Genomic DNA, 112,826 nt, shown 5'->3' on the forward strand with positions numbered 1-112,826 from the left:
GTATAGCGTGCCGCCTCTGTTTTTTGTTTTTTTTTTTGTGGGGGGGGGAGGCTTGTCGCTTTGGTTTCCTTTTTTTTTTTTTTTTTTTCTTTTCTTCCCCCCCCCCCCCCCCCCCCCCCCCCCCCCAAGACCGTTCTTCGATCTCCTTGTTAGGTGGTGGCTGAGCAGTCGTTCTGTGCGTTGGTATTGGTGTGTTTGGTGGTGAGGAGGGCGAACCCGCTGATGGTCATGAGGCCGTCGATGACGAGGGGGCCGATGAAGGCGGCGGTGGGGTCGTAGTGCCAGGTGAGGAGGAGGCTGTGGGTGTGGCTCCAGGAGATGTAGCCGGAGCCGAGGGCTACGGCGCCGGTGCCGCCGTAGCGGGCGATGCGCCATGGCCAGGTGTGGGGCCATTGGACGCGGGAGAGGACTTCGACGGCTAGGAGCAGGGCGAGGGGCCAGACGGCGGCGCCGAGTTGGGGTGCGAGTTGGGGGCTCCAGTCGGTCGGGTGGTCTGCGGGTGGGAGTCGGGTGTGTAGGACGTTGGCGGCGATGGAGACGGCGGAGCCGAACGTGAAGCCGAGCCAGCTGACGGTGAGTCCGCTGGTGCCGGCCGTGGTCTGGTGATCAGCAGCTGGTGAGCTGGCGATGATTGGTGCTGGTGACGTCACCAGTTCTGGCGACGTGGCTGGTGGTGGCTGGTGGAGGCTGTCGGAAGCCGCGGGTGTCGGAGGTGGCTGGCGGTTGACTGGTGGGGTGCCGGGCTGGCGGGCTGGCGGTGTCGCTGGTGACGGTGCTGGCGATGGGTTGGCACCGGACTGGTGGCTGGTGATGGCTGGTGGTGGGCTGGAGGTTCCTGCTGGTGGGTGTCCTGGTGGGCTGGTGCTGGTGGGTGGCTGGTGGTGTTCGCCAGGGCTGGTGACGAGCTGGTGATCGGTGTCAGCGCTGGTGGTGTGACCTGGTGGGTGCTGGTGGTCACCTGGTGTGTCACCAGCTGGCGCTGGTGGCGCCAGGTCACCTGCAGTTGGCGGTCGCCAGCTGCTGGTGGCGGGCTGGTGGTCCGGGCTGCTGGTGTGGTGGTGTTCTCCGCCAGCGCCAGCGCCAGCGCCAGCGCCAGCGCCAGCGCCAGCGCCAGCGCCAGCGCCAGCGCCAGCGGGCTGGTGCTGGCGACGGTCCGTGGCCTGTTGATGCTCGGCGGTGGCGTCGTCGTCCTCTTGGATGCGGGCGAGCGCGGTCTTGACGGCGTGGTCGGTAAGGCCGGTCGCTTTGATCAAGGCGGGGCGGCCGGGTCGGGATCGGCCTTCGCGTTCGGCTTGCTCGAGGTGGTCGCGGACGATGTCGAGGGCGTCGACGCGGGCGAGGGCGGTCATCGGTTTCCTGCCGGGGTGGGGTGCGGGTGCTGGTGGGGGATTTCGGGTGCGGGGGTGAGTTCGGCGGGGTGGCAGCGGGGGCAGCGCCGGACGGCGTTGCTGCCGGGGACGGGGATGGTGCGGGCGGCGATCGACTCGCCGGGGCGGGCGTCGCAGAGCCCGCAGGGCGGCGGGACCGGGGCCCGCTCGCCGACGCTCGAGCCGGCGGCCGCGGTGGCGCGGGTTCGCGGGGGACGGTTCAGGGATGGTTCTTGGACGGTTCGGGGGCAGTGTGTGCCCCCCGTGGCGTTGTTGCGTGCCCCTCGTAGCTGCGTTGGTTGCCCCTCGTGCTGGTCAGCGGGCGGCAGTCTGTGCCCCTCGTTGTCACCTGATCGCGTGAAGTTGTCCACAGAAACCGCGAAGTTGTCCACAGCTGTGAGTGCGAGGTTGAGGTCGTAGCCGTTGGGGCGGCGGTCGGCGCGGCGGATGTAAGCGGCGACGATGTCGGGGTCTGACGGGCGGATCAGTCCGAGCTCTTCGAGGGTGCGCAGGATGCCGCGGACGGAGCGTTCGGAGAGTCGGGTGTAGCGGATGAGGGTGGCGTTGGAGGGGAAGGCGTTGCGGCCGTCGGGGTCGGCGTGGTTGGCCAGGCCGACGAGCACGATCGCCAACGAGGAGGCGTCCCGGCGGTTGGTGGGTATCGGCGCGTCGTTCAACGCCCACGCGATCGCTTCGATGCTCATCGCGCACCTGCCCCTGCCGCGCCGGCTAGTGGCGTGTATGGACGCGGAGGGGTGGCGGTGTTGTGGTGGTTGCGTAGGGTGAGTGCCGGGTGGGGCATGTCGAGTTCTCCAAGACTGGTTGTGCCCTGGTCAGGGCGGTCTTGGTGTGCTCGATCTGGCGCCCGGCGGTGTGCCCCGGGTGTGCCCGAGGTGTGCCCGGACGTTCCGGGACACCTGCGGAGCAAGGAGGACGGCGGAGGCCTCTAACCCCTTCTGACCTGGACTTTCCGGGACATGCGCGGATGTGGGAGTCCGCGGAGTTCCGGAGTTGCTAAGTCTTGTAAACAGAAGGTCAGGGGTTCGAGCCCCCTTGGCGGCTCCGGTTCACTTCACCACTCCCGATGTCCGGCACGCTCTTGAGCTCCTTGCGAGAAGTGATGCCCAGCTTGCGGAAGATGTTGCGCAGGTGGGCATCGACCGTGCGGGGGCTGAGGAACAGGCGGGCGGCGACCTCCTTCGTCGTCGCGCCGGTGGCGACCAGGCGGGCGACGTGCACCTCCTGCATCGAGAGGTCGTCGCAGGCGCGGGACGAGCGGCTGCGGGCCACCTCGCCGGTCGCGCGGAGCTCGGCCGCGGCGCGCTGGGCGAACGCCTCCATCCCGATCGTGGACAGCTGCTCGTGCGCGGTGCGCAGCTGCTGACGGGCGTCGGTGCGGCGGCCCTTGCGGCGCAGCCACTCCCCGTACAGCAGGTGCGCCCGGGCGCGGTACGGCGTCACGCGGCTGTCCGTCAGGTGCTTGATCGCTTCCAGGTAGCCGTCTTCGTCGTCGGTGACCAGGGCTCTGGCCGCGGCCGTGACGCCCCGGCCCCAGCCGGTGCCGGTCGGCTCCGTGCGCTCGACGAGGGACTCCAGTGCCGACTCGGCGGCGGACTGTTCGCCGCACCGGACCGCGGCCTCCACCAGCTCGGGCAGGGCGATTCCGGCGAGGAACAGGTCGCCGGCCGCGGTGGCGCGCCGGGCCGCTTCCAGCGCCGTCCGGTAGTCGCCGGTGGCGTTGTGCAGCAGTGCCGCTCCCCAGTGGACGTTCGCCGTCACCAGGAGAGCGTCCTGAGCCGCCACCTCGCTGAACAGGTCGAGCGCCTCCGCCGTGCGACCGCGCATGGCGGCCAGGTGCACTCGCGCGTACATCTGCGGCGCGTCGCCGAAGGCGCCCGCGATCGCCTCCTCCTCGGCGATCGCCGCCATCGCCTGCCCGAAGTCGCCGGTCAGCACCGCGGCGACGGCGGCCTGGGACAGACCCAGCCGGAGCGTCAGCGGTGAACCCGTGTCCCGGCCCGTCCGCACCAGCCATTCGACGATCGCCGCGTGGGCGTCCTCGTCCCACAGCTCGCCGGCGAGCATGCTGGCCAGGCCGGGAGCCCGCGTCCACTCCGCCGTCGCGCCGGTGAGCACCCGCCGGACCAGGGGGATGCCGGCGCGGTGGTTCTCGACGGTGAGCCTGACCAGTGCGTCGAGCACGTCCGGGGCTCCCGGCGCGGCCGGGGCGTGGCGGGCCGCCGCCACCACCTGGTCGAGCACTCCGCCGGCCCGGCCGGCCGCGAGCGCCATCTCCACCGCGGCCAGGAAGTACGCGCGCGACCGCTTCGGATCCAGCGTGGCGAGCCGTTGCGCCGCGCGCAGCATCAGCGCCGGCCCGCCGTCGTCCCCGGGCCGGACGAACGCGATCTTCCCGCGCAGCAGGTCGACGGTCGCGCGCTGGAACTCGTCGAGCGCGGTGGGATCGAGGGTGGTGAGCAGGCTGTCGGCCGCGTCGGCCGCGCCCGAGTCGAGCGTCGCCCGCACCGCGGCGAGCGTGCGCTCGTTTCGTTTGCCCGGCTCCAGCGACAACGCCGCCGCGCGTTCGAGAAACGCCGCCGCGGCGGCGACCCCGCCGCGAGCCCGTGCGCGCGACGCCGACGACTCCAGTTCGCCGGCGACCTGTTCGTCGGGTCCGGCACTGGCCTGAGCGCAGTGCCAGGCCCGCCGGTCCGGCGCGGTGACCGGATCAGTGGCCGCGGCCAACGCCTGGTGCGCCGCGCGCCGCAGGTCCGGTTCGGCCGCCCGGTACACCGCCGAACGGGCGAGCGGGTGGCAGAACCGCACCTGGCCGGCGAACTCGACCAGGCCGGACGCCGCTGCCGCGGCACTGCCCACGTCGACACCCAGCCGTTCGGCGGCGTCCCACAACAGCACCGGGTCACCGGTCGGTTCCGCGCTCGCGATGGTCAGCAGCACCCTGGCGGCCTCGGGCAGCTCCGTCAGCCTGGCCTGGTAACTCCGCTCGATCCGGCTCGGCACCGACGACGGACCGGGCAACGCGAAGCCGCCCGCGTTCGGCAGCTCGATCAGCGCCAGCGGGTTGCCTCGCGCCTCGCCCAGAACGCGGTCGCGGATCCGCTCGTCCGTCGGGGAGACGCTGTGCGCGGCCAGCAACGCACGGGCGTCCGGGCCGCTCAGGCCTTCCAGCACCATGCCGGGCAGCTCGTCCAGCCCGTGGCCGGCGCTCGGGGTGCGGGTCGCGAACACCATGGCCACCGGCTCCGCGGCGATCCGCCGGGCCACGAACGTCAGCGCCTTCATGGACGCCGTGTCCAGGCAGTGGGCGTCGTCGACCACACACAGCAGCGGACTTTCCCGCGCGGCCACGGTCAGCAACGCGAGGCTGGCCACGCCGATCCGGAACAGGTCCGGCCGGCCGTCGGCCAGGCCGAACGCCACCCGCAGGGCGTCGCGGTGGGCCGGGGACACCTCGTCCAGCCGGGCCAGCGCCGGCACGCAGAGCTGGTGCAGGGCCGCGAACGGCAGCTCCACCTCGAACTCCGACCCGGCCGCGCGGAGCACCCGAAACCGGCCGGCCGCCGTCTGCTCGACGTGGCCCAGCAGGGCGCTCTTGCCGATCCCCGGCTCGCCACGCAGCACGAACACCCCACCCTCGCCCTGCTCCGCGGCGTCGAGCAGGGCGTCGAGACGGCTGGTCTCGTCGCGTCTGCCCACAAGCGACCTGGGTGGCGTTCGCATGAGGCGAACAGTAGGCGACGTGAATAGGTGACCATCGCCGACGCGATGGGGAAGGCTGTCGCGTGACTGTGGGGGCATGACAGCTCAGGTCGACCGGACAACGCCAGGCGGTCTCGCCCGCGGCACGATCCTGGGCGCGGCGGCGCTGACCATCATGGCGGCGGCGATCATCGCGCCCAGCCTGCCGGAAATGGGCAAGGTCTACGCCGGACAGCCGGGCGCGGACCTCCTCGTCCGGCTCGCGTTGACCGTCACCTCGCTCATGATCGCCGTCAGCGCGCCGGTGTCCGGTGTGGTCGCGGACCGGGCCGGGCGGCGCCCGCTGCTCGTGTTCAGCCTCGTTTTGTACGCGGTCTGCGGAACCGCCGGGTACTTCGTCGACGACCTGTACTTGCTGCTCGCGACCAGGGCGCTGCTCGGGATCGCCGTCGGCGGCGTCATGACGGCGGTCACCGCGACGATCACCGACTGGTTCGACGGCCAACGCCGGGCGTCGTTCCTCGGGCTGCAGCAGGCGTTCGCGAGCCTGGGTGGCGTGGTGTTCCTGCCGCTGGCCGGGGTGCTGGCCACGGTCAGCCGGCGGACGCCGTTCTGGATCTACGCGGTCGCCGCCATCGTCGCGTTGTTCGCGGTCTTCACGGTTCGTGACGTTCCCCGGGACGCGCCCACGGCGTCCGCGCACCGCGGCCGGACGATGACCGGTCCGGTGCTGGGCGTCTACGCGCTGGCACTCGTCGCGACGCTGGCGTTCTACATGGCGCCGACCCAGCTGCCGTTCCTGCTGGGCGGATTCGGCGCCGGCCCGGTCGTCGTCGGCGCGGTGATCGCGGGCAGCACGCTCACCAGCGCGCTCGCCGCGTTGGCGTTCCCCGCGGTGCGCCGGCGGCTGACCACCACGGCGGTCACGGCGACGAGCATCGCCCTGCTCGGCGTCGGCTGGCTGCTGATCGGCGTGTCCGGCTCGGTCGCCGGCGTCGCGGCGGGGTTGCTCGTCGGTGGCGCCGGAGTCGGGTTCGCGGTACCCAACTTGACCCTGATGCTCAGCGAAAAGGCCCCTCCGGACCGGCGCGGTCGTGTCCTCAGTGGACTTGTCGCGGGCATCTTCTTCGGCCAGTTCCTGTCCCCGCTGGCTGTTCAACCACTCGTCCGGACCATCGGCGTGGCCGGCACGTTCACCTGGACCGGGATCGCCCTGACCGTCGGCGCGACCGTCGCCGTCGCTCGTATCCGAAAGGAAAACCGATGATCTACCACGGAAACCGGCTGACCCTGAAGCCGGACGCCAGCCCGGAGGCCGTCGAGGAGGCCTTGGAGAGCCTGCGCAACCAGGGCCGGTCCATCCCGTCGGTGAAGTCGTTCGTCGTCGGCCGCGACTACGGCGGCGAGTACGAGTGGGGCGCGACCTTCGTGATCGAGGACCTCGAGGGCTACTGGGAGTACCTCATCCACCCGGCCCACCGCAACACCGACCGGGTGGGCCTGCCGCTGGTGGACAAGTTCATGTCGTTCGACATCACCGACGACCCGGATCCCGAGATGGGCGCGAAGATCGCGGCGCTGCACCAGCGTCGTTACGACAGCGATCCTGGGCTCACGAAACTGGTCTCCGATCTCGGCGAGTACTCCGGCAGCGCGGCACCTGGACACCACGCGGACTGACTGGACCGCGGGCCCGCCGGACCGTGCCGCGGTCCGGCAGGCTGTTGTGGGCTCAGCCGGCGGTGGTCCCCACGTGCAGGATGATCTTCAACAGTGCCGCCTGTTCCTCTTCGCTGGCCCGCGAGTACCCCGGCGACGCCACCACCGCCTGGCGCAGGTCGTCCGGGTCGGCGGTGCCCGTGGCGAACCCCGTGACCTTGGAGACGTCGATCGGGCCTCGGCACTGTGTCTTCACGCGCTCTCTCCTGCTTCTGCGTCGGGTCTACCCTCTCGTTATCGCGCCGTGACCTCAGGTGTTACGGGTGTCGCCCGGTCAGGTGAAATCGCGCTCCCGAATTGTTTGCTTAATGCGTTGACGCCTCCGGGCGGGTGCGTGATGATAGATGGACACGAACGAAAACCGAGGAGTGACCATGACGAACATGTGGCAGCGACAGGCCGTCGCGCTCGCCTCATGCTCGTCGCATCGGCGACTCCACCTGCAGGAATGCGGCTCCCCGCCCATGACGTGATGCACGTTGTGCCTTCGGGAGCCGCCCACCGGGAAACCGGTCAGGGCGGCTTTCTTTATTTGTCGTTCATTGATTTTTCGCCTCCGTGGCTCAGTAGGACAGAGCGGCGGCTTCCGAAGCCGTAGGTCGCAGGTTCGAATCCTGCCGGGGGCGCTGCCGGCGTGCGGGAAGCACGTCGGACCACACCCCCGTAGCCCAACTGGGAGAGGCAACGCGCTCAGAACGCGTCCAGTCCAGGTTCGAATCCTGGTGGGGGTACTCGGGAGACGCGCCGGAGCGCGGGTGATCCTTGCACGATCGCCTCGGTGGGTTCGACACCCACGTCTTCCACCCACGCGCGCGGTTCGGCAACCGGCGGGGTCTCATACGCCCCGCTCACGTGGATCGACACCACGGCGCGCGACCACGGCCCCGAAAAATGTCGGACCCTCGGTCTAGGCTCGCCCCGAGTCCTGAACCGGGGAGACGCCATGGCCACCACGCACACGCTCGAAACGCCCGAAGCAGACATCGTCTACGACATCCACGGGCCCGCGCCCGCCGAGAGCCCGCAACCTCCGCTGCTCATGGTCGGGCAGCCGATGGAGGCCGGCGGCTTTCACACGCTGGCTTCCCACTTCCCCGAGCGGACCGTGGTCACCTACGACCCGCGCGGGCTCGGGCGCAGCGTCCGGAAGGACGGCCGCGAGGACCACGTGCCCGCCGTGCAGGCCGAGGACCTCCACGCCGTGATCCAGGCGCTGGGCGCCGGCCCGGTCGAGGTGTTCGGCAGCAGCGGCGGCGCGGTCGCCGCGCTCGCGCTGGTCACCGCCCATCCCGAAGACGTCACCACGCTGGTCGCGCACGAGCCGCCGCTGGTCGGCGTGCTGCCCGACGCCGAGGCGGCCGACCGGGCCGGGAAGGCGTTCCGCGGCGCCTACCAGGCCGGCGGTTTCGGCGCGGGCATGGCGGCGTTCATCACGATGACATCGTGGAAGGGCGAGTTCACCGACGACTACTTCGCGCTGCCGCCGGCGGACCCGGCCCAGTTCGGCATGCCCACGGAAGACGACGGCCGCCGTGACGACCCGCTGATGACAGATCGTTCGGCCGCCGTTACGGCGTACTCGCTCGACGTCGACGCGCTGAAGTCGGCGTCCACGCGGGTCGTGATCGCGGTGGGTGAGGAGTCGGTCGAGGTGATGACCGGCCGTGCGGCCCTCGCGACCGCGGCCGCGCTCGGCCAGGAGGCCACCGTCTTCCCCAGCCACCACGGCGGTTTCCTCGGCGGCGAGTTCGGTTACGCCGGGCAGCCGGAAGCCTTCGCGAAGAAGCTGCGGGAGGTGCTGTCTACTGTGGACTGAGGTGCTCGATCAGCTTCGCGAGCTGGTCGGCGTACTGCCGCACGAACTCGGGTGAGCCGGGGTCGCCCCCGGTGAGCCCTTCGACGACGTGCGGCAGCGTCACCGGCGCCATCGCCGCGGCCATCAACAGCACCGTGAAGCTCGCGGGGGCGACCCAGTCGGGAAGCCGGCCCGCGGCCTTCAGCGCGGTGATCTGCTCGACCGTCCCGGCGAGGCGCTGGGCGCGTGGCGCGTGGTCGGGATCGGTCTCGGGGCCGTCGTACTCCAGGCCCGACCACGCCAGCAGCCGGATGCCGTCGCGGTTGGCCGTCGCCTCCAGGGCGTACCGGCGCAGCTGTTCCGAGAGGGGCAGGTCCGGCGCCATCAGCTCGTTCTGGCGCCGGCCCCACCCCTCGGACATCGCGCGGTACAGGCCTTCCTTGCCGTTGAAGTAGTACGAAATCAGCTGCTGGTTCACCCCGGCCCGCGCGGCGATCGACGCGATGCGCGCGCCCGCGTACCCCTTCGCGGCGAACTCGGCGCCCGCCGCCTCCAGGATCAGGCGGCGGGTGCGTTCCGGATCCCGTTGCCGCTCCTGCGGTTTCGGCGAACGGCGGGGCTTCGGCGCGGTCACGTCCGCGACTATACGTCAACCAACTGCTTGACTCTGCCGAACGGATGGTTGACGGACGGCCGCCGCCAGCGCGAGCACCAGCACCCCGGCGGCGACGACGAGCGCGCCGGTGGTCGCGGACGCGTAACCGCCGTCCAGCCGGGTGAAGAACACCGTGCCGAACAAGGCGATCCCGGTCGCGGTGCCGAGCTGGACCGTCGTGTTCACGATGCCGGACGCCGCGCCCGCCTCCCTCGGGTCGACGTCCGCCATCGACGCCGCGAACAGCGCGTTCAGCACCGCGCCCATCCCGAGTCCGACGGCGATCACCGGCACCAGCAGCGTCCACGCGCTCAGCACGGAACCTCGCACCAGCAGCGCGATCGCGACGAGCCCCGCCAGCAGCACGCCGATGGCGCCGGCGGTGAAGACCCGGCCGAACCGCGGGGCGAGCCGCATGCCCAGGACGTTGCCCGCGACGATGCCGAGCGTCGACGGGGCGAACGTCAGCGCCGCTTCCCACGGGGAGAACCCGAGGCCGAGCTGCAGGTGCAGCGTCAGGATGAAGAACACGCCGACCCCGGTGTTCACGCAGAGCAGGACCACCTGGCTGCCGGCCAGCCGCTTCAGCAGGTCCGGTGCTACCAGCGGTTCGAGGCCGCGGCGGGCCTGGTTCCGCTGGTGCAGCGCAAAAAGCCCGAACAGCGGGACGGCGGCGGCGAGCAGCACGACCGTCCACATCGGCCAGCCCAGCTCGCGCCCCTGCACGAGCGGGTAGAACACGGCGAAGAGCGCGGCCGTCAGCAGCGCGAGGCCGCCGAGGTCGAGGCGGTGGCGGCGGAAGCCCGGCCGGTCCGGCATGGTGACCAGCGCCCCGGCCAGCGCCAGCACGCCGATCGGCAGGTTCACCAGGAAGATCGCACGCCAGCCGGTGCCGAACAGGTCGGCTTCGGTGAGCGCCCCGCCGAGCAGCGGCCCGGCGAGCCCGCCCAGCGGGAACGCGACAGCGTACCAGGTCATCGCCTTCGGGCGCTCGCGCTCGTCGAACTCGGCATGCACGAACGACAGGACCTGCGGAACCATCAGCCCGGACCCGACCCCCTGGACGACCCGCGCGGCGATCAGCACACCGACGTGCCCCGCGAATCCGGCGGCCAGAGAAGCGGCGGTGAACACGACCATGCCCGCCACGAACAGCTTTTTTGTCCCGTAGCGGTCACCGAGCCGGCCGCCGGTGATCAGCGTCAGCGCGAACCCGAGCGCGTACCCGGCCGAGATCCACTGCAGCGCGGCGTCCCCGGTGCCGAGCTCCCGCCGGATGGTCGGCAGCGCGACCGCGACGATCTGGTTGTCGATCATGTCGACGAGGACGGCCAGCACCGCGACCGCCAGCGCCCACCACCTGAGTGCGTGCTTCTCCACGACTTTCCCCCTGTCCGCTTGGTCGCTCCGATAATCAGTCATACGGTCGACTGTGTCAACCATCTGTTTGATTAGCGGCACGCGGGAGTGACACGGCTGATCAGCGCGGTGCGTGCCATCATCGGGCATGGCCACCCTTCGCGACGCCCGTGAGCCGGAGCTCAACAGCGGGATCCTGCCCGGGAACGTGCGCGCCGATGACTGGATCATGCTCATCCTGGCCGCCGGGTCGGTCGGGCTGCTGGGGTTCATGCTGCTGAGCCCGCCGGCGCGCGACGCCGGGCTCGTGATCTTCTACGTCGACTGCGGGATCTGCGGGATCTTCCTGCTCGAGTTCCTCTGGCGGTGGCGGAAACGCCGGTGGGCCAAGAAGTTCCTCGTGCGCAACTGGTACGAGCTGTTCGCGATGATCCCCGTCGCGCACCCCGCGATGGCCGCGCACAAGTTCATCAGCGTCGTGCTGCTGCTGATCCGGATCGGGCGGGCCGCCGACCGGGCGGTCGGGGAGCAGTTCACCTACCGGCTCGTCGACAAGCTGTCCGAGCCGATCGTGAAGGCCATCAAGAAGCCGGTGACCATCGCCGTGCTCGACGAGGTCGTCAAGGTCCTGGAAACGGGCAACTACCCCGAAAACCTCGCGAAGTCGCTCGGGGCCAACAAGGACGAGCTGCGCACGATCATCGCCGAGAAGATCGCCGCCGACCCACAGCTCGGGAAGCTCAAGCGGCTCCCCTTCCACGACGAGATCGTGCGCACCGTCGTCGACACCTCGTTCCGCGTGCTCCTCGAAGTGCTGCTCGACCCGCGGATCGACGACTTCTTCTCCACCGTCGTCCGCGACAACCGCGAGCAGATCCGGCTGGCCGTCCAGCTCGGCCTCAACGAGATCGAGGACGACGACAAGGAGAAGTCCCTGCCGGTGCGCACCCAGCACTCGGCCGCGCTGGAGTACGACCGGCTGCACCCGAAGTCACGTTCGTAGGTACGCGCCGAGCAGGCCGCCCGCGGTGAGCATCGCCAGGCCGCGGTCGTTCAGCTTTCCCCGCCAGGTGACCAAAGCCTCGGCCAGCGACTCGGTGCCGCCGGCCGTGCGGACCTGGGCGACCACCGTCGCGATGTGCTCCAGCGGGTAACCGCCGCGACGCAGGAGGTGCGCCAGCTCCGCGTCCCGGACGTCGGCCGCGCGGAAGACGCGGTAGCCGGTGGCCGGGTTCCGGTCGGGCACGAGGATGCCGGCGCGCTCCCACGCCCGGACGGTCGCCGCGGTGACGCCGAGGCGGTGGGCCAGCTCGCCGATGCTCCGGACGGCTCCCGACGGCTCCGGCGCCGCCGTCAGGTGGCCGATCGCCTTCCGCACCGCGTCCAGGGTTTCGCGGTCGCGGAGCAGCTGGGCGTGGCCGCGGTCGACCAGGGTGAGCGCGCGGTCGAGGTCGTCGCCGTGGACGGCGTTCATGACCCCGCCCGCCGTCGCGTGGCCGTACGCTGCGACGAGCGCGAGAAAAGCGCGCAGCGCGGCGGCGTGCACCTCGGTGTAAACCCGGTAGCCGCTCGCGGTGCGCGAAGCGGGCGGGAGGAAGCCGTCCTGCTCGTAGTTGCGGACGGCCTGCGTCGAGATCCCGTGCTCGCGGGCGAGGTCGGCTGGTCGCACGAGTTGAGACTTTAGCCGACGCCCTGCAGCTGGAGGCGAGCCAAGTTTCAACCGAACCTTCAGCGATATGATCGAATCTCATGGACAACGCAGACTTCCTGGCCCACGGCGAGCCGACCCACGACGATCCGGCCATCGGGCAGCTCCGCAACACCCGCTTCGAGGAGCTGGCCGCTCGGGGCGTCCGGTCGATCGCGCTGGAGTCCGACCGCGTGGCGGGGCTGATCGTCGACGACTTCGTCCGGGACGGCGTGGGCACGCTCGACCAGGTGATGCGCGAAGGGTTCTCTCACGGCTTCGGCGCGTTCGGCTTCAACCGCGACCTGGTCACCTGGATGCGCGAGCACAACGAAGGCCGGCCCGCGCCCGAACGCCTGGCCTTCCACGGCTTCGACGCCTCGACCGAGATGATGAGCGCCCCCAGCCCGCGCACCTACCTCGAGCACAGCCGCGACTACCTGGGCCTCGACCTCGACATCGCCGGGCTCGCCGGGGACGACGAACGGTGGAGCCGCGAAGACGCCGCGCTGAACCCGGCGGTGTCCGTGGGGGACACGGCCGAGGCCCACCGGCTGCGCGTGCTGGCCGACGACCTGGTCACCGAGCTGCACCTGCGGGCGCCGGAGCTGATCGCGGCGACGTCGCGCGCGGCGTGGTTCCGGGCCAAGACCCACGCCACCGCCGGGCTCGGCCTGCTGCGCTACCACCGGGAGGCGGCGCAGCCGGGGGACCAGCGCACGCGGTTGTGCCGCCAGTGCGGCGTCCGCGACGTGATCATGGCCCAGAACCTGCTCGACATCCGGGACGTCGAAGGCGGCCGGGGCGCGACGATGGTGTCCGCGCACAACAGCCACCTGCAGCGGGAAATCAGCCTCTGGCGCTCGCCGATGGTCGACTTCGAGTGGTGGAGCGCCGGGGCGATCGTCGCGTCGCTGGTGGGCGAGCGGTACACCTTCGCGTGACGCACGGCGGCCCCCGCACCGGGGTCGGGTCCGGTGCGGGGGCCGCCGATCACCCGGGTTACGGGTAGTTCACCACGTTCACCGGCACCGTGCCCGTGGGCGTGACGCCGCCCGCGTCGTTGATGACGTGGGTGATCGTGCCGCGGTAGTTGAGCGACACCGTCAGCAGGTTGTGGAACCGGACGCCACTGGTGTTCGGCACCTCGAACGCGTGGTAGCTGGACACCGCCGGGTTCGTGTCGAAGAAGCAGTAGCTCCCGAGACCCCAGGCCTCATGGGACGTCACGTTCGCCCCGACCTTGTAGGCCGCGTACCCCGCGACTCCCGATGGTGCGTTCCACGATGCCTGGTTCGGCACGTCGTAGGGCATCTCGTTCTGGAAGAAGATCGTCTTCCCGCCCTGGCCGTTCCAGATCACCTGGTACTTCTGGTAGTGCTCGACGAACAGGCCGGTCGCCAGCACGTTCGCGCCGTTGACCACGAGCCCGGTGTCGGCCGTGTTCGTGTTCCAGCCGACCGTGCCGCCGTTGCCGTGGTCGGCGCGCCACGCCCAGATGTGGTCGATGACCGTGTTGGCGCTGTTGACGATCAGGCTGTTGGTCGCCTTGCCGGCGATCGCGCCGCCGATCCGGAAGAACACGTCCTGGACGGTGGTCGGGTTCGCCGCGTGGTTCGCCGACGAGCCCGACTGGCCGACCGTCAGCAGCGCCTGCGAGTTCTGCGTGCCGGCGTCGAACAGCAGGCCCTTGAGCCGCACGCCGTCCACATCGGACACCTGCATCGCGTTGACGCCGTTGTCGGGCACCAGCGTCGGGTAGCCGATGCCGAGGATCGTCGTGTTCGCGCGGGTCACGTTGAGCGTCTGGTTGAGGTGGTAGATGCCCGGCGTGAAGAACAGGTTGCAGCCCGCGGCGAGCGCGTTGTTGATCGACGCGGCCGTGTCACCGGACTTGACGACGTAGAACTGGCTCATCGGCGCCGACGTGCCGGGGGTGCTGCCGTTCGCCCAGCTCGGACCGGACGCGTTGGTGCGCAGCGAAGGCAGGAAGACGCGGTACTTGCCGGTGCCATCGACGTAGAGGTAGGGCACGTCGCGCGAGACCGGGGTCGTGGCGAGGGTGGTCTCGGGCGGGTTCGGGAAGGTGTTCGCCGGCGCGCCGCTGGTGCCGGAGAAGACCATGTTCCAGACGCCGCCGTTCCAGCTGCCCAGCTGCGAGTCGCGGGTGTACCACTGCTGCTGCGACACCGACGCGGCCTGGCCGGCCACCTTCGTGTCGGCGATGTAGCCGCCGCTGGCGAAGCCGTAGCTCGCCGGGTACAGCTGCAGCCCGCCGCGGACGTCCATCCGGCGGAACGGCGCGGCCTGCGCGACCGCCCAGCGCTCGTTGCCACCGGACGGGTTGACCGCCATGTTCTCGGCCGAGCGCCAGAAGTTCTGCAGCGCGACGCCGTTGTCGGAGGCGTTGAAGGCGTCGACGGTGACGTCACCGTTGATCAGGACGTCGCCCGGGTTCTGGCCGAGGCCGGCGACCGAGGTGTAGAAGCCGACGTTGTCGTGCACGTTGTTGTACGTGCCCGGCTTGAACAGGTGGGCGACGCGCCGGTCCGCCATCTGCGCGGTGAGCGTGTCCTTCTGGTTGTTGAAGTCGGTGTCGAGCTGCGCCTGGATCGTCGCCGCGGACATGCCCGGGTCGAAGATCCGCACGTTCGGCCCGAAGTTCGGGGTGTCGGACTGCGTCGGGCAGCCGGCCTGGGTGCCGATCGTGTAGGTCGCGCTGGACACCGCGGACGTCGTCGAACCGGACTTGAGCGCGATCGCGTTGACCGTGCGCGAGGTCGGGACGCTGATCGGCGCGGTGTACTGCGGCGACGACGCGGTCGGCGTCGAACCGTCCACTGTGTACCGGATGGTGGCGCCCGAGGTGGCGCTGCTCAGGGTCACCGTCTGGGTGCTCGAGTAGGTGCCGCCGGGCGGGCTGAACGTCGGCGCGGCGACCGTCGTCGAGCTGCCGCCGACGGTGTAGGTGAAGTGCGGGGTCTCGTACTGCGGGCCGCTCTTCTCGTAGGTGAACCAGTAGTCCAGCGTGTTCCCGGTGCTCAGGCCGTTGACGGTGGTCCGCCAGGTGCCGGAGGAGTTGGTCATGCGGACGTTCTGCTGCCCGACACCCGGCACGCCGGTGTAGTGGACGTCCACGTACAACGCGGCCGTCGTCGGGGTGAAGTTGAGCTGCAGCTGGGTCGAGCTCAGCTGGGTGACGCTCTGGGTGTAGTCGTCCGCGGCGAGCGCGGCGGGGGCGTTGAGCCCGGCGCCGAGCAGGAGGGCCACCGCCGCGAAGGCGACGGCGCCGCGTCGTCGAAGCTTGCCAAAGGTCCGGTTCACGCCGTGACACCTCCGCCGTTGGGGATCCACGAGCATTTGTTGCGAGTCACAACAAAGTAGCTTCCGCTGAACGGTACTTCGATTACTTTTTGATAACACTTGTCTGGACCAATTATCCGGCCGGGTGAGTTGTTCTGTGATCGATGGTCCGCTTTGCCGCGTGGTGGGCGAATCGCTGAACGAGAGACGTCCATCGGACGGGTGACTACGAACGTGTGACATGCGGCACGCCGAACGGGACTGCGGGGTTCTGAGCTCTCAGCCCGGCCCGAGCCGCGCGCGGTTGCCGCGGGTGAGGCGACCGGCGGCGCGGAGGGTTCGTGCCGGGCAGGGGCGCCTCGCCCGCGGCGGCCGCTGGCTGGAGCTCCGAGCGTCTCGACCGGGGGGACATCGAGGGCCAGTGCGGCCCGCCTCGGTCAGCACCTGCGCGACCTCGGCCACGCCCCACCCATCGCGGGTCCGGCAGCACCTCGTCCGGTACACGGACGGGTGACGTTCGCGTGCGGCATTTTCGCCTGTCGCGGTGCGGGGTAAGGATGTCTGCATGCTGGACACCGATGGGCGGTCGCGGGGGCTCGCCGTGGTCACGCCCGCCGGCGCTGTGCGGTTCGCCGTGCGGGTCGACGGCTGGGACGTGCCCGCGCGGCCGGAGTTCACCGAGAAGCTCGGGGCCGCGGGGCGCCTGCTCCGGTGGCGGCACCGGTCCGTGCGGCTCGACGTGCTGGCCGGGCCTACCGTGCCGCGGCTGCCGGACGGCTGTCCACCTGTCACCCGTGAAACCACCTTCTTCCGGGTGCTGGCCCGGGAACCGCTCAGCGAGTTCGTCGTCCAGGCCGAACTGCCCGGGGAACCAGGGGACACCGACGAGGGTGAAAGCGCCTTCACAGTCGAGACCGCCGACGCCGTGGTGAGCGTCGGCGGTCCCGATCTGGACGAGCTTCGCGACTGCTCCCGAGTCGGGCAGCACGTGCCGCCGTACTGGGCCGGGCTGCTCGGAGACGGCGCCGTCGAGCGGAGCGGGACGACGCTCACCTGGCAGCTGCCCGCCGTCGAACGCGGTGACTACGCCGAGCTGTGGGTCTCCGTCGCCTGGAGCGAACCGAGCGATCCGAGTGAGCACCCGGGCACGCGGCTCGCGGTCGACATCGACCCGGCCCGGGTGCTGCGCGAGCTAACCCAGTGAAATCCGGTCCAGGTCCGGAGCGCCGGCGCGGTCGTTGCCGATCCGGATCGAGTTGGCGCCCGCCTGCAGCGTCACCGGGACCGAAGTGGTGTACGGCGTGCTGTTGCCCGCGCCGCTGACCTTCACCTCCACCGGCGCGCCGCCGTTCACCGACACGAAGTACGACCGGTCGCCGTTGACGGTGAAGTCGAGGTAGAGCGAGTACGTCCCCGCCGCGCCGACCGTGACGTCCGGGAACGTCACCGCCGCGCCCGCGCTGCCGCCGATGTTGCGCACCTTCTGCCCGCCCGAGCACGGCGAGCAGCTCGTGACACCGGCGTCGCCGATGTCGTTCGCCGAGTCTTCCGCCTCACGCATGAACACCCGGTCCGCCGGCCGCGGTTTCACCTGCACCGGCTTGCTGACCGACTTCGCCCGCCCGAGCGTCGTGAACGACGCCGTCACCGGGATGCTCGCCTCCTGGGCGGCCGGGGCGGTCACCGTCCACTGTCCACTCAGGACCTGGCCGAGGCCGACGTGGGCCGCGGTCACCGGGGCGCCCTGCAGCGTCCAGCCCGCCGGGACGACCGGCGCGGGGCTCACCTGGTCCAGTGAGTCGTCGACGTCCAGCCGCAGGGACGCGGTGATCTTCAGCGACTGCCGACCCGGCGAAACCCATTGCACACCAGCGGGTTGCACGGTCAACGTCGTCCGGGGCGTGGACGACTCGGGTGGCAGCGGCGCCACCGCGATCCGGTCGAGACCGACGTCTCCGGAAACCTTGATCGTGTTCGCCCCGGCCTTCAGCGGCGCCGCGATCGCCCCCGGCGCGTGGACCGTGACGGGCGCGGCGCCGTTCACGCTCACCTTCAGCGTGCCCGGACCGGTGGTGTCGAGCTGCAGCCGCGACGGACCCGAGGCCTCGACGTCGCGGAAGGTGACGGAGCCGTGGTCGAGCCCGGTCACCTGGCCGCCGCCCGAGCAGGCGCCGCACCACGCCGGGAACGCCCAGCCGTCGAAGCGGTTCTGCCACGACTCCGCCTCCAGCGGGAGCGTGCCGACCGGGCCGGGGTAGCCGTAGGCGACGTCGATCTCGTCGATCGCGAGCTGCCGGTAGAAGGGCTTGGCCTGCGGGCCCGACCACGTGTTCAGCACCTTCAGCTTGAGGTACCTCGCCTGCACCTCGCCGACGTCGACGAACTGCACCCCGCGGTTGCTGGGCAGCGCGCCGGTGCGCACCGGCCGGCCCCAGTTCCGCCCGTCATCGCTGGCGTAGACGCGATAGTCCTTGATCCGCGCGGAGTCCTCGGCCCGGCCGAACGACTCGCGCGCGGCAGTCGGTGACGACTCGCGCTCGTGCACCGCGAGGTAGGCTGTCGACCGTTTCCGGCCGAGGTCCAGCGTCACGGACACCGGCTGCTGCCCGCCGGCGTCCCAGTAGTTCAGGTAGCTGCCGTCGGTGAGGTTCGCCGCCGGGTGCCCGGGCGCCGACGCCGAGGCGGTCGCCTTGATCGTGTTCTCGTCGTAGAAGTACTGCCGGCCCGCGGTGTCCACTTCGAACACCGTGTCGTAGGTGTCCCAGTCCTTGATGTCCAGAATGGACAGATAACCGCCGGACTGGGCGAACCGCATCGGCTTCCCGGTGCGCAGGTCGGACACACCGGTGACGCGGTACCCGTTGTCACGCAGGCGAACCAGGTCGGTCGAGGGTCGCGTGACGACGTGGACGTACTGCGTTCTCGCGTTCGGCCCGACGGTGATCACGCCGTGCGCGCCGTCGTTCCAGAAGCCGGGCTGCAGGCCGCCGTACATGTATCCGCCGCCCTGGGTACCCTGCAGCGACTTCTCGATCGGCTGCCGCCAGGCCGCCATGAAGGTGTTGAACTCCTCCTGCTGTGGCGGGAACTTCCCGTTCAGCATGGCGGTTTCGGCCATCAGCGACTTGATCGACGAGCCCGCGTTCGTGATGAACCGGCCGGTCGAGAGCCGGACGTCGACGGCCTGGTCGCCGCCGCTGTACCACCAGTCGCCGTTGGTCGGGAGCTTGTAGTCGGCTTCGGTCAGCCGCGGCATCGGCGTGTAGACGGCCTGCGGGTAGTCGTAGGACGGGGTCATGCCGGTCTTCTGCTCGTTGCTGACCGTGTCCATGATCGGCGTGTCCTCGTTGTTGTTGCTCAGCAACCACGACGGGCGCTTCTCGCGGATGTGCTCGTAAAGGCCGTGCTGCTCCCAGTACTCGTTGTCGTTGTCGATCCAGAACCCGGCGAGGTCGGCGTAGCGGTCCATGACCTCGTCGAACAGGTCGTAGCTGAACTCGCCGAAGCCGGGCCGCGTGGTCAGGTCGACCGGGTGTCCTTTGTAGGCGGAGTAGGCGGCCGAGTCGAGCGACTCGTGACCGGTTTCGTTGTGCCACTGGGGATCGTCGGTCATGTACAGCATGACTCGCACGCCCTTGGCCTTGCCCGCGGCGATCAGCTCGCCGAGGAAGTCGCGCTGCGTCGAGCAGCTGCCGGGGACCTTCGACGGCCACGGCCGCGCGTACCCCAGCCGGCTGTGGAAGGTGGTGAGGACGACGTAGGACGCGCCGAGCTTCGTCGCTTCGTCGATCCAGTAGCCCGGCGTCCAGCCGCCGGCGGTGACGTCGTGCTCCCAGGCGGCGCAGTCGGTGTGCCGCGGCGCGGTGAACATGCCCCAGTGCAGGAACAGCCCGGCCGTCGAAGCCCGCAGCCAGTCCTGGCGCGGGTTGAACAGCTCGGCGTTGGCGGGGGTGACCAGGCTCGCCAGCAGCAGGATGATCGCGGCGAGACAGGCTCGGACTCTCATGGCCACTCCTTCGTCGGAGAGGTCCGATGATTCTGTGGTCATATATCGTACGTCAAGGGGAATGCCGCTGATCGGTACCTAGTCGTCCGATCTGTCACATCCGCGTTGAGCGATCCGTCAAGGTGATGACCGAACACGAACGAAGGACGGAACCCCGTGGACGACCTGGCGCACCGCTTCGAGACCCATCGTGACCACCTGCGGTCCGTCGCCTACCGGATGCTGGGGTCGCTGACCGAGGCCGAGGACGCCGTGCAGGAGTCGTGGCTGCGGCTGAGCCGGAGCGACTCCGCCGCCGTCGAGAACCTGGGCGGCTGGCTCACCACGGTCGTCGGCCGCGTCTGTCTCGACATGCTGCGCTCGCGCAAGGCGCGGCGCGAGGAGCCGCTGGACGGGTTCGTCCCCGACCCGGTCATCAGCCGGGACGACGCCGGTCCCGAGCACGAGGCGCTGATCGCGGACTCGGTCGGGCTCGCGCTGCTGGTCGTGCTGGAGACGCTGACCCCGGCCGAGCGGCTGGCGTTCGTGCTGCGGGACATGTTCGCGATGCCGTTCGAAGAGATCGCGCCGATCGTCGGCCGCTCCGAAGCCGCGACCCGCCAGTTGGCGAGCCGCGCCCGCCGGCGCGTCCAGGGCGCGCCGGTCGCGCCGGACCCCGACCTCGCACGCCAACGCGAAGTCGTCGACGCCTTCCTGGCCGCCGCGCGCGGCGGTGACTTCGACGCGCTGGTGACGGTCCTCGACCCGGAGGTCGTGCTGCGCGCCGACCGCGGCGCGACGGGCGGCTCGGTCGAGGTCCGCGGCGCGGCACAGGTTGCGAACCAGGCCCTGACGTTCTCCCGGCTCGGCGCGGGCGGCGGAGTCGTCCACCGGGCCCTGGTCAACGGCGCGGCGGGCGTCGTGGCGACCCGCGACGGCCGCCCGTTCTCGGTGCTGGGCTTCACGGTGGCCGGCGGCCGGATCGTGGAGATCGACATCCTCGCCGACCCCGACCGCCTCAGCCGGCTGGACCTGGCGGTGCTCGACTAGGCCCGCACGACCGCGCCGCGCTCGTCGGTCACCAGGGCGACCCGGTCCTGGTCGTCGAAGTGCTGGTAGCGGCGCCGGCCGTCGGCGTACTGGCGGACCGTGCCCGCCACCGTGATCACCAGCTCGCCGTCCTCGATCGCGTAGAGCTCGTCCGGGCTCAGGACTTCGTGGATGCGCGTGCCGTTGGTGACCAACGTGCGGACGCGGCGGCCGGTGTGGTCGTAGCCGTACAGCGCGTTGACCCCGTCGTCGCCGTGGACGCCGCGCAGGCGGCCGAACGCGTCGCGGATTTCGCTGCCCGACGGCGTTTCCGGGACCTCGGCCACACCGGGCGCGATGTCGTGCAGCAGGCCGTCCGGGCCGGCGACCACGTGCCGGCCCGCCGCGAACAGCTCGCTGATGCCGTTCGCGTAGTGCACCGCCGTGCGCCGGCCGCGCAGGTCGTAGTGCACCGAATCGATGAACCCCGGCACGCTGACCAGCCGGCCGACCTCGTCGTACTGGTGGCGCACGGTCAGCCGCCCGTCGCCGGCGTCGGGGTACACCACCTCCGACAGCCTCCCGTCGGCCCGGCGCACGACGTCCAGCCGGTACTCGACGGCGACGTGCGCGGGCCGCCAGCGCCGCTCGGCGGGGTGGCCGAGCGCGTCGTACCCGAACAACGTCACCCCCGATTCGTCGGCGACCCGCACCAGCCGCCCGCAGCTGTGCGGCCCGGCGCCGAGCGGCACCGGGAGCGCGCCGTCGTGGTAGGTGAACGTCGTGACCGGGGCGCCGCCCGGGTCGTCGACCCGCACCGCCACCAGCCGGCCGCCCGCGTCGTGGACCCGGTACACCGTGCGCCCGCCCGTGGACCGCGACTCCACCGCGTTCCCGGCCGCGTCCCGGATGTGCACCACCCCGTCCGCACCGCGCAGCTTCCGCCCGAGCAGGTCGCGCGTGCCGTGCGGACCATCCTCTTGGACGGTTGGAGCCGCGAGCGGGCGCCCGAGCGCGTCGTGGCGGAACTCCGTCGCGGGCGGCCGCGGCTCGCCGTCGTGGAACGCCCGGCTCGTCCGGCACACCAGCCCGCGCGCGTTGTACTCGTGGTGTTCGTCGACGACGTCGCCGAGCAGCTCGGCGTGCCGGCGCTGCAGCAGCCGTCCCGCGCTGTCCCGCAGCTCCGACGTCACCAGCACCTCCGCCTCGCCGGACACCGCCCGCTGCTCGGTCGTCACCCGCACCGGCCCGCTGAGGTCGTAGCGGTACCGGACGGTCGGCAGCTCCGCCGAGTCGCCCGGCCGCACGACGGTTTCGGGACGCCCCAAGGGATCGTGGGTCACCGTCGTCACCGCGCCCGCCGGGTCGGTCACCTCGCACACCCGCGCCGTGCGGACGTCGTAGCGGGTGGCCGTCACGTTCCCGAGCGAATCCGTGACCACCTCCGGGAAACAGCGGTCTTCCGAATACCGCACCTCGCGGGACTGCCCGTCCGGCCCGGTCGTCGTGGTGCGCAGGCCGGTGACGGTGTCGAACCGCCCGTGGAACGTCGTGACCCACCAGCCGTCCTCACCGGGACGACGGTGGTAACCGTGGTGGCGGAAGTCCGGCGGGACCAGCCCGTAGACCTCGGCGACAAGCGCGTCGGTGAGCACCAGCTCTTCCTGTGCGGTGAGCACGCCGCGGGTGCCGGCGGTGCCGTCCGGTCGTTCGTCGTACCGGAACAGCTTGTCGGACAAGACTTTCCCGGCGCCGTCCAGTTCGCGGACCCGGGCGGGCAGTGCGATGAAGCGGTGCTCGGGATCGGTCGTGTACGTCGTGCGCGTCTCCCGCACCACCGGCTCACGGCCGGGGCGCTCGGTCGTTTCCACCTCCCGGACGGGGTTCCCGGTGGGATCGAGGGCCGTCTCGGTCGTGGTGACCGAGACCGGCGTTTCCCGGCGCTCGAACTCCTTCGTCACCGTTCGAGTCCACTGAGGACGGTGTGCGCGTTCGACCCGGCGGTACGGGCGGTCCGCCTCCGGCGAGCCGTCGAGGCCGTACGTCTCCTCCTTCTCCAGGAAGCCGTCGGCGCCGAACCAGCGGAGGGTCCGCAGTGTCGGGACGTGCTCGTCCCCGAGCTCGTCCTGGACCACCCGGCCGAAGCCGGTGAACCCCGGGGTGAAGCGGGCTTCGTCGTACTCGAACTCGGTCACGCCGGCCTGGCCGGTGGCCGACTCCAGCAGCGAGACGCGCCGGACCACCGGAACCGCCTCGACGGTCGTGTACTCGATCTCGGTGCGCAGCCCGATGCCGTTGTCGATCCCGCTCAGCCGTCCGGCGCGCGGGGTGTCACCCGGTTCGAGCGAGACGTACGGCATCGACTCCTCGGCGTCGAGCAGCAGCACGCCCTGGTCGGCGCCGCCCCCGGCCCGGGCCCGCGTGGCGAGCTGCACCCGCCGCGCCGGCTGCGGTTCCGCCCGGGTGTAGGCCAGCCGCAACACGGGCGCGGCCGCTTCGGCGCCACGCGCGTCGAACCCGGTCAGCGCCACGGACGTCAGCATGGACGCGCCGGTCACCTCGTCGGTGTCGTACCCGAGGGACCACCGTTTGACGAGCGGCCGCGCGTCCCCCGGCACCCGCAGGTCGATCCGGGCGCAGCGCAACGCCGTGGTGACGAGGGCGCCGCCGCGGCCCCAGCGCAGCACGTCCGGCCGCGGCTCGTAGGAGAAGTCCACTTCGTACGGTCCGTAGGCCACGCGGGCGAGGTACGCCTGGCCGCTGTGGTGCGCCCAGGTGAACGCCGCCGTGTTGCCCAGCGCGTCCTCGGTCCGCTGGAGGTTCCAGGCCGACCCGCCGCCCGCTTCGGGGGCGAGGAAGTGCCGGACGCCCGACCGGGTGGTGAGCAGGTAGCCGTCACCCCGGCGGAACAGCCGGCCCGCGGCACTGGCCCGCGCGCGGCCGTCGTGCGGCCGGACGTGCGGCAGCGGCACCGAGAAGCCGGCGCCGAAGAGCCCGTTCGGCGCGCCGGTGGCGTACCGCAGCACGAGCGCCGGCGCGATGCCGCCGGGCCCCGGCGGCAGGTCGAGCGGCACCGTGAACCCACCACCGCCGGTGGCCGGCTCCGGCGTGAAGGCGCCGCCCAGCCCCCGGACCGGCGCGGGCCGGCCTGCTTCCTGCGCGCCCGACCCGAGCGGAACCATGTGATCTCCCTGGTGGCTGCGTGACTTCCGGAGGGCCAAGTGGGTGAGGCGGACACGTCAGATACGTCTTCACCCGTTTGCCGTCTTAGTTATGCGTTCGTGACTTCGATGTCGTATTCCAGGGGCGGCTCACCGGTCTTTTCCGGGTGCCACGTGATCAATGCGAGGGCCGAGGCAGCAGGAGGGTGGACCCGATGGTCGTCAGGTTCGTGCGGGACGAGACCACGGAAGTTGCGGCGGAGGAAACGAGCACGCTCAACGAGCTGCCGACCCCGCCCCGGCAGATGCTCGACCGCCACGGCGCGCGGGTGCTCGACCCGGCCACGGCGGTGGTCGCCGCCGGGCAGCCGGTGCCGCGCACGACCGTCTACCGGCCGGGCGTGTTCCTCATGCCGAACCGGTTCGTGCGCGACCAGGAGACGCTCGCCGCGATCAACCGCGTCCTGGCGCGCATCGGTATCTACGCCGCGCCGGCCGGCCGCGGCGACGGCAAGAAAACCGAGCGCGCCCGGCAGCTCGACGACCTGCCCGTGCGGGCCCTGCTGCACGTCCGCGAGGACTCCGACCCGGTCGTCGTCGACTGCTGGAAGGCGCTGCAGCTGCTGAGGTCCGCGGCTTCGGGTGAGAAGCCCGAGCTCGACCCCAAGATCGCCGCCCAGGTCTCCGTCGAGCACCTGCTGTTCAGCACGCCGGTGTTCGGCGGGGTGCCGTGGGAGACCAGCGGCCTCGGCGGCACCCCCTGGGAGACCAGCGGGTTCGGCGCCGGCAGCTCGTACGGGCGCACCCGCGGCGCCAACCGGATCCCGGTCACGCTGGCCGCCGACCCGCCGTTCCGCAGCGAGAAGCCCGGGCACCGGCGGCCGGTCGTCGCCGTGCTGGACACCGGCATCGGCCCGCACCCGTGGTTCGGGCTCGCCGACCGCAGCGGCCCGCCGCCCGCCGGCGTCGGGCTCACCGTCGCGCCGGACATCCAGGCGGCGATCCTGCAGGCCGAGCTCGACTCCGGCAGCACCCTGCCGACCCAGCTGCTGAGCGACTACTGGGACGCGCCGACCACCGGCCAGCCGCTGATCGGCGACATCGACACCGACACCGGGCACGGCCTGTTCATCGCCGGCATCGTCCGGCAGGCCTGCCCCGAAGCCGACACGCTCGCGATCCGCGTCGTGCACAGCGACGGCGTCGCGTACGAAGCCGACGTGCTGCTCGCACTGCACCTGCTCGCCGACCGCGTTCGGGACGCGCAGGCGAACAACCGGCCCGAGAACATGGTCGACATCGTTTCGCTGTCGCTGGGCTACTACGAGGAGAACGCGGCCGACATCGCCTACACCGGCCAGTTCGGCGCGGCCATCGCCGAGCTGCTCGGCCTCGGGGTGCTCGTGGTCGCCGCCGCGGGCAACGACGCCACCACCCGCCGCTTCTACCCGGCGGCCTTCGCCGACCAGCCACTCGGCAGCGGCTGCGGCCCGCAGGTGATCAGCGTCGGCGCGCTGAACCCCGACGTCTCCGCGAGCAAGGCGCTCTTCTCCAACGAAGGCCCGTGGGTGCGCTGCTGGGCGACCGGCGCCGGGGTCGTCAGCACCTACCCGACCGACGTCCGCGGCACCGCGGCCGCCGACCACGAAGTGCCCGACCAGGGCCGGAACTCGTTCGACCCGGACGACTACAGCGCCGGCTTCGCGGTCTGGGACGGCACATCGTTCGCCGCGCCGCTCGCCGCCGCCGAAATTGCCAAGGCCCTGGTCCCCTTCGGCTCCGAGCTGGCGACGGTCGACCGCGACACCGTCGTCAAGCGAGCTTGGGCCGCGCTCGGTTCGCTGTGAAAGTGGCCAAGACCGACCACGGGCGCGTCGCCGCCCTGTTCGACGCCGCGCGGGAGGGCGACCGCGCGGCGCTGAACGACCTCGTCGCCCTGCTCACGCCGCTGCTCTGGCAGGTCGCGCGGGACCAGGGGCTGGACGCCGACCAGGCGGCCGACGTCGTGCAGACGACGTGGCTGCGGCTGCTCGGCGCGTTCACGGAGATCCGCTCGCCGGTCGCGCTCACCGGCTGGCTGATCACCGTGACCAAACGGGAAGCCTGGCGGGCTGGGGAAAAACGCCAGGTCGAACGGCCGCTGCCGGAACTGCCGGAGCGGCTGTCCGAAGCGTCACCGGCACCCGAGGAGGGGGTGCTGCGCGACGACCAGCGCGCGCGGTTGTGGCGCGCGGTCGACAACCTGCCCGAACGCTGCCGCAGCCTGCTGCGGATCGTGGCGTTCGTGCACCGGCCGGACTACGCCGAAGTGGGCGCCCGGCTGGGAATGCCGAGGGGGAGTATCGGCCCGACCAGGGGACGTTGCCTCGCGCGCCTGCGCGAGCAGCTACTCGCCAACGGCGAAGGAGATTGGCTGTGACCACCGTCGAACCACCCGGCGCGAACGAGCCGTTGGACGCGCTCGACTTCCGGCTGCTGGCCGGGCTGCGCGAACTGTGGGAAGACGCCGACCCGATGCCCGACACGCTGGTGGAGCAGATCCGGTTCGCGATCCAGCTGGAGGACGTCGACCTCGAAGTGATGCGGATCCGGGAACAGGAGGGGCTGACTGCCGCAAGAAGTGCCGCCGAACAGGGCAGGCTCATCACTTTTGACAGCGAAAGCCTGACCATCATGGTGAATGTGAGCCCCGAACCCGGGGGTACGATCCGCCTGGACGGCTGGCTCACCCCGCCCGCCGAGCACCCCATCGAGGTCCGCACCGTGAACGGGCCGCTGACGACGGACTCCGACGCCGAAGGCCGGTTCGCCGTCGGCGGTGTGCCGCACGGGATGGTGCAGGTCCTGGTCCGGACGCTCGGGCGGTCGAGGACGGTGAGCACGCCGGCCATCGAGTTGTGACCCGCCCTTCTCGGCCGAGGGGGACGGTCCCGGCCGGAAGGGCAGCCCGTGGTCGCGTCTGGGCAGGGCGTCGAAGACCGGGTGCGCGACCTGCACAGACGTGCGGTCGCGGCGACGAACAACGGCCAGCCGGTGGTCGGCGGCCGGCTGATCCGCTCCGCCGCGCGCCTGCTCGGCCTGCCCGCGACCGCGCCGCCGCCGGAGTGGCCCGCCTGGCCCGACCTCGCGACGCGCGTGCTCGGCACGTACGCGGCCGTCGAAACCGCGCTGGGCAACAGCACCCGCGGGCTCGCGCTGCTCGACGAGGCCGACGTCCTCGTGTCGGACGCCGGGCGCGGGATCCTGCGCCAGCAACGGGGTCTCGTCTTCATCCTGATCGGCCGGATGGACGAGGCCCTGACGTGCTTCGACGAGGCGATCCCGCTGCTGCGGCAGGCCGGCGAGTTCGTCGTGCTCGCCCGGACCCTGCTCAACCGCGCGATGCTGCACCAGTACGCCGGACGCGTCCGGCTCGCGCTCGCCGACCTCGACCAGTGCGAGCAGATCAGCGCCGGGCAGGCGTCGGAAGAGGGCCTGGCGAGGATCTTCGCGAAGGCGGCGCACGGCCGCGGCCAGGCGCGCGTGCTGACCGGCGACATCCCGGGCGCGCTGCGCGACTTCGACGCGGCGAGCGGGTTCTACGCCGAACAGAGCGTCGGGATGCTGCCGGTGCTGGCCGTCGACAAGGCCCGCGCGCTGCTCGCCGCCGGGCTGCCGAACGAGGCCGCCGCCGAGCTGGACGCGGCGCTCGAGCAGTTCCCGCGGCTGCGGATGAACCAGGAGCACGGCGAGGCCGAGCTGACCCGCGCGCTGGCCGCGCTGGCGAGCGGCGCCCCGGCCACCGCGCGCAGCTGGGCCGTGCGCGCCGAGCGGCGGTTTCGCCGCCGGGGCAACGAAACCTGGGCCGCCGTCGCGCAGCTGACCGTGCTGCGCGCGGACTTCGCGACCAGCCGCCGGGTCGCGCGCGTCGTCGCGGAGGCGACGGCGCTGGCGGACCGGCTGACCGGGCTGGGCCTGCGCAACGACGCCGAGATCGCCGCGCTGCTGGCGGCCCGGGCCCGGATCGCCCGGGGTGACCTCGACGGCGCCCGCGCCGCGATCGCCCCGCGCGACCGGCGGACCGCGCCGCTGGAGAACCGCCTCTTCCGGCGGCTGGCCCTGGCCGAGCTCGGCGCGGCCGGCGGCAACCGGCGCGTCACGTTCGCGAACGCGCGGGCCGGGCTGACCCAGCTGCAACGGCACCGCAGCCGGTTCGGCAGTGTCGACCTGCAGACCGGGACGACGTCGCTGGGCAAGGAGCTCGCGGACGCCGGACTGGCCGCGGCGCTCGCCCAGCGCTCGCCCGGCGTGGTGTTCCGCTGGCTCGACCGCTCGCGCGCGCAGGCGTTCCGGTTCCGGCCGGTGCGCCCGCCCGCGCACCCGCAGACCGTCGACGCCGTCGCCGAGCTGCGGTTCCTGTCGATGCAGATCCGCGCGGGCGAGCTGTCCGGGAAGCCGGACAGCCAGGCCGTGAAGCGCTGCGCCGCGCTGGAACGCGAGATCCGCGCCAAGGGCTGGCAGGCCGAAGGCGCCGAAGTCGACCACCCGGAGGCCAAGCTCGGCGAGATCGGTGACGAGCTCGCGGCCACCGGCAGCGCGATGGTGTGCTTCCTCGCCGACCACGGCGCGCTGTGCGCGCAGGTGATCGCCGACCACCGGGTCGCGCTGATCGAGCTCGGCCCGGCGTCAGCCGTCGTGGAGCCGGTCGCGCGGCTGCACAGCGACCTCGACGCGTCGTGCGGGCGGCAGCTCCCGCCGCAGCTGGACCGGGTCATCCGCCGCTCGGTGCGCACCCAGGTCACCGCGCTGGACTCGATCCTGCTGGCGCCCCTGGCGTCCCGGCTCGGCGACCTCGACGTCGTCGTGGTGCCGACCGGCGCGCTTTCGGCGATCCCGTGGGGGCTGCTGCCGACGTTGCACGGCCGCCCGGTGACGGTCACGCCGTCGTCGTCGGCCTGGCTCGACGCGGGCCGCCGTCCGCGCCAGGCCGCCGGGGCGCCGCTGCTGGTCGCGGGCTCCGACCTGACCCACGCGGAAGCGGAGATCGCGCTGCTGAAGCCGTTGTACCCGGAGGCCGAGGTGCTGACCGGGCCGGACGCGACGGTCACGGCGACGCTCAAGGCGTTCGACGGCTGCCGGCTGGCGCACTTCGCCGCGCACGGCCACCACGAGCAGGAGAACGTGCTGTTCTCACGGCTCAACCTGGCCGACGGGCCGCTGATGGCCTACGACGTCCAGCAGCTTTCGACGGCGCCGGAGCAGGTGGTGCTGTCTTCGTGCGACGTCGGCCAGACGGTGGTCCGCGCGGGTGACGAGGTCCTCGGGTTCACCGCGGCGCTGCTCTACGGCGGGAGCCGCACGGTGGTTTCGAGCGTGGCGCGGGTCGACGACCGCACCGCGGGCGGCGTGATGCTGGCCTACCACCGGGCGCTCTCGACGGGCACTCCGCCGGCACGGGCGCTGGCCGACGCGGCGCAGGCGGAACCGCTGATGCCGTTCGTCTGCTTCGGCCGTAGTTGACAATTGTCTTGACGTCCGGCGCGGCGGTGGGTTGCTTTCGGGTGATCGACCCCATCCCGGCGCATCCCCGAGGGGTCCGTGGGCATCTTCCCCAGTGAGTCCAGTCGATCACGGAACGAGGGAGGACCACCATGAAGCGAACCGCTACCGCGCTGATCGTCGGGGGCCTGGCGGCCGGCGGGCTGTTCCTGGCCGGAGGGGCCGCGAACGCCATGCCGAGCGACACCCCGTGCGGCGCCTCGGACGTCCACGTGTCGGTCACGCCGGACCCGTCGAACGCCGCCGGGCACGAGGCCTACGTCCTCACTTACACGGCGACGTCGCCGACCACGAACTGCAAGCTCGAAGGCACGCCGACGGCGTTGAGCTTCCTCGCCGGCGGGCAGCGGCTCCCGGTGACCACCACCGCGGACGGCAGCCAGGCGCTCCCGGTGAACCTGCGTGACGGCCACCCGGCGGAGTCGCGGATCGTGCAGCGCTCGGCCGAGGCGGGGGTCGCGGCGGACTACGTCACGTTCGACCTGCCGACCGGGCCGTTCGGCCAGCCGGTGAGCGTCGCGTGGCCGGCGGGGGCGCTCGTGAAGGGCGCCACCGTCCAGGTGACGCCGGTCAGCAACTGATCTTCGGGAGGGGAACCACCATGAAGCGCATCTTGATCGGGATCGGCACGACGGCGGGGGCGTTCGCGTTGGCCGCTTGTGGCACTTCGGCGGCTGCTCCGGCTCCGGCAGCTCCTGCCGCTCCGGCTGCTCCTGCCGCTGCTCAGGGGGCTTCCGGGGGCGGGGTCGCGTCGGCTTCGACTGCCACACCGCGCTGCACCACCGCGGACCTGGAGGTCCTGCTGGGCAAGCCGGCGGAGAAGAACGATGCGCCGGGCCAGTACGACGTCCCGCTGACCTACCGCAACACGACGGACCACACGTGCGGCCTGTACGGCGTCCCGGGCGTCGACCTGGTCGGCCCGGACGACGCGACGTTCGGCCCGGTGTACCACCTGCCGCGCGTCGACAACGGCGTGAAGTACAACGAGGTCACGGCGGGGACAACGGCGTCGGCGACGATCACGGTCGTGAAGCCGGCCGCCGGCGAGCCGACGTGGACCCCGAAGAAGCTGGTGACGATCCCGCCGGGGCAGCGGACCCCGCTGGAGGCGAGCTGGCCGGCGGACCTCCCGGTCCTCCGTCAGGACGCGGCCACCCACCCGGGCTCGTACGTGAACGGCATCCTGGCCGACCCGGCCTGAGCCCCGCCCCCGCGCCCCAAGGTGGCCTTCGGCGCGTTGAACGCACCGAAGGCCACCTTGGGTGCGTTCAACGCAACCAAGGCCACCTTGGGGCGCCGAGCCTGGGGTCACTCGATCGGGTGAAGCGGGGAGCCGCGCGTCATTCCGGGCGTGGGGCTCCCTCTTTCTCGGTGCGGCGGTAACCGGCCGGCACGCCCCCCGACTGGCCGGTTACCGCTGCGATTTCTCTACGCACGGTGGAGCAGCACCACAGCGTCCGTCTCCGCGACACTCACGTAGCCGGTGCTCCGCAGCTCACCGAGCGCAAAAGCCTTCGTCTCCAGCGTGGTCGGCCAGGACTGCTCCGGCTTCGCGACCACCACCCACTCCGGCCGCTCCGCCGACACTCCGTCGAAGAACAGCACCGTGCAGCGGGACGTCAGCCGCGGGGCCAGGCGGTTGGACGCCAGGACCGTCGCGCCGTCCGGGATGCGGGACAGCACCGCGCTGACGCCGTCCCGCTGCGCCGGCGTCCAGACTCCGCTCGTCAGGTGCGCCGCCTGCAGCGCCAGCGAGCCCAGCCCCGCGACCAGCGCGCACGCCGGCAGGAGCCACCGCCGGTCGAAGCGGCGGACGCCGTCCGCCGCCGCGAGGAACACGATCGGCATCAGGACCGCGCTGTAGTGGTAGCCCATGCCCCAGTAGCGGTCGTTCGCCGACACCAGCCGCCACAGCAGGGTCGGCGCCGCCAGAAAGAGCACCGGTGAGCGCACGGCCGCGAACGCCGTCGGCGCGACCAAGGCCAGCAGCATCGAGACCTTGACGATCGCCCCGCCGAAAGGGTTCAAGCCACCGCTGTGCGCGTACGCGCCCGCGGGATTCAACGCCGGCAGGACCACCGTCACCAGCAGGATCGACGAAGCCACGCCGAAGACGACGACCGCCCAGCCGAGCCGTCGCTGCTTGTTCAGCACCAGCACCACGCCGACCGCGGCGAGCGTCAGCGGCAGGTCCTCCTTGACCAGCACCAGCGGCAGCGCCCACCAGACCGCGGGCCGCCACCGTCCGCGCAGCAGGTGCTCCGCGGCGAACGCCACCATCGGCACGGCGAAGCAGACCTCGTGGAAGTCGAAGTTCACCGCGGACAGCAGCCCCCACGACAGCACGTACCCCGCGCCCACCACCGCACCCGGGCGCGCGCCCAGCACCCGCGACGCGCAGCGCGTCACGGGCACGGCGGAGAGCGCGAACAGGAACGCCTGCGCGACCAGCAGGCACCCCGGCCCCGGCCAGAGCAAGTAGAACGGCGCCAGCAGCGCCAGGATCGGGTGGAAGTGGTCACCGAGCGTCGGGGCGCCCGGGCCGAGCAGGTCCGACACCGGCCAGTGCCCATGCGCGTAGGACCGCACGGCCTGCTCGAAGATCCCCAGGTCGAACCCGCTCGCGTCGAACGTCCGCAGCCGCTGCAGCGACCAAGCCGCGTAGCCGGCGAAGGCGACCGAAGCGACGACGTAGGGGACCGCGCGGCTTTCGCGCGTGCGCGCCGGAGCCGGCGCGAGGTCGATCAGCATGGCCGGATGCTCGGGTGGCCACGCTGAACCGGAGCTTAAGCAAGCTGAAGAAGTCTTCAGGCGAGCGGCAGGCGGAGCTCGAGGCGCGCGCCGGACGTGCTGTCGGTGACGCGCAGGGTGCCGCCGTGCGTCCGCGCGATCTCGGCGGCGATCGCGAGGCCCAGCCCGGAGCCGCCGTCGTCTTCGCGGGCGCGGTCTTCGTCGAGCCGCACGAACCGGTCGAAGACGCGCTCGCGGTCTTCGGCGGGAATGCCGGGACCGTCGTCCTCGACCGTCAGCACCGCCTGGCTGTCGAACGCGGTGAGCGTGACCGTCACCAGGCTCTTCGTGTGCCGCTCGGCGTTGTCGACGAGGTTGCGCAGCACGCGCTCCAGCCGTCCCGCGTGGCCGCGCACCACCGGCATCGCCTCGATGTGCGTCGTGATTTCGACGCCGTCCCGCGGGAGCCGCTCGGCGACGTGCCCGGAAACCAGGTCCGCCAGCGCGACCGGCGCGGCGCCGGCCGGCTGGTCCGTGTCGAGCTTGCTGAGCAGCAGCAGGTCGCCGGCCAGCGCCTCCATCCGCGTGACGTCGAGGACGGCGTTGCGGTAGCTGCGGCGCCAGTCGAGCCGGTCCGGGTGGGCGAGCTGCACCTCCAGCTGCGTGCGCATCGACGCCAGCGGCGTCCGCAGCTCGTGCGACGCGTCCGCGGTGAACCGGCTCTGCCGCCGCACGGCCCGGTCGAGCCGCGCCAGCATCTCGTTCATCGTCACGGCGAGCTGGGTGATCTCGTCCCCGGAGTCCGGCACCGGGACGCGCCGGCCGAGGTCACCCGCGCGCACGCCGTCGACCTCGGCGCGGATCGCGCCCACCGCCCGCAGCGACCGCCGGACGGCGAACCAGGCGACCGCGCCGATCAGCAGCGCGGCCGCGGGCACGCCGCCCCAGAGGATCCGCTGGGCGGTTTCGACGGTCTGGAGGCCGATGGGGTCGAGCGGCACCGACGCCTGGACGAAGTGCTGCTGGTCGGTGGTCCCGGTCTGCGACACCACGGTGTTGTCCCCGCCGAAGGGCCACCCCAGGACGCAGTCCGGTCCGTAGACCCGGGCCTGGCCGACGGTCGTGCCGGTGTTCCCCGGCTCGTCCGGGCAGCCGGTGTCGCCCGACTTGTCACGCCTGATCCAGTACCCGGCGTAGTCGAGCTGCCGGGCGACCTCGACCGGTTTGACCCCGGCGTCGAGCAGGGACCCGATCGCGCGGGCCTTCTCGCTGGCGAGCTGGTTCGCGGACGTTTCGAGGCCGCTTCTCAGCGCGTTCACGAACCAGTAGGAACCCAGGCCGAGCACGAGTGCCGAAGCGAGAGCGGCGAAGAGGGCGACCCGCACCCGGGTCGACCGGGGCAGGAACCGGGCCATGCCGCGAAGATACCTGCGCACCTTGGAAGATCCGCCCGGCGCGTCACGCCCTTACCGTCGGAAGGTGTGACGGGCGAAAAGTGGCAAGCCGTGCGCGCCGCGCTGCCGGAGGTCGGCGGCCGGTTCGCGGACCTGGTGGCCGGCGTGCCGGACGCGCACGCGCGCTCGCTCGGCGAGTGGTCGGTCGCCGAAACGGCGTCCCACGTGGGGATGATCGCGCTGATGTACACGGCGATGATCCGCGGCGACGGCGGCCCGCTCCCGCTGCCGGGCCTGAAGGACCCGATCGGCGCGGCCAGCGTCGACACGATCTCGGACATGAACGCCCTCGCGCTCGAGCTCTACCCGGAGCGCGACCCGGTCCGGCTGGCCGAGCGGCTGCGCGCGGACATCGCCGAAGTGCTGCTGGTCAGCGCGGACCTGGACCCGGAGAAGCCGGTGTGGTGGCTGGGCAGCTCGCGCGTGCCGGTCGCCGGCGTGCTCGCGCACCTGGTCAACGAGATGCTGATCCACGGCCTCGACATCGCACGTGCGGCCGGACGGCAGTGGCCGATCCCCGCGGCGCACGAGGCGTTGTTCCTGGAGCTGTTCCTGTTCGGCATGGTGCGCAACGAGATGGGCCGCCTTCTCGATGACGCGACACCGTCACCCCGCCGCATCGCGGTCGAGTTCCGCTCAGCGCACACCCGCCCGGGAGTACTGGCGCTGCAGCACGGCGAGCTGCGTTTCGAGGAACCGGACGGCACGGCCGACGTCCGGCTGCGGTTCGACCCGGCGGTGCTGGTGCCGATGATGTTCGGCCGGATCTCGCGGGTGCGGGCGGTGTTGGGCGGCGGCGTGCGGATCGGCGGGCCGCGGCCGTGGCTGCTGCCGGCGTTCCTGCGGACCGTGCGGATGCCCTAGTTGTTCTGCCCGGGGAGGTCGGACCGGGCCCTGCCGGTGGCCCCACCGCAGCCGGGTGCGTGGGTCAGGGTGGCGTCAGGTCACCTCGACTCCGGACAACGTCCCTGAACATCTCACCTAGTTCGCTGGCCAGCCGTCGCCCCACTCGGCGTCGCGGGCGGCTCGGTAGCGCGGGCCCTGCTTCTTCGACACCGCGACGCCCGGCTTCAAGCCGTCCGGGGTGCACAGGTCGAGGGCCACCCAGCCCTTGTGCTTCTTCGGGTGCCGGATGATCCGCGCGTCCGGGCGCTCCGGCGTGAAGCGCGCCGCGACGACGTACGCGAACTTCTCGTCCTCGAACCCCAGCGTGCCCGCCTTCAGCCGCCGGTGCAGGCCCGACCGGGGGAGCCGCGCGGCGAAGTGGCACCAGTCCTCGCCCGGGACGATCGGGCACGCGGCGTCGTGCGGGCAGGGCGCGACGACGTGCAGGCCCTCGTCGACCAGCTGCGCCCGCGCGGCGCGGATCCGCTCGTACCCCGCCGGGGTGCCCGGCTCGATCAGCGCGACGGCCCTGGCCTTCGCGGCCAGCCACCGCACGACGTCGGCGCGCGTCGCCTCCGGCAGCTCGCCGAGGACGTACGAGAGCGTCACGAGGTCGGCCTCCGGCGCGGGCGCCGCCGGGTCGACAAACCCGCGTCGCCACTCCGCGCTCCGGACCGCCGGCAGAGACGCCCCGGCGGCGAGCCGCCTGCCGAGCCCGATCGCGCCGGCGACCTGCTCGAGCACCGTGCACTTCGCCAGCGACGGCCAGACAGCGGCGGCCGCCCAGACCGCGGCGCCCGTGCCCCCGCCGACGTCGACCTGCGTACGCGGCTCGAAGCTGGGCGCGCGCGAAGCGGCTTCGGCGAGCACGGCGTGTACGGCCGCGTAGGTGGCAGGCATCCGGTAGCCGGCGTACGCGGCGACGTCGGCTTCGGAGCTGAGGATGGGTGAAGTCGCCGCGTCACCCTGGCGGTAGCGCGTGCTGAGCCGGTCGACGGACTGCGTCAGCCTCGGCACGGGGTGCCTGGCCAGCTCGTCGTCGAGCGCGGAGGAGAGATCGTCGGGGAGAACCGCCACGGCCATGGATTCTCCTCTGTCCGATTTGCCCACCCGGACGGACCCTGAGCTGCTAGTTTTCCGGCGCGAAAGTTTTTTGGCGGACGCTGTCGATCCGGGGCACGGCCGTTCGACGCAGGGGCAAGACCGAACGAAGGGACTCCGCGATGCGCTTCATGGTGATCGTCAAGACGAACGAGCACACCGACAGCAAGGCCCCCAGCGCCGAGCTGCTCGCCGAGATGGGGAAGTTCAACGAAGAGATGGTCAAGGCCGGCATCCTGCTGGCCGGCGAGGGCCTCGCGCCGAGCGCGGAAGGCGCCCGGGTCGTCTTCGACGGCAAGGAAGAGCCCAAGGTCGTCGACGGGCCGTTCACCGAGTCGAAGGAGCTCGTCGGCGGGTTCTGGATCCTGCAGTGCCGCGACCGCGACGAGTGCGTCGAGTGGATCAAGCGGATGCCGAACCCCGAGGGTGAGCACGGCGAGGTCGAGATCCGCCGCGTCGCCGAGGCGTCCGACTTCGAGAACATGACGCCCGAGGTCGCCGAGCTGGAAGGACGGCTGCGCGCGCAGGCTGCCGGGGACGCCTGATGCGCTTCCTGGTGATGGTCAAGGCCAGCCCGGAGTCCGACGCGCTCGGCTTCCAGCCCGCCGCCGAAGAGCTGGCCGAGATGACGAAGTTCAACGCGCGGCTGTTCGACGAGGGCCGGATCGTGCTCGTCGAGGGCCTCACCTCGAGCGCGGACGGCGTGCGCGTCGTGTTCGAAGGGGACGCCGAGCCGAAGGTCATCGACGGGCCGTTCGCGGAGTCGAAGGAGCTCGTCGCCGGGTTCTGGGTGCTGAACGGCGATTCGCTCGAGGACGTCGTCGCGCTGATGAAGCAGGCGCCGAACCCGGAGGCCAAGGGCGGCGTGATGGAGATCCGGGCGATCGCCGGGTAGTGGGTTGCACCGCGGCCGATCACCCTGTCGAATGGCCGGGTGACGGTAGCGGACACCCGGAGCACGGTCGAGACGGTCTGGCGGATCGAGTCGCCGCGGCTCATCGCGGGCCTGGCCCGGATGGCCCGCGGCGACGTCGGTCTCGCCGAGGAGCTGGCGCAGGACGCGCTGGTCGCGGCGCTGGAGCAGTGGCCGGAGTCCGGCGTGCCGCGCAACCCCGGCGCGTGGCTGATGACCATCGCGAAGCGCCGCGCGGTCGACCAGTTCCGCCGCAACGAGCGGTACGCGGAGAAGCTCGAAGAGGTCGGCCGCGACCAGCAGCTCGGCGAGGGCGTGCTGCCGGACTTCGACGCGGCCCTCGACGATCACATCGAGGACGACCTGCTGCGCCTGCTGTTCGTCGCCTGCCACCCGGTGCTGAACACACAGGCCCGCGTCGCGCTGACGTTGCGGATGCTCGGCGGCCTGACGACCGACGAGATCGCGCGCGCGTTCCTGGTGCGCGAGTCGACGATCGCGCAGCGGATCGTGCGGGCGAAAAAGGCGCTGGCGGCGGCGAAGGTGCCGTTCGAGGTCCCGGAGGGCGACGAGCGCGTCGCGCGGCTTTCGTCCGTGCTCGAGGTCATCTACCTGGTGTTCAACGAGGGGTATTCGGCGACCCGAGGCGACGACTGGATGCGCCCGGCGATCTGCGACGAGGCGATGCGCCTCGGCCGAGTCCTCGCCGCGCTGATGCCGGGCGAGTCGGAGATCCACGGCCTGGTCGCGCTGATGGAGCTGCAGGCGTCCCGGGCGAAGGCCCGCACCGGCCCGAACGGCGAGCCGGTGCTGCTGCTCGACCAGGACCGCGCCCGCTGGGACCGCCTGCTGATCCAGCACGGCTTGGCGGCGCTGGCCCTGTCGGAGCAGATCGCGGAGGGGGCGTACGGCCCGTACTCGGCCCAGGCGGCGATCGCGGCCTGCCACGCCCGCGCCCGTACGGCGGACGAGACGGACTGGGTCCGCATCGCGGCCCTGTACGAGGGGCTCGGCCAGCTCCAGCCGTCCCCGGTGATCGAGCTGAACCGCGGGGTGGCGGTGGCGATGGCGTACGGCCCCGAGGCCGGCCTGGCGGTGGTCGACGCGGTGGCGGACGAGCCGGCGCTGAAGGACTACCACCTGCTGCCCAGCGTCCGCGGCGACCTCCTGCAGAAGCTGGGACGGCTGGAGGAGGCGGAGAAGGAGTTCCGCCGCGCGGCGGAGATGACGGAGAACGCGCGGGAGCGGGCGCTGCTGCTGGACCGCGCGACCGCGGTGGGCCGTTAGCGGTCCCGCCAGGACAGCGGTGACAGCGTCAACGCCGCTTCCGCGATCTTCCGGGCCGTCTCCGTCGTCAACCCCTTCCGCGCCGACTCGATCCACTCGTCGACCCGCTGCACCCCGACGTCGCGATACTCCAACGCCTGCAACAACATCTCCAGCTTGTCCGCGTCCTTCGCGCACAACGCCTCGGCCGAAACGCGGCTTTCGTACTCGTCCACCGCCGACCGCACCACCGACTGCGAGCGCGGTGGCAACGCAGCCGTCTGGTCCGCCGTGATGGCTCGCGGGGACGGCTTCTCCAGGTAGTCCACCGCCGTCAGCGGCAGGTCGCCCGTTCGTGTCTCCTGCGTGTCGTGCCAGACGGCCAGGAACGCCGCCCGCTCCGGGGACGCCCCCTCCTCGGCCGCGATCAGCGCCGCCAGCTGGGCGGCGCGCAGGCTGTGCTCGCCGACCGACTCGGGGTCGCGGACGCCCGCGTGCCACCAGCCCGACCGGCGGACGCGTTTCAGCAGACCCAGCTCGTAGCCGAAGGAGGCAAGCCCGTCAGAAGCCATGCCGCCAGCCTAGGGCGAGGGGATCATCGCCGTCAGGATCGTGGCCTGCAGCAGCGAAATCACGCCGACCACCGCCGTCAGCAGCAACGACCAGAGGAACGTCTGCCGCAGCAGGGACCCCTCCTTGCCGCTCTGGCCGATCGCCGTCGCGCCGATCGAGAGGTTCTGGGGTGAGATCATCTTGCCCATCACGCCGCCGGACGTGTTCGTCGCGCCCGCCAGGACCGGGTCGATGTGCAGCTGCTGGGCCGAAATCACCTGCATCGGACCGAACAGGCTGTTCGTCGACGCGTCCGAACCCGTCAGGAACACCCCCAGCCAGCCGATGTAGGCCGAGAACAGCGGGAAGATCACGCCCGTCGTCGCCAGGGCCAGGCCCAGCGTCTGCGTCGCGCCCGAGTAGTTCATCACGAACGCGATCGCCAGGATCATGAAGATCGTGGCCAGCGCCCAGCGCATCTGGACCAGCGTCTTCCGGTACGTCGTGAGCAGCAGGCCCGGCCGCCCGCCCATGACGAACCCGGCGAGCACCGCCGCGACCAGCGCGACCGTGCCCGGCGAGAAGAGGAAGTCCACCGTGAACGTCGCCGCGTAGGGCGCGTTCTTCGCCGTGATCGGCGGGTGCTGGATGACGTGGTTGTGCAGCCCCGGCCAGGCGAAGATCCAGTCCGCCTTGTGCAGCAGCTTCGTCAGGTCGAGCCAGACCGGCAGGTTCTTGAAGATCGTCCCGATCCGCGACAGGAAGATCGCCAGGATCAGGATGATGTACGGCGTCCACGCGTAGAGCGCGCCGCGCTCGGACTTCGCGGCGCCCAGGCTCTTCGCGACGGTCTCCTCGCCGTCGAAGCGCCAGACCGAAGCAGGCTGCCAGAAGCGCGTCAAGATCCACAGCGCGGCCATCGCGGTGAGCGCGGCGAGCACGTCGACCAGGCTGGCGCTGATGTAGTTCGACACCACGAACTGCATCACCGCGAACGCGAGCCCGGCGGTCAGCACCGCCGGCCACACCTCGAGCATCCGCTTCCAGCCCGCCAGCACCACGACCAGGAACGCCGGGATGATCAGCGCGAGCACCGGCACCTGACGGCCGACCATCGCCGAGAACAGGTCCGTCGCCTGGTCCGGCTTGAGGTGCATGATCGGCGCGGTCAGCCGGCCGAGCACGATCAGCGGGTTGCCGAGCCCGCCGAACGCCACCGGCGCGGTGTTCGCCAGCAGCGCCAGCACCACGGCCTTGACCGGCGGGAAGCCGAGCGCGGCCATCATCGCCGCGGTGATCGCGATCGGGGACCCGCCGCCGGCGACCCCTTCGAGCAGCGCGCCGAAGCCGAACGCGATGAGCAGCGCCTGCAGCCGCCGGTCCTCGCTGAACCCGGCGAGGACCCGCTTGATGCTGTCGAACCGGCCGGTCGCGACCGTCACGTTGTGGAAGTACATGGCGTGGAAGGCGATCCAGGCCACCGACCAGACGCCGAACAGCACCCCCATCGCCGCCGAGTCGAACGCCGGCGCGGCCGGCATCCGGTACAGCAGCAGGGCCACGCCCAGCGCGGTGACGAGCGCGAGCGCCGCCGAGAGGTGCGCGGAGAGGCGGACCACGCCGAGCGCGACCAGCAGCACGATGATCGGGAGCGCGGCGAGCGCCGCGGAGACCCACAGCCCGCCCGCCGGCTGGTAGTCCTGGATCCAGGTCACGCTCGGCTCCTTCGCCGTGGTCGCAGGGGGAGCGGGGTCAGGCCGGCCGGCCCCGCACGTAACCGAGGCGCAGGGACAGGGCGGCGGCGGTCCCGGCCACGGAGGCGCCCAGCTCGTCGAGCCGGCGCAGCACCCGCGGGGCCGGCCCGGCGATGCTGATGGCGGCGATCGGCCGGCCCGAGTGGTCGCGGACGGCGGCGGCGACGCACCCGACGTCCGGCTCGTTCTCGACCTCGTCGACCGCCCAGCCGCGCCGGCTCGTCTTCGCGAGCTCGTCGAGCAGCCGGTGCGGGTCGATGATCGTCTTGAGGGTCAGCGAGTCCAGCTTCATCCGGCGGACGCGCTCGGCGCGGTCGATCTCCGGCAGCGCGGCGAGCCACGCCTTCCCGAGCGACGTCGCGTGCTGCGGCCGCCGGGTGCCGAGGCGGCAGGCGAGCGTCACGGCGCTGGCACTGCGTTCGGTGGCGACGTAGACCATGGTGTCGTTGTCCGGCACGGCCAGGTAGGTCGTCTCGCCGGAGCGTTCGGCGAGCGAGGCGAGGTACCGCGGGGCGCAGCGGTGCAGGTCGGTCGCCGCCATCGCGCGGGCGCCGAGCTCGACCAGCCGCGTCCCCAGCCGCACGCGGCCGGTGACCTGGTCGGCTTCGAGGTATTCGAGGTTCTTCAGCGTGCCGACGATGCGGTAGGCGGCACTGCGGGAAAGCCCCAGTTGCCGCGCGATCGCATTGGTGGAAATCTCCTGGTGCCGACCTACGTGCTCGAGCACCGCGAGCCCGCGTTCGAGAGTGCCGCTCTGTTCCAGCCCGCGCTCCGGTCCCACGTTGCCCTCCGTTGGACGTTCGGGTTTTCCCGCTCAGCGGCAAGGCTTTCCGCTGGGTGGGCTTGGACGGTAACACCTCCGATGTATCTGCGGAAGATCTTGAAACGCTTCAGAAGAATGCGGTTACTTGCGGACGCTAATTGGTACAACCTCCGATCGTTAAGTTCCCTACCTATGGCGGTTGTGCACCCGTGACGAGGCTCGTTCGACGGCTTCGACACGGATGGGCGTTCGGATCCATGAATGTCACATTCGTGAACGTGAATTGTTTGCGGTCACCATTCACGTCCTTTTCGGACGGTCCGGCGGCGGCGCACTCAGCAAACTCACAGCGCCCGGCAGGCACCTTCGGGGAGTGACCGTCCGAAGCCCTCTCCGTACCCGCGCGTCCGTGGCCGCCGGGCGCCTCTCCGCCTGGCTCTCGCGCAGCGCCGGCCTCGGCCGGGGCGGCGTCATCGGTGGCCGGGTCACGCTCGCGCTCGACCCGAAGGCCCTCCGCCGCCTCGGCCGGGAGCGCGCCGTGGTGCTCGTCACCGGCACCAACGGCAAGACCACCACGGCCCTGATGATCACCCGCGCCCTCGAAGCCCTGGCCGAGGTCGCCGCCAACAGCGACGGCGCCAACATGCCCGACGGCGTCCTCGCCGCCCTGGCCGCGCGCCCCGACGCGCCGTACGCCGTCCTCGAGGTCGACGAAACCTACCTGCGCTGGGTCGCCGGCCAGCTGAAACCCGCGATGCTCGTGCTGCTCAACCTCAGCCGCGACCAGCTCGACCGCGTCGGCGAGGTCCGCTCGACCGAGCGCGACCTGCGCGCCGCGATCGCCGAACATCCCGAAACCACGATTGTCGCCAATGCTGACGACGTTCTCGTCACTTCCGCGGCGAGCGTGGCGGCGAAGCTGGTGTGGGTCGGCACCGGCCGGCGGTGGACCGGCGACTCGACCGCCTGCCCGCGCTGCGACGGCCCGATCGAACACGAGAAGGAGCACTGGAGCTGCGCCTGCGGCCTCGCCCGGCCCGAGCCCACCTGGACCCTGGACGGCGACCTCGTCGGCACGCCCGGTGGCCGTGAGGTCGACCTGGACCTGCGGCTGCCCGGCGACGCGAACCGGGCGAACGCCGCGTTCGCGCTCGCCGCCGCGCACCGGCTCGGCGTGCCGCCGCACACCGCCGCCGCGCGGCTGCGGACCATCACCGACATCGGCGGGCGCTACCGGACGATCCGCCGGTCGCGGCACTCCGTGCGGCTGATGCTGGCCAAGAACCCGGCCGGCTGGGCCGAGACACTGCGCGTGCTGGACGAGGACACCCCGGTCGTCGTCGCGGTCAACGCCCAGGAGGCCGACGGCCGCGACCTGTCCTGGCTCTGGGACGTGCACTTCGAACGGCTGCGCGGCCGCCAGGTCGTCGTCACCGGCGAGCGCGGCGCCGACCTCGCCGTGCGGCTCTGCTACGCCGAGGTCGCGCACTGGGCCGAGCCCGACCCGGTCGCCGCGATCGACGCGCTGCCGCCCGGCGGCGTCGAGCTCGTCGCCAACTACACCGCCTTCCGCGACCTGGTGGGCCGGCTGCCGGATGCGTGACTCGATCGTCCACATCGGACTCCTGCTGCCCGAGGTGCTCGGCACCTACGGCGACTCCGGCAACGCGCAGGTCCTCTGCCGGCGGCTGCGCTGGCGCGGGTTCGACGCCGAGGTCGTGCCGGTCGGGCTCGGCGAGCCGGTGCCCTCGACCCTGGACCTCTACCTGCTCGGCGGCGGTGAGGACGGCGCGCAGGCCCTGGCCGCGGCGCACCTGCGGAAGCACCGGCGGGCGATGACGAGCGGGGCCGTCGTGTTCGGCGTCTGCGCCGGCCTGCAGGTGCTCGGCACCCGCTTCCGCGGGCTCGACGGGGTCGACCACGACGGCCTCGGCCTGCTCGACGTCACCACCGAGCCCGGCGAGCGGCGGGCGGTCTCCGAGCTGGTCGCGACGTCGTCGGACCTGCTCGGCGGCGCTCCGCTCACCGGGTTCGAGAACCACCTCGGTGCCAGCAAGCTCGGCGCCGGCAGCCAACCGCTCGGCCACGTCGTGCGCGGCACCGGCAACGGCGACGGCACCGAAGGCGCGGTGACCGGCCAGGTCGTCGGCACCTACCTGCACGGCCCGACGCTCGCCCGCAACCCCGCGCTGGCGGACCTGCTGCTGACCTGGGCGGCCGGGCAACCGCTGCCGCCGCTCGAGCTGCCCGAGGTCGACCGCCTGCGCGTCGAACGGCTCACCGCGACCCGCCGGCGCCGGTGACGGAGATCGCCCGGCCCCGAGCGCCCCAATGTGGCCTTCGGTGCGTTGAACGCACCCAAGGCGGCCTTCGGTGCGTTCAACGCAACCAAGGCCACATTGGGGCGCTGGGGACTGGCGCCGGTCGTTACGCTGCGTTGATGAACCTCGGCAGGGTGATCGCCGCGACCGGTGTCCGGATGCGCACCACCGCGGTGGCGGTGCTCGCGCTCGCACTGGCCATCGCCGCCGCCGGGGTGGTCGTGGTGCTGCTGCTCGAGGAGTCGCTGGACCGCAGTGTCACCGAGAGTGCCCGCGGCACCGGGCGGCAGGTCGCCATCCAGCTCGTCCGCGAGGGCGCGCGGGACCTCAGCGCGAGCGACGTCGCCAGCACCGGCGACACCGAGGCCGTCACCCAGGTCCTGAACGCGCGCCGGGTGCCGATCGCGAGCGACCCGGCCATCGTCGGGCACCCGCCGCTGACCACCGCGCGGCCGACCGTCGGGCACGAGACCGTCGAGACGCTCCCGCTCGGCCTCAACGGCGACGGGGACGACTACCGGGTGGTGTCCCAGGAGGTGAACGGGCCGGGCGGGCCGTTCACCGTCATCTCCGCGCGCTCGCTGGAGCCGGTCACCGAGGCGTCGACCCGGCTGACCCTGCTGCTCGGCCTGATCGCCGTCCCGCTGCTGGCCATCGCCGGGTTCGCGGTGTACCGCGCGGTCGGCTCGGCGCTGCGGCCGGTGGAGCGGATGCGCCGGACCGTCGCGGAGATCTCGACGCACGACCTCGCGGCGCGCGTCCCGCTGCCGCCGGGCGGGGACGAGGTGCACCGCCTCGCCGTGACGCTCAACGGGATGCTCGGGCGGCTCGCGTCGGCCCAGGCGGCGCAACGCCGGTTCGTCGCCGACGCCAGCCACGAGCTCCGGTCGCCGCTCTCGACGATCAGCACCGCGCTCGACGTCTCCGGCCGGCACCCGGAAAGCACCGGCGACCTGGTGCCGGTGATCGGCCGGGAGACCGCGCGGCTGCGGGAGCTCGTCGACGACCTGCTGATGCTGGCCCGCACCGACGACACGACCGACCGGCCGGCGCGCACCGAGGTCGACCTCGACGACATCGTCCGCGCCGAGGCCGAGCGGGTCCGCGGCGAGTGCGCGCTGGCGGTCGAGGTCCGGGCCGGGCCGGCGAAGGTCCTCGGCAGCGAGGCCCAGCTGCGGCGGGCGGTGCGGAACCTCGTCGACAACGCGCGCGGCCACGCGCGTTCGCGCATCAGCGTCACCAGCTCGGTGCGCGAGGAGCTCGCCGTCGTCGAGGTGAGCGACGACGGCCCCGGCGTCGGCGAGGCCGATCGCGACCGGATCTTCGAGCGGTTCGTCCGGCTCGACGCCTCGCGCCAGCGCGGGCACGGCGGCACCGGCCTCGGCCTCCCGATCGTCGCGGGCATCGCGGCGCGGCACGGCGGCCGGGCGCGCTACGCCGCGTCGGACGGGCCGGGCGCGCGGTTCGTGCTGGAGCTGCCGGTCTTCGAACTGGCGAAGGAGGAGTAGTGCGGCTGCTGATCGTGGAGGACGAGCGCGAGTTCGCGGAGACGCTGCGGCGCGGGCTCGTCGCCGAGGGCTTCACCGTCGACGTCGCGCACACGGGCGCCGACGGGCTCCGCCGCGCGCTCGGGCACGAGCACGACGTGGTGGTGCTCGACATCATGCTGCCCGAGCTGTCCGGTTACGAGGTCCTCAAACGCCTGCGGGCGGCGGAGAACTGGACGCCGGTGCTGATGCTCACCGCGAAGGACGGCGAGTACGACGAGGCCGACGCGTTCGACCTCGGCGCCGACGACTACCTGTCCAAGCCGTTCTCCTTCGTGGTCCTCATCGCCCGGCTGCGGGCGCTGCTGCGCCGCGGCGCCCCGGCCCGCCCCGCCGTGCTGGAGGCGGGCGACCTGCGCCTCGACCCCTCGGCCCGGACCGTCTACAGAGGACGGAAACGGATCGAGCTGACCGCGCGGGAGTTCGGGCTGCTGGAGTTCCTGCTGCGCCGGGCGGGCACCGCGCTCACGAAGAACGAGATCCTCGCCCACGTCTGGGACGCGCACTACGACGGTGACGAGAACGTCGTCGAGGTGTACGTCGGGTACCTGCGCCGCAAGATCGACGTCCCGTTCGGCACTCGCACCATCGAGACGGTCCGGGGGGTCGGGTACCGGCTCGTGGACGTTACTCGATCGTAACTTCGCGCGGGGAATCGGGAAATTGGTGCGGCCGGGTGTTCCGGGTTGCGCCGTTTGCCGCGACGGGTTGCCGCGGAGAGCCCATCCGTTCCCGCGAACCGGTGAAAAATAGCGTCCCGCAGCACACCTGTGGATGGTTGTGGCCGTTGCTAGGGTGGGCACCCACCCGCGACGAGGAAAGCGATGACCGAATCGCCACCACCGTTCCCCGCCCCCAGTAACAATGTTCAAGAGTCCCCCGAGAAATCCGTTTCCCGGCTTCGCGCCGCTGACGCCATTCGCGAAGCGAGGGCCCTGTTCGGCGAGCTGGTCGCGTGCGAGCGGCTGCGGCGGTTCACCCGGGGCGCCACCGATTCCTGAAAGGAAGGTCGACCGATTGGCCGCTTCGTCCGATTCATTGGCGGACATTCTGGAACGAGTGCTCGACAAGGGTGTGGTGATAGCCGGTGACATCGGGGTCAGCGTCGTCGACGTCGAATTGCTGACCCTGCGGATCCGGTTGTTCATCGCGTCCGCGCAGACCGCCCGGGAAATGGGGATGGACTGGTGGACGAACGACCCGTTCTTCTCGCCGAACGCCCAGCGTGAAGAACTGGCGTCGCGCGTCGCCGACCTCGAGGCCCGGCTGCCCGCGCCGCGCGTGACGGGAGAGCAGCGGTGAACGACTGGCTGTGCGCCTACGCGATCACGCGGAACCGACCGGCCACTTTGGACATCGAGCCCGCGTCGCGGCTCATCGGCTACCGCGACACGCTCGACCCGGTCGACGGCACGCTGGCCGAGCTGTCCCGCGAGCACGACGCCGTGGTGCGCGCGGTGTTCCGGCACGAACCCGTGCTGCCCCTGCGGTTCGGCACGGTCCTCGACGGTGAGGCTTCGGTGAAACGGCTCCTGGAGGTCGCCTACGACCAGGCCCGCGACTGCCTCGACGAGGTCGAGGGCCACCGCGAGTGGGGCGTCCGCGTCCGGCACACCGAGCCGGCGACGACCACCCGGCCGGATGCCGCGGGCCTGACCGGCACGCAGTACCTCGTCCGGCGCCGCGAACGGCTGAAGGCGGTCGACCGGGCCCGTGAGGACATCGCCGGCGCCGCCGGGCGGCTCGAGGGCGCGCTGCGCCGGCACGCCGCCGACAGCATCGGGCGGGCCCGGCCGCACGGCGTGCTGGTCAACACCGCCTACCTCGTCGAAACCGGGCGGGAAGCCGCGTTCCACGCCGAGTTCGAGTGGTTCGCCCGCGAGCTGCGCACCGCGGGCGCGGTGGTCGAGACGTCCGGGCCTTGGCCGCCGTACTCGTTCACCGACGTCGAGCTGGGTGTGGCCGATGGCTGACCACGTGGCGATCACGGGGACCAACCCCGCCGAAGCCGTGGCCGACCTGCTCGACCGGGTGGTGCACCGCGGCGCCGTCGTGACCGGTGACGTGGTGATCTCGCTCGCCGGCGTCAACCTCGTCCGGCTCGACCTGCGGTTGCCAGGCGCTGCGCCGCATGGACACGCTCGCCCCGGACCGGGTCGAAGACCTCGGCCAAGCCCTGATCGCGCTGGAGATCCGGTTCGCGGAGATCCGCGCCGCCCTCGACGAAAGGCTCTAGGTGACCAGACCCGGACAGGCCGGCGGCGGCCTCGCCGACACCCTGCTGGACAGGGGAGTCGCGATCGAGGCGCGGATCGTGATCGCCGGCGTCGACACCTACATCCGGTACCTCGAAGCGATGCAGCGCCTGCAGAACACCACCGTGCCCGGGCAGATCTCGCAGGGGCTCGGGCAGACGACCGGGCTCATCCCGCCCCCGCCGCCGACACCCGCGGTGGCCGTGCCGGTGGAACCGGCCGTTGCGGTCGACCGGCCGTGACGCTGCAGCTCTACGGCGTCGTGCGGGCCGGGCACCCGCGCGCGCCGCGGACGGTGTGCTGGGAGGACCTCGCGATGGTCGTCGGCGAACCCGAGCCGGACCCGGCCGTGCACCTGGCCGTGGTGTCCGCGCTCGTCGAAGGCGGCCCGGTGCTGCCGGTCCGGTTCGGCACGGTGGCCGACGACGAGGACGCCGTCCGCACCGACGTGCTCGCGCCCGCCGCCGACGAGTACCGCGCCGATCTCGAACGGCTCGACGGCCTGGCCGAGGTGCACGTCTGCCTGCGGTTCACCGAACCCGGGTCGGCGTGGCGGGCGGCGCGCTCCGACGTGCTGCTTTCGGCGGTCGCCGAACGCGCCCGCGACTCGGTGTCGCTGCCGGCGGGCGAGTCGGCGGACGAGCGGTGGGCGTTCCTCGTCGGGATGGGGGACCTGCTCGTCGTCCGGGACGCCGTCGCCGGTTTCGCCGACGGCGGGGTCGAGGCGGACTGGCTCGGACCGCTGCCCGCGTACAGCTTCCTGGCGCGGCGGACGTGCTCCCGCTGGAGCTGGTGAGCGCGGGCGGAACAGCGGTTGAACACTCTTTTCGGGACTGGTCGTCGCGGCCCGTGATCGGCGATCCTGGCGACGTGACCACCAGCGAAGCCGCAACGCGCGAGCGCGCGTTCGGCGGGCCCGGCTCGGGCCCGGGCCAGTTCAGGGCGCCGCGCGGCATCGCCGTCGACGCGCGCGGACGGGTGTGGGTGGCCGACACCGGCAACAACCGCGTGCAGGCGTTCACCCGCGACGGCGCGCTCGTGCGCGTGCTGGCCGGGCGGCTCAAGGCGCCGGAAGCCGTCGCGGTCGACGCGGCGGGCAACGTCTACGTCGCCGACACCGGCAACCGCCGGGTGGTGCAGTACTCGTGGCAGGGCCGGTTCGTGCGGGAGTTCGGGACCTTCGGGCAGCCCAGCGGGGTCACGATCGACCCGGCCGGCCGGCTGCTGGTCGAGGACCTCGGGCGCGTCGCGCGCTTCGACACCCGCACGGGCGCGGCGCTTCCGGACACGACCGAGGGCATCAGCTCACCGCGGGACACCGCCGACGACGGCGCGGGTGGGGTCTGGGTCGCCGACCCGGCCCGCCACCGCATCGTCCACTTCGGAGCGTCCGGCTAGTTCTTCGAGATCGCGGCCGTCGCGCGCACCACGGCGGTGCAGCGGTTCTCGACGTACTCGAGCCCGCCTTCTTCGGCGATGCGGCGCGCTTCGGCGGAGACGATGCCCTGCTGCAGCCACAGCGCCTTCGCACCGATCTCGACGGCCTCCCGCGCGATGCCGGCGGCTTCGGGGGACGGCCGGAAGACGTCGACGAGGTCGACCGGCTCCGGGATGTCCTTCAGCGACCGGTAGACCTTCTCGCCGAGCAGCTCGGTCGCGGACGGGTGCACCGGGATGATCCGGAAGCCGTGGGCCTGCAGCACCGCCGGCACACCGTGCGCGGCCTTCGCCGGGTCCCGGCTCAGCCCGACGACGGCGATGGTCTTCGCGCCTTCGAGGATTTCCTCTGCCTTCATGTGGGGGGAACGCTCCGGCGGTGTCAAAGCTTCCAGAGCCGCAGGCCGCGCACGCGGTAGACCGGCCACAGGACGTGCCACGGCTTGCGGCGGGCGAACGTCCCGGCGCAGGTCAGGATGTTTCGCGCGGACGTCGTGGTCACCTCGTGGCGGTCCGGCCAGATCCGCCCCTGGGCCCCGACGGCGATGCGGAACACCGTCAGCAGGCCGCGGCCCTGCAGGTCGTACTTCGCGCCGGTGTCCCCCGAGCCGGGCGCCAGCTCGGCGATCTCGGCGCCGAAGGCCCGCGCGGCCTGCGGCGCGAACTCCGCCGGAACCACGCCGACACTGCGGGTGATCGCCTTGCCGTGCAGGCGCCGGGCGTACCGCGCGAGCAGCAGGCGCTCCCACAACGGCAGCAGCCGGCGGTGCGCCAGCAGCGCGGCGCACTCGCCGTGGCCGATCGCGAAGATGCTCGTCAGCTCGTCGTAACTGCCGTTCGTCGCCGGCTCGTTCAGGTGCAGCCGCACCTCGAACCGGGTGCGCGCGGTCAGTTCGTCGAGCAGCTCGCGGTGATCGAGCCGCGCTTTCGCGCGGGAGAGCGACCAGTCGGGCATCGGACCTCCAGACGTCGCGCACAGGCTAAACGGCGCACGACGTCTCCGACCACGCTTTCAGCCGATCTTCTCGCCGTACATCTCGCCCAGCGGGTCGGAGATCAGCTCGACGCGGGCACCGTCCGGATCGGACAGGTAGATGGAGGTCTTGCTCTCCAGCAGGTACTGCACGCCGGCCGCGTCGAGCTTGTCCTTGATCACGCTCCACCGTTCGGGCGTGACGGACAGGGCCAGGTGGTGCAGTCCACCGAGGACTTCCGCGTACGGGCCGAGGTCGAGGCCGGGCAGGTCGAAGAACGCGACGGCGTTGCCGTTGCCGACGTCGAAGAAGAAGTGGCTGGAGCCGGGGTAGTCGCGGTTCTCGATCAGCTCGGTGAGCGGGAAGCCGAGGATGTCCTGGTAGAACTCGATGGTCCGCTCGACGTCGCTGGAGATCAGCGCGGTGTGGTGGATGCCGCGCCCGTTCGTCTCCGGGCGTTCCGCGGCCGGGTGCAGGTGGCGCTCACGCAGCTCGTCGCGGATCTCGGCGAGCTTGGTGACCTCGGCCTGGGTCGGTGCCATGTCCCTCACGTCCTCTCCTGGTGGTACCGGGAACGCTACGCTCCAATTCTCTCGCGCGCAAGAGGTTGCCTGGCGAGAGTTCCACTGAACGGAACAAGCGGGCTTGTGCGTGCGCCCGCGCGCGGGCAGAGTCCGGGTGTGGAAGTCAGCAGGGTGCAGGAGGCCGCCGCGATCCTGGCGCGGGCCTACGCGACGCGGGAACCGATCGAACCGCTGATCAAGACCTTCCCGGAGGCGACCGTCGAGGACGCCTACCGGATCCAGCAGGAGCAGGTGCGGCACTGGACCGAAGCGGGCGACGCCGTCCGCGGGCACAAGGTGGGTCTCGCGTCCGCCGCGATGCAACGGCAGATGGGCGTCGACCAGCCCGACTACGGGCACCTCACCGGCACCATGTTCCACCTCGAGCACCAGCCGATCCCGACCTCGGCGTTCCTGCAGCCGCGGATCGAGCCGGAGATCGCGTTCGTGCTCGGCTCGGCGCTGCGCGGCCCCGGTGTCACGGTCGCGGACGCGGTGCGGGCCGTCGACTTCGTGCTGCCGTCACTGGAGATCGTCGACTCCCGGATCCAGGACTGGAAGATCTCGCTGTTCGACACGATCGCCGACAACGCGTCGTCCGGCGGGGTGGTGCTGGGCAGCCGCCCGACGGCACTGGGCGACGCGGACCTGCGGCTCGCCGGCTGCGTGCTGCACCAGAACGGTTCGGTGGCCGCGACGGGTGCGGGTGGCGCGGTGCTCGGCTCGCCGTTGAACTCGCTGGTGTGGCTGGCCAACACGGTCGGCCCGCTCGGCGTCACGCTGGAACCCGGGCACGTGGTGCTGCCGGGGTCGATGACCCGCGCGATCCCGGTGTCCCCCGGGGACACGGTGGTCGCCACGATCGCCGGGCTCGGCAGTGTCACCGCGGTCTTCGCTCCCGCTTCGGAGGAATCGTGAACGTGCGAGAGGCAGCCGCGGCGCTGCTGGCCACGGAGTCGGAGCGGGCCCCGCTCTCGGAGGACTGGCCGGGACTGGACGTCGACACGGCGTACGCGATCCAGGACGAGGCCCTGCGGCTGCGGCGGGCCCGCGGCGAGACGCTGGTCGGGCTCAAGCTGGGGCTGACGTCCCGGGCGAAGCAGGAACGGATGGGCATCGACTCGCCGTTGCTGGCCTGGCTGACGGACGCGATGGTGCTGCCGGCCGGAGTCCCGGTGCCGCCGTTGATCCACCCGCGCGCCGAGCCGGAGCTGGTCTTCGTGCTGGGCTCGCGGCTGGCGGGCTCGGGCGTCACGGCGGCGACCGCGCTGGCCGCCGTCGACCGCGTGTACGGCGGCATCGAGGTCATCGACAGCCGGTACACCGACTACCGCTTCACGCTCCCGGACGCCGTCGCGGACAACGGCTCGTCGGCGTACTTCAGCGTGGGTCCGGTGGGCCTGCCGCCGTCTTCTCTCGATCTCTCGCTGGAGGCAGCGCTGCTGGAGGTCGACGGCCAGATCGTCGACACGGCAACCGGCGCGGCCGTCCAAGGCCACCCCGCGGAAGCGCTGGCCTTGGCGGCGAACGCCCTGGGTGCGCGGGGCCTGGCTTTGGAGCCGGGCTGGCTGGTCCTGACCGGCGGCATGACCGACGCGGTCCCGCTGCGGCCCGGCTCGCGGGTCGCCGCCCACTTCTCGCACCTGGGCTCGGTCACGCTTTCGGGGTGACCTCGGCGCGGTCGGCGATCCGGGTGATGCCCTTGACCACCCGCGGCCAGACGGCGCGCGGCAGGTCGTGGCCCATGCCGGGGACGACGTCGAGGTCCGCGCCCGGGATCGCGCGGGCCGTGGCGCGCCCGCCCGAGACGTGCACCAGCGGGTCGCGGGCGCCGTGCACCACCAGCGCCGGCACCCGCACCTTGCGCAGCCGCGGCCCGCGGTCGCGCTCGGCCATGATCGCCGCGAGCTGGCGGAGGGTGCCGCCCGGGTGCACCCCGCGGTCGAAGGTCCGCTCGGCGCGGCGCCGCATGCGTTCTTCGTCGAACGGGTAACCCGGCGAGCCGATCAGCCGGAAGGTGCGCACGAGCATGTCGACGTAGTCCGCGCGGCTGCGCGGCGGCGTGCTGAGCAACATCGACATCGCCTTGGGGCTCGGCCTGCCGACGAGGCGGCCGCCGGTGCTGGACATGATCGACGTCAGCGACAGCACCCGCTCGGGGTGCCGGATGGCGAGGGCCTGCGCGATCATCCCGCCCATCGACGCCCCGGCGACGTGCGCGGCCGGGATGCCCAGCGCGTCCAGCAGGCCGGCGGCGTCCCCGGCCATGTCGGCGAGCGAGTACGGCGCGCGGTGCAGCACGTAGGCCTGCGGCAGGCTGGCCCGCCCGCGCATCCGGCTCGACCGCCCGGAGTCGCGGTTGTCGAAGCGGACGACGTAGAACCCTTGTGCGGCAAGGGTTTCGCAGAACTCCTCGTCCCACCAGATCATCGGCGCGCCGAGGCCCATCACGAGCAGCAGCGGCCGCCCGCCCGCGTCACCGAACGTCTCGTGGCACAGCTCGACACCGCCGACTTCCGTGACGCGCTCCGCCATCAGGCCTCCCGGGTGTACTCGGCGGCCAGCTTGGTGAGCTCGGCCAGGGCGTCGTGCAGGTGGTCGATCAGGTCCCAGACGTCCGGGATCAGCTCGCGGCAGGCGACCAGCCCGAAGTCCAGCTTGCCGTCGTAGGACATCACGGTGATGTTCAGGCCGCCACTCGCGTCGGTGATCGCGGAGACGGGGTAGTTCGCGAGCAGCCGCGCCCCGGCGAGGTAGAGCGGGCGCTGGGAGCCGGGCACGTTCGAGACGACGAGGTTCACGACCGGTGCGGTGGCGCCGAGGAACCGCATGGTCGCGCGGGCGGCGAGCCCGCCGAGCGCGGCCGGCAGCATCCCGCTGAAGTCGACCAGCCACGACGCCGGCAGCGGCTGGTAACGCTGTTTCGCGGCGATCATGGCGCTGGTGACCTCGGCCAGCCGCGCGGCGGGATCGGCGAGGTGCGTCGGCAATGGCGCGAGCATGACCGAAACCTGGTTGCCGGCGTCCTTCGCCTGTTCGGGTGTCCGGACGGACAGCGGGACGAGCGTCACCAGCGGCTGCTCGGGCAGGGCGTCGTGGTCGACGAGCCAGCGGCGCATGACGGTGGCGCACAACGCCATCACCACGTCGTTGACCGTGACGCCGAAGGCGTTCTTGACCTGCTTGACCTCGTCGAGCGGCAAGGAGCCGTAGGCGAACCGGCGGTGCGGGCTGATCGGGCCGTTGAAAGGGGTGTCCGGCGCGACGAGCCGCGGCCGGTCGGCCTCGTGGCGTCCGGAGCCCTGACGGGTGACGCGGTTGAGGACGCTGCCGGCTTTGGAGAGCAGCCCGACCCCGGGGTAGCGGCTGAGGCCCGGGACGTCGTCGAGGTGCTGGAGCAGCTTCGGCACCTGCAGGGCGGCTTTGACGGGGTGCAGCGCGAGCCGTTTCGCCCCGTTGAAGGCCAGGGTCAGCTCGGAGGGCACGGACTCCTTTTGCGGCGTTTTCGGCGGTTTCACCGGCGGCGGCTCGGCGGTGGTGTCCATGAGCACGCCGATGAGCTCGGCCCCGGAGACACCGTCGATGGCGCTGTGGTGGACCTTCGTGTAGACGGCTTTGCTGCCGTTTTGCAGGCCGTGGATGAGGTAGGCCTCCCACAGCGGCCGCCGCCGGTCGAGGGGGCGCGCGGTGAGCCGCGAGATCTGCTCCGCGAGCTGCCGCTCGTCCCCGGGCGCGGGCAGCGCGATCTCGCGGACGTGGTACTCGAGGTCGAACTCGGGATCGTCGATCCAGTAGGGATGGTCGAGCCCGAGCGGCACGGGCAGCAGCCGCCACCGCAGCGGCTTGGCGAGGTGCAACCGGCTGCCGATGAGGTTCCGCAGGTCGTCGAGGCTGAGCGTCCGACCGGGCGCGGTCGAGGGATCGAGGATCGAGAGGCCCCCGACGTGCCCGGTGGTGGTGGTCGACTCGGCGTTGAGGAACTGCACGTCAAGCGCGGTGAGCTGGCGCATCGGACCTCCTCGGAGCTCGGCAGGCCAGTCTGCCCCGACGGGTGGTGGGGGTGGAACCGCTGCCTGGGTGTGGGCTGGCCGGGACCTTCGGCTGTGCGCGCGGAGCGCGGCGAGTTGGGCTGTGGACGCCGGGGCTCGGGCGCCGGCAGATGCGCGCGAGTGTTTGCCCGCTCGCGGGTTCGGCCGCCCGAAGCCGCGCACTCGGCGACCTGCCCAGGCGCGGGAAAGTCCGTCTCCTCGCGCTTACGGTGACCGATCCGCCGGGCTTCGGGCTGCCCGGGGCGCCGGCACCTCCGTGCCCTTCCGGTACGCGCGGGCCTGGATCTCGTACAGCTCGTGGTACGTCCCGCGCGCCCTGATCAGCTCGTCGTGGGTGCCCTCCTCGATCAGCCTTCCCTTGTCCAGCACCAGGATCCGGTCGGCCGAACGGATGTTGGCCAGCCGGTGGGTCACCAGGACCGTCGTGCGGCGGCCGCGGGCCGAGGTGCTCGCGTGCTGGAGGCCCGCGAACACCCGGGCCTCGGCGCGGGCGTCGAGCGCCGCCGTCGGCTCGTCGGCCACCAGGACCGACGCGTCGCGGTAGATGCCGCGGGCGATGCCCATGCGCTGCCACTGGCCGCCGGAAAGGTCCTGGCCCTCGTCGAACTTCTTCGACAGCACCGTGTTCTCCTTGGCGGGCAACGATTCGATCACCTCCGCCGCGCCCGAACTGTCCACCGCTTCGCGCCACGCGCGGCCGTCCGGGTCCGCGCGGCCGAGGCGGCCCACCGTGACGTTGTTCGCCGCCGTCATCGGCCACTCCGCGGGCTCCTGCGCGATCACCGCGATGTTCGTGTGCACCGACGCCGGGTCGGCCCGCGCGAGGTCGACGTCGTCCCAGTGCACCGTGCCCGCGTCCGGTGGGTAGAGCCCGGTCAGCAGCTTGCCGAGCGTGGTCTTGCCCGAGCCGTTCTCCCCGACGAGCGCGACCACCTCGCCGCGCCGGATCGTCAGCGAAATGTCCCGCAACGCCGGGTTCTTCTGGCCCGGGTAGGTGAACGTGACGTCCGTCAGCCGGATCTCACCCGGGTCCGCGGGCGCGGTCAGCGCCGTCGGCGGCGGCTGCCGCTTCACCGACTCCGCCAGCAGCTGGTTGTAGAACCCGATGTAGAACGAGTCCTCGTACAGCGAGTTGACCGCGCGCATGGTGTTGGACAGCGCCGTCGACGCCGTGCGCATCGCCAGCACCGCCGTGCCGGCCAGCGCGAGCTCCATCGCGCCGGTGTAGAGCAGCCAGCCGAGCACGAGGTACGCGACGGCGGTGCCGAACCCGGCCGCCGCCCGCCCTGTCGTCCGCACCAGGTTGCTGCGGTGCGCCAGCCGGACCTCCTCCCGCGCGAGGCTGCGCGAGATGCGCCGGTACTCGCCGAGCAGCGGTTCCTGCAGCGTCAGCGCGTGGCGTTCGAGGGCCATCGACCGCCAGGTCGCGACCTCTTCGACGACGGACTTGCGGATGTTGCGCCCGACCGTGTCGATGAAGTGCCGGTAGTTCAGCTTCGCGATGCGCGCGGCCGCGAAGCCGTCGGCGGCCGCGGCGAGCAGCAGCACCGGCGCCAGCCACGGGTTCAGCAGCCCGGCGGTGAGCATCGCCGCCGCAAGCGAGATCGCCGACGACGTCAGGTCGGCCACCCGGCGCAGGCTCGTCTCGATGGACCGCACGCCGAACCGCGCGCCCTGGCGGGCGAGCTCCCGGAAGTCCGCGTCTTCGAATGCGATCAGCCCGACGCGCACCACTGCGGCCGTCACGGCGTCGTCCGCCGCCGCGGTGACCCGCGGCCGCAGCGCACCCTCGACCGCGGCGACGGCGGCGTCGAGCAACGCGCGCGCCGCGTACGAGCCGGTGACCACCGCGATCGCGGGCAGCGACTGCAGCACCCGCTCCGGTGTCGGGCCCTGTTCGAGCAGCGCGGTGAAGACGTTCGCCGTCGCGAGCAGCCCGAACGCCGTGACGCACCCGGAGATGACGTGCACGAAGCCGGCCAGCAGCGTCAGCCGTCGCGATGTCCGCCACGCGAGCCGCAGCACGACCTTGATCGCGGTGGGCAGCGCGCGCACGGCCTGGCCGAAGCCCGCGGCGGCCACGCGTTCGTCGACGCGCGCCCACTCGGGCATCTTCACGTTTTCGACCCCGATCAGCGGGGGTGGGTCTTGGGCGGGTTCGGGCACGGTTCATCTGTACCCCGGGGGTCCGACAATTCCGGGCGTGGCCGGTGTCGCGCTGTCCCGGTGGTCAGCCGATGAGACTAGGCCGTTCGGGTGAAAGTAATCGTTTTCTCTGGGCCTCCGGCGATATCCGGGACACACTCGCTGCATAGCGCGAAAGCGAGCAAGACCGAATAACTAATAATTGTTGTTTAATTCGCCCACCGTGGGACCGCCCGAGGCGGCAGGTCCGCGGATGTGGTGGCAGAGACCGGAAACGGGCGACGTCCTCAAGTAAGGGGGGAGGGGCGTCGCCTGTTTCCTCCTACTCGTTTTTCCGGGTGTACCGGGCGCGCAGGAATGGGCTGAATTCGCCGTCTTCGCCCATCTTGACATCGATTTCGTGGGTGAGGGTGTCGCCGTCCGGCGTGAGCCGGTGCCGGGCGACCCCGCGGGCGGTGTTCTTGGTCAGGGTCAGCGTGCCGCCGTCCCAGCCGCCGCGGGCGGGTGACTCGGGCGGGAAGCCGTAGCTGTCGAAGCCGTACCAGAGGGTCTCGCCGGTGTGCGGATCGGCGGTGAAGATGTTGTGGCCCAGGAACTCCGTGCCGTCTTCGCGGCGCTGGCGGTAGTGCTGGACCAGGGCGAAACCGTTGAGCGCCAACCGGTATTCACAGTCGGCGCTCGCGGTCGAAGCCGGCGCCCACGCCGAGGCGGCGAGCTCTTCGGTGCCGGTCCAGTCGCCGGTGAAGGCCTTCAGGGCGTCGTGCGCGGGCCCGAGGGTGGGCATGTCCATGGTCGTCTCCATTTCGACAGGTACCTGTCGATGTGCGAGACTAGCACGCATGTGGTCGCACCGAGCCGAAACGTTCACCCGAGTGATCGACGCGGTCTTCGCGTGCAACGGCGGCTTCCTGGCAGCGGGCGACGCGCTGACGGAGCCGGTGGGGCTGACAGCGGCGCAGTGGCAGGTGCTCGGCTTCCTCGAAGACGGCCCGGCGACGGCGGCCGAGGTGGCCCGGCGGCGCGGGTTGCGGCGGCAGAGTGTGCAGGAGACGGTGAACCGCCTGCTGCGCAACGGAATGCTGGAACGCTTGCCGAACCCGGCGGACGCGCGGGCGCCGTTGTTGTCGTTGACGCGGCAGGCTCGGGAGGCTCTGGGGGAGCTGGGTGCGGCGCAGGAGGCTTGGGCGGAAGGGGTGGCTGCGGAGGTGTCGCAGGGGGATTTGGAGACGACCTTGCGGACGTTGCGGAGGCTGCGGGAGGTTTTGTCCACAGGGCGGCCGTGATGTGGACAGCTGGGTTGGGGCGGGGCCTTTTCGGGGGTTCTGTCGGGGGGTGGCGATACGCTGGACGGGGGACGCCCCCCAGGGATGGGCGGGGCTGTCTGAGGGCCTTGGGGGCTACACCTCCGCGCCAGGTCCGGGGAGGACATCCACGTCCCTTGCGTGCATGGGCTTGCCGCAGTTTGTGCAGGTCAGGCCGGCTTGGGTGATTTCACCGCACTCGTGGTGGCGGTACACCACCGGGGGGCCTGCCTCGCCCGCCAGCCACTTGTCGCCCCAGTGGGTCATCGCCATCAGCATGTCCACCAGGTCCAGGCCCTTCTCCGTCAGGACGTACTCGTAGCGGGGGCGGTTGTCGTACGGGTTGCGGCTGAGGATTCCCTGGTCGACCAGGTGGTTCAGGCGCTCCGTCAGAACCTTGCGCGAGATGCCCAGGTCGGCCTGGAGCTGCTCGAAGCGGCTCAGTCCCACCCACACGTCCCGCAGGATGAGGGGGGACCAGGGCTCTCCGATGACGTCGAGCGTGCGCGCGATCGAGCACGCCGCCAGCTCGCTGAAGTTCGTGCGCTGCATGGACCCAGATTACCACTCGGGGTTCCCTTAGGGAACTGACACTGCTACGGTCTTGGAGTCTTCTCAAGGAACTTCGAAAGGATCGCGGCGATGAGCAAGGTCTTCAGCGCCCACGCGGTGTCGGTGGACGGGTACATCACCGGGCGTGGGGCCGGCCCCGGGCGCGGGCTCGGCGACGGTGGCACGCTCTTCGACTGGTACAGCGGCGGTGACACCCCGAGCCGCGCCTTCGACTTCTTCAAGCTCAGTGAGCCCAGTGCCCGCGTCTTCGACGAGCTGACCGAGCGGGTCGGGGCGATCGTCGCCGGGCGCACCACCTATGAGGACTCCGAGCACTTCGGTGGCGGGAGCCCGCATCCGGCCGCGCCGGTCGTGGTGCTCAGCCGCCGGCCGGCGCCGGAGCTGACCGCGCGGCAGACCCTGGCCACTTCCATCGAGGACGCGATCGAGAAGGCCCGCGAGATCGCCGGCGGCAAGGACGTCGGCCTCATGGGCGGTGGCGTGCTGACGTCGGCGCTCGAGGCCGGGCTCGTCGACGAGGTTGTCCTGCACCAGGTGCCGGTGCTGCTCGGCGGCGGCCGGTCGTTCTTCCGGGACCTGCCGTCGCACGTACGGTTGCGGCTCGTCGAAGCAGTTCCCGCTCCCGGGGTCACCCACCTCCACTACGCCGTCGCCTGAAGGAGAACCACCATGCTCGACAACGAAGTCCGCCGCATCCTTTCGACCACCGTCGTCGCGCACCTCGCCACCGTGCTGCCCGACGGCGCCCCGCACTCGATCCCGCTCTGGGTGGACCCGGAAGGCGAGTACATCGCGATCATGACCGGCCCGGACTCGCGCAAGGCCCGCAACCTGCGGCGCGACCCGCGCGTGGCGCTTTCCCTCACCCCGGCGGACAACCCGTTCGAGCCGGTGGTCATCCGCGGCCGCGTGGAACGGTGGGTCGACGGGGACGCCGGCTGGGCGATCGTCGACCGGATCGCGACGAAGTACATCGGGACGCCCTACCCTCGGGAGCAGGAGCGGGTCGTGGCGCTGATCGCGGTCGAGCGGCAGAGCGTGGGCATGGGCTGACGTCAGTCCGGCTTGATCCCCAGTGCGGTGAGGAACGTGCGGAACCCGGCGGGCATGTCGACCGCCGCCGGGTCGAGGAGCCACTGCAGCTGCAGCCCGTCGAGGACGGCGACCGCGATCGGCGCCAGCTGCTCCGGCGTCGTGCCCGGGGGCAGCTCGTCGCGATGGCGTTCGAGCATCTCGGTCATGCCCGCCCGAACGCGCACGTAGCGGTCGTGAAAGTACTCCCGCGCCGGATGGTCGTCCGTGACGCTGTCCGCCGCCAGCACCGTGTACGTCTGCACGATGCCCGGCCGCGTCGCGTTGTAGTCGACCAGCTCGGCCAGCTGGTTCACCGTCATCGAAGACGGGTCGCCCGCCGGCGCGTGGCCGAAGTGCAGCAGGTCCCACTCGTCCCGGGTTTCCAGCACCGCCGTGAGCAGGTCTTCCTTCGCCGGGAAGTAGTGCATCAGGCCCTGCTGGGTCAGCCCGACCCGATCGGCGACGGCGGCCAGCGACGTGCCGCGGTAGCCGCGCTCGGCGATCACCTCGAACGCCGCGCGGACGATGCTCGCTCGGCGGTCGGCGCCCCTGGCCCGGGTCATGATCCCGAGCCTACGGGACACGGCGTCACGGAACCATAACGTTCGCTACTCGCCGCCAGGTAGAGTAGGCGCTCATGAGCTTCGACGTCGACGCGCTGCTGGCCGAGCTCGACCTGGACGCCAAGGCGAGCCTGCTCGCCGGCCAGGACGTCTGGTCGCTCCCCGCCCGCCCGGAGATCGGGCTCGGGTCGCTCGTGCTCTCCGACGGCCCGATCGGCGTCCGCGGGGGTGCGGTGGAGCCCGGACGACCCCTCGGTGACCCTGCCCAGCCCGACGGCGCTCGCCGCGAGCTGGGACCCGCGCCTGGCCGTGCGCGCCGGGCGACTGCTCGCGCAGGAGGCCCGCCGCAAGGGTGTGCACGTGCTGCTCGCGCCGACGGTCAACCTCCAGCGCTCGCCGCTCGGCGGCCGCCACTTCGAGTGCTACTCGGAAGATCCCCTCCTCACCGGGATGATCGGCGCCGGGTACGTCACCGGCGTGCAGGACGGCGGGGTCGCCGTCACGGTCAAGCACTTCGTGGCCAACGACTTCGAGACCGAACGCTTCACCGCCGACGTCCACGTCGGCGAACGCGCGCTGCGCGAGCTCTACCTCGCGCCGTTCGAGCTCATCGTCCGGCGGGCGAAGCCGTGGGGGATCATGGCCGCCTACAACAGCGTCAACGGCACCACGATGACCCAGCACGCCGAGCTGCTCAACGGCGTGCTGCGCGACGAATGGGGTTTCGACGGCTTCGTCGTCTCCGACTGGCTGGCCGCGCGCGACACCGTCGCCTCCGCCAACGGCGGCCTCGACGTCGCCATGCCCGGCCCGCGCACGGTGTTCGGCGAACGGCTCGCCGAAGCCGTGCGCGGTGGCGAAGTCGACGAAGAGGTGCTCGACGACATGGTCCGGCGGGTGCTCCTGCTGGCCCACCGGACCGGCGCGCTCGGCGACGCCCCCGAGCCGGATAAGTCCGATGTAGACGGTGAAGCGGTCGCGCGCGAGGTCGCGCACCGGTCGTTCGTGCTGCTCAGCAACGAAACCGGCGTGCTTCCGCTGCGCGAGCCGCGGAGCATCGCGCTCATCGGCGCGCTCGCCGCGGAACCGAAGATCCTCGGTGGTGGCAGCGCCACCGTGTTCCCCGACCACGTCGTCTCCCCTCTCGACGGCCTCCGCAAGGCCGTTCCGCCGGGCACCGACCTCATTTTCGCCATCGGTGCCGATCCGCGAACGACGCTACCGCCGGCCACCGACAATTTCCGGCTCCGTGCGACGGCGAAGGCCGCGGACGGCACCCGATTGGCTGAATTTCCGCTCAGGGAAGCCAAGATCACGTGGATCGGGGAACTCCCCGCCGGCCTCGACATGGGCACCCTCGCGTCGGTCGAGATCGCCGGCACCTACCTGCCGGAGCGAAGCGGCACGCACACCTTCGCCGTCACCGGCCCCGGCGACCTCCGCCTCACCGTCGCCGGCCAGACCCTCTTCGACGGCGTGAACCTGCCGGAAGGCGGCGACGTCTTCACGTCGATCATGCAGGTCAACGAGCAGCGCCGGGAAGTCGAGCTGACCGCCGACGAGCTCGTGGACGTCAGCCTGACCTACTGGATCCCGTCGGAGATGGCGGAGTTCGCGCGGGGCACCTTCGCCTGGGTCACCTTCGCGCTCGGGCACCGCGGCCCGGTGCTCGACCCGGACGCCGCACTCGACGAAGCCGTTGCCGCGGCGGGGAAGTCGGACGTCGCCGTGGTCGTCGTCGGCACCACGGCGGAGGTCGAGAGCGAGGGCTTCGACCGGACTTCCCTGGCCCTGCCGGGAAGACAGGACGAACTGGTCACGCGGGTCGCCGAAGCCAACCCCAACACCGTCGTCGTCGTGAACGCGGGTTCCCCGGTCGAGCTGCCGTGGCGGGACGACGTCGCCGCGGTGCTGCTCACCTGGTTCCCCGGCCAGGCCGGCGGTGACGCGCTCGCAGACGTCCTCTTCGGTCTCGAAGAACCCGGCGGCCGCCTCCCGACTACCTGGCCGGCGGTCCTCGAAGACGCGCCCGTCACGAACGTGACGCCGGAAGAAGGCGTGCTGCCGTACGAAGAAGGCGTCTACATCGGTTACAGCGCCTGGGGACGCACCGACCGGCAACCCGCCTACTGGTTCGGCCACGGCCAGGGTTACACGACCTGGGTCTACGAAGAGCTCGACGTCTATCCGGACGACGAAGGCGGCGCGCGCGTCCGAGTCCGCGTGCGCAACTCCGGCAAGCGCAAGGGCCGCGAAGTCGTCCAGCTCTACCTGGCCCCGACCGAGCGCGGTGACCGGCCGCACCGGTGGCTCGCCGGCTTCGCGAGCGTCGAAGCCGGGCCGGGCGAAGCCGTCGAAACCGACATCGCGATCGCGCCGAGGTCGGTTTCGGTCTGGCAGGAAGGCTGGCGGCACATCGCGGGCGAGTACGTCCTGGAGGCTTCGCACTCCTACGCGCAGCCGCGGCTGAGCACCCGGGTGGTGCTCCAGAAAATCCGTTGACGCCCGGCGCGGCGGCTCGTAACTTCACGCGGGCACCCGAGATCAGCAGAAGGAGGTGGGTCCGATGATCACGCAACCGATCACGCGCTCCCACCTCGCGACGAGGGTGCCGGGTACCTGACCGGGAGCGCGTACTCCTGGAAGGACTGTCATGACCGAACTGGTCGTGCGCCCGCTCGAAGCGGGCGAAGAAGAACTGTTCACCTCCCTGCCCGACCGCGGTCTCGTCGGCCGCAAGCTGCTGGGCGACGACTTCACCGAGATGGCGGCCAAGGGCGAATACCGGCCCGGGTGGGTCTGGGTTGCTTTGCGTGGCGACGTCGTCGTGGCGCGGGCCGCGTGGTGGGGCACGCCGAAGGACGAGGAGCCGATCGCGCTCGACTGGTTCGACTTCACCGACTTCGACGCGGGCGTCGAGCTGCTGAAGAGGGTGCCGCTGCGCGCGGAGTACTCCTTGACCACGCCACCCGGCTGGCGGGACGACCCGGACGTCGCGCACGAGGTCACCATCCGCGTCGAAGCGGCCGAGAAGGCGGGCTACCGCAAGCTCGTCGAGCGCCACCGCTTCTGCTGGACACCGGAAAGCGGCCTGCCGGAGCGGCCCGGCCGGCTCGTCTTCCGGCCCGAGCCGGACGACGACGTGCTCTTGGCCGTCTTCCGGCGGGTGCACGTCGGCAGCCTCGACGCGCACGTGCGCAAGACGGTCGAAGAGCACGGGCTCGACGCGGCCGCGCGCGAGGACCTCGACATCATGCGGTGGATGCCGGCGCCGCGGGAGTGGTGGCGGCTGGCGTACACGCCGGAGGGTGACCTCGTCGGGCTCACGCTGCCGAGCCGCAACGCCTACGACCCGGTGGTCGGGTACGTCGCCGTGGTGCCCGAGCACCGGGGGCGCGGCTACGCGTACGACCTGCTCGTCGAGGCCACGCACGACCTCGTCGAGTACGGCGCGGAAAAGATCGTCGCGGGCACCGACGTCGGGAACGTCCCGATGGCCAAGGCCTTCGCGAAGGCGGGCTACCCGGTGACGCAGCACCGCATCGACCTCGTCTGAGCCGTAGCTTTCACGTGAAAGCTCCGCGTCGGGCTTTCACGTGAAAGCTCGGCGCGGTACCGTCGCTAGAGCGATCTATCAAATCGGCTTAGGGGGCCCGTGATGGACGTTCTGCACGAGAAGGGTCTGACGCCGCTTCGCGTGATCCTCGGCTTCTCGCTGCTCTCGACCACGCTGCACTACGCGCACAACGTCATCCGGGCGGCGGACTACCCGCAGATCCCGGGGATCTCCGTGCTCGCCGCGCAGGTCGTGGTCGCGTTCGGCTGGGTGCTGTTCACGGTGTTCGGCTGGTTCGGCTACCGCGCCTACGAGCGCGGCCGGTACCCGCGCGCACTGGTGTTCCTGCTGGTCTACTCGCTGTCCGGACTGGCCAGCGCGGGCCACTTCCTGGTCGGCGTGCCGCAGGTCCCGGCGTTCTGGTTCGCGACGATCTTCACCGACTCGGCGGCAGCCCTGGCCCTGTGGGTGTTCGTAACCTGGGCGTGGGCGGTGCTCAACCGGGTGACCTTGCGAGATCAAGTTTCTACACAACATTGACGTTCGCAGAAATCATGTAGACAATCGAGCGGGTGACCACCACCACACCGGTGACCTTCGAGCGCCGTCCCGACGAGTACCGCCACTGGCGTCTCCACGTCGACGGGGAGGTGGCGTGGCTGGAGCTGGACGTCGACGAGCAGGGCGGGCTCGTCCCCGGCTACGAGCTCAAGCTCAACTCCTACGACCTCGGGGTCGACATCGAGCTGTACGACGCGACCCAGCGGCTGCGGTTCGAGCACCCCGAGGTCCGCGTGGTGGTGGTGACCAGCGCGAAGGACAAGGTCTTCTGCGCGGGCGCGAACATCCGGATGCTGGCCGCGTCCGAGCACCACTGGAAGGTGAACTTCTGCAAGTTCACCAACGAGACGCGCAACGGCATGGAGGACGCGACCGAGCACTCCGGCCAGACGTACGTCGCCGCGGTGAACGGCGCCTGCGCCGGCGGTGGTTACGAAATCGCGCTGGCCTGCGAAAAGATCCTCCTGATCGACGACAACTCCTCGACCGTCGCGCTGCCCGAGGTGTCGTTGCTCGGCGTGCTGCCCGGCACCGGCGGCCTGACGCGGGTCGTCGACAAGCGGCGCGTGCGCAAGGACCTCGCCGACGTCTTCGCGACGCGCCCCGACGGCGTCAAGGGCAAGACCGCCGTCGACTGGCGGCTGGTCGACGAGCTGGTGCCACGCCAGGGCTTCCGCGACGCCGTGGCGAAGCGGGCCCGCGAGATCGCGCGCGAGTCCGACCGGACCGGCGAGGGTGGCATCGAGCTGACGCCGCTCGAACATCGCTTTGTCGACACCGAAGTGGTCAAGGACCAGGTCACCATCACCATCAAGGGCCCCGAGAACGACCCCGGCGACCTGCGCGAAGAGGGCGCGAACGGCTGGTTCCTCGCGATGACCCGCGAGCTGGACGACACGATCCTGCGGCTGCGCACCAACGAGGTCGAGGCGGGGACCTGGATCCTGCGCACGCAGGGCGACCCGGAGAAGGTGTCCGCGCACGAGCAGGCCGTCCTCGGCACGAAGGACTGGCTGGCCAACGAGATCACGCACTACTTCAAGCGCGTGCTCAAACGCCTCGACGTCACCAGCCGCAGCTTGATCGCCCTGATCGAGCCCGGCAGCTGCTTCACCGGCGCGCTGCTGGAGATCGCGCTGGCCGCGGACCGCCAGTACATCCTCGACGGGCCGCCGATCGACGACGAAGACAGCGACGCGCGGGCGTCGATCCGGCTGACCGACGCCAACTTCGGCGCGTTCCCGATGGGCAACGGCCTCACGCGCCTGCAGACGCGGTTCTACGGCGACGACGACCACCTCGCCTGGCTCGCGCGCGAAAAGAACCGCGACCTCACCCCCGCCGAAGCCGTCGAACTCGGCCTCGTCACCGACGCGCCGGACGACCTCGACTGGGAGGACGAGATCCGGATCGCCCTGGAGGGCCGGGCGTCACTGTCGCCGGACGCTCTCACCGGAATGGAGGCCAACCACCGGTTCGTCGGCCCGGAGACCATCGAGACCAAGATCTTCGGCCGGCTGGCGGCTTGGCAGAACTGGATTTTCACCCGGCCGAACGCATCCGGCCCGGAAGGCGCGCTGCGCCGATACGGTACTGGTCGGAAGGCCGTCTTCGACAGGAAGCGGGTCTAGCGCTCATGCCCGAGAAGATCGACTACGACGCCAAGATCCCCAACAACGTCAACCTTTCCGAAGACCGGCGGCTGCAACGCGCGCTCGAGGGCTGGCAGCCGAAGTTCATGCACTGGTGGGGCGAGATGGGCCCGACGCTGGAGACCCAGGGTGTCTACCTGCGCACCGCGGTCAGCGTGGGCCGCGAGGGCTGGGCGCACTTCGACCACGTCAACGTGCCCGACTACCGCTGGGGCATCTTCCTCGCCGAGCGCGACCCCGACCGGCGGATCGCCTTCGGCGAGCACCAGGGCGAGCCGGTCTGGCAGCAGGTGCCCGGCGAGTACCGCGCCGACCTGCAGCGGCTGATCGTGATCCAGGGTGACACCGAACCGGCGTCGGTCGAGCAGCAGAAGCTCCTCGGGCTCACCGCGCCCAGCCTGTACGACCTGCGGAACCTGTTCCAGGTCAACGTCGAAGAGGGCCGGCACCTGTGGGCGATGGTGTACCTGCTGCACGCCTACTTCGGCCGCGAAGGCCGTGACGAGGCCGAAGGGTTGCTGCTGCGCAACTCCGGCAGCCCGGACGCGCCCCGCATCCTCGGCGCGTTCAACGAGGAGACCGCCGACTGGCTGGCGTTCTACATGTTCACCTACTTCACCGACCGCGACGGGAAGTACCAGCTCGGCACGCTCAAGGAGTCCTCCTTCGACCCGCTCTCGCGCACCTGCGAGTTCATGCTGAAGGAGGAGGCGCACCACATGATGGTCGGCACCACCGGCGTCGACCGCGTGGTGATTCGCAGCGCCGAGCTGATCCGCGAGCACGACACGCTCGACATCGCCGCGCACGGCGGGATCCCGCTGGACCTCATCCAGCGCTACATCAACTTCCACTACACGGTGTCCCTGGACCTGTTCGGCAGCGAGACCTCGACGAACGCGGCCAACTACTACACCGCCGGGCTCAAGGGCCGTTGGCAGGAGGGCCGCCGCAAGGACGACCACAAGCTCACCGGGGACGCCCGCACGCTGGAGAAGCCGGGCGGCGACGGCACGTGGACGTCCGAGGAGATGCAGGCGATCCTGTTGCTGAACCTCGATCTCCGCAGCGAGTACGTGGCCGACTGCCAGACCGGCGTGAAACGCTGGAACAAGATCCTCTCCGACGCCGGCATCGACTTCACGTTCCGGTTGCCGCACCCTGGATTCAACCGGGAAGTCGGCATAAACTCCGGCCACCACGTCACTCCCGACGGCACCATCGTCGACGAGCCGACCTGGCAGGCCGCCAGGCACAAGTGGCTGCCCACGACCGAGGACCTCACGTTCGTCCGCTCGCTGATGCGTCCGGTGTACGAGCGGGGGAAGATCGCGAGCTGGGTGGCGCCGCCGCGGCAGGGCATCAACGGGAAGCCCTTCGACTACGAGTACGTGTACCTCACGTAGGAGGTCTGGTGGCGACAGGGTTCAATGCCGCGGAGTACCTGCTTTCGGCCGGGGATCCGGACGCGACCGCGGTCGTGTCGCCCCGCCGGTCGCTCACCTACGCCGAGCTCGCGGCCGAGTCGCGGCGCGTCGCCGCGGGGTTCACCGAGCTCGGCGTGCGGCCCGAAGAGCGGGTCATGTTCTGCATGGTCGACGACGTCGAGCTGCTGACCGGCATCCTCGGCGCGATGCTGGCCGGCGCCGTCGCGGTGCCGGTGTCGACGATGGTCACCGGGCTCGAGCTGGGCCGGATGCTGGCCGACTCGCGGGCGCGCGTGCTGTGCGTGTCCGGCGAGTTCGCCGAGCAGGCGGTGACGGCGCTCGGGCCGGCTCCGGAGGTCACCGACGTCTTGCTCGACCGCACCGAGGCGACCGGCTTCCCCGTCCGGACGCACGAATGGTCGTCGCTGACCGGGACGTTCCGAAGTGGACGGACGTGGGAGGACTCGCCCGCGTTGTGGCTGTACACGTCCGGGACGACCGGACAGCCGAAGGGCGCGATGCACCGCCACGCGAGCATCCGCGCGGTCTGCGAGACCTACGCGCGAGGTGTCCTCGCGACGACGCCGGCCGACCGGTTCCTGTCCGTGCCGAAGCTCTTTTTCGCTTACGGGCTGGGGAATTCGTGCTTCTTCCCGCTCGGCGCGGGGGGCACGGCGCTGCTGGAGCCTTCGCGGCCGACTCCCGCGTTGTTCGCCCGGCGCGCTCGCGAAGAGCAGCCGTCGCTGTTCTTCGCCGTGCCGACGTTCTACGCGGCGCTGCTGGCCAGCGACGTCCCGGACGACTCGTTTTCCTCGGTGCGGCACGCGGTTTCGGCCGGCGAGCCGCTGCCGGCGTCGTTGTTCGAACGCTTTCGCGCCCGCTTCGGCCTGGAGATCCTCGACGGCATCGGGTCCACCGAGGCGTTGCACATCTTCCTCTCGAACCGGCCCGGCCTGGTGCGGCCGGGCACCACCGGCATCGCGGTGCCGGGGTACTCCCTGGAGATCCGCGACGAGACGGGCGCGGTGGTCGACGCCGTCGGCAAGGCGGGGGAGCTGTTCGTTTCCGGGCCGTCGACGGCGACCGGGTACTGGGCCCGCTACGACGCGACGAAACTCGTGTTCCAGGGCGAGTGGCTGCGGACCGGCGACAGCTACGTCCGCAACGAGGACGGCACGTTCACCTGCCTGGGCCGGTTCGGCGACATGCTGAAGGCGGGCGGGATCTGGGTGTCACCGTCCGAAGTGGAGGAACGGCTGCGGCAGCACCCGGCGGTGGCCGAGGTCGCGGTGGTCGCCGCGCCGGACGCCGACGGCCTCGACAAACCCGTGGCGTGCGTGGTGGCCGCTCCCGGGGTTACCGTGGACGCGGAAGAGCTGATCGAGTTCTGCCGCGAGGGCCTCGCGGCGTTCAAGCGTCCCCGAGGGGTGGTCGAACTGGCCGAGCTGCCGAAGACGGCGACGGGCAAGATCCGCCGGAACGTGATCCGCGACCTGGTCCGCGACTCGCTGCGGGTGGTGCCCAGCCCGTGATCGACGGGCACTTCGTGGTCGACGCGCACGTCCACACCCCGCGGCTGCCGACGCTCAAGCCGGCGTGGCTGCAGTGGGCGCACGACTTCGCGGGGTCGTACCCGTGGCGGTCGGTGTACTCGGACGACGGTGCGGTGATCCCGTCGGCGATGGACGAGCTGATGGAGTCCGAAGGGGTCGACCGGGTGCTGCTGTTCTGCGAGTACAGCCCGAGGGCCACCGGGATTCAGCCGATCGAGGACAACCTGCCGCTGGTCTCGCACAACCCGACGCGGTTCAAGCTGGTGGCGAACGTCAACCCGTACCTGCACCACCCGCCCGCGTCCGAGGTCGCCCGGCAGCTGGACCTCGGCGCGGTGGCGCTGAAGATCCACCCGGTGCACGGCGCGTTCTCCCCGGCGGACAAGGAGCTGTACCCGGTTTACGCGTTGTGCGCCGAACGCGGTGTCCCGGTGATCCTCCACTCGGGAACTTCGAGTTTTCCCGGGTCCCGCACCAGTTTCGGCAATCCCGAGCTGCTGTCCGATGTGGTCGAAGACTTCCCGTCCCTGCAGTTCGTGTTCGCGCACGGCGGCCGCGGCTGGTGGTACGACGTCGCGGCGTTCCTGGCGCTGGCCCGGGAGAACGTGTGGCTGGATCTCGCCGGGCTGCCGCCGAAGAAGCTGCCGGAGTACTACCAGCGGTTCGACCTGGCGCGGCTGGCGGGGAAGTTCGTGTTCGGGACGGACTGGCCGGGGGTGCCGTCGGTGGCGGCGAACGTCCGGGCGCTGGTGGGGCTGGGGTGGCCGGAAGATGTGTTGAGCGGGGTGCTGTCGGGGAACGCGGTCAAGCTCATGCCGTCGCTGGCGTAACCTGACCCCGTGGGGGACGGTTTGTGCTGATGGTGGCCGTGGTGCTGGTGTTCTTGGCCGGTGGCGCCGCGCCGGTCCGGCCCCACACCGGCGGAGTTCTTGAACCGCACGATCGCCTTGATCCGGGAAGACACCGGCGGCACGATGTTCCCGATGCTGACCGCGGTCGCTCCGCTGCTCGGTGACGGCCCGGCCGGTTCCTTCGAAATGGTCGACGGCGGTCACCTCGCGTGGGAAGTCCATGATGGACAGTTCTGGTTGGACGGCCGGACGATGTCCGCGCTGGCCAACCCCGTCGAGTTCCCCCGGCGGCCGATCGCGGCGGCCGGACCTACGGCAACACCCCGATCCGGCCCGACGAGCCGGCCGCCGAACCCGTGGCCGCGGCGAAGGCGTGGCTGCGCACGCGGGGGTGCCGGTGAGACCGGCACCGCCGCGCCCCCAAGGTGGTCAGCCGCGCACTTCGTGCAGGCAGAGCACGTTGCCTTCGGAGTCGGTGAACCACGCGGCGCGCTCGGTGCCCAGCTCGGCGATGTGGTCGACCGTCTTCAACCCCTCGACGTCGAAGTCCTGGAACCGCACGCCGCGGCCTTCCAGCGCCGAGACCTCGGCCGGGAGGTCGCCGACCTCGAAGCTCAGGGCCGTGTTCTCGCTCTGGGCGCCGGCCGGCATCACACGCAGGCCGATCGCGCCCGCGCCCGCGGCGAAGTAGAGGGTTCCGTCTTCGCCCTTCCCGGTCTGCTTCAGGCCCAGGGAGTCCGCGTAGAAGTGGCCGGCGCGTTCGCTGTCGGTCACCGGGAGCATCGTCGTGATGGTCGAGTCGGTCAGCATCGATCCATCGTGCGCCCTCGTCAAGGCCCTGGCCAGCAGGGCTTTTTCACTCGTCGGCGTTGAACGCGCGGAGTGTGCGCATGGCTTCCGCCAGTGCCTGGGCGTCGTCGCCCAGCGGGGTCAGCACGATCCGGCGCAGGATCTCCGCGGCCGCCTCGCGCGCCTTGTTCGCCATCTCGAGGCCGTGGTCGGTCAGCGACGCGAACGTGACGCGGCGGTCGTCGGGGCTCGGGACGCGGCAGATCAGGTCGGCCGCCACCAGGCGGTCGGCCACCTTCGTGAAACCGCCGCTGGACAGCGCGGCCTCCGTCGCCAGCCGGGTCATCGGCATCCGGTGCTCGGGCGAGCGGACCAGCCGCAGCAGGATGTCGAACGACGCGGGCGCGAGCCCGAGGCGGTCCGCGATCTCGCCCATCAGCTTGTCCTGGGTGGCCAGGTACCCCTCGATGACCAGGCCCCACCAGGTGACGATCTCGTCGTCGTCGGTCTTGGGATCCACCACGCCAGCCTACCGGAAAGTCTGTTCGGAATATATCTTGCGCGCGAGAGGTTCTGCGGTTACCTTGGCCTGAGGAGGCAACCATGTCGATCAAGACGTCCGGCCTGCACCACGTGACCGCCATCGGCGGCGACCCCCAGCGCAACGCCGACTTCTACCTGCGCACCCTCGGCCTGCGGCTGGTGAAGACCACCGTGAACTTCGACGATCCCGGCACCTACCACCTCTACTACGGCGACAGCTCGGGCAAGCCCGGCTCGCTGATGACCTTCTTCCCCTGGCCCGACGCGCCGAGCGGCCGCCTCGGCACCGGCCAGGCGACAACCACGTCGTTCTCCGTCCCCGAGGCGTCCATCGGCTGGTGGAAGCAGCACCTGGCGGCGCAGCAGATCGAGACCGGCGAGGTCCGCAACGCCGACAACGAGGACACGCTCACCTTCCGCGACCCGGACGGCCTCCAGCTCGCCCTCGTCGCCCACCCGCAGGGCGACCCGCGCGACCCGTGGGACACCGAGCTGGTGCCGGCCGAGCACGCCATCCGCGGCCTGCACTCCGTGACGCTCTCGGTCACGAAGGAAGACGCCACCGCGGGCATGCTCACCGACGGCCTCGGCCTCAGCTTCGCCACTCAGGAAAGCAACCGGCTGCGGTTCACCGCCGGCGAAGGCGGGCCCGGCGCGCTGGTCGACGTCCTCGTGACACCGGACGCGCCGCGCGGGCTGGTCGCCGCGGGCACCGTGCACCACGTCGCCTGGCGCGCACCGGACGAGCAGACCCAGAAGGCCTGGCGCGAGGAGCTCGTCGACAAGGGCGTGAACGTGACGTCCATTTTGGACCGGCAGTACTTCCGCTCGATCTACTTCCGCGAGCCGGGCGGCACACTCCTGGAGGTCGCGACCGACGAGCCGGGCTTCGCGATCGACGAGCCGCTGCTGGAGCTGGGCCGCGCGCTCAAGCTGCCGCCGTGGCTGGAGCCGCGTCGCGACGAGATCCAGCACATGCTCCCCGCGCTGAACCTCCCCGTCGAGAACAACCCGGAGCTGTCATGAAGCTGGAGCACAAGTACACCGAAGGTGCGCCGGACGCGCCGGTGCTGCTCCTGCTGCACGGCACCGGCGGCAGCCCGGACGACCTGCTCGGCCTGGCGCGCGAGCTGAGCCCGGACGCCGGGGTGCTGGCCCCGGCCGGCCCGGTGTCGGAGTACGGCGCCGCGCGGTGGTTCCGGCGGCTCGCCGAGGGGGTGTTCGACCACGAAGACGTCGTCGTGCGCGCGAACCAGCTCGCGGACTTCGTCCTCGAAGCCCGCGAGGAGTACGGCTTCGGCGACCGGCGGCTCGTCGCCGTCGGCTTCTCGAACGGCGCCAACATCGCCGCCGCGGTGGCGCTGCTGCGCCCGGAGGTCGTGCGCGAAGCCGCGCTCTTCGCATCGATGTCACCCGTGCCGCAGCCGCCCGAGGCGGACCTGTCCGCGTCGCGGGTCTTCCTGGCCAACGGCGAACACGACCCGATGGCGCCCCTGGCGTCCACCGAAGAGCTGATCGGCCTGCTGCGCGAACGCGGTGCCGACGTCGTCACGCATCGTCATCCGGGCGGGCACCAGATCACGCTTGATGGCGTGCGCGCCGCGGCGAAGTGGATCAAGCCCTAGCGTTTGTACGGAGCGTATATCGGGTCGCCCTACGATCGGGCGATGACTAACGAGGCACTGCAGCGTGCTACCCAACTGCTGGACTCGGCCATCCTCGCCGACGGGCACAACGACCTGCCGTGGGAGCTGCGGCAGCACGGCGGCCCCAACCCGGTCGAGGCCGCTGCGTCGCTCGACCTGACCGTCCGGCAGCCGGCCCTGCACACCGACTTCCCGAAGCTCGCCGACGGGAAGCTCGGCATGCAGTTCTGGTCGGTGTACGTGCCTTGCCAGTTCGAGGGCCACAGCGCCGTGACGGCGGTGCTGGAGCAGATCGAGGTCGTCTACCAGCTGGCCGAGCGCTACCCCGACCGGCTCCGGCTGGTCGACACCGCCGACGAGGCCGAGGCCGCGTTCGCCGACGGCCGGATCGCGTCGCTGCTGGGCGCCGAGGGCGGGCACAGCATCGCCGAGTCGCTCGGGGTGCTGCGGATCCTGCGCCGCCTCGGCGTCCGGTACATGACGCTGACGCACAACTTCAACACCACCTGGGCCGACTCGGGCACCGACGAGCCGGAGCACAACGGGCTCACCGAGTTCGGCCGCGATGTCGTGCGCGAGATGAACAAGATCGGGATGATGGTCGACCTCTCGCACGTCGCGCCGTCGACGATGCGGGCGGCGATCGAGGTCAGCTCGGTGCCGGTGATCTTCAGCCACTCCTCCTGCCTCGCGGTGAACGACCACCCGCGCAACATCCCCGACGACGTCCTTGCGCTGCTGCCCGGCAACGGCGGTGTCGCGATGACGACGTTCGTGCCCGCGTTCATCTCACCGAAGGTCACGGCGTGGGACGAGCAGCTCAAGGCCGCCATGGCCGACGCGGGCCAGGACTTCCGGAACCTGGGCGCGCGCAAGAAGTTCGCCGACGAGTGGGGTGGCCCGGCCAAGCCGAAGGCCACCGTCGAGGACGTCGTCGCGCACGTCGAGCACGCCCGCGAGGTCGCCGGCATCGACCACATCGGCCTCGGCGGCGACTACGACGGCGTCGGCGCGCTGCCGAAGGGGCTGGAGGACACGTCCAAGTACCCGGTGTTGTTCGCGGCGCTGCTCGAGCGGGGCTGGAGTGAGGACGACTGCGCGAAGCTGGCCGGGAAGAACACGCTGCGCGCCCTCCGGGAGGTCGACGGCTTCGCCCGTTAGGGGGTTTGACGCGGCGGTCCCCGCGCGCCGGGCGGACACTGGGTTCATGACGCACGCGCGCGGGGGCGCGGCCGACCGCCCCACCGGCCCCGCAGACCACGACCTGCCCGGAACCGACGTGCCGGAGGGTGCGCTGGAACCCGCGGAGCTGCGCGCTGGCGACGTGCGTCCCGGCCCGGAAGAGGTGGCGCCGGTGCGCCCCGCGCCCGCCCGGCCCGCCCCGGCCGCCAGGAGCCGGACCCGGACCCGGCCGACGCGGATCAGCGGCACCTGGGTCGCCGTGATCGCCGGTCTGCTCGTGCTCGTCGTGCTGCTGATCTTCATCCTGCAGAACCTGGACTCGGTGACGGTCCACTTCTTCGGCGCCGACGGCAGCCTGCCGCTCGCCATCGCGATGCTGTTCTCCGCGATCGGCGGCGCGGTGCTGGTCGCGCTCATCGGCGGCGCCCGCATCCTGCAGCTGCGGAAGCAGGCCCGCCGGCCACGCTGAGCCGCACTTTCACGTGAAAGTGCGGCCCCCAGGTGGGCACTTTCACGTGAAAGTGCGGTCAGACGATGATGGAGGTCATCTTCAGGACCTGCGCGCAAACGTTTTCGTCGCCTGAGGTCTTCACTCGGCCGAGGTCGGCCGCGTTCCGGGTGCACAGCCGCCAGAACGTGTCGAGGTCCGTCGTCACCGAGGCCAGCGGGGTGCGGGACGGCGGCGCGCCGCGGTCGAGGACCCAGCCGTCGCGCTCGCGGCGGGCGTGCCACTTGCCGGCGCCGGTGACCGTGTAACCGACCTGCTTGCCGACCCGCGCTTCGACGTCGCGCAGGGTGTGCGGCAGCGCGCGGACGAACGTGTCGGCGATCGGCTCGGCGTACTCGGCCTCCAGCGGCGTGTGCTCCAGCGCCTCGCGAAGCTGCACGTGGTGGACCCAGAACTCCGAATAGTCGCGGGCCGCGTCGAGCCAGCGCGGCGCGGGCTCGTCGCCGGCCCAGCTGACCGGCTCGCCTAGGACGTCGAGGTCGAGCTTGGCCCAGTACTCGGTCGTCTGGCCCATGAACTCGTACATCATCGTGAGCAGGACGTCGGTCGAGAGCCGACGGCACGCGACGACCCATTCGTCGTTGATCCGGTTGATGAAGTGCGGGAAGGACTCACCCGGGCGGGGGGCATCGGCGGAGTGGCCGTCCCGGCCGCGGGACAGCCGGCCGACCTTGTCGCCCAGCAGGTGGGCGGCGATGTCCTTGACCGTCCAGCCGGCGCACATCGTCGGGCGCGTCCAGTCTTCGTCGGTCAGCGCGCCGAGCAGCGTCATCAGCGCCTGTTCTTCCTTCGAGAAGTGCGGGAGGACGTCGATCGGCGGGCCCCAAGGATTCATGGCCACATCATGCCGGTCGTCACACGACCATTCGGCCTACCCGCAGGTAGCATCACCGCGTAAGCAGAGGGGAGTCCGCCCGTGAACGCAGAGCGACCGAACGGCCGGGGCACCGGCGACGAGGTGGCCGACCTGGCCCGCCGCGCCGGCCAGCTGGCCGGCTGGGCCGCACGCACCGGCTTCGAGCTCACCCGCCGGCTGCCCGGGGTGGAGACGGCCGAACGCGGCGTGCGGCAGGTCGAGCGCCAGCTGCTGGCCGAGCTGCGCCGCCGGCTCGACGAGGTCGACGACCCTTACCACGCGGCGCTCACCGCGGCGTCCGCGATGAACCGCCCGGCGGTGCCCGGAAAGGTCGAGGCCACCGTCACGCTCGTGCCGGCCCGCGACAACCGCGGTGAGCCGCTGCGCGCCGCGATGGCCGAGCTGCTCAACCACTCCATCGGCTTCGGGCGGGACCGCGCCCGCGAGTACTTCTACGCGATCATCCTGCGCCAGCTGACGCCCGACGAGGCCCGCATCCTGTCGGCGCTGTCCGACGGCTCGCCGTTCCCCGCGCTCGACGTCACCGAGCGCACCGGCCTCGGCGGCAGCGGCCGCGTGGTGCTGCGCAACGCTTCCACGGTCGGCAAGGCGGCCGGGGTGTCGCTGCCCGACCAGGTGCCCGGCTACGTCACGCGGCTGATCGGGCTCGGCCTCGTCGACCTCGACGAAGAGGTGCCGTCCCTGGAGACGCAGTACGAGATCCTGATGACCGACGAGACCGTGCGCGACGCCGAGAAGCACGTCAAACGGGCCAAGTTCGTCAAACGCACGATCCACGTCTCGCGCCTCGGCGCGGAGTTCTGGCAGGCCTGCGACCCGAGCCTCGGTTAGCGGATGGGGTCGTTCCTCGCCGGCATCGTCGCCGACTTCGCCCAGCACTGGCCCCTGTACGTCTCGATCCCGGTCGTCGCCGCGCTGATCGGCTACGGCACCAAGCTCGTCGCAATCCGGATGATGTTCCAGCCGGTGGAGTTCCTCGGCATCAAGCCGTTCTTCGGCTGGCAGGGCATCGTCCCCAAGCGCGCCGCGCGGATGGCGAGCATCGCCTGCGACACGATGACCGAGCAGCTGATCAAGCCGGCCGAGGTCGTCGCGCGCCTCGACGCTTCCCGCATCGCCCAGGAGATCGAGAAACCGCTGCTCGCGGGTGTCGAGGACATCGTCCGCGAGGTGGCGGGGCACTACCAGCCGGGGCTCTGGGAGTCGCTGCCGGTGCGGGTGCAGCGGCTGGTGATCGAGCGCGTCCAGCACGAGTCGCCGCGGATGGTCGCCGCCGTGCTCGACCTGATCAAGTCCGATGTGGACAGTGTGTTCGACCTCAAGGGCATGGTGGTCACCAGCCTGGTCAAGGACAAGCGCCTGCTGAACCGGATCTTCCAGGAGGCGGGCGCCCAGGAGTTCAAGTTCATCGCGCGGTCCGGCCTCGTGTTCGGCGGCGCGATCGGCGTGATCCAGATGGTGGCCTGGATCCTCTTCAAGTTCCCGCTGATCATGCCGCTGTTCGGCCTGTTCACCGGCTGGTTCACCGACTGGCTGGCGTTGCGGATGATCTTCTACCCGATCGAGCCGCGCAAGTACTTCGGCGTCACGTGGCAAGGGTTGTTCCTGAAGCGGCGCAAAGAAGTCGCGGAGGCGTACGGCGAGCTGATCGCGAAGGAGATCATCACGCCGCACAACGTCATCGAGGCGATCCTGCACGGCCCGCTGTCCGACCGGGTGCTCGCACTGATCCAGCGCCAGCTGGACGAAGAACTCGGCAGTGTCGCGCGGCCGCTGGTTGTGTTTGCGGTGGGCAGCCGGAAGTACCAGGACATGAAGCTGGCGATCGCGTCGCAGATCATGAGCCGCCTGCCGGAGACGATGCGGTACATCGAGGACTACGCGACCGATGCTATGGACATCCGGAACGTGCTGGTGTCCAAGATGAAGGAGCTGTCCCCGCGCGAGTTCGAGCGCCTGCTGCGCCCGGCGTTCGAGCAGGACGAATGGATCCTGATCGCGACGGGCGCGGTGCTGGGCTTCGCGGTCGGTGAAGCGCAGGTCCTGCTGCTGGAGCACCTCGCGGCGTGACCCCGGTGAACACCTGACGGCCGTGCGGGCGAGCAAGTCCACCCGAACGGCCGTACACCTGTACGTATCCCCGGGCTTACCTTGCGCCTCTACTCTGCGACGGACGACGACCGGGCGGGGGAGCCCATGGCTGAGACGACGGAACCGCGCGTGGACGCGCTGCCCCGGCAGGAGATCCGGCTCGCGATGACCATGGTCGGCGGGGCCAGCCTCGCCGTCTGGATGGGCGGGGTCGCCGCCGAGACGTCGCTGCTGCTGCGCGAAGCCCGGGACGGCGCGCCCGCCGGGCTCTACCGGAAGCTGACCGGGCTGCTCCGGGCCGACCTCTCCGTCGACGTCCTGACCGGGACGAGCGCCGGCGGGGTCAACGCCGCCTGCCTCGGGCTCGCCGAAGCCTTCGGGTCCACGCCCGAAAGCCTGCGCGACACCTGGATCTCGACCGGCTCGCTGGACAACCTGACCCGCGACCCCGCCGAGCCCGAGCCTCGGTCGTTGCTGGACGGCGACCGGGTGCTGCTCGACGGCGTCCGGGGCGCGCTCGAGCAGATCGTGCGCAGCGGGCAGCCGTCCGCCGCGGGCGCCGCCGATCTCACCGTGCTGCTCACCGGGACCATGATCGACGGCGAGAGCACCCGCTACGAAGACGCGCTGGGCAACCTGGTCCGGGACACCGAGCACCGCATGCTCTTCCGGTTCCACGGCGACCAGTGGCGCACGCCGAAGGTGGTCGGGCCGCTCGCCCTCGCCGCCCGGTCCACCGCCTCCTACCCGGGCGCGTTCGAGCTGTCGCGGGTGCCGATCGGCGCGGACCGCACGGATCCGGCGCACCCGGACATGAGCCCGTACACCGCCCTCACCCGCTCGCACTGGGTCACCGACGGCGGGGTGCTGCTCAACAAGCCGCTTCGCCCGGCCCTGCAAGAGATCTTCGCCCGGCCGGCCGCCGCGGACGTCCGGCGGCTGCTGCTCTACGTCGTGCCCACCGGGGAACGGGAAGCCGAGGTGCACCCCTGCGATCCCGGGGACTTCCCGTTGCTGACCAACACGATGGGCAAGGTCGTCGCCGCGGTGATGAGCCAGTCCATCAGCTCCGAGCTCGAAGAGCTTTCCCGGCACAACGCCGGCGTCACGCGGACCCGGGACACCCGGGTCATCCTGGCCGGCCTCGGGACGCGCGGCGGCGCCGAGTCGCTGATCGACCCGCGGCTCTCCCGCGCCTACCTCGAGCGGCGGACCGCCGGGGACGCGGCCGAACTGGTCGAGCTCGCCGCCCGGCGGTACGCACAGTCCCGTGTGGACAGTCCGGAACTGCAGTGGTTCACGGGAAAGTCGGAGTCCCTGCGGCAGACGGCCGCGGCCGGGCTGGCGCACGAGGTCCCGCCCGACCCGCCGGCGCCCCGGATGTCGTCGTCGGCGCTCGTCCCGTACCGCACTTCGGCGCTCGCGGACGCCGTCGCCACCGGGCTGCAGCTGATCAACGCGGGCTTCCGCCTCGGCCCGGAAGCGGCCGACGCCGCCGTCCTCAACCAGGCCCGCGCCGGGCTGCACAGCGCGCGGGTGGCTTCGGCGCGCGGGGAGAAGCTCGACCAGTGGGTCATGGCGCAGGCGGCGCCGGAACCGGCCGAGACCCTCGCGACGTGGGTCGGCAAGCTGGCCCTGGACTGGGCGGCGCTCGGGAAGACCAAGGGCCTCGCGGACGCCTGGTCCGCCGTCGTCTCGGAGCTGCGCACCACGGCACCCGCGTTGCGGCGCCTGGTCGGGTCGCGACCGGGTGAAGGCGACGAGGTGGCGACGCTGCTGGACTGGCTCGCACTCGACGGCGACCCCGACGACGACGTCGTGCGCGCCCGGCTGCTCGCGCTGCACGTCGCCGGGCGCGGACTGCTGGCGGAGGCGCCCGCGGTCGACCAGCGGGCCGATCTCGTGCAGGTCAGCGCTGACTCGCGGACGTTGCTCGACATGGAGCGGCGGCGCTCGTGGGACAAGCTGACCGGCATGCAGGCGGGCTACTTCGGCGCCTTCTACAAGGCGTCCTGGCGTGCGAACGACTGGATGTGGGGCCGGATCGACGGAGCGGGCTGGCTCATGCAGGTGCTCCTCGACCCGGCCCGGCTGCGGAACCTCCGGGACCTCGCCGGGCCCGCCGTGTTCCGCGACGAGGTGAAGGCCACCTTCGAGGAGATCGGCTGGTGTCCCCCGCGCGAGGCCGACAACCTCGAGAAGGCGGACGTCGACGTGCTGAAATGCCAGCTCGACCAGGAGCTGGCCTTCCTGGGGCTCGATTCCCGGTTGAAGCCGATCGAAAAACCCGCCGCCGCGGCGCCCCCGAGCATGCCGGTGACCGCGCTCGTGCTCGCCCGGGCGCGGCAGCTGGAGATCGCCCGGACCGAGCTGCCGGTCGTGTGCCGCCACGCGGAGGACGACGTCGTCAAGGCGAAGGGCAGCGACAAGAAGTCCAAGGTCTTCCGCGGGCTGGCCCGGCCGGAGCTCCCGCTGGAAGGTGCCGACCAGACGCAGCAGACCTTCCAGGCGTGCACCGTCTCCGCCGAGCGGATTTCGGACGAGCGGGGCACGCCCCTGCTGGTCAAGACCATGATCAAGCTGGCCGCGGCCGGGGTGAACGCGGCGGCCGCGACGGTGCCGCCGTCAACGCCGAAGGCCGCGAAGTCGGTGGTCACCGCCGTCCGGGCCACCGCCCGCAGCACCTGGCGGATCACCAAGGGCTCGATGGCGCTCAAGACGCCGGGAACGATCGTCGCCGCGGCGCTGGCCCTGATCGCGGGCCTCCTGATGGGCGGCAACAGCAGCGCGGTCGTGGGGCTCATCGGCCTGCCCGTGCTGGCCGGCGCGGTGGTCTTCGTGGTGGTCAACGTGCTGCTGATGTCGAAGAGGTCGCCGCTCGGCTGGCTCTACCTGCTCGGCCTGCTGGCCCTGCTCGGGCTCTTGCTGGCCCCCTTCCTGCCCGTGCTCGCGAAGCCGTTCTTCGGCTGGCTGGGCTCGGTGGTCGCCGGCTGGGGGCGGGGTGACGCGCCGGTCTGGTGGGTCGTGTTCGTGGTCGTCCTGCTGCTGCCGTGGGTCGTGCCGCCGCTGGGCGCGCTGTGGCGGCGGGCCCGCCGCGGCGACCGGCCGACGGAGGCGGCGGCCGAACCGGTGGCGGCCGCCGAGCCGGTCGTGCTGGCGACGCCGGCCGCCGCGCCCGCGGCCCCGGCGACCCCGGAACTGGCCACCGAAAGCTCACCCTGAGCAACTCGTCCGGCCCGTCGCCTTGCGATCACCGGCGATGAGGTTCATGGTGCGAGGTAGGTCGCGAGCCACGAGCTCGCGGCCCAGGCGCGCGTATGCCCCGGAACTGTCCACTTCAAACATGTTTGTGGGACTCCTCACCGGGTACTCCGCTTCGCCCCAGGTCATCGCGGGGTCGTGAGCTGCGTCGCTGGCGGGGCGAAAATTCTCTGTTACGTTTCCTGAGTATGTCCGTAACGCACTTGATCGAATCCCCGACCAAGGCGGACGGCGCGCAGCTGTGGCGAATCGCGCGCGATTCCGCCAAGCTGGATCTCAACTCGCCGTACGCATACATGCTGTGGTGCCGCGATTTCGCCGAGACATCGGTGGTCGCGCGCGAAGACGGCGAGGCGGTCGGATTCGTGACCGGCTACCGCCGGCCGGGTGAGCCCGACGTGGGGTTCGTCTGGCAGGTCGCGGTCGACGCGTCCCAGCGCGGGAAGGGCCTGGCAGGGAAGCTGCTCGACGCCCTGTACGACCGCCTGGTCGACGCCGGGGTGCGTTACCTCGAGACCACCATCACCCCGGACAACGAAGCGTCCATCCGGCTGTTCACCTCCTTCGCCAAGCGCTGGGAGGCGGCGGTGGAAACCACGGTGCTGTTCGCCGGTGAAGATTTCCCCGGTGACGGTGAACACCTACCGGAAGAGCTTTACCGCATCGGTCCGCTCACGGCACGCAAAGATCCGGGCGAGTAGGAGAAAAGAAAGTCATGAGTATCTTCGAAGAGCTCGAATCCGAGGTCCGCAGCTACAGCCGCGGCTGGCCGGTCGTGTTCGACCGCGCCCAGGGCAGCCATCTCTACGATGAGAGCGGAAAGTCCTACCTGGACTTCTTCGCCGGAGCGGGCGCGCTCAACTACGGGCACAACAACCCGCGGCTGAAGCAGGCGCTGATCGACTACATCCAGCGTGACGGCGTCACGCACGCGCTGGACATGTTCACGGTGGCGAAGCGGGACTTCCTGCAGACCTTCCGCGACAAGATCCTCGACCCGCGTGACCTGAACTACAAGGTCGTGTTCCCGGGTCCGGGTGGCGCCAACGCCGTCGAGGCGGCGTTGAAGCTGGCGCGCAAGGTGACCGGCAAGGAGTCGGTCATCAACTTCACCAACGCCTTCCACGGCATGACGCTCGGCGCGTTGTCGGTCACCGGCAACTCGATGAAGCGCGGCGCCGCGGGCGTCCCTCTGGTGCACGCCACGCCGATGCCGTACGACGCGTACTTCGACGGCGCGATGCCGGACTTCCTCTACTTCGAGAAGCTCCTCGAAGACTCCGGCAGCGGGCTCAACGAGCCGGCCGCGGTCATCGTCGAAGGCGTCCAGGGCGAGGGCGGCATCAACGCCGCGCGCCTGGAGTGGCTGAAGGGTCTCGACGACCTCTGCAAGCGCCACAACATCCTGCTGATCCTCGACGACGTCCAGATGGGCTGCGGCCGCACCGGCCCGTTCTTCAGCTTCGAGGACGCCGGGATCAAGCCGGACATGATCTGCCTGTCGAAGTCCATCGGCGGTTACGGCATCCCGATGGCGCTCACGCTGATCAAGCCGGAGCTCGACGTCTGGGAGCCGGGTGAGCACAACGGCACCTTCCGCGGCATCAGCCCGGCGTTCGTCACCGCGACCGAGGCGATCAACGCCTACTGGAGCGACGACGAGCTCGAGAAGTCGACCCTGGCCAAGGGCGAGCGCATCGCCGCCGCGTTCTCCGGCATCGTCGAGGCCTACCCGGACGCGAACCTCGTCGCCAAGGGCCGCGGCCTGGCGCGCGGCCTCGAGTTCGAGAACGGCGACCTGGCCGGCCGGGTCTGCGCGGAAGCGTTCGCGCGCGGCCTGCTCATGGAAACCTCCGGCCCCGACGGCGAAGTCATGAAGCTGCTGCCGCCGCTCACCCTGACCGACGACGAGCTCACCCAGGGCCTGTCGACCATCGACGAGTCCATCAAGGCCGTCCTGAAGAAGTAGAGGAGCCACGCCCGTGCTCGTTCGCACACTCGACGAGATCACCGACACCGACGCCGACATCAAGACCGAGAACTGGCGCAGCAAGCGGATCATCCTCGCCAAGGAGGGCGTCGGCTTCTCGGTGCACGAGACCACGCTGTACGCGGGGACGGTCAACGACTTCTGGTACGCGAACCACATCGAGGCGGTGTTCATCACCTCCGGCGAGGGCGAGATCGAAGACCTCGCCACCGGTGAGGTGCACCAGCTCAAGCCGGGGACGCTGTACCTGCTCAACGACCACGACAAGCACCAGGTCCGGCCGAAGACCGAGATCAAGTGCGTCTGCGTGTTCAACCCCCCGGTGACCGGGCGCGAGGTCCACGACGAGAACGGCGTGTACCCGCTCGTCACCGAGTGAAAGCCGCAGCGAGGAAACAGGAGGCGAAGCCCGTGACTCTCGCGGACACCCGGGTCGACGACGGTTACCCGACCCGGATCACCGGTACGCCGGCGCACCTGCCGCGCGTGCACCCCACGGTGTGGGGTACCGAAGCCGACGGCCCGATCGACGGCGCGACGCTGGCGAACCACGAGACCAACGGCTTCACCGTGGTGGACGACATGCTCTCGGTGGGTGAGGTCCAGGCGTACTGGCAGGAGCTGGTGCGGCTGTCGTCCGACCGCGAGCTCGCCCGCGACGAGCGGGTGATCACCGAGGCGAAGACCGGTGAAGTCCGGTCGATCTTCGACGTCCACGTGCTCTCGGACCTGATCTCGGAACTGGTGCTCGACCCGCGCGTGCTGGACCGGGCGCGTCAGCTGCTCGGTTCGGACGTCTACGTGCACCAGAGCCGCGTCAACTACATGCCGGGGTTCAAGGGCACCGGGTTCTACTGGCACTCGGACTTCGAGACCTGGCACGCGGAGGACGGCATGCCGGCCCCGCGCGCGGTCAGCTGCTCCATCGCGCTGACGGACAACTACCCGTTCAACGGCGGCCTGATGATCATGCCGGGCTCGCACCGGACGTTCGTCCAGTGCGCCGGCGAGACGCCGGACGAGAACTACAAGGACTCGCTCAAGGACCAGCGGGTGGGCGTGCCCAACGAGGACGACATCACGAAGATGGCGGCCGAGCACGGCATCGACCAGTTCACCGGCCAGGCGGGCTCGGCTCTGTGGTTCGACTCGAACATCATGCACGGCTCCGGCAACAACATCACGCCGTACCCGCGCTCGAACATCTTCCTGGTGTTCAACAGCGTGGAAAACGCCCTGGAGCAGCCGTTCGCCGCGAGCACCCCGCGGCCCGCGTTCATCGCCGGCCGCGATTCGACCCCGATCTCGCGCTAGTTGTGCACAGCGTCTTTCCGGGGCTTCGCCCCGGGCCGGGGGCTCCGCCACCCGGAGCCCCCGGAAAGCAACCTGGCCCGGCGGTGACTGATCCGGTGCGCTTTGTTACCGTGTCGCCACCGCGCGGGCGTGTGGCCCGCGCGACAGACGTCTTCGCGGACGATCGGCGGGTGCTTCGCTCGGGGTGAGCTCACCCGCCCGGTCGCCTGTGAAGACGACGGGTGGACCGCGCCCCCTGGCGGCCCGGCCGGGAGATTCAGCACGACCCCGCACCAGCGGATCGGGACCGATGGTGCGGGGTCGTGTCATACCCGGGTCCCGGTGGAAGCCGCACCCTTCGCCCACCTCCGCTGCGAAATCCGCAGAACCACCAAAACAGCTGGTACCGGCCCCGCTCGACAACCGGTGACCAAGGTAGGTTGGCTTCCCCGGCGAGGGAGACGCCGGCCGACGACCGTGGACCCCGGGGAGGTGGGCGCGAGCATGGCCGAAACCCGGTTGCAGCTGCTCGGGCCCGTGCAGCTCTTCCACGGTGACGACCCCGTCCCGATCGGCGGCCCCGGTGTCCGCGGCCTGCTCGCGCTACTCGCCCTCAAGCCCGGCAAGGTCGTCGGGCTCGACGACATCATCGACGCGCTCTGGGGCCACAACCCGCCCGCGACGGCACGGACCATCGTCCACGGCAACGTCTCCCACCTGCGGCGGATCCTGCGTGAGGTCGACGGCCTGAGCATCCTCACCACCCCGCCGGGCTACCGCCTCGACGTCGAGGCCGACCGGATCGACGTCCACCGGGCGCGCACCCTGCTCGACCGCGCGTCGGTCGCCACCCCCGAGACCGCCGCCCCGTTGCTGGCCGAGGCGCTCGCGCTGTGGCAGGGTCCCGCGCTCGGCGGGGTGCCCGACTCCCTGCAGGCGCCCGAACTCGAGGACCTCCGCCTGGCCGTGCACGGCGCCCGCGTCGACGCCGATCTCGGGCTCGGCCGGCACGCCGAGCTGATCGTCGAGCTGAGCCCGATCGTCCGGGCCGACCCGCTGGCCGAGCGGACCGCGGGCCAGCTGATGCGCGCGCTGTACCACGCCGGCCGCCGCGGTGACGCGCTCGAGCTGTACCGGACCGTCTCCCGCGCGACACTCCGCGCCCTCGGGGTCGAGCCCGGCGTCGAGCTGCGCTGGCTCCACGAGCGCGTCCTCAACGACGACCTCCCGGAGCTTTCACGTGAAAGCTCCCACCTGGGGCCCGAGCTTTCACGTGAAAGCTCGGTGGCGGACGAGCGGGGGCGGCCGGTTTCGCAGCTGCCCGCCGCGGTGCCGAACCTGGCCGGGCGCACCGAAGAGCTGGCCTGGCTCGACGACCTCGTCACCCGCGCCGAGGCCGGGGAGACCACGATCGCCGTCGTCACCGGCACCGCCGGGGTCGGCAAGAGCACGCTGGTCGTCTGGTGGGCGCACCGGGTCGCGCGGCGGTTCCCGGACGGCGTCCTGTTCGCGTCGCTGCGCGGCTTCGATCCGCACCACCCTCCGCTGGAGCCCGCGGAGCTGCTCACGCAGTTCCTGCTCGGCCTGGGCGTCGAAACCGCGAAGATCCCGGAGCTGCTTCACGAGCGCGTCGCGCTGTACCGGTCGCTGATCGCCGGACGGCGGATGCTCGTGCTGCTCGACGACGCCCGCACCGCCGAGCAGGTCCGCCCGCTCCTGCCGCCGAGCGCGCGCACGATGACGGTGGTGACCAGCCGCTCGCGCCTCGACGGGCTCGCCGTGTCGAACGCGGCCCGGCGCCGCGTCCTCGGCACGCTCGCACCCGACGACGCCGTGCGGCTCATCGAAGAGCTGGCCGGCCCGGCCGCCCTCAACCACGCGCTCGCGCGGCTCTGCGGGTATCTCCCGCTCGCGCTCCGCATCGCGGGCGCCCGGCTCTCGGCGAGCGCGCAACGCACCGCCGAAGAGCTGGTCGACGAGCTCGGCAACGAACGCACCCGGCTGGCCGGCCTGCAGGTCGACGGCGCCGAAGACGGCGTGCGCGCGGCCTTCGACGTCTCCTTCCGCGGCCTGCCCGGCGAGATCGCGGAGACGTTCCTGCAGCTGGGCGCCGTGCCCGGGGTGCTGGTCGGGCCGCACGTGATGGCCGCGGTCGCGCAGATCCCGGTCGCCGAAGCCCGGCGGCGGCTGCGCGCGCTGGCCGCGCACAACCTCATCGCCGAGACCGCCCGCGACGTCTTCGTCCCGCACGACCTCGTCTGGCTCTACCTGCGCGAACTCGCGGAGCAGGAGCTGGGTCGACAGCGCAGCGCGCACGCGCTCGGCTGGACGATCCGCTACTACCAGGCGGCGGCCGACCGCGCCCGGCGCCGGCTGGGCCCGGTCGCCGACCCGCTCGACTTCTCCGGGGTGCTCGCCGACGACGCGATGCCGCCGCTGACCGGGTTCGCCGAGGCGCAGGACTGGTTCGCCGCCGAGTGGCCGAACCTCCTCGCGGTGCTCGACGCCGCCTACGCCGCGGGCCGCCACGACGACGTCTGGCGGCTGGCCCGGCTCGGGCACAGCTACCGCGTCGCCTGCCCGCTGCTGGACGAGTGGCTCCGCATGGCCGACCTGGGCGTCGCCGCCGCCGAGGCCACCGGCGACGTCGAGGGGCAGTGCTGGCTGCGGCTCGCGCGGTGCGAGATCGCGCTGACCTTCGAGCTGCCGGGGTACGGCCTGGCCGACGCCGAACGCGCGGCGCGGCTGGCCGCCGGGAGCACCGACGAGCGGCTGGTCACCTCGGCCGACCTGCACCTCGGCCGTGCGCTGAGCCGGCTCGGCGAGCACGACCAGGCCATCGAGCGGCTCGCGAAGGCCGCGGCGGCCGCCGGTGACGTCACGTTGCGCGGGCAGGCGCTCAGCAGCTGCGCGCAGGCGGAGAAGCGGGCGGGCCGGCTGACCGACGCCATCACCCACCAGCTCGCCGGCCTGGCGATCGACCGCGAACTGGGCGACGACGACCGCGTGGTCGTCTCCCTCGACAAGCTGGCCGAGCTCTGCCTGCGCACGGGCGACCACGCCGCGGCCGAGCGGCACGTCTGGGAGGCGATCGACCTCGCGATCAGCCGCGAGTTCGTCGCGCGCGAAGGCGCGCTGCGGCTGACCCTGGGCCGGGTGCTGCGGGCCGGGGGCGACCTCGACGGCGCCCGCGAACAACTCGCGTTGTCGGTGCGCATTTACGAGCGCGTGCACCCGAAGCTCGTCGGCGAGGTCCGCACCGAGCTCGCCGAACTGCAGTGACCTATTCGCGGCCCATTCGAACTGTGCCGGCGCGGTCGCGATGATCCGGATTCCGGTGGTGCGACCTTCGGTTGCGAATGGGTCACGGCCCGGCCCGCACCGGACAATCCTTAGTGGATTCTTAGTGCCCGCGGGCGGCGTCCGCGTAGGTTCGGCGGTGCCGGCAGAGCCCTAGGGGAGGGGCAGGCGGAGACGCCGGTGCCGGGCCCCGCGCGGGAAACCGCGACGGGGCCGGGAGCCGCCAGGAGCGGCTCGTGGCGGCCCGGCCGGCCGAGATGGGGGTAGGCCGGCCGGTCGCCAGGCGCGCGGCTCAGCTCACGTTGGCCGTGCAGAGCGCGATCGTCGTCCCGCTGTTTTCCGCGACCTTCTTGCCGTCGATCAGAATGGCGCAGGCGATTTCGTTGTTGGTCTGCGAATTCCGGGTGTCCGCGGTGAGCGTCAAAAGGTACGAACCATTGTTGTAGGACGCTTCGCCCTGCCACGCGTCGGTGCTCGCGGGGGCGTTTTCGGTGCGCTGGTCGGAGAGGCTGCCGTACCGCACGGTCGCGCCGCCGGAGGCGGTGACCTCGAAGACCACGGAGTGCTTGTCGGTGGCCACGGCCGGCAGGTGCAGCCCGGTCTCGCCGCCGCCGAGGAAGGTCGAGTACAGCAGCATCCCGGCCGCCGCGAGCAGCGCCACGACCGAGACCGCGGTGCCCGTGATCGCCAGCCCGCGGTCGCCCACGGTGCCCTTCTTGACCTGGACCAATCCGGTGATCGCCAGGATCAGGCCGAGCCCGCCCAGCGGCCACGCGACATAGTCGACGTCCGGGGCGAACGTGACGGCCAGCGCGGCCGACCCGAGCACGAGGCCGACGATCGCCAGGATGTTCCGGCCGGGCTTCGCATTCGCTTGCCGCCGCTCGGTCGCCGTCACCGGCGGCGCCGGCCGGCCGTGACGCGCAGCGGTGGGCGGGTACTGCGGGTCGGTCATCATGCAAGCCCCTTCGGGTGGGAGTGCGACGACGTTAACCCATAAGCGTGGTCCAGGACGAAATTGTTACATTCTGGAAAAAGTCATTGTCCCACCGTTTTGCGCCGGGTATCGGTATTTCCTGACATCGTGCGCAGGGTGTGGCCCGGTGATCAATGGAAAGAATATCGGAGTTCCCACTGTTCGATACCGCCACGGAGCCTACGACGAGTGTCGGCTCGGTTGCCCACAGCGAAAGTCGTGAATCGGACTTGTCAGTCGAAAAGGCTCACTTCGGGCGTGATTTCGAGGAGTTCGAAAACCGGGCGGCCGCGGCGGCCGTCGATCGTCGTCGTCCGCACGACGCGCAGCCGCGCGGTCACCGGGCGGTCGAGGTTCTCCTTGATCTCGTCGAGCAGGTCCGGCGCCACCGCGCCCTGGATGGTCCCGCCCGACTCGCGGTCGAGGTAGAAGATGCGCCGCCGGGTGCGGACGCCGTCGAGCCGCCCGCGCACCGTCTCGTAGCCGACCTCTTCGCGGGACTCCCGGAGGCTGCCCTGCAGGATCCGGGCCTGCTCGGTCGTCATGCTGCGGGTGACCTGCTCACCGGCGGTCGGCGTCAGCGCCATCCCGATGCCGGCGTTCTTCGCGACGGCGTTGACGATGTCGCTCACGGCGTTGCGGACGGTGTCGCGCTGCAGCAGCACGGCGTCGAGCGCGCCGTCGTCCGAGCCGTTCGCCGGCAGGAAGTCGCAGAGCTCCTTGACGGCGCGCTCGGACAGCGTCTCGATGCCGTCGACGATCAACGCGTCGTCGGAGACGTCGAGCTCGGGGAAGCCGAAGAAGATCGCGTTGCCCGCCTGGCCGCGCTGGATCAGCGGCGCCTTGTCGCGGTCGGCCTGCTGGACGATCGTGACCTCACCGGACGGGTTCCGGATGATGTGCCCGATCTTCGCGGTCGCGTCCTGCAGCGCGCGACTGATGTCGGAGAAGGTGTAGGCGTCGATGCTCTGTTCACCGATCACCGAGACGTGCAGCAGCGGTGAGCGGGACGTCCGCTCGAACTTGGCGTTCGCCGCCATCGCCGACGCGCGCGCGAGGTCGTCGAGCCACGTGCCGCCGGGGATCTCGTCGGCGATGCGCCGGAACTCGTTCCTCACCAGATCATCTCCGGGTAGCCCCTGCCGCCTTCGGCCCAGACCTCGGCCCACACGTCTTCGTCGCCGGGGCGGCACAGGAAGCCGTCCAGCATGCCGCCGACCGGCTGCACCTGGTCGAGGTACATCGCGGGCTGCCCGACGATGACACCGCGCAGCGTGAGCAGGCCGTAGAGCGCCGACCGGCCGGCGTCGTCGAGCCGCTTGAGCGCGCCCCACTCGTCCGGGATGAGGACGACGTCGAGGCTGCGCGGCGGGTGGGCGGTCCGGGTGATGAGCTCGCCGCCGATCCACGCCCGGCCGGTCGGCATGATCCGCCGGGCGACACCGAGGTAGCTGTTGAGCGCGCTGAAGAGGATTTCGCGGTCGTTCTGGTGCGGGGCGTCGAACACGAGGCGTTCGTAGACGTCGGCGAGGTCGCCCGCGTGGCGCCCCGGCGGCAGGACCTGCTGCGACGTCCAATGGGGGAGCGCCACGTCACCCCCTCCTCAGCCCTCGCTCACAGTGCGTAGCCGAATTTACCAGGATGGGTGTCAGCCGCCGCGCCCAGGCTGCTGCGGCCACCGCGGGGTGGCCTCTTCGGTCTCGGGCCAAGCCGGTTCTTCTTCGGTGGGCCAGTCTTCGGCCTGCGCGCCACGCTGTGGAGGCAGCGGCAGCCGTCCCTCGCGGTGGCCGTCAGGCTCCTCGTCCTCGTCTTCGAACCGGTGGTCCTCGGGCCGCTCGGCCTGCGTCCAGGCGGCGGGGATGAACTGCGTCTGCTCGGCGGCGAGCGGCTCGGGCTCGTACTCGGGTTCGTAGGGTTCAGCCGCGGGTTGTGGAGCGGACCGGGGGCGCTGCGCGGCACGCAGCACGAGCCACGAGGTGAGGGCGCCGAGCACGAAGGCGATGACCAGCCACAGCCAGATCTGCCCGAACAGCCACACCATCCGCCATCACCCCTAAACGACCGTGATCTCGACGCGCCGGTCTTCGTCGCCGCCGCCCGCGGGCCGGGTGTCACCCAGCCCGCGAGAGGTCACGCGCTTGGTCGTCAGTCCGTTGGTGGTGAGGATCCGCGTGACGGCCTTGGCACGGTCCCGGGAAAGCTTCAGTGCGCCGCTCGCGCTGCCGGACCCGCGGGCGGCGTGCCCGGTGACGCGGTACCGGAAGGTCTCGGGCGACTTGGTGAGGGCGACGGCGACGCTCCGGGCGGCCTGCTCCCCTTCGGGCGTGAGCCGGGCGGTGTCCGGCACGAAGGTGATCGGCGCCTCGGCGAGCATCCGGTCGATCTCGGCTTGCACCCCGGCCTTGTCCGTGGGCGGCGGGGCCGGTGGTGCTGGTGGTGCGGTCGGCTGTGCCGTGGTGCTGGGTGGCTTTGTCGGGGTCGGGCTCGGTGCTACGGGGGTGATGTCCCCTTCGAGCTTGGCGGCGCGGACACCGTCGACGCTCTGGACGACTTCGAGGGCGCGGAGGGCCTGACCGGGCGGGAAGCCGCTGAGGGTGGCGTCACGGCCGTCGAAGCTGAGGGTGCCCGCGGGAAGGCCGGCGGCGGCGAGCGCGCTTTCGGCCTTCGCCGTGAGGTCCCGCTGGATGCGCCCGGCTTGCGCCCAGGTCGCTACGCCCGCCAGCAGCGCCGTGACCAGCACCGCGATCGGGAGCATGAGGATCCAGCGCCGACCACCGGACATAAGGGGACTGTAAGCCGGGCGGAGCGGGTTGGCGAGCCGGGGAAGAGTGGTGGTCCACAAGTTGTCCCCAGGCAAGTCGACATGTGGACAACTGCGGCTGTGGTGGTCGGTTCAGCACCGTGTGTGAGAGGGGGCCGGTATGCTGGACTGGGGCCGGCCCCCAGGGAGCGGCGGGGATGTCTGCGGGGGATGTCTGCGGGGGATGTCTGCGCGCAAAACATGAAGGCCGCTCCGGAACCGAAGTCCCTCAGGCGAACTTCCGCGCAGCCACCGGAAACCTCAGCTGGCCTGCTGCCGAGCGTTGTCCGGCACTTCCAGCACATCCAACGGCAACAACGGCGCCAGCTCCGGACGCTTCGGCGAAAGCCCATCACCCATCGACTCGCCCCTCAGCTGCCGGCGGATCCACGGCAGCAGGTGCACCTTCGTCCACGTCAGATCCGACCGCCGGGAGTCGATCCAGCGGGACGGCACCGCCTCCGACGGCCATGGGTCCCGCCAGTCGCTCTCCACCAGGATCCCCAGGACCTCCGCCGACTTCAACGCGATCCGGCGGTGCGCCTCCGGGGAGAAATGCAGCCGGTCGTCGCTCCAAGCGCGGCGGTCGTGCAGCGGACCCATTGCCCACAGGTCGACCATGCGCGCTCCGTAGCGCTCGGCGATCGCCCACAAGTGGGTGTTGTAGATCGCCACCTTGCCGCGCAGGACCGACATCACCGACAGGACCTTGGTGTCCGGGCCGTTGAACATCAGCACCGGGATGCCGGCCTCGCGCAGCTTCGCGACGCCCTCCTCCAGGCGCTCCGCGACCGCGTCGACGTCCGCGCCCGGGACGATGATGTCGTTGCCGCCGGCGCAGAGTGTGACCAGGTCGGGCTTCAGCTCCAGGGCGATCGGCAGCTGCTCGTCGAGGATCTCGTCGAGCATCTTGCCGCGCAGGGACAGGTTCGCGTACTGGAAGTCGGGCCGCCCGGCCGCCAGGATCTCCGCCAGCCGGTCGGCCCAGCCCCGGAAGGAGCCGTCCGGCAGCGCGTCGTTGAGCCCCTCGGTGAAGCTGTCACCGAGCGCCACGTAACTGTCGATTCCGTACACGTTGGGTCCCCTTCCCATCCAGCGACCGACACCCCGACATGTAGTTGTACACCACAACTAACCATCTGGCCGCACCCCCACGGCCCCTCGGGTTCAGCCCGCGGTAACAGTGTCTTATCTTGTCGGCCTTCTGCGCTTCTGTATTACGCAGTCTTCACCTTCGCTATGCCGTGAAAAAGCACACTCGGAGGTAAACCCGGCACCTGATGTGGCGAAAATCTCCCTGCGTGCGGCCGGGCGGGGCCGATCCGGCACGCTGGACACGTGTCCGGAGAACCCCGTGAGTCGCTCGCGCAGATCCTCGGCGGCCGCCGAGGCGCGCTCGACGCCAGCATCCCGCCCGTCGGTTTTGTCGCCGGCTGGCTCATCGCCGGTCAGTCCACCGCGTGGGGCGCCGGGGCGGCCATCGCCGTGGCCGTCGTGCTCGGGATCTACCGGATCGCGCGCGGCGGGAAGGTCCGGGCGCTGGTCGTCAGCCTCGCCGCCGTCGTCGCGGCCGCGCTGATCGCCCTGCACACCGGCCGCGCCCAGGACTTCTTCCTGCTGCAGCTGATGTCCAATGTGGCCAGCGCGCTGCTCTGGGCGGCCAGCATCGTCGTCCGCTGGCCGCTGCTCGGCGTGGTCGTCGGCCTGGTGCTCGGCCAGAAGGCGCGCTGGCGCCGCGACCCGGTGCTGCTGAAGGCGTATTCACGGGCCAGCTGGGTGTGGGTGTTCGGCCAGTACACGCTGCGCGTGGTCGTTTACGGCCTGCTGTGGTGGTCCGGCCAGGTGCTCGCGCTCGGGATCGCCCGCACGGTGCTCTCGTGGCCCCTGGTCGCCTTGACCGTCGCGGTGAGCGGCTGGGTGCTCTACCGGGCGTTGCCGCCGGAGCACCCGGGGTTGCGCCTCGCTCCCGAACCCGCCCCGGACGACGTACCCAGGACATAAGGCGGCCCCCGGCGAGGGGGGAGGGTCCGGGGGCCAACGCCTACGGTACCCGGCCTACCCGGGTTCAGTCGACGTTTTGACGTCTTCGCGCCGCGTTTTGCTCAATTTTCTCCCGGCCCGGGTCGGGAGACCCCCTCGCCGAACGCGTCGACGGCGGCGAGCCACGCCGCGCCCAGCACCCCATCGGAGCTGGTCAGCACCTCGAGGCCGGACAATCCGCGGCGTACCAGGGCACCCACCGGACTGTCGCCGGTGAGCACCGAACCGACCAGGACAACCGGGGTCGACTCGCCGGGTTCGCGCGCGGCGAGGGCGTTTTCGACGAGCAGCGCCGCCGCGCGGGTGACGATTCCGGTCGCCGCGGGCTCGCCGGCGTTGTACGCCGCGCTCACCAGCGGGGCGAACCGGGCGAGCCGGACCGGCGCTTCGGCGTTGGCCGCCGTGATCACCGCGCGGGACGCCGCGAGCCGCTGCGCGTCGGTCCGGACGTCCAAACCGGACGGACCGAGCGCGGCGCCGAGCACCGCGGTCGGCAGGCCGTCGAGGGGGAGGCCGCGCCCGAGAGCCTCCAAAGTGGAACGAACGGCTTCGCGGCCGAGCCAGAACGCGGACCCCTCGTCGCCGAGGAGCCAGCCGTACCCGCCCGCGGTGCCGGCCAGCCGGCGTTTCCGGATCCGGCCCGCGATGGAACCGGTGCCGGCGACGAGCACGGTGCCGTCCGGGGCCGATGTCGCGGACGCGTAAGCCACTTCGGCGTCGGCCACGACCCGCACGCCGGTGAGCCCGGCTCGCGCCCACGCCGCGTCGAACACCGCCGCCACGCGCACGTCGCTGAGCTTGCTGACTCCGGCCATGCCGACGACGCACGCGCGCACGTCGCGCGGATCGTGCGCGCCCAGCGCCGCGGTGATCGTCTCGGCGATCCGGCCCGCGGCGACCTCGGGGGTGTGCGCGTTGGGGTTGGCGCCGTCGCCGCGCCCGGTGCCGAGCACGACGCCGGCGGCGTCGACCAGTGCGGCCCTGGTCGACGTTCCGCCGGCGTCGACGCCGATCGCGAAGCTCACCTCGTCTTGGTCACCTTCAGCAGGCCGCGCGGGCTGTCCGGGTCACCGCCGCGGGCGAGGGAGAGCCCGAGCGCGATCCGCTGGAGCGGCAGGATCTCCAGGATCGGCGCGAGCTCCTCGGCCGACGGCGCGACGTCGATGCGCAGCGCCGCGGGCACCTCCGAGGCGGCCGAACCGACCGCGAGGACGTCCGCGCCGCGCTTGCCGACGGCCTCGAGGACCTCGTGCATCGCCTGGCCGCCGTGCCCCTTGCTGGTCACGGCCAGGACCGCGGTTTCGCCGTTGACCGCCGCGACCGGGCCGTGCAGCAGGTCCGCGCCGCTGTACGCGCGGGCGGCGAGGTAGCTGGTCTCGGCCAGCTTCAGCGCGCCTTCGAGCGCCGAAGCGTAGGAGTAACCGCGGCCGGTCGTGAGGACGCGGTCCACGAAGCGGTACCGGTCGACCGCGCGCTGCACGCCCTCGGCGGCGCCGTCGAGGGTCTGCTGCGCCAGCTCGCCGATCTTCTCGGCGTCCGCCGCCTTGCCGCCGCGCACCGCGTCGATCAGGAGGTAGAGCGCCATCAGCGTCGCGGAGTACGTCTTGGTCGCCGCGACGGCCTTCTCGACGCCCGCGCCGATGTCGATCCCGAGCTCGGACGCCGCCCGCAGCGGCGAGTCGGGTGTGTTGGTGACGGACACCGTCAGCGCGCCCTGGCGCCGCGCCGTTTCGGTGACCTCGATCAGGTCGGGAGAACCACCGCTCTGGCTGACCGTGACGAACAGCACGTCCCGCAGATCGGGGCGCGCGCCGTACAGCGTCGCCGTCGACGGGGAAACAAGACCAGCCGGAAGGCCGAGCAGTACCTCGATCAGGTACTTCGCATACAACGCTGCGTGGTCACTTGATCCACGCGCGGCGAGCAAAGCGAAGCGCGGGGGCCGTTGTGAGATCTTTTCCGCCACCCCGGCGATTTCCGCTTGACGCTCGACCAGTCCGGCCAGGACGTCCGGTTGCTGGGCGATCTCCGCGGCCATGTGCTCGCCGGGCCGTTGTTCGGTCATCATTTTCCTCTCCACCTCCGGCATTATGTACCGGACTCAGGCGGCGTCGGTCAGGTCTAGACCAATGTTAGTGGGGCGGCGCGTTTGGGGAAAAGGGTACGTTTCTTACGGGGACGTGGCGCGTATGAGGGAAGACATAGGGAGTCGGGCATGTTGGAAACCACCACCACGGGCGAGGCGGGCGCCGTCGCCGGGATGCGCGGGCAGCGCGAGCCCAAGTACTGGGCACTGAAACAGCACCTCCTCGACCTCCTGGACGTGCTGCCGCCCGGGTCGCCGATCCCGACCGAACGCGCGCTCGCCGGGGAGTTCACGGTCTCCCGCACCACCGTGCGCCAGGCGCTGGCCGACCTCACCGCCGAAGGCCGCCTGCACCGTGTGCAGGGAAAAGGCACCTTCGCGGCCGAGCCGAAGCTCGCCCAGCGGCTGCAGTTGTCCTCCTACACCGAAGACATGCGCAAGCAGGGCCTGAAGCCGTCGTCGAAGCTGCTCGAGCTCGACGAGCTGCCGGCCGAGGGTGACCTCGCGAAGCTCCTCGGAATCCGCACCGGTGCGAAAATTCTTCGCCTTCGACGGCTTCGACTGGCGGACTCGCAGCCGATGGCGCTCGAGACGTCGCACCTCCCGGCCGGCCGGTTCCGCGGGCTGCGCAAGCACATTTCCGCGGGGGGATCGTTGTACGCCGTTCTACGCGAGCAGTACGGCGTCGAGCTCGAACGCGCGGAGGAGACGATCGAGACCTCGCTCGCCGGGCCGCAGGAGGCCGAGATGCTCGGCGCGGACGTCGGCATGCCGGTGCTGATGCTGACCCGGCACTCGTTCGCGACCGACGGCAAGCCGGTCGAGTTCGCCCGCTCGGTCTACCGCGGCGACCGCTACAAGTTCGTGACGACGCTGCTGCCGTAACCACGCGGTTGACGGGCGTCTCCGCGCACGGTGGAGTGGGCACGTGACAGCCACTGAAGACACCGGGATCCGGTGGGGCACCGGGGCGGCCCGGGGCGTGCTCGCGACCACCATCCTCGGGTCCGGCATGGCGATGCTCGACGGCACGATCGTCAACGTCGCCCTGCCCCGCATCGGCGAGGAGCTGCACGCCTCCGTCGCCGGTCTCCAGTGGATCCTCGACGGCTACCTGCTGGCCCTCGCGGCGCTGATCCTGGTCGCCGGCTCGCTCGGCGACCGCTACGGCCGGCGCCGCATGTACCTGGTCGGCGTCGTCTGGTTCGGCGTCGCCTCCGGGCTGTGCGCGGCGGCGACGTCCACCGAGGTGCTCGTCGTGACGCGCATCCTGCAGGGCATCGGCGGCGCCCTCCTGACCCCCGGGTCGCTCGCGATCCTCCAGTCGTCCTTCGCGCACGACGCGCGCGCCCGCGCGATCGGCGCGTGGTCCGGCCTCGGCGGCATCGCGGCCGCCGCCGGGCCGCTGCTCGGCGGCTTCCTGGTGCAGGTCTGGTCGTGGCGGCTGGCGTTCCTGATCAACGTGCCGATCGCGATCGCCGTGGTCCTGATGGCGCGCCGGTTCGTCCCGGAGTCCCGCGACGAGCAGGCGACCGGCCACCCGGACTTCGGCGCCGCGGCGCTCGGCGCGATCGGCCTCGCCGGGGTGACCGGCGCGCTGGTCGAGGCGCCGGGACGCGGCATCGGCGACCCGATCGTGCTGGTCGCGGGAGTGCTGGGGATCGCAGGGCTCGCCGCGTTCGTCTTCGTCCAGCACCGCTCGCGGGAGCCGCTGGTGCCGCCGTCGCTGTTCCGCGACCGGACGTTCACCCTGTCGAATGCGCTGACCTTCGCGATGTACGCGGCGCTCGGCGGCGTGATGATGCTGCTGGTCATGCAGCTGCAGGTGTCGCTCGGTTACTCGCCGACGGCGTCCGGGCTGGCCGGGCTGCCGCTGACGGTGATCATGCTGCTGCTCTCCGGCCGTTCGGGCGCGCTCGCCCAGCGCATCGGCCCGCGCCTGCAGCTGGTCGTCGGGCCGATCGTCGTCGGCATCGGGATGCTGCTGATGCTGCGCATCGCGCCCGGCGCGTCCTACCTCGGCACGGTGCTGCCCGCGGTGGTGGTGTTCGGGCTCGGCCTGGCGACCGTCGTCGCCCCGGTCACCGCGACGGTGCTCGCCGCGGCCCCGGACCGCTACGCCGGTGTCGCGTCCGGGGTCAACAACGCCATCGCGCGCTCCGGCGGGCTCCTGGCCGTCGCGGTGCTGCCGGCGGCCGCCGGGCTGACCGGGTCCGCGTACGCCGACCCGGTCGCGCTCACCGCGGGCTGGCGGATGGCCCTGGTGATCTGCGCGGTGCTGGCGATCGCCGGCGGGCTGATCGCGCTGGGCATCCACAACGGCGTCCTGGCTCCGCCGGCCGAGCCGCCGGCTCCGGCCGCCGACGAGTCCCCGCACCTGGGCGAGTGTTACCACTGCGGTGTCGAGGGCCCGCCGACGCACGTCCGTCGCGGCGCCTCCACCTGACCCGGCCCCGAGCGCCCCAAGGTGGCCTTGGTTGCGTTCAACGCACCGAAGGCCGCCTTGGGTGCGTTGAACGCACCGAAGGCCACATTGGGGCGCTCGGGGCCGTCGCTCAGGCGAGGACCTCCGCGAAGAGGGCCGGGTCCGCGTTGCCGCCCGAGACGATCGCGACCGTGCGGCCTTCCGGTAGCTCGGCCGCGTGGTGGAGGTACGCCGCCGTGGTCACCGCGCCGCTCGGCTCGGCCACCAGGCGGGCCTTGCCGGCCAGGACGCGCATGGCGTCGCGGATCTCGTCCTCGGTGACCGTGACCATCGTGTCGACGACGTCCTTCAGGTGCGCGAAGGTCAGTTCGGACGGCTGCGCGCGCAGGCCGTCGGCGATCGTGCGGGCGCGGTCGGCCATCGGCCAGTCGACCTGGCGGCCGAGCCGCAGCCCCTCGGTCGTGTCGCCGGCGAACGCGGGCTCGACGCCGACGACCTTCGCCCGGGGGCAGCGCGCCTTGATCGCGACGCCGACGCCGGAGGCCAGCCCACCGCCGCTCACCGGCACCAGCACCACCTCGACGTCCGGCAGGTCCTCGGCGATCTCCAGGCCCGCGGTGCCCTGCCCGGCGATGATGGCCGCGTCGTCGTAGGGCGGGACCAGGGTCAGCCCGCGTTCGGCGGCCAGTTCGTGCGCTTTGGCCTCGTGCTCGCCGATCGGCACTTCGATCACCTCGGCGCCGTACGAGCGGGTGGCCTCGACCTTGATCCGCGGCGCGATGTCCGGTACGACGATCACCGCGGGCACGCCGAACTCCCGCGCGGCGTACGCGACCGCCTGCGCGTGGTTGCCGCTCGAGTACGCGATGACCCCGCGGGCGCGCCGCGCGTCTTCGAGGGTGGCGATCGCGTTGAACGCGCCGCGCACCTTGAACGCGCCGATCGGTTGCAGCGACTCGGGTTTGAGCCACAGGGACTCACGCGGGTCCCACGTTTGGAGCAACAGCGGCGTGCGCACGGCGACACCTTCGACGCGCTTCGCGGCCGCCTCGATGTCGGAGATCGTCACCAGTTCCATGTGCCGATTATGTCAAGAAAGTGTTCGGTCGTAAGTGTCCACTGTGGACGATCGGAGTGGTGCTTCTCACGTCGCGGCAACGCGGGGAGTTTCCCGCGCGCCTTACACGTTGGACAGGGGAGAAAAGACTTACTACCGGATCGGGATCATGAGCAAGGAGAACGCAGCGGCTTCCGAGTTGGACACGGCGAAGGAAGAAAAGTCCGGTCTGCGCATCGCGCAGGTGATGGCGGCGGCGCTGGCGGCGGTGACCGCGGCGCTGCTGGGCTCGACGCTCGGCGTGGCGGGCACGGTGGTCGGCGCGGGCGTGGCGAGCGTGATCACGACGGTCGGCGGCGAGATCTACCTCCGCTCGCTGCAGCGCACGCGCGCGGCCGCGCTGAAGGCCCGGCAGCTGGCGACGTCGGGCATCCGGCGGCGAGGTGGAACCGGTTCCGAAGTGGCGCCGGCCGACCAGCCGACGGTCCAGCTGCCCCGGCCGGACTCACCTCCTGAGGAGGAGCCGTCCCGGCTGCGCAAACTGCGTTGGCCGTTGATCATCGGCACGAGCGTGGTGGCGTTCGCCGTGGCGATCCTGGCGATCGTGGGGGTCGACGCGGCCACGGGCGGTCGTGTGGCGGGCGGCACGGGCGCGGGCATCGGCAAGATCTTCGGCGGGGGTGGCGGCCAGCCGGACAAAACCCCGTCGACCACCCCTTCGACGGCGACCGAGGACACCCAGAGCTCGCCGACGCCCAGCACCGAGACGACCACGGAGACCTCGGCCCCGCCGACCACGTCGTCGCAGTCCCCGACCACCACGCCGACCACCCCGAGCACGACGGCCCAGCCGCCGTCGACCTCGGCGGCGCCGCCCACCAGCCAGGGCGCGGCGAGCACGCCGACACCCTGACCGGCGACGTCAGGGCAGGCGGGCGCGCAGTTCCCGGGCCGCGGCTTCGGGGTCCTCGGCTTCGGTGATCGCCCGGACCACCACGATCCGGGACGCGCCCGCCGCCAGCACCTCCGGCAGGCGCGGCACGTCGATGCCGCCGATCGCGAACCAGGGCCGCGCCGGAGTGGCAGCCGCCGTCGAGCGCGCCAGGTCCAGGCCCGGCGCCGACCGGCCGGGTTTGGTCGGCGTCGGCCAGCACGGGCCCGTGCAGAAGTAGTCCACACCCGGCTCCGAGGCGGCCGCCGAGGCCTGGTCGACGGAGTGCGTCGAGCGACCGATCACGACGTCGTCGCCCAGGATCCGCCGGGCCAGCGGGACCGGGATGTCGTCCTGGCCCAGGTGGAGCACGTCCGCGCCGACCGCCAGGGCGACGTCCGCGCGATCGTTCACCGACAGCAGCGCGCCGTGCCGCTCGCACGCCTCGGCCAGCACCTCCAGCGCGGCGATCTCTCCCGCGGCTTCCAAGGCGCCGGTCTTGTCACGCAGCTGGATGATGTCGACGCCGCCGGCCAGGGCCGCGTCGGCGAAGGCGGCCAGGTCGCCGCGGGACGTGCGGGCGTCCGTGCACAGGTACAGGCGCGCCGCGTCGAGGCGGGCGCGGATCTTGTCACCGGAAAGGGCGGGCATAGCGGCGACCGTACCTCGCGAGCTAGGGTGGGCTGGTCCGCACGGGAGCCCGAGGCAACGGGCTGAGAGGGAGCTGCCGCTCCGACCGTGGAACCTGATCCGGGTCATGCCGGCGCAGGGAGCGTGATCCCATGACGAACCTGGCAGTGGTGGGCGGCGGAGTGATCGGCCTGTCCACGGCTTGGCGTGCGGCCGGCCGGCGGCACCAGGTCACCCTGTACGACCCCGAGCCCGTCCGCGGCGGCGCGTCCTGGCTGGCCGGCGGCATGCTCGCCCCGGTCACCGAGGCCTGGCCGGGTGAGGAAGACGTCCTCAGCCTCGGCGAAGAGTCGTTGAGACGCTGGCCCGGCTTCGCGAGCGACCTCGCGGCCGACGGCGTCGACCCCGGCCTGGCCGGGCACGGGACGCTCGTGGTCGCGTTCGACAGCGCCGACGCCGGTCACCTCGACATCCTCGCCGGTTACCTGCACTCGATCGGCCGCGCGGCGGACCGCCTCACCGGCCGCGAGACCAAACGTCTCGAGCCCGGCGTCGGGTCCGTCCGAAGTGGACTCCACGTGCCCGGCGACCTGGCCGTGGACAACCGAAAACTCCTCAACGCCCTGTACGCGGCCTGCCAGAAGCGGGATGTCCGGTTCGTCCGTGAGCGTGTCACGGCCATCCCGGACGCCGACGCCGTCGTGCTCGCCGCGGGCGCGTGGACCGGGCGGCTGCACCCGCAGCTCGCCGACGCCGTCCGCCCGCTCAAGGGGGAGATCCTCCGGCTCAAGCCCCGGCGCGGCTGCCTGCCGCCGCCGGCGCACACCGTGCGGGCCGTCGTCGAGGGCCGGCCGATCTACCTCGTCCCGCGCGGCGACCAAGAGCTCGTCCTCGGCGCCACCCAGTACGAGGCGGGCTTCGACCGGGCCGTCACCGCGCGCGGGGTGCGTGAGCTGGTCGAAGGCGCCGAACGGGTCTTTCCCGCGATCACCGAGTACGAGCTGGCCGAGGTCGCCGCGGGCCTGCGGGCCGCCAGCCGGGACGCGCTGCCGTACCTCGGTGTCCTGGACGACGGCGTCTTCGCCGCGACCGGGCACCACCGCAACGGCCTGCTGATGGCCCCCGTGACCGCGGACGCCGTGGTCGCCTGGCTCGAGGGTGAGAAGCCGCCCGAAGGCACCGAAGCGGCTTCGCCCGACCGCCTGCACCAGAAGGAGCACGTGTGATGGAGATCAAGCTCAACGGGAAGTGGACGGAGTTCCCGGACGGCGCCACGGTCGCCGACGTCCTCGAGGCGTCCGGCGGGCAGCGGCCCGGGATCGCCGTCGCGGTCGACGGCGTCGTCGTCCGCCGGAGCGACTGGGCGGCCACCGCCGTGCCCAAGGGCGCCGGCGTCGACGTGCTCACCGCGGTCCAGGGAGGCTGAAGTGGACGTCGAACCGCTGGTCATTGGCACTGCCAAGCTCCGGTCGCGGCTGATCATCGGCACCGGCGGCGCGGCGAACCTCGCCGTGCTCGAACGCGCGCTGGTCGCCTCCGGCACCGAGCTGACGACCGTCGCCATGCGCCGAGCCGACGCCGAAGGCGGCTCCGGCGTCCTCGAACTCTTGAAAAGGCTGGGCATCGAGCTGCTGCCGAACACCGCGGGCTGCCGCACGGCCGCCGAAGCCGTGCTCACCGCGCAGCTGGCGCGAGAGGCGCTGGATACCGACCTCATCAAGCTCGAGGTGCACGCCGACGACCGGACGCTGCTGCCGGACCCGATCGAAACCCTCGACGCCGCCGAGCGGCTGGCCGCCGACGGCTTCACCGTGTTCGCCTACACGAACGACGACCCGGTGCTCGCGCTGCGTCTGGAGGAGGCCGGCTGCGCCGCCGTGATGCCACTGGGCGCGCCGATCGGGACCGGCCTCGGCATCCGGAATCCGCACAACATCGAGCTGATCGTCTCGCGGGCGGGCGTGCCGGTGATCCTGGACGCCGGAATCGGCACCGCGTCGGACGCGACGCTGGCGATGGAGCTCGGCTGTGACGCCGTCCTGCTGTCCACGGCGGTCACCCGCGCGGCCGACCCGGAGCGGATGGCGGCGGCGATGCGGGCGGGTGTCGTCGCCGGCCGGCTCGCCCGCGAGGCGGGCCGGGTGCCGCAGCGCTTCTGGGCGCACGCGTCGAGCCCACCCCGGTGAACCGGGTGGCTTACTGTACCGTTTGTTACCAATCCGACCACAGTCACGGCCGAATGACTTCGTGGCAACGGTTACGCGCCGCTCGAGGATCGGCCTGCTTTAGGCCGGATTGGTAACAGCGAACGTGCACCGCGAACCCGTAAGGTGGACGGCACTTTCCGGCGCACCCGCGGCGGGGCAGGGCAGAAGGAGCCAGCCGTGACCAGCACCTCGGTCCAGGACGTCTCGGGCAGGCTGTACCTCGCCGTCGGGAGGCTGTCCCGGTCACTGCGGCAGGCCGGCGTGCCGGGCCCCGGCCACGGCGCGATCTCGGCGCTGGCGACGCTGGTGATCTCCGGTCAGCTGCGCCTCGGCGACCTCGCCGCGAAGGAGGGTGTCGCCGCGGCGACCATGTCGCGGATCATCGCGTCCCTCGTCGAGGCGGGGTACGTGAGCCGCGAGCCCGACCCGGTCGACCGCCGCGCGTGGCTGGCGAAGGCGACAGAAGAGGGCGAGCGGCTGGTGTCGGGTGTCCGTTCGACCCGGGTGCAGGAGCTGAACCGGCGGTTGGACCGGCTGTCGCCGGAGCACCGCGAAGCCCTGACGGCGGCGATTCCGGCGCTTGAAGCGCTGATCGCCGACGAGGACCGCTAAGCCGGCTGCCCGTCCGGCATGAGCCGCCGGGTGATCCGGCCGAACAGCTCCGCCAGCGGCTCGCCCACGTCCCGGCCGAACTCCGTCAGCCCGTAGGTGACCCGGGGTGGTGTCGTCGGCTCGACCTGCCGCCAGATCAGGCCGTCCTCGACCAGGGCGCGCAGGGACTGGGCGAGCATCTTCTCGCTGATGCCCTCGATGCTTTCGCGCAGCTCGAAGAACCTGAGGTCGTTGCTCTGCAACGAGATCAGGACCCAGATGCCCCACCGGCTCGTCACGTGGTCGACGACGTCGCGCGCGGGGCAGTCGGTGTGAAACACGTCATACCGGGCCGCCGCGGCGGCCGGGGTGAGCTGTGCGCCTCCGGTCATGTCATGAGCTTACCCAAAGGTATGTCCTTACCAGAAGTTAGCTCGGCTCCTAGCGTCGGTGAAGACATCGGACGAAGGAGCTTTCATGATCGTGGTGACCGGGGCTACCGGGAACGTGGGCCGGCCGCTGGTGCGGGCGCTGGCCGAGGCGGGGCAGCAGGTGACGGCGGTGTCGCGGCACACCGCGGCCGTGCCGGACGGCGTCCGGCACGTGGTGGCCGACCTGGCCGAGCCCGCCGGGCTGGAGCCGGCGCTGGCCGGGGCGAAGGCGGTGTTCCTGCTGCTGTCCGGCGACCTGCACGCCGCCGGCGCCGACCCCGCCCGCGCCCTCGACGCGGCCGCGGCCGCCGGGGTCCGCCGGGTGGTCCTGCTCTCCACCCTGGGCGTGGTGACCCGGCCCTTCGGCACGACGCGGGTCGCGATGCGCGCGCTGGAGGACCGGGTGCGGGAGTCCGGCCTGGAGTGGGCGATCCTGCGGCCGGGCGGGTTCGCGTCCAACGCCCTGTGGCGGGCGGAATCCGTCCGCACGCGGCAGGTTGTCGCCGCGCCTTTCGGGGACACCGGCGTGCCGATCATCGACCCGGCGGACATCGCGGAGATCGCCGCGGCCTGCCTGCTGGACGACCGGCACACCGGCGGCACCTACGAGCTGACCGGACCTGAGGTGATCACCCCGCGCGGGCAGGCGTCGGCCATCGAATCCGCGCTCGGCACGCCCGTGCGGTTCCACGAGCTCACCCGCGAAGAAGCCAAGGCCGGGATGACCCGGACCATGCCGGGTGAGCTCGCCGACGACACCCTGGACATCCTCGGCGCCCCGAGCGCGGCCGAGCTGCGGGTCAGCCCGGACGTCGAGCGGGTCCTCGGCCGGCCGCCGCGGTCGTTCGGCGCCTGGGTCGCGCGCAACCTCGCCGCGTTCCGTTAAGCCGCCTGTTCACGCCGCAGCTCGGCGAGCTCCGCGCGGACGGCGCGGAGCTCGTCGAGGATCTCCTGGTTCGCCGCGGCCTGCGTCTCGGCCTGCTTCGCCTCTTCCTCGCGGATGTCCTGGCGCAGCTCGTCCTCCATGCCGCTGACGACGACGGCGATGAAGAGGTTCAGCACCGCGAAGCTGGACACCAGGATGTAGACGACGAAGAAGATCCAGGCCATCGGCGCCTGGACCATGATCTCCTTTGCGATGTCCGGCCACGCCTCGCCGGTCATCACCTGGAACAGCGTGAACAGCGACGTGCCGAGGTCACCGAAGTTCTCCGGCGAGATGACGCCGAACAGCTTGGTGGCCATCACCCCGGCCACGAAGATGATCAGCGCGAGCAGTGCGGCGATCGAGGCCATGCCGGGGATCGCGGCGAGCAGCCCCGAGACGACCTTGCGCATCGACGGCACCACCGAGATCAGCCGCAGCACCCGGAGCACGCGCAGCGACCGCAGCACGGCGAACGGCCCGGTCGCCGGGATCACCGCGATACCGACGACCAGCAGGTCGAAGACGTTCCAGTTGTCGCGGAAGAACGCGCCGCGGTAGGCGTAGAACTTCGCCAGCAGCTCGGCGACGAAGATGCCGAGCGCGATGTGGTCGAGCGTGTGCAGGAGGGTGCCGTAGCCGTCGACCAGCGACGTCGACGTCTCCATGCCGAGCGTGACCGCGTTGAACACGATCACGGCGATGATGAAGTTCTGGAAGCGGCGGTCGTCGAGGACCTTCGCCACCCGCTCGCGTCCGGTCAAGGCCGCCCCCTGCTGAGTTCAAGGATCAGTAAACGCAGGGATGGTAACCGGGCGGTCGCTCAGCGCTCCTCGGGTGCCAGCCGCCAGAAGGCCGAGACCGGGCCGACCTTGGCGCCCATCGGGTAGGCGTGCTCGACGGCGTGGGAGACGAACCACTTGCCGTAGCGCGCCGCCTCGACCACCGACATCCCCTTGGCCAGGCCCGCCGTGAGCGCCGACGCCATCGTGTCGCCCGCGCCGTGCGTGTGCGGCGTCGCGTAGCGCTGCCCCGGCAGCTCCACGAACGTCGAGCCGTCGAAGAGGAGGTCGACGCACTCGGGGTCGGCCTGCAGGTGGCCGCTCTTCACGAGGACGTAGCGCGGGCCCATCCGCTGCAGCACCACCGCCGCGGTGTGCATGCCCTCGCGGTCCTTCACCGTCATCCCGGTCAGCAGGCGGACCTCGTCGAGGTTCGGGGTGAGCACCGTCGCGCGCGGCAGCAGCTCGTCGCGCAGGGCGTGCAGGCCGGCGTCGTCGAACAGCGGGTGGCCGTGCATCGACGCCGCCACCGGGTCGACGACGAACGGGATCTTCTCGTCGCGGCCGATCCCCGCCTTGTCACACGCGGCCGCGACGGCCTCGATGATCTCGGCCGACGCCAGCATGCCCGTCTTCGCCGCGTTGACACCCATGTCCGCCGCGACGGCCTCGATCTGCCCGGCCACGATGTGCGGCGGCAGGTCGGACCGGTCGTGCACGCCGAGCGTGTTCTGCACCGTGACGGCGGTGACCGCGACCAGGCCGTGGACCCCGCAGGTCAGGAACGTGCGCAGGTCGGCTTGCAGACCGGCGGCGCCGCCGGAGTCCGAACCGGCGATCGTCAACGCGGTGCGAGGGGTCATGGTGGTTTCCCGACTTCTGGTCTAGGCCAATCGGCCGCTTTTCCTTCATGAGCAGTCAACCACGGTGAGACATTGTGAACGTTACTCACGTTCGAAGGAGCCTGGATGAAGCTCTTCTCGGTGGCAGTCCTCACGGCGGCGCTCGTGCTCTCCGGGGCGACCGCGGCCCAAGCGGACAGCCCGAAGCTCTCCCACGTCACGACGGTCGGCGTGCACAACACGTACGACCCCGCGGCCTACGACTACCTGGCGCGGGCGCTCGACGCCGGGTCGTCGCTGATCGAGCTCGACGTCTGGCCGGACTTCTTCACCCACGAGTGGAAGGTCAGCCACTCGAACCCGTTGGGGAACAGCAACAACTGCGTCGCTGCCACCTCGGCGGCGCAGCTGTACAGCGGCGGGAAGAACAAGAACCTCGAGTACTGCCTCGACGACATCCGGATCTGGCTGGCCGCCCACCCGGGGCACACGCCGATCACGCTCAAGCTCGAGATGAAGACCGGCTTCTCGGACAACACCGGCATGGGCCCGGACGAGCTGGACGCGACGTTCCGCTCGCACCTCGGCAGCGTCGCGTTCCGGCCGAGTGAGCTGCTCGGCGGGTACAGCACCCTCGACGAAGCCTCGAAGGCGGACAACTGGCCGTCCGTGGACGCCTTGCGGGGCCGGGTGATCACCGAGATCATCCCGGGCACCGTCGAGGAGGGGAACCCGACCGACACGCTGCACACCGACGTCGAGTACGCGCGCTACCTCGTCGGGCTCAAGAACGCCGGGAAGCTCGGCGACGCGAACATCTTCCCGACCGTGCACGGCGCGGCCGGCGGTGACCCGCGGGACAAGTACACCGCCGACCTCAAGCCGTGGTTCGTCGTGTTCGACGGCGACGCGAACGCGTGGGTGACGCAGACCGGGCCGTGGTGGTACGACGCCAACCACTACTACGTCGTGATGACCGACGGGCAGAACGTCGCGCCGGCCATCGACGCCCACAACCCGACGGTCGACCAGGCCAACCAGCGCGTCGCCGACCTGGCGAAGCAGCACGCGTCGGTGATCACCTCGGACTGGACCGGGCTCACCACGGTCCTCCCGCAGGTGCTCGCCCGGGGCTAGACGGTCAGCACGAGCTTCCCGGTCACCCGGCCGGACTCACCCAGCTCGTGCGCCTTCGCGGCGTCCTCCAGCGGGAAGGTCTGCTCGACGCGGACCTTCAGCTGACCGGCCTCGACCAGCTCGACGAGGCCGGTCAGCCCACCGCGGTCCGGCTCCACGAGGATCCGTTCCGTGCGGACTTTCCTTTCCGCGGCGGCCTTTTCGACGCGATCCGCGACACCGCTGGGCACGCCGATCAGCAGGCCGCCCTCCTTGATCGCGGGGAGCCACCGCAGGTCGCTCTCTTCGCCGACGAGTCCGAAGTAGACGTCCACATCGGACGTCGTCGCGGTCCGGTCGTGGTAGTCGATCGGCTCGTCGACGCCGAGCTCGCGCAGGAACTCGTGCTTGCCCGCGCTGGCCGTGCCGATGACGTGCGCGCCGCGCGCCTTGGCGAGCTGCACGGCGAGGTGGCCGACCCCGCCCGCGGCGGCGTCGACGAACACCCGCTGTCCACTCCGGACGTTCCCGACGTCGACGAGCCCTTGCCACGCGGTCAGTCCGGCCAGCGGCAGCGCGGCGGCCTCGGCGAACGAGAGCCCGGCCGGCTTGCGGACGAAGTGGCGTGATGGCGCGGTGACGTACTCCGCGTAGGCGTTGCCCGGGCGCGGGAACCACGGCATGCCGAGGACTTCGTCGCCTTCGCGGACGCCGGTGGCGCCGAAGCCGGCTTCCTCGACCACGCCGGCGACGTCCCAGCCGACGGTGAAGGGCGGCTGGCCGAGGAACCCGCCGCCCGCGCGGACCTTCCAGTCGACCGGGTTGATCCCGGCCGCGTGCACCCGCACCAGGACCTCCGTGGGCCCGGGTTCCGGCCGCGGTGCTTCGACGACGTGGAGCACCTCCGGCCCGCCGAGGGTCTCCTGGGTCACGATGCGCATGCTTGTCTCCTTCGTGCTGAGGGGGTCGCCTCCTATACTCGGACGGGTAGGCACTTTTCGCTAGAAGGCACTTATCCGTAAAGTAGGTACTCGATGGAAACCACCTGTGACCAGGACGGACCCTGGGACGTTTACCTCCGCAGCTGCCCGTGCCGGGACGTGCTGGACCTGCTGGCCAACAAGTGGACGGCGCTGGTGCTCGGCGCGCTGGCCCGCGGGCCGCACCGGTTCGGCGAGCTGCGCCGGGCCGTCGACGGCATCAGCCAGAAGATGCTGACCCAGAACCTGCGCCAGCTGGAGCGCGACGGCTTCCTGACGCGCACGGTGTACCCGACGACCCCGCCGACGGTGGAGTACGCGCTCACGGACATGGGTGCCGAGGTCGGGGCGCACCTGGTGGCGCTGAGCGCGTGGTCGCAGGCCAACTTCGGCCGCATCCGCGCGGCGCGCGAAACCTACGACGGCCGGGAGCTGCTGCCCGTCCGCTGATGGCCGGCGGGGTTTCGCCGCGCGTTCACCTCACCGTCGTCGCCGCTCCCTAACCTCCGGATAACTCATCCGAACCAATTATCTGGAGGGCTCATGCGGAGACTGTTCTGCCTGGTCACGGCGTTGGTGGCGGCCGCCGGGCTGACCACCGGCGTCGCTTCGGCGGTGGCGAAAACGCCCAAAGTGCTCGTGATCGGGCTCGACGGCACGCGGTTCGACAAGCTCCTCGCGGCGGACACGCCGAACGTGCACGCGCTAGTCCAGCGCGGGTACTCGGCGCGCAGCTCGCTGTACGGCAGCGGGATGGCGCCGACGCTCAGCGGGCCCGGCTGGTCGTCGATCCTCACCGGCGTCTGGCCCGACAAGCACCTGGTGAAGGACAACGCGTTCACCGGCAACAACCTCGCGGCCTACCCGAGCTGGCTCGCGCGGGCGGAGACGGCGAACCCGGCGCTCGACACGTACGCGGCGGTCGACTGGAAGCCGATCGGCGACAAGATCCTGCGCACGGGCCAGGACCGCAAGTACGTCCTCGACGGGGACAGCGCCGGCTACGAGAACACCGACCCGCAGATCGCGGCCGACGCGGAGAAGCACCTCAAGCAGGACAAGGCCGACGCGTCGTTCGTCTACTTCGGAGAGACGGACGAGGCGGGCCACGCCCGCGGCGCCGACTCGGCGGAGTACGCGGCGACTTTGCGTTCGGACGATGCCTACATCGGACGGTTGCTGGCGGCGATCAACGCGCGTGCTTCGGCTGCGTCGGAGGACTGGCTGGTCATGCTGACGACGGACCACGGTCACACCGGCCCGGGCGGCCACGGCGGGGACAGTCCCGAGGAGCGCATGACGTTCGTGATCGCGGCCGGCGGTGCGGTGCCGTCCGGCACTCCGGCGGTGGCGCCGAAGATCGTCGACATCGCGCCGACGGCGTTGCGGCACTTGGGTCTTGCGTCTTCTTCGGACGGTTACGCGCTGGGCTCGCTTCCCGTGGATCCCTTCGATTCCGCGGTCTTGAAGTCGCGTGTGGACGAAACGGGCGTGCCCGCCTCGGTGCCGGGCTGGACGCACGACGCGCCTTCCGGGTGGAGCGTGCGGAACGCGTCGGGCATGCCCGCGGGGGTCACGGAGTGGCAGGGCTGGGCGTTCACGACCGACGACTTCTGGACGCGCACCGCGCCGGGCCAGGAGCGTGAGGCGAACGTGCGGTCTCGCGGCGTCTTCGCGGTGGCGGACCCGGACGAGTGGGACGACAAGGGTTCGCCGTCGTCCCAGGGGACGTTCGACTCTTCGCTGGTGTCGCCGTCTTTGCCGGTGTCGGGTAAGTCCACCGTGGATGTGGGGTTCGTGTCGCACTACCGCCAGGACGGAACCCAGCGCGGCGCCCTGACGGTGTCCTTCGACGGCGGTGCGGAGAAGACGCTGCTGGCCTACGGCCCGGAGTCGTCGTCGGCCAACCGGGGTGGAGACGTGTTGTCCCAGCCGGCGGCAACCTCGGTGGCGGTCCCGGCGGGCGCCCGGACGGCCCACTTCACGTGGCGCCTGTATGCGGCAGGCAACAACTGGTACTGGGCGGTCGACGCCCCGCGCCTGACGACCCGCTGACCCCGTCGTGAGTGTTTAGGGCGGTTAGAACCGCCCTAAACACTCACGACGAGTGCGGTAGGTCCCACCAGTGCGGTTGCTCGGTGTCGGGAGTGTCGGGGAGCGGGAAGTAGAAGGGCACGCCGAGCCGGTCCGCGACCGCCTGACCCTTCTCCCGCGCTTCGTCCCGCACCGACCGGGTGCGGTCGAGGTGCGGCACGAACCGGCCGAGACAGGCCAGTTCGAAGTCCGGGTCCTTGACGACCGCGCACAGCTCGGTGTGCCACCCCCGGGAATCGCCGTCCCAGGTTATCTCGATGGCGAGCGGGGTCAGGCCCCGCGCCGAGACCTCGGCGAGCATGCCGTCCACGGTGTACTCCGGCGGCGGTTTCAGCAGGCCGCGCTCGTGCAGGAGAGCGGTGCGGAAACTCGCCAGTCCCTTGCCTTCGTTGATGCCCGGCAACGGGTCGAGGCCCGACCTCTCCCGGAGGGCAAGGATCGCGTGCACGAAGTGGCCGTCGGCGAGCAGGCCGTCGATTTCGGCGCGCAGCTCCTCGGACAGGGCCGCCCACAGCTCGTCGGGTTCTCTCACCCGCTCAGTCTGGCAGCACCCAGAACGGCGACACCGGTCCGACCCCCGCACCGAGCGGGTAGGCCTCCGCCACGCAGCGCTCGATGAACTTCTTCCCCGCCGCCACCGCGTCCGGCACCGACGCGCCCTTCGCCAGGCCCGAAGTGATCGCCGACGCCAGTGTGTCGCCGCCGCCGTGAGTGTTCTCCGTCGCATACCGGGGGCCGCTCAAAGAGATGAACGAACTGCCGTCCGACAGCAGGTCCACGCACTCCGCCGAACCCGTCATGTGGCCGCCCTTGACGAGGACCCAGCGGGAACCGAACTCCAGCAACGCCTCCGCCGCCGCGCGCTGAGACATCGTGTCCACAACGGACACTCCCGTCAGCAGGCGGACCTCGTCCAGGTTCGGGGTGATCAGGACCGCCCGCGGGAACAGCTCCGTGCGGATCGCCTCGAGCGCGTCCTCGCGCAGCAACGAATGCCCGGTCATCGACGCCGCCACCGGGTCGACCACCAGCGGGATCTCACCGCCGACCTCGTCGAGGGTCTTGGCCACCGCGCGGATGATCTCCGCCGTGGCCAGCATGCCCGTCTTCGCCGCGCCGACGCCCATGTCGGACGCCACCGCCTTGATCTGCGCGGCCACGACGTCGGCCGGGACCTCGGTGAAACCCTGCACGCCCAGCGAGTTCTGGACCGTGACCGCGGTCAGCGCGACCAGGCCGTGGACGCCGTGCGCGAAGAACGTGCGCAGGTCCGCCTGGATGCCCGCACCACCGCCGGAGTCCGAGCCGGCGATGGTGAGGGCGGTGGGCGGTGTCACGGCTGCACCACGGGCAGGTAGACCTGGCCACCGGACTCGGTGAACTCCGCCGACTTCGACGCCATCCCGGCCTCGATCGCCTCTACAGTGGACAGACCGTGCTCCTCGGCGTACTTGCGGACGTCCTGCGTGATCCGCATCGAGCAGAACTTCGGGCCGCACATCGAGCAGAAGTGCGCCGTCTTGGCCGGCTCGGCGGGCAGCGTCTCGTCGTGGAACGCGCGCGCGGTGTCAGGGTCGAGCGAGAGGTTGAACTGGTCGTTCCAGCGGAACTCGAAGCGGGCCTTGGACAGCTCGTCGTCCCACTCCTGCGCGTACTGGTGCCCCTTGGCCAGGTCGGCGGCGTGCGCGGCGATCTTGTACGTGATCACGCCGGTCTTGACGTCGTCGCGGTTCGGCAGGCCGAGGTGCTCCTTCGGCGTGACGTAACACAGCATCGCCGTGCCGTACCAGCCGATCTGGGCCGCGCCGATGGCGGAGGTGATGTGGTCGTACGCCGGAGCGATGTCCGTCGCGAGTGGACCGAGAGTGTAGAACGGAGCTTCGCCGCAGAGCTTCTCCTCCAGCTCGACGTTCTCCTTGATCTTGTGCATCGGCACGTGGCCGGGCCCCTCGATCATCACCTGGACGTCGTGCGAGCGCGCGAGGTGCGTCAGCTCGCCGAGGGTTTCCAGCTCGGCGAACTGCGCGCGGTCGTTGGCGTCGGCGATCGACCCCGGACGCAAGCCGTCGCCCAGGGAGAACGTGACGTCGTACTGCCGCAGGAGCTCGCAGAGCTCCTCGAAGTGCGTGTACAAAAAGGACTCCTGGTGGTGCGCGAGGCACCACGCGGCCATGATCGAGCCGCCGCGGCTGACGATCCCGGTGACGCGCCGCGCGGTCAGCGGGATGTAGCGCAGCAGCACGCCGGCGTGCACCGTGACGTAGTCCACACCCTGCTCGCACTGCTCGACGATCGTGTCGCGGTAGACCTCCCACGACAGCTTTTCCGGCTCGCCGTCGACCTTTTCGAGCGCCTGGTAGATCGGCACGGTGCCGACCGGGACCGGCGAGTTGCGGATGATCCACTCGCGCGTCTCGTGGATCCGCTTGCCGGTGGAGAGGTCCATGATCGTGTCGGCGCCCCAGCGGGTCGCCCACACCATCTTGTCGACCTCCTCCTCGACCGACGACCAGACGGCCGAGTTGCCCATGTTTGCGTTGATCTTCACCAGGAAGTTCTTGCCGATGATCATCGGCTCGGACTCGGGGTGGCGGCGGTTGACCGGGATCACCGCGCGGCCGCGCGCGACCTCGTCGCGCACGAACTCCGGCGAAACCCTTTCGCGGGCGGCGATGTACTCCATCTCCCGCGTGACCACGCCCTGTTTGGCCCACCCGAGCTGAGTGTTGTGCTCACGGCCGTCGGACCACCCGGCGCGCAGCCGGTGCAGTCCACTGTGGACGTCGATCGTGGCTTCCGGATCCGTGTAGGGGCCGGAAGTGTCGTAGACGTCGAAGTGTTCGCCGTTCGAGAGGTCGATGCGGCGGGCCGGGACACGAAGCCCGGATTCGGTCTGGTGGTACACCTTGTGCGAGCCCGTGATCGGGCCGGTCGTGACATTCAGGGCAGCATTGTTTTCGAGCGTCGTCAACGACTTTCACTCCCTACGCCGGCATTACCCGGTCAGGTTCATGCGGTCGGTGACGCCGGGAGAACCCCAGCCACCCTCTCAGCCCGCCATGGCGCGAGCTCCCGCGTTGGTGTTGTGCCACCGACCATGCCACGCCGGGGCGCGATACTCAAGTCACCCGGCCAACTCGGCCGGAGTGGCGTAGACGTCGACCATGGCTCCGTTGCGCAGCACGGTGATCGGCAGTGCGGTGCCGATCACTTCCGCGAACAGCTGCCGCTGGATGCCCTGCGCGTCCGAGACGCGGGTGCGCCCGACGGTCAGCACGAGGTCGCCGGCGCG

At 71.3% G+C, this 112,826-nt stretch carries 108 protein-coding genes, 2 tRNA genes, 1 pseudogene and 2 riboswitches (1 of these 113 running past the window's edge); of the genes and pseudogenes, 65 read left to right on the forward strand and 46 right to left on the reverse strand.

All coding sequences use genetic code 11. The annotated features are described in order from the left end of the window. Positions 1-149: 149 nt before the first annotated feature. From ACZ61C_RS01255 to ACZ61C_RS01265, 3 genes are all read right to left on the reverse strand, one after another. Positions 150-650: a hypothetical protein gene (locus ACZ61C_RS01255; protein WP_465301546.1), complete on the reverse strand. Its 501-nt coding sequence runs from the start codon at positions 648-650 to the stop codon at positions 150-152. Between the two features lie 695 nt (positions 651-1,345). Further along, entirely contained in the window at positions 1,346-2,071 is a 726-nt protein-coding gene (locus tag ACZ61C_RS01260) for a helix-turn-helix domain-containing protein (protein ID WP_465301548.1), read from the reverse strand. 331 nt (positions 2,072-2,402) lie between these two features. Beyond that, entirely contained in the window at positions 2,403-5,084 is a 2,682-nt protein-coding gene (locus tag ACZ61C_RS01265) for an AAA family ATPase (RefSeq protein ID WP_465301550.1), read from the reverse strand. 100 nt (positions 5,085-5,184) lie between these two features. Between ACZ61C_RS01265 and ACZ61C_RS01270 the strand changes: the two genes are divergently transcribed. Together ACZ61C_RS01270 and ACZ61C_RS01275 are read left to right on the forward strand one after the other, a co-directional pair. Then, the gene (locus ACZ61C_RS01270; protein WP_465301552.1) at positions 5,185-6,354 is read left to right on the forward strand and encodes an MFS transporter; all 1,170 of its coding nucleotides are present in this window, start codon (positions 5,185-5,187) and stop codon (positions 6,352-6,354) included. Beyond that, complete coding sequence (locus tag ACZ61C_RS01275; protein WP_465301553.1) at positions 6,351-6,767, forward strand: Dabb family protein; 417 nt, start codon at positions 6,351-6,353, stop codon at positions 6,765-6,767. Before ACZ61C_RS01270 ends, ACZ61C_RS01275 begins: the two co-directional genes overlap by 4 nt. A gap of 52 nt (positions 6,768-6,819) precedes the next feature. On the opposite strand, the gene ACZ61C_RS01280 is transcribed toward ACZ61C_RS01275, so the two are convergent. Beyond that, positions 6,820-7,002 (reverse strand): hypothetical protein, encoded by a 183-nt coding sequence (locus tag ACZ61C_RS01280; RefSeq protein ID WP_465301555.1) that lies wholly within the window; start codon positions 7,000-7,002, stop codon positions 6,820-6,822. A gap of 356 nt (positions 7,003-7,358) precedes the next feature. Between ACZ61C_RS01280 and ACZ61C_RS01285 the strand changes: the two genes are divergently transcribed. The 3 genes from ACZ61C_RS01285 to ACZ61C_RS01295 all read left to right on the forward strand — a co-directional run bounded on the left by ACZ61C_RS01285 (position 7,359) and on the right by ACZ61C_RS01295 (position 8,622). Continuing rightward, positions 7,359-7,432 (forward strand) — tRNA-Arg (locus tag ACZ61C_RS01285). Between the two features lie 31 nt (positions 7,433-7,463). Then, positions 7,464-7,537 (forward strand) — tRNA-Leu (locus ACZ61C_RS01290). Positions 7,538-7,749: 212 nt separating this feature from the next. Continuing rightward, positions 7,750-8,622 (forward strand): alpha/beta fold hydrolase, encoded by an 873-nt coding sequence (locus tag ACZ61C_RS01295; RefSeq protein WP_465301557.1) that lies wholly within the window; start codon positions 7,750-7,752, stop codon positions 8,620-8,622. On the opposite strand, the gene ACZ61C_RS01300 is transcribed toward ACZ61C_RS01295, so the two are convergent. Together ACZ61C_RS01300 and ACZ61C_RS01305 are read right to left on the reverse strand one after the other, a co-directional pair. Beyond that, the gene (locus ACZ61C_RS01300; RefSeq protein WP_465301559.1) at positions 8,609-9,235 is read right to left on the reverse strand and encodes a TetR/AcrR family transcriptional regulator; all 627 of its coding nucleotides are present in this window, start codon (positions 9,233-9,235) and stop codon (positions 8,609-8,611) included. The two genes, ACZ61C_RS01295 and ACZ61C_RS01300, sit on opposite strands and share 14 nt — an antisense overlap. 15 nt (positions 9,236-9,250) lie before the next feature. Next, positions 9,251-10,636, reverse strand: coding sequence for an MFS transporter (locus ACZ61C_RS01305; RefSeq protein ID WP_465301561.1), 1,386 nt, complete (start codon positions 10,634-10,636; stop codon positions 9,251-9,253). Positions 10,637-10,763: 127 nt separating this feature from the next. Between ACZ61C_RS01305 and ACZ61C_RS01310 the strand changes: the two genes are divergently transcribed. Continuing rightward, entirely contained in the window at positions 10,764-11,618 is an 855-nt protein-coding gene (locus tag ACZ61C_RS01310; protein ID WP_465301563.1) for an ion transporter, read from the forward strand. Here the strand turns inward: ACZ61C_RS01310 and ACZ61C_RS01315 are convergent. Next, positions 11,607-12,284, reverse strand: coding sequence for a TioE family transcriptional regulator (locus ACZ61C_RS01315; protein ID WP_465301565.1), 678 nt, complete (start codon positions 12,282-12,284; stop codon positions 11,607-11,609). The two genes, ACZ61C_RS01310 and ACZ61C_RS01315, sit on opposite strands and share 12 nt — an antisense overlap. Positions 12,285-12,364: 80 nt before the next feature. Between ACZ61C_RS01315 and ACZ61C_RS01320 the strand changes: the two genes are divergently transcribed. Continuing rightward, the gene (locus tag ACZ61C_RS01320; protein ID WP_465301566.1) at positions 12,365-13,246 is read left to right on the forward strand and encodes an erythromycin esterase family protein; all 882 of its coding nucleotides are present in this window, start codon (positions 12,365-12,367) and stop codon (positions 13,244-13,246) included. A gap of 58 nt (positions 13,247-13,304) precedes the next feature. Here the strand turns inward: ACZ61C_RS01320 and ACZ61C_RS01325 are convergent, their stop codons facing one another. Then, positions 13,305-15,626, reverse strand: a complete 2,322-nt coding sequence (locus tag ACZ61C_RS01325; RefSeq protein ID WP_465301568.1) for a chitobiase/beta-hexosaminidase C-terminal domain-containing protein — start codon at positions 15,624-15,626, stop codon at positions 13,305-13,307. Positions 15,627-16,170: 544 nt separating this feature from the next. Here ACZ61C_RS01325 and ACZ61C_RS01330 point away from each other — a divergent pair. Then, positions 16,171-16,809 (forward strand): hypothetical protein, encoded by a 639-nt coding sequence (locus tag ACZ61C_RS01330; RefSeq protein ID WP_465301570.1) that lies wholly within the window; start codon positions 16,171-16,173, stop codon positions 16,807-16,809. On the opposite strand, the gene ACZ61C_RS01335 is transcribed toward ACZ61C_RS01330, so the two are convergent. Then, entirely contained in the window at positions 16,798-19,611 is a 2,814-nt protein-coding gene (locus tag ACZ61C_RS01335; RefSeq protein WP_465301572.1) for an alpha-L-fucosidase, read from the reverse strand. The two genes, ACZ61C_RS01330 and ACZ61C_RS01335, sit on opposite strands and share 12 nt — an antisense overlap. A gap of 156 nt (positions 19,612-19,767) precedes the next feature. Between ACZ61C_RS01335 and sigJ the strand changes: the two genes are divergently transcribed. Then, positions 19,768-20,640, forward strand: a complete 873-nt coding sequence (sigJ, locus tag ACZ61C_RS01340) for an RNA polymerase sigma factor SigJ (RefSeq protein WP_465301574.1) — start codon at positions 19,768-19,770, stop codon at positions 20,638-20,640. Here sigJ and ACZ61C_RS01345 read toward each other — a convergent pair. Beyond that, complete coding sequence (locus tag ACZ61C_RS01345) at positions 20,637-23,801, reverse strand: SpvB/TcaC N-terminal domain-containing protein (protein ID WP_465301575.1); 3,165 nt, start codon at positions 23,799-23,801, stop codon at positions 20,637-20,639. The two genes, sigJ and ACZ61C_RS01345, sit on opposite strands and share 4 nt — an antisense overlap. Before the next feature lie 194 nt (positions 23,802-23,995). Here ACZ61C_RS01345 and ACZ61C_RS01350 point away from each other — a divergent pair, with 194 nt between their 5' ends. From ACZ61C_RS01350 to ACZ61C_RS01375, 6 genes are all read left to right on the forward strand, one after another. Next, on the forward strand, positions 23,996-25,627 hold the full coding sequence (locus ACZ61C_RS01350; RefSeq protein WP_465301577.1) for a S8 family serine peptidase: 1,632 nt from the start codon (positions 23,996-23,998) through the stop codon (positions 25,625-25,627). Continuing rightward, entirely contained in the window at positions 25,624-26,199 is a 576-nt protein-coding gene (locus ACZ61C_RS01355) for an RNA polymerase sigma factor (RefSeq protein WP_465301579.1), read from the forward strand. The genes ACZ61C_RS01350 and ACZ61C_RS01355 overlap by 4 nt, the downstream gene beginning before the upstream one ends. Next, positions 26,196-26,681, forward strand: a complete 486-nt coding sequence (locus ACZ61C_RS01360) for a hypothetical protein (protein ID WP_465301581.1) — start codon at positions 26,196-26,198, stop codon at positions 26,679-26,681. The genes ACZ61C_RS01355 and ACZ61C_RS01360 overlap by 4 nt, the downstream gene beginning before the upstream one ends. Positions 26,682-26,729: 48 nt before the next feature. Next, positions 26,730-29,279, forward strand: a complete 2,550-nt coding sequence (locus tag ACZ61C_RS01365) for a CHAT domain-containing protein (RefSeq protein ID WP_465301583.1) — start codon at positions 26,730-26,732, stop codon at positions 29,277-29,279. Between the two features lie 131 nt (positions 29,280-29,410). Continuing rightward, a complete protein-coding gene (locus ACZ61C_RS01370; RefSeq protein ID WP_465301585.1) occupies positions 29,411-29,899 on the forward strand; it encodes a DUF4232 domain-containing protein in 489 nt (162 codons plus the stop codon). 20 nt (positions 29,900-29,919) lie between these two features. Continuing rightward, entirely contained in the window at positions 29,920-30,522 is a 603-nt protein-coding gene (locus ACZ61C_RS01375; RefSeq protein WP_465301587.1) for a DUF4232 domain-containing protein, read from the forward strand. A 227-nt stretch (positions 30,523-30,749) separates the two neighbouring features. Here the strand turns inward: ACZ61C_RS01375 and ACZ61C_RS01380 are convergent, their stop codons facing one another. After that, positions 30,750-32,072, reverse strand: a complete 1,323-nt coding sequence (locus ACZ61C_RS01380) for a DUF2079 domain-containing protein (protein WP_465301589.1) — start codon at positions 32,070-32,072, stop codon at positions 30,750-30,752. 56 nt (positions 32,073-32,128) lie between these two features. Continuing rightward, on the reverse strand, positions 32,129-33,466 hold the full coding sequence (locus tag ACZ61C_RS01385; RefSeq protein WP_465301590.1) for a sensor histidine kinase: 1,338 nt from the start codon (positions 33,464-33,466) through the stop codon (positions 32,129-32,131). Positions 33,467-33,532: 66 nt separating this feature from the next. Here ACZ61C_RS01385 and ACZ61C_RS01390 point away from each other — a divergent pair, with 66 nt between their 5' ends. After that, positions 33,533-34,369 (forward strand): maleylpyruvate isomerase family mycothiol-dependent enzyme, encoded by an 837-nt coding sequence (locus ACZ61C_RS01390; protein WP_465301591.1) that lies wholly within the window; start codon positions 33,533-33,535, stop codon positions 34,367-34,369. A gap of 117 nt (positions 34,370-34,486) precedes the next feature. Here ACZ61C_RS01390 and ACZ61C_RS01395 read toward each other — a convergent pair whose 3' ends face one another. Then, positions 34,487-35,473 carry a small ribosomal subunit Rsm22 family protein gene (locus ACZ61C_RS01395; protein ID WP_465301592.1) on the reverse strand — a complete coding sequence of 329 codons (987 nt, stop codon included), beginning with the start codon at positions 35,471-35,473 and terminating at the stop codon, positions 34,487-34,489. Between the two features lie 140 nt (positions 35,474-35,613). On the opposite strand from ACZ61C_RS01395, the gene ACZ61C_RS01400 reads away from it, so the two are divergent. The 3 genes from ACZ61C_RS01400 to ACZ61C_RS01410 are packed head-to-tail and all read left to right on the forward strand — an operon-like array spanning position 35,614 to position 37,691. Next, positions 35,614-36,036: a YciI family protein gene (locus ACZ61C_RS01400; protein WP_465301593.1), complete on the forward strand. Its 423-nt coding sequence runs from the start codon at positions 35,614-35,616 to the stop codon at positions 36,034-36,036. Further along, on the forward strand, positions 36,036-36,386 hold the full coding sequence (locus ACZ61C_RS01405) for a YciI family protein (RefSeq protein WP_465301595.1): 351 nt from the start codon (positions 36,036-36,038) through the stop codon (positions 36,384-36,386). Before ACZ61C_RS01400 ends, ACZ61C_RS01405 begins: the two co-directional genes overlap by 1 nt. Positions 36,387-36,425: 39 nt before the next feature. Next, entirely contained in the window at positions 36,426-37,691 is a 1,266-nt protein-coding gene (locus ACZ61C_RS01410) for an RNA polymerase sigma factor (RefSeq protein ID WP_465301597.1), read from the forward strand. Here the strand turns inward: ACZ61C_RS01410 and ACZ61C_RS01415 are convergent. The 3 genes from ACZ61C_RS01415 to ACZ61C_RS01425 are packed head-to-tail and all read right to left on the reverse strand — an operon-like array spanning position 37,688 to position 40,757. Further along, positions 37,688-38,242: an HD domain-containing protein gene (locus ACZ61C_RS01415; protein WP_465301599.1), complete on the reverse strand. Its 555-nt coding sequence runs from the start codon at positions 38,240-38,242 to the stop codon at positions 37,688-37,690. The two genes, ACZ61C_RS01410 and ACZ61C_RS01415, sit on opposite strands and share 4 nt — an antisense overlap. Before the next feature lie 9 nt (positions 38,243-38,251). Beyond that, positions 38,252-39,937, reverse strand: coding sequence for an L-lactate permease (locus ACZ61C_RS01420; protein ID WP_465301601.1), 1,686 nt, complete (start codon positions 39,935-39,937; stop codon positions 38,252-38,254). A gap of 37 nt (positions 39,938-39,974) precedes the next feature. Beyond that, positions 39,975-40,757 (reverse strand): IclR family transcriptional regulator, encoded by a 783-nt coding sequence (locus tag ACZ61C_RS01425; protein WP_465301603.1) that lies wholly within the window; start codon positions 40,755-40,757, stop codon positions 39,975-39,977. A 391-nt stretch (positions 40,758-41,148) separates the two neighbouring features. On the opposite strand from ACZ61C_RS01425, the gene ACZ61C_RS01430 reads away from it, so the two are divergent. From ACZ61C_RS01430 to ACZ61C_RS01475, 10 genes and pseudogenes are all read left to right on the forward strand, one after another. Further along, positions 41,149-42,342 carry a MurT ligase domain-containing protein gene (locus ACZ61C_RS01430; protein ID WP_465301605.1) on the forward strand — a complete coding sequence of 398 codons (1,194 nt, stop codon included), beginning with the start codon at positions 41,149-41,151 and terminating at the stop codon, positions 42,340-42,342. After that, positions 42,335-43,042, forward strand: coding sequence for a type 1 glutamine amidotransferase (locus tag ACZ61C_RS01435; RefSeq protein ID WP_465301607.1), 708 nt, complete (start codon positions 42,335-42,337; stop codon positions 43,040-43,042). Before ACZ61C_RS01430 ends, ACZ61C_RS01435 begins: the two co-directional genes overlap by 8 nt. Before the next feature lie 137 nt (positions 43,043-43,179). Beyond that, positions 43,180-44,568 carry a sensor histidine kinase gene (locus tag ACZ61C_RS01440; protein WP_465301609.1) on the forward strand — a complete coding sequence of 463 codons (1,389 nt, stop codon included), beginning with the start codon at positions 43,180-43,182 and terminating at the stop codon, positions 44,566-44,568. Next, positions 44,568-45,248: a response regulator transcription factor gene (locus ACZ61C_RS01445; protein ID WP_465301611.1), complete on the forward strand. Its 681-nt coding sequence runs from the start codon at positions 44,568-44,570 to the stop codon at positions 45,246-45,248. Before ACZ61C_RS01440 ends, ACZ61C_RS01445 begins: the two co-directional genes overlap by 1 nt. 397 nt (positions 45,249-45,645) lie before the next feature. After that, the gene (locus ACZ61C_RS01450) at positions 45,646-45,909 is read left to right on the forward strand and encodes a gas vesicle protein (protein WP_465302738.1); all 264 of its coding nucleotides are present in this window, start codon (positions 45,646-45,648) and stop codon (positions 45,907-45,909) included. Then, a complete protein-coding gene (locus tag ACZ61C_RS01455; RefSeq protein ID WP_465301613.1) occupies positions 45,906-46,580 on the forward strand; it encodes a GvpL/GvpF family gas vesicle protein in 675 nt (224 codons plus the stop codon). Before ACZ61C_RS01450 ends, ACZ61C_RS01455 begins: the two co-directional genes overlap by 4 nt. After that, positions 46,573-46,710 (forward strand): annotated as a pseudogene (gvpJ, locus tag ACZ61C_RS01460) (gas vesicle protein GvpJ); the annotation flags it as partial. The gene ACZ61C_RS01455 and the pseudogene gvpJ, both read left to right, overlap by 8 nt. 133 nt (positions 46,711-46,843) lie before the next feature. After that, positions 46,844-47,104 carry a gas vesicle protein GvpJ gene (locus tag ACZ61C_RS01465; RefSeq protein ID WP_465301615.1) on the forward strand — a complete coding sequence of 87 codons (261 nt, stop codon included), beginning with the start codon at positions 46,844-46,846 and terminating at the stop codon, positions 47,102-47,104. Continuing rightward, on the forward strand, positions 47,101-47,658 hold the full coding sequence (locus tag ACZ61C_RS01470; protein ID WP_465302740.1) for a GvpL/GvpF family gas vesicle protein: 558 nt from the start codon (positions 47,101-47,103) through the stop codon (positions 47,656-47,658). Before ACZ61C_RS01465 ends, ACZ61C_RS01470 begins: the two co-directional genes overlap by 4 nt. Positions 47,659-47,732: 74 nt before the next feature. After that, positions 47,733-48,260, forward strand: coding sequence for an NHL repeat-containing protein (locus ACZ61C_RS01475; RefSeq protein ID WP_465301617.1), 528 nt, complete (start codon positions 47,733-47,735; stop codon positions 48,258-48,260). Here the strand turns inward: ACZ61C_RS01475 and ACZ61C_RS01480 are convergent. The 3 genes from ACZ61C_RS01480 to ACZ61C_RS01490 are packed head-to-tail and all read right to left on the reverse strand — an operon-like array spanning position 48,257 to position 49,815. Beyond that, positions 48,257-48,658, reverse strand: a complete 402-nt coding sequence (locus ACZ61C_RS01480; RefSeq protein WP_465301619.1) for a CoA-binding protein — start codon at positions 48,656-48,658, stop codon at positions 48,257-48,259. The two genes, ACZ61C_RS01475 and ACZ61C_RS01480, sit on opposite strands and share 4 nt — an antisense overlap. A gap of 23 nt (positions 48,659-48,681) precedes the next feature. Beyond that, positions 48,682-49,254: a hypothetical protein gene (locus ACZ61C_RS01485; protein ID WP_465301621.1), complete on the reverse strand. Its 573-nt coding sequence runs from the start codon at positions 49,252-49,254 to the stop codon at positions 48,682-48,684. 57 nt (positions 49,255-49,311) lie between these two features. Next, positions 49,312-49,815, reverse strand: coding sequence for a VOC family protein (locus tag ACZ61C_RS01490; RefSeq protein ID WP_465301623.1), 504 nt, complete (start codon positions 49,813-49,815; stop codon positions 49,312-49,314). Positions 49,816-49,953: 138 nt separating this feature from the next. Here ACZ61C_RS01490 and ACZ61C_RS01495 point away from each other — a divergent pair, with 138 nt between their 5' ends. Both ACZ61C_RS01495 and ACZ61C_RS01500 read left to right on the forward strand, forming a co-directional pair. Then, positions 49,954-50,754, forward strand: coding sequence for a 2-keto-4-pentenoate hydratase (locus tag ACZ61C_RS01495; RefSeq protein WP_465301625.1), 801 nt, complete (start codon positions 49,954-49,956; stop codon positions 50,752-50,754). Then, entirely contained in the window at positions 50,751-51,506 is a 756-nt protein-coding gene (locus ACZ61C_RS01500; RefSeq protein ID WP_465301627.1) for a 2-keto-4-pentenoate hydratase, read from the forward strand. Before ACZ61C_RS01495 ends, ACZ61C_RS01500 begins: the two co-directional genes overlap by 4 nt. Here ACZ61C_RS01500 and ACZ61C_RS01505 read toward each other — a convergent pair. The 4 genes from ACZ61C_RS01505 to ACZ61C_RS01520 all read right to left on the reverse strand — a co-directional run bounded on the left by ACZ61C_RS01505 (position 51,490) and on the right by ACZ61C_RS01520 (position 56,820). Beyond that, positions 51,490-52,371, reverse strand: coding sequence for an alpha/beta fold hydrolase (locus tag ACZ61C_RS01505; protein ID WP_465301629.1), 882 nt, complete (start codon positions 52,369-52,371; stop codon positions 51,490-51,492). The two genes, ACZ61C_RS01500 and ACZ61C_RS01505, sit on opposite strands and share 17 nt — an antisense overlap. Then, on the reverse strand, positions 52,371-53,846 hold the full coding sequence (locus tag ACZ61C_RS01510; RefSeq protein ID WP_465301631.1) for a WS/DGAT/MGAT family O-acyltransferase: 1,476 nt from the start codon (positions 53,844-53,846) through the stop codon (positions 52,371-52,373). Before ACZ61C_RS01510 ends, ACZ61C_RS01505 begins: the two co-directional genes overlap by 1 nt. 243 nt (positions 53,847-54,089) lie before the next feature. Then, positions 54,090-55,997, reverse strand: coding sequence for an ABC transporter ATP-binding protein (locus ACZ61C_RS01515; protein ID WP_465302742.1), 1,908 nt, complete (start codon positions 55,995-55,997; stop codon positions 54,090-54,092). 355 nt (positions 55,998-56,352) lie between these two features. Next, entirely contained in the window at positions 56,353-56,820 is a 468-nt protein-coding gene (locus ACZ61C_RS01520; protein ID WP_465301633.1) for a DUF1579 family protein, read from the reverse strand. A gap of 49 nt (positions 56,821-56,869) precedes the next feature. Between ACZ61C_RS01520 and ACZ61C_RS01525 the strand changes: the two genes are divergently transcribed. Further along, entirely contained in the window at positions 56,870-57,313 is a 444-nt protein-coding gene (locus tag ACZ61C_RS01525; RefSeq protein ID WP_465301635.1) for a MarR family winged helix-turn-helix transcriptional regulator, read from the forward strand. A 114-nt stretch (positions 57,314-57,427) separates the two neighbouring features. On the opposite strand, the gene ACZ61C_RS01530 is transcribed toward ACZ61C_RS01525, so the two are convergent. After that, entirely contained in the window at positions 57,428-57,883 is a 456-nt protein-coding gene (locus tag ACZ61C_RS01530) for a winged helix-turn-helix transcriptional regulator (protein ID WP_465301637.1), read from the reverse strand. 90 nt (positions 57,884-57,973) lie between these two features. On the opposite strand from ACZ61C_RS01530, the gene ACZ61C_RS01535 reads away from it, so the two are divergent. Continuing rightward, a complete protein-coding gene (locus ACZ61C_RS01535; protein WP_465301639.1) occupies positions 57,974-58,561 on the forward strand; it encodes a dihydrofolate reductase family protein in 588 nt (195 codons plus the stop codon). 12 nt (positions 58,562-58,573) lie between these two features. Beyond that, the gene (locus ACZ61C_RS01540) at positions 58,574-58,957 is read left to right on the forward strand and encodes a PPOX class F420-dependent oxidoreductase (protein ID WP_465301641.1); all 384 of its coding nucleotides are present in this window, start codon (positions 58,574-58,576) and stop codon (positions 58,955-58,957) included. Positions 58,958-58,959: 2 nt separating this feature from the next. On the opposite strand, the gene ACZ61C_RS01545 is transcribed toward ACZ61C_RS01540, so the two are convergent. Then, positions 58,960-59,541 carry a TetR/AcrR family transcriptional regulator gene (locus tag ACZ61C_RS01545; protein WP_465301643.1) on the reverse strand — a complete coding sequence of 194 codons (582 nt, stop codon included), beginning with the start codon at positions 59,539-59,541 and terminating at the stop codon, positions 58,960-58,962. A 255-nt stretch (positions 59,542-59,796) separates the two neighbouring features. On the opposite strand from ACZ61C_RS01545, the gene ACZ61C_RS01550 reads away from it, so the two are divergent. The 7 genes from ACZ61C_RS01550 to ACZ61C_RS01580 all read left to right on the forward strand — a co-directional run bounded on the left by ACZ61C_RS01550 (position 59,797) and on the right by ACZ61C_RS01580 (position 69,120). After that, the gene (locus ACZ61C_RS01550; protein WP_465301645.1) at positions 59,797-62,043 is read left to right on the forward strand and encodes a beta-glucosidase; all 2,247 of its coding nucleotides are present in this window, start codon (positions 59,797-59,799) and stop codon (positions 62,041-62,043) included. A gap of 151 nt (positions 62,044-62,194) precedes the next feature. Beyond that, positions 62,195-63,097: a GNAT family N-acetyltransferase gene (locus ACZ61C_RS01555; protein WP_465301647.1), complete on the forward strand. Its 903-nt coding sequence runs from the start codon at positions 62,195-62,197 to the stop codon at positions 63,095-63,097. A 102-nt stretch (positions 63,098-63,199) separates the two neighbouring features. Next, entirely contained in the window at positions 63,200-63,637 is a 438-nt protein-coding gene (locus ACZ61C_RS01560; RefSeq protein WP_465301649.1) for a hypothetical protein, read from the forward strand. Between the two features lie 32 nt (positions 63,638-63,669). Beyond that, positions 63,670-65,289: a 2,3-epoxybenzoyl-CoA dihydrolase gene (gene boxC, locus ACZ61C_RS01565; RefSeq protein ID WP_465301651.1), complete on the forward strand. Its 1,620-nt coding sequence runs from the start codon at positions 63,670-63,672 to the stop codon at positions 65,287-65,289. A gap of 5 nt (positions 65,290-65,294) precedes the next feature. After that, entirely contained in the window at positions 65,295-66,716 is a 1,422-nt protein-coding gene (gene boxB, locus ACZ61C_RS01570; RefSeq protein ID WP_465301653.1) for a benzoyl-CoA 2,3-epoxidase subunit BoxB, read from the forward strand. Positions 66,717-66,724: 8 nt separating this feature from the next. Continuing rightward, positions 66,725-68,269 carry a benzoate-CoA ligase family protein gene (locus ACZ61C_RS01575; RefSeq protein WP_465301655.1) on the forward strand — a complete coding sequence of 515 codons (1,545 nt, stop codon included), beginning with the start codon at positions 66,725-66,727 and terminating at the stop codon, positions 68,267-68,269. Further along, on the forward strand, positions 68,266-69,120 hold the full coding sequence (locus ACZ61C_RS01580) for an amidohydrolase family protein (protein WP_465301657.1): 855 nt from the start codon (positions 68,266-68,268) through the stop codon (positions 69,118-69,120). The genes ACZ61C_RS01575 and ACZ61C_RS01580 overlap by 4 nt, the downstream gene beginning before the upstream one ends. Positions 69,121-69,570: 450 nt before the next feature. On the opposite strand, the gene ACZ61C_RS01585 is transcribed toward ACZ61C_RS01580, so the two are convergent. Together ACZ61C_RS01585 and ACZ61C_RS01590 are read right to left on the reverse strand one after the other, a co-directional pair. Continuing rightward, positions 69,571-69,951 carry a VOC family protein gene (locus tag ACZ61C_RS01585; protein ID WP_465301659.1) on the reverse strand — a complete coding sequence of 127 codons (381 nt, stop codon included), beginning with the start codon at positions 69,949-69,951 and terminating at the stop codon, positions 69,571-69,573. A 46-nt stretch (positions 69,952-69,997) separates the two neighbouring features. Then, on the reverse strand, positions 69,998-70,453 hold the full coding sequence (locus tag ACZ61C_RS01590; RefSeq protein WP_465301661.1) for a MarR family winged helix-turn-helix transcriptional regulator: 456 nt from the start codon (positions 70,451-70,453) through the stop codon (positions 69,998-70,000). A gap of 80 nt (positions 70,454-70,533) precedes the next feature. Between ACZ61C_RS01590 and ACZ61C_RS01595 the strand changes: the two genes are divergently transcribed. Genes ACZ61C_RS01595 through ACZ61C_RS01610 form a run of 4 tightly spaced genes read left to right on the forward strand, consistent with a single transcriptional unit; the run spans position 70,534 to position 73,770 of the window. Beyond that, positions 70,534-71,499 carry a ring-cleaving dioxygenase gene (locus tag ACZ61C_RS01595; protein ID WP_465301663.1) on the forward strand — a complete coding sequence of 322 codons (966 nt, stop codon included), beginning with the start codon at positions 70,534-70,536 and terminating at the stop codon, positions 71,497-71,499. Then, entirely contained in the window at positions 71,496-72,098 is a 603-nt protein-coding gene (locus ACZ61C_RS01600; protein WP_465301665.1) for an alpha/beta hydrolase, read from the forward strand. Before ACZ61C_RS01595 ends, ACZ61C_RS01600 begins: the two co-directional genes overlap by 4 nt. 42 nt (positions 72,099-72,140) lie before the next feature. Continuing rightward, positions 72,141-73,280, forward strand: coding sequence for a dipeptidase (locus ACZ61C_RS01605; protein ID WP_465301667.1), 1,140 nt, complete (start codon positions 72,141-72,143; stop codon positions 73,278-73,280). 46 nt (positions 73,281-73,326) lie between these two features. Then, positions 73,327-73,770: a LapA family protein gene (locus tag ACZ61C_RS01610; protein WP_465301669.1), complete on the forward strand. Its 444-nt coding sequence runs from the start codon at positions 73,327-73,329 to the stop codon at positions 73,768-73,770. Between the two features lie 58 nt (positions 73,771-73,828). Here ACZ61C_RS01610 and ACZ61C_RS01615 read toward each other — a convergent pair whose 3' ends face one another. Beyond that, positions 73,829-74,644 carry a maleylpyruvate isomerase family mycothiol-dependent enzyme gene (locus ACZ61C_RS01615; RefSeq protein ID WP_465301671.1) on the reverse strand — a complete coding sequence of 272 codons (816 nt, stop codon included), beginning with the start codon at positions 74,642-74,644 and terminating at the stop codon, positions 73,829-73,831. Between the two features lie 81 nt (positions 74,645-74,725). Between ACZ61C_RS01615 and ACZ61C_RS01620 the strand changes: the two genes are divergently transcribed. From ACZ61C_RS01620 to ACZ61C_RS01655, 8 genes are all read left to right on the forward strand, one after another. Then, entirely contained in the window at positions 74,726-75,517 is a 792-nt protein-coding gene (locus ACZ61C_RS01620) for an Abi-alpha family protein (RefSeq protein ID WP_465301673.1), read from the forward strand. A gap of 3 nt (positions 75,518-75,520) precedes the next feature. Then, positions 75,521-76,756 (forward strand): DUF445 domain-containing protein, encoded by a 1,236-nt coding sequence (locus ACZ61C_RS01625; RefSeq protein ID WP_465301675.1) that lies wholly within the window; start codon positions 75,521-75,523, stop codon positions 76,754-76,756. Positions 76,757-76,882: 126 nt separating this feature from the next. Next, positions 76,883-79,999 carry a patatin-like protein gene (locus tag ACZ61C_RS01630; protein ID WP_465301677.1) on the forward strand — a complete coding sequence of 1,039 codons (3,117 nt, stop codon included), beginning with the start codon at positions 76,883-76,885 and terminating at the stop codon, positions 79,997-79,999. A 227-nt stretch (positions 80,000-80,226) separates the two neighbouring features. Then, positions 80,227-80,739: a diaminobutyrate acetyltransferase gene (gene ectA / locus ACZ61C_RS01635; protein WP_465301679.1), complete on the forward strand. Its 513-nt coding sequence runs from the start codon at positions 80,227-80,229 to the stop codon at positions 80,737-80,739. 14 nt (positions 80,740-80,753) lie between these two features. Beyond that, the gene (gene ectB, locus ACZ61C_RS01640) at positions 80,754-82,007 is read left to right on the forward strand and encodes a diaminobutyrate--2-oxoglutarate transaminase (protein ID WP_465301681.1); all 1,254 of its coding nucleotides are present in this window, start codon (positions 80,754-80,756) and stop codon (positions 82,005-82,007) included. A 13-nt stretch (positions 82,008-82,020) separates the two neighbouring features. Next, the gene (locus ACZ61C_RS01645; RefSeq protein ID WP_465301683.1) at positions 82,021-82,407 is read left to right on the forward strand and encodes an ectoine synthase; all 387 of its coding nucleotides are present in this window, start codon (positions 82,021-82,023) and stop codon (positions 82,405-82,407) included. 32 nt (positions 82,408-82,439) lie between these two features. Next, complete coding sequence (thpD, locus tag ACZ61C_RS01650) at positions 82,440-83,342, forward strand: ectoine hydroxylase (RefSeq protein ID WP_465301685.1); 903 nt, start codon at positions 82,440-82,442, stop codon at positions 83,340-83,342. Between the two features lie 483 nt (positions 83,343-83,825). Beyond that, positions 83,826-86,603 carry an AfsR/SARP family transcriptional regulator gene (locus tag ACZ61C_RS01655; protein WP_465301687.1) on the forward strand — a complete coding sequence of 926 codons (2,778 nt, stop codon included), beginning with the start codon at positions 83,826-83,828 and terminating at the stop codon, positions 86,601-86,603. 310 nt (positions 86,604-86,913) lie between these two features. Here ACZ61C_RS01655 and ACZ61C_RS01660 read toward each other — a convergent pair whose 3' ends face one another. The 6 genes from ACZ61C_RS01660 to ACZ61C_RS01685 form a co-directional block, all read right to left on the reverse strand. Further along, entirely contained in the window at positions 86,914-87,579 is a 666-nt protein-coding gene (locus ACZ61C_RS01660) for a DUF4190 domain-containing protein (RefSeq protein ID WP_465301689.1), read from the reverse strand. A gap of 251 nt (positions 87,580-87,830) precedes the next feature. Next, positions 87,831-88,715 (reverse strand): hypothetical protein, encoded by an 885-nt coding sequence (locus ACZ61C_RS01665; protein WP_465301691.1) that lies wholly within the window; start codon positions 88,713-88,715, stop codon positions 87,831-87,833. After that, positions 88,712-89,188 carry a DUF6932 family protein gene (locus tag ACZ61C_RS01670; protein ID WP_395920886.1) on the reverse strand — a complete coding sequence of 159 codons (477 nt, stop codon included), beginning with the start codon at positions 89,186-89,188 and terminating at the stop codon, positions 88,712-88,714. The genes ACZ61C_RS01665 and ACZ61C_RS01670 overlap by 4 nt, the downstream gene beginning before the upstream one ends. Positions 89,189-89,245: 57 nt before the next feature. Then, complete coding sequence (locus tag ACZ61C_RS01675) at positions 89,246-89,638, reverse strand: hypothetical protein (RefSeq protein WP_465301693.1); 393 nt, start codon at positions 89,636-89,638, stop codon at positions 89,246-89,248. A 12-nt stretch (positions 89,639-89,650) separates the two neighbouring features. Further along, complete coding sequence (locus tag ACZ61C_RS01680; protein ID WP_465301695.1) at positions 89,651-90,379, reverse strand: OmpA family protein; 729 nt, start codon at positions 90,377-90,379, stop codon at positions 89,651-89,653. 279 nt (positions 90,380-90,658) lie between these two features. Further along, positions 90,659-91,471: an SGNH/GDSL hydrolase family protein gene (locus tag ACZ61C_RS01685; RefSeq protein WP_465301697.1), complete on the reverse strand. Its 813-nt coding sequence runs from the start codon at positions 91,469-91,471 to the stop codon at positions 90,659-90,661. 264 nt (positions 91,472-91,735) lie between these two features. Here ACZ61C_RS01685 and ACZ61C_RS01690 point away from each other — a divergent pair, with 264 nt between their 5' ends. After that, positions 91,736-92,398 carry a DUF3159 domain-containing protein gene (locus tag ACZ61C_RS01690; protein WP_465301699.1) on the forward strand — a complete coding sequence of 221 codons (663 nt, stop codon included), beginning with the start codon at positions 91,736-91,738 and terminating at the stop codon, positions 92,396-92,398. 101 nt (positions 92,399-92,499) lie between these two features. Here the strand turns inward: ACZ61C_RS01690 and ACZ61C_RS01695 are convergent, their stop codons facing one another. Next, entirely contained in the window at positions 92,500-93,462 is a 963-nt protein-coding gene (locus ACZ61C_RS01695; RefSeq protein ID WP_465301701.1) for an N-acetylglucosamine kinase, read from the reverse strand. Continuing rightward, the gene (locus ACZ61C_RS01700; protein WP_465301703.1) at positions 93,459-94,505 is read right to left on the reverse strand and encodes an SIS domain-containing protein; all 1,047 of its coding nucleotides are present in this window, start codon (positions 94,503-94,505) and stop codon (positions 93,459-93,461) included. The genes ACZ61C_RS01695 and ACZ61C_RS01700 overlap by 4 nt, the downstream gene beginning before the upstream one ends. A gap of 147 nt (positions 94,506-94,652) precedes the next feature. Between ACZ61C_RS01700 and ACZ61C_RS01705 the strand changes: the two genes are divergently transcribed. Together ACZ61C_RS01705 and ACZ61C_RS01710 are read left to right on the forward strand one after the other, a co-directional pair. Beyond that, on the forward strand, positions 94,653-95,408 hold the full coding sequence (locus tag ACZ61C_RS01705) for a GntR family transcriptional regulator (RefSeq protein ID WP_465301705.1): 756 nt from the start codon (positions 94,653-94,655) through the stop codon (positions 95,406-95,408). Positions 95,409-95,451: 43 nt separating this feature from the next. Next, a complete protein-coding gene (locus ACZ61C_RS01710; RefSeq protein ID WP_465301707.1) occupies positions 95,452-96,969 on the forward strand; it encodes an MFS transporter in 1,518 nt (505 codons plus the stop codon). A 109-nt stretch (positions 96,970-97,078) separates the two neighbouring features. Here the strand turns inward: ACZ61C_RS01710 and ACZ61C_RS01715 are convergent, their stop codons facing one another. Beyond that, a complete protein-coding gene (locus tag ACZ61C_RS01715; protein ID WP_465301709.1) occupies positions 97,079-98,026 on the reverse strand; it encodes a threonine ammonia-lyase in 948 nt (315 codons plus the stop codon). A 148-nt stretch (positions 98,027-98,174) separates the two neighbouring features. Here ACZ61C_RS01715 and ACZ61C_RS01720 point away from each other — a divergent pair, with 148 nt between their 5' ends. Then, positions 98,175-98,918, forward strand: coding sequence for a hypothetical protein (locus tag ACZ61C_RS01720; protein WP_465301711.1), 744 nt, complete (start codon positions 98,175-98,177; stop codon positions 98,916-98,918). A gap of 9 nt (positions 98,919-98,927) precedes the next feature. On the opposite strand, the gene thiE is transcribed toward ACZ61C_RS01720, so the two are convergent. Further along, the gene (gene thiE / locus ACZ61C_RS01725) at positions 98,928-99,587 is read right to left on the reverse strand and encodes a thiamine phosphate synthase (protein WP_465301713.1); all 660 of its coding nucleotides are present in this window, start codon (positions 99,585-99,587) and stop codon (positions 98,928-98,930) included. Between the two features lie 31 nt (positions 99,588-99,618). Continuing rightward, positions 99,619-99,725, forward strand: a riboswitch (TPP riboswitch). On the opposite strand from thiE, the gene thiO reads away from it, so the two are divergent. The 4 genes from thiO to ACZ61C_RS01745 all read left to right on the forward strand — a co-directional run bounded on the left by thiO (position 99,719) and on the right by ACZ61C_RS01745 (position 102,385). Next, entirely contained in the window at positions 99,719-100,792 is a 1,074-nt protein-coding gene (gene thiO, locus ACZ61C_RS01730) for a glycine oxidase ThiO (RefSeq protein WP_465301715.1), read from the forward strand. Its footprint overlaps the riboswitch before it by 7 nt. Beyond that, on the forward strand, positions 100,792-100,992 hold the full coding sequence (gene thiS, locus ACZ61C_RS01735; protein WP_465301717.1) for a sulfur carrier protein ThiS: 201 nt from the start codon (positions 100,792-100,794) through the stop codon (positions 100,990-100,992). The genes thiO and thiS overlap by 1 nt, the downstream gene beginning before the upstream one ends. A 1-nt stretch (position 100,993) precedes the next feature. Continuing rightward, a complete protein-coding gene (gene thiG, locus ACZ61C_RS01740) occupies positions 100,994-101,752 on the forward strand; it encodes a thiazole synthase (protein ID WP_465301719.1) in 759 nt (252 codons plus the stop codon). A 198-nt stretch (positions 101,753-101,950) separates the two neighbouring features. Next, complete coding sequence (locus ACZ61C_RS01745; protein ID WP_465301721.1) at positions 101,951-102,385, forward strand: MarR family winged helix-turn-helix transcriptional regulator; 435 nt, start codon at positions 101,951-101,953, stop codon at positions 102,383-102,385. Here the strand turns inward: ACZ61C_RS01745 and ACZ61C_RS01750 are convergent. Next, positions 102,382-102,756 (reverse strand): winged helix-turn-helix transcriptional regulator, encoded by a 375-nt coding sequence (locus ACZ61C_RS01750; RefSeq protein WP_465301723.1) that lies wholly within the window; start codon positions 102,754-102,756, stop codon positions 102,382-102,384. The genes ACZ61C_RS01745 and ACZ61C_RS01750 overlap by 4 nt on opposite strands. Positions 102,757-102,841: 85 nt before the next feature. Here ACZ61C_RS01750 and ACZ61C_RS01755 point away from each other — a divergent pair, with 85 nt between their 5' ends. Then, on the forward strand, positions 102,842-103,681 hold the full coding sequence (locus ACZ61C_RS01755; protein ID WP_465301725.1) for an SDR family oxidoreductase: 840 nt from the start codon (positions 102,842-102,844) through the stop codon (positions 103,679-103,681). On the opposite strand, the gene ACZ61C_RS01760 is transcribed toward ACZ61C_RS01755, so the two are convergent. Both ACZ61C_RS01760 and thiD (ACZ61C_RS01765) read right to left on the reverse strand, forming a co-directional pair. Further along, positions 103,678-104,484, reverse strand: a complete 807-nt coding sequence (locus ACZ61C_RS01760; protein WP_465301727.1) for an ion transporter — start codon at positions 104,482-104,484, stop codon at positions 103,678-103,680. The two genes, ACZ61C_RS01755 and ACZ61C_RS01760, sit on opposite strands and share 4 nt — an antisense overlap. Positions 104,485-104,543: 59 nt before the next feature. Further along, a complete protein-coding gene (gene thiD, locus ACZ61C_RS01765) occupies positions 104,544-105,365 on the reverse strand; it encodes a bifunctional hydroxymethylpyrimidine kinase/phosphomethylpyrimidine kinase (protein ID WP_465301729.1) in 822 nt (273 codons plus the stop codon). A 105-nt stretch (positions 105,366-105,470) separates the two neighbouring features. Between thiD (ACZ61C_RS01765) and ACZ61C_RS01770 the strand changes: the two genes are divergently transcribed. Continuing rightward, the gene (locus ACZ61C_RS01770) at positions 105,471-106,481 is read left to right on the forward strand and encodes a phosphatidylinositol-specific phospholipase C domain-containing protein (protein ID WP_465301731.1); all 1,011 of its coding nucleotides are present in this window, start codon (positions 105,471-105,473) and stop codon (positions 106,479-106,481) included. Here the strand turns inward: ACZ61C_RS01770 and ACZ61C_RS01775 are convergent. Beyond that, complete coding sequence (locus tag ACZ61C_RS01775) at positions 106,478-107,401, reverse strand: NADP-dependent oxidoreductase (RefSeq protein WP_465301733.1); 924 nt, start codon at positions 107,399-107,401, stop codon at positions 106,478-106,480. The genes ACZ61C_RS01770 and ACZ61C_RS01775 overlap by 4 nt on opposite strands. 93 nt (positions 107,402-107,494) lie before the next feature. Between ACZ61C_RS01775 and ACZ61C_RS01780 the strand changes: the two genes are divergently transcribed. Then, positions 107,495-107,890, forward strand: coding sequence for a winged helix-turn-helix transcriptional regulator (locus tag ACZ61C_RS01780; RefSeq protein ID WP_465301735.1), 396 nt, complete (start codon positions 107,495-107,497; stop codon positions 107,888-107,890). A 93-nt stretch (positions 107,891-107,983) separates the two neighbouring features. Continuing rightward, a complete protein-coding gene (locus ACZ61C_RS01785) occupies positions 107,984-109,495 on the forward strand; it encodes an alkaline phosphatase family protein (RefSeq protein WP_465301737.1) in 1,512 nt (503 codons plus the stop codon). Positions 109,496-109,538: 43 nt separating this feature from the next. Here the strand turns inward: ACZ61C_RS01785 and ACZ61C_RS01790 are convergent, their stop codons facing one another. The 4 genes from ACZ61C_RS01790 to ACZ61C_RS01805 form a co-directional block, all read right to left on the reverse strand. Next, a complete protein-coding gene (locus tag ACZ61C_RS01790; protein WP_465301739.1) occupies positions 109,539-110,066 on the reverse strand; it encodes a hypothetical protein in 528 nt (175 codons plus the stop codon). A 4-nt stretch (positions 110,067-110,070) separates the two neighbouring features. Then, positions 110,071-110,871, reverse strand: coding sequence for a bifunctional hydroxymethylpyrimidine kinase/phosphomethylpyrimidine kinase (gene thiD / locus ACZ61C_RS01795; protein WP_465301741.1), 801 nt, complete (start codon positions 110,869-110,871; stop codon positions 110,071-110,073). After that, entirely contained in the window at positions 110,868-112,505 is a 1,638-nt protein-coding gene (gene thiC, locus ACZ61C_RS01800; protein ID WP_465301743.1) for a phosphomethylpyrimidine synthase ThiC, read from the reverse strand. Before thiC ends, thiD (ACZ61C_RS01795) begins: the two co-directional genes overlap by 4 nt. Further along, a riboswitch (TPP riboswitch) is annotated at positions 112,499-112,620 on the reverse strand. Its footprint overlaps the gene before it by 7 nt. Positions 112,621-112,658: 38 nt before the next feature. Beyond that, a protein-coding gene (locus ACZ61C_RS01805) for a S1C family serine protease (protein WP_465301745.1) crosses the window boundary here: on the reverse strand, positions 112,659-112,826 show its end. 744 nt of this gene lie beyond the right edge of the window; the window shows 168 of its 912 coding nt (coding positions 745-912); its start codon lies off the right edge, out of view — the gene reads right to left on this strand; it ends in the stop codon at positions 112,659-112,661.

This window comes from Amycolatopsis sp. NPDC104587 (genome assembly GCF_055583645.1).

Coding starts and splice junctions, on each gene's coding strand:
- ACZ61C_RS01400 (WP_465301593.1), top strand. CDS start 35,614: ATGCGCTTCATGGTGATCGTCAAGACGAACGAGCACACCGACAGCAAG.
- ACZ61C_RS01485 (WP_465301621.1), bottom strand. CDS start 49,254: ATGCCCGACTGGTCGCTCTCCCGCGCGAAAGCGCGGCTCGATCACCGC.
- ACZ61C_RS01375 (WP_465301587.1), top strand. CDS start 29,920: ATGAAGCGCATCTTGATCGGGATCGGCACGACGGCGGGGGCGTTCGCG.
- ACZ61C_RS01540 (WP_465301641.1), top strand. CDS start 58,574: ATGCTCGACAACGAAGTCCGCCGCATCCTTTCGACCACCGTCGTCGCG.
- ACZ61C_RS01720 (WP_465301711.1), top strand. CDS start 98,175: ATGAGCAAGGAGAACGCAGCGGCTTCCGAGTTGGACACGGCGAAGGAA.
- ACZ61C_RS01525 (WP_465301635.1), top strand. CDS start 56,870: ATGTGGTCGCACCGAGCCGAAACGTTCACCCGAGTGATCGACGCGGTC.
- ACZ61C_RS01370 (WP_465301585.1), top strand. CDS start 29,411: ATGAAGCGAACCGCTACCGCGCTGATCGTCGGGGGCCTGGCGGCCGGC.
- boxB (WP_465301653.1), top strand. CDS start 65,295: ATGCCCGAGAAGATCGACTACGACGCCAAGATCCCCAACAACGTCAAC.
- ACZ61C_RS01600 (WP_465301665.1), top strand. CDS start 71,496: ATGAAGCTGGAGCACAAGTACACCGAAGGTGCGCCGGACGCGCCGGTG.
- ACZ61C_RS01715 (WP_465301709.1), bottom strand. CDS start 98,026: ATGGAACTGGTGACGATCTCCGACATCGAGGCGGCCGCGAAGCGCGTC.
- ACZ61C_RS01655 (WP_465301687.1), top strand. CDS start 83,826: ATGGCCGAAACCCGGTTGCAGCTGCTCGGGCCCGTGCAGCTCTTCCAC.
- ACZ61C_RS01555 (WP_465301647.1), top strand. CDS start 62,195: ATGACCGAACTGGTCGTGCGCCCGCTCGAAGCGGGCGAAGAAGAACTG.
- ACZ61C_RS01595 (WP_465301663.1), top strand. CDS start 70,534: ATGTCGATCAAGACGTCCGGCCTGCACCACGTGACCGCCATCGGCGGC.
- ACZ61C_RS01320 (WP_465301566.1), top strand. CDS start 12,365: ATGGACAACGCAGACTTCCTGGCCCACGGCGAGCCGACCCACGACGAT.
- ACZ61C_RS01755 (WP_465301725.1), top strand. CDS start 102,842: ATGATCGTGGTGACCGGGGCTACCGGGAACGTGGGCCGGCCGCTGGTG.
- ACZ61C_RS01385 (WP_465301590.1), bottom strand. CDS start 33,466: ATGGCCCGGTTCCTGCCCCGGTCGACCCGGGTGCGGGTCGCCCTCTTC.
- ACZ61C_RS01435 (WP_465301607.1), top strand. CDS start 42,335: ATGCGTGACTCGATCGTCCACATCGGACTCCTGCTGCCCGAGGTGCTC.
- ACZ61C_RS01260 (WP_465301548.1), bottom strand. CDS start 2,071: ATGAGCATCGAAGCGATCGCGTGGGCGTTGAACGACGCGCCGATACCC.
- ACZ61C_RS01770 (WP_465301731.1), top strand. CDS start 105,471: ATGAAGCTCTTCTCGGTGGCAGTCCTCACGGCGGCGCTCGTGCTCTCC.
- ACZ61C_RS01545 (WP_465301643.1), bottom strand. CDS start 59,541: ATGACCCGGGCCAGGGGCGCCGACCGCCGAGCGAGCATCGTCCGCGCG.
- ACZ61C_RS01615 (WP_465301671.1), bottom strand. CDS start 74,644: ATGAATCCTTGGGGCCCGCCGATCGACGTCCTCCCGCACTTCTCGAAG.
- ACZ61C_RS01675 (WP_465301693.1), bottom strand. CDS start 89,638: ATGGTGTGGCTGTTCGGGCAGATCTGGCTGTGGCTGGTCATCGCCTTC.
- ACZ61C_RS01335 (WP_465301572.1), bottom strand. CDS start 19,611: ATGAGAGTCCGAGCCTGTCTCGCCGCGATCATCCTGCTGCTGGCGAGC.
- ACZ61C_RS01660 (WP_465301689.1), bottom strand. CDS start 87,579: ATGATGACCGACCCGCAGTACCCGCCCACCGCTGCGCGTCACGGCCGG.
- ACZ61C_RS01785 (WP_465301737.1), top strand. CDS start 107,984: ATGCGGAGACTGTTCTGCCTGGTCACGGCGTTGGTGGCGGCCGCCGGG.
- ACZ61C_RS01560 (WP_465301649.1), top strand. CDS start 63,200: ATGGACGTTCTGCACGAGAAGGGTCTGACGCCGCTTCGCGTGATCCTC.
- ACZ61C_RS01700 (WP_465301703.1), bottom strand. CDS start 94,505: ATGATGACCGAACAACGGCCCGGCGAGCACATGGCCGCGGAGATCGCC.
- ACZ61C_RS01705 (WP_465301705.1), top strand. CDS start 94,653: ATGTTGGAAACCACCACCACGGGCGAGGCGGGCGCCGTCGCCGGGATG.
- ACZ61C_RS01780 (WP_465301735.1), top strand. CDS start 107,495: ATGGAAACCACCTGTGACCAGGACGGACCCTGGGACGTTTACCTCCGC.
- ACZ61C_RS01330 (WP_465301570.1), top strand. CDS start 16,171: ATGCTGGACACCGATGGGCGGTCGCGGGGGCTCGCCGTGGTCACGCCC.
- ACZ61C_RS01405 (WP_465301595.1), top strand. CDS start 36,036: ATGCGCTTCCTGGTGATGGTCAAGGCCAGCCCGGAGTCCGACGCGCTC.
- ACZ61C_RS01270 (WP_465301552.1), top strand. CDS start 5,185: ATGACAGCTCAGGTCGACCGGACAACGCCAGGCGGTCTCGCCCGCGGC.
- thiO (WP_465301715.1), top strand. CDS start 99,719: ATGACGAACCTGGCAGTGGTGGGCGGCGGAGTGATCGGCCTGTCCACG.
- ACZ61C_RS01380 (WP_465301589.1), bottom strand. CDS start 32,072: ATGCTGATCGACCTCGCGCCGGCTCCGGCGCGCACGCGCGAAAGCCGC.
- ACZ61C_RS01625 (WP_465301675.1), top strand. CDS start 75,521: ATGGGGTCGTTCCTCGCCGGCATCGTCGCCGACTTCGCCCAGCACTGG.
- ACZ61C_RS01440 (WP_465301609.1), top strand. CDS start 43,180: ATGAACCTCGGCAGGGTGATCGCCGCGACCGGTGTCCGGATGCGCACC.
- ACZ61C_RS01275 (WP_465301553.1), top strand. CDS start 6,351: ATGATCTACCACGGAAACCGGCTGACCCTGAAGCCGGACGCCAGCCCG.
- ACZ61C_RS01310 (WP_465301563.1), top strand. CDS start 10,764: ATGGCCACCCTTCGCGACGCCCGTGAGCCGGAGCTCAACAGCGGGATC.
- ACZ61C_RS01530 (WP_465301637.1), bottom strand. CDS start 57,883: ATGCAGCGCACGAACTTCAGCGAGCTGGCGGCGTGCTCGATCGCGCGC.
- ACZ61C_RS01345 (WP_465301575.1), bottom strand. CDS start 23,801: ATGGTTCCGCTCGGGTCGGGCGCGCAGGAAGCAGGCCGGCCCGCGCCG.
- thiS (WP_465301717.1), top strand. CDS start 100,792: ATGGAGATCAAGCTCAACGGGAAGTGGACGGAGTTCCCGGACGGCGCC.
- ACZ61C_RS01630 (WP_465301677.1), top strand. CDS start 76,883: ATGGCTGAGACGACGGAACCGCGCGTGGACGCGCTGCCCCGGCAGGAG.
- ACZ61C_RS01350 (WP_465301577.1), top strand. CDS start 23,996: ATGGTCGTCAGGTTCGTGCGGGACGAGACCACGGAAGTTGCGGCGGAG.
- ACZ61C_RS01775 (WP_465301733.1), bottom strand. CDS start 107,401: ATGCGCATCGTGACCCAGGAGACCCTCGGCGGGCCGGAGGTGCTCCAC.
- ectA (WP_465301679.1), top strand. CDS start 80,227: ATGTCCGTAACGCACTTGATCGAATCCCCGACCAAGGCGGACGGCGCG.
- ACZ61C_RS01750 (WP_465301723.1), bottom strand. CDS start 102,756: ATGACCGGAGGCGCACAGCTCACCCCGGCCGCCGCGGCGGCCCGGTAT.
- ACZ61C_RS01610 (WP_465301669.1), top strand. CDS start 73,327: ATGACGCACGCGCGCGGGGGCGCGGCCGACCGCCCCACCGGCCCCGCA.
- ACZ61C_RS01605 (WP_465301667.1), top strand. CDS start 72,141: ATGACTAACGAGGCACTGCAGCGTGCTACCCAACTGCTGGACTCGGCC.
- ACZ61C_RS01510 (WP_465301631.1), bottom strand. CDS start 53,846: ATGCGCCAGCTCACCGCGCTTGACGTGCAGTTCCTCAACGCCGAGTCG.
- ACZ61C_RS01480 (WP_465301619.1), bottom strand. CDS start 48,658: ATGAAGGCAGAGGAAATCCTCGAAGGCGCGAAGACCATCGCCGTCGTC.
- thiE (WP_465301713.1), bottom strand. CDS start 99,587: ATGCCCGCCCTTTCCGGTGACAAGATCCGCGCCCGCCTCGACGCGGCG.
- thiD (WP_465301729.1), bottom strand. CDS start 105,365: ATGACCCCTCGCACCGCGTTGACGATCGCCGGTTCGGACTCCGGCGGC.
- ACZ61C_RS01490 (WP_465301623.1), bottom strand. CDS start 49,815: ATGGCACCGACCCAGGCCGAGGTCACCAAGCTCGCCGAGATCCGCGAC.
- ACZ61C_RS01585 (WP_465301659.1), bottom strand. CDS start 69,951: ATGCTGACCGACTCGACCATCACGACGATGCTCCCGGTGACCGACAGC.
- ectB (WP_465301681.1), top strand. CDS start 80,754: ATGAGTATCTTCGAAGAGCTCGAATCCGAGGTCCGCAGCTACAGCCGC.
- ACZ61C_RS01395 (WP_465301592.1), bottom strand. CDS start 35,473: ATGGCCGTGGCGGTTCTCCCCGACGATCTCTCCTCCGCGCTCGACGAC.
- ACZ61C_RS01535 (WP_465301639.1), top strand. CDS start 57,974: ATGAGCAAGGTCTTCAGCGCCCACGCGGTGTCGGTGGACGGGTACATC.
- ACZ61C_RS01415 (WP_465301599.1), bottom strand. CDS start 38,242: ATGGCTTCTGACGGGCTTGCCTCCTTCGGCTACGAGCTGGGTCTGCTG.
- ACZ61C_RS01680 (WP_465301695.1), bottom strand. CDS start 90,379: ATGTCCGGTGGTCGGCGCTGGATCCTCATGCTCCCGATCGCGGTGCTG.
- ACZ61C_RS01520 (WP_465301633.1), bottom strand. CDS start 56,820: ATGGACATGCCCACCCTCGGGCCCGCGCACGACGCCCTGAAGGCCTTC.
- ACZ61C_RS01295 (WP_465301557.1), top strand. CDS start 7,750: ATGGCCACCACGCACACGCTCGAAACGCCCGAAGCAGACATCGTCTAC.
- ACZ61C_RS01515 (WP_465302742.1), bottom strand. CDS start 55,997: ATGCCCGAGTGGGCGCGCGTCGACGAACGCGTGGCCGCCGCGGGCTTC.
- ACZ61C_RS01505 (WP_465301629.1), bottom strand. CDS start 52,371: ATGGCGGAGCGCGTCACGGAAGTCGGCGGTGTCGAGCTGTGCCACGAG.